This is a genomic window from Variovorax sp. YR634 (assembly GCF_900106655.1).
Taxonomy (GTDB): domain Bacteria; phylum Pseudomonadota; class Gammaproteobacteria; order Burkholderiales; family Burkholderiaceae_C; genus Variovorax.
Window position 1 is genome coordinate 1 of record NZ_FNOL01000023.1, and the last position, 111,857, is coordinate 111,857.

The 111,857-nt window shown below is 67.4% G+C and carries 98 protein-coding genes; 59 read left to right on the forward strand and 39 right to left on the reverse strand.

Annotation, left to right across the window (positions count from 1 at the left end):
* Window positions 1–69: 69 nt before the first annotated feature.
* The 17 genes from BLV60_RS34720 to fliF all read right to left on the reverse strand — a co-directional run bounded on the left by BLV60_RS34720 (window position 70) and on the right by fliF (window position 15,092).
* Window positions 70–372, reverse strand: a complete 303-nt coding sequence (locus BLV60_RS34720; protein ID WP_093058635.1) for a hypothetical protein — start codon at window positions 370–372, stop codon at window positions 70–72.
* A gap of 348 nt (window positions 373–720) precedes the next feature.
* The gene (locus tag BLV60_RS27850) at window positions 721–2,133 is read right to left on the reverse strand and encodes an amidase (protein WP_093058543.1); all 1,413 of its coding nucleotides are present in this window, start codon (window positions 2,131–2,133) and stop codon (window positions 721–723) included.
* Between the two features lie 14 nt (window positions 2,134–2,147).
* Window positions 2,148–2,939, reverse strand: a complete 792-nt coding sequence (locus BLV60_RS27855; RefSeq protein ID WP_093058544.1) for a transporter substrate-binding domain-containing protein — start codon at window positions 2,937–2,939, stop codon at window positions 2,148–2,150.
* Window positions 2,940–3,016: 77 nt separating this feature from the next.
* Window positions 3,017–3,700 carry a GntR family transcriptional regulator gene (locus BLV60_RS27860; protein ID WP_093058545.1) on the reverse strand — a complete coding sequence of 228 codons (684 nt, stop codon included), beginning with the start codon at window positions 3,698–3,700 and terminating at the stop codon, window positions 3,017–3,019.
* A gap of 96 nt (window positions 3,701–3,796) precedes the next feature.
* Window positions 3,797–4,594 carry a flagellar biosynthetic protein FliR gene (fliR, locus tag BLV60_RS27865; protein ID WP_093058546.1) on the reverse strand — a complete coding sequence of 266 codons (798 nt, stop codon included), beginning with the start codon at window positions 4,592–4,594 and terminating at the stop codon, window positions 3,797–3,799.
* Window positions 4,595–4,610: 16 nt separating this feature from the next.
* Entirely contained in the window at window positions 4,611–4,880 is a 270-nt protein-coding gene (gene fliQ / locus BLV60_RS27870) for a flagellar biosynthesis protein FliQ (RefSeq protein ID WP_093058547.1), read from the reverse strand.
* Between the two features lie 10 nt (window positions 4,881–4,890).
* Window positions 4,891–5,652, reverse strand: a complete 762-nt coding sequence (gene fliP, locus BLV60_RS27875) for a flagellar type III secretion system pore protein FliP (RefSeq protein WP_093058548.1) — start codon at window positions 5,650–5,652, stop codon at window positions 4,891–4,893.
* A complete protein-coding gene (fliO, locus tag BLV60_RS27880; RefSeq protein WP_093058549.1) occupies window positions 5,649–6,065 on the reverse strand; it encodes a flagellar biosynthetic protein FliO in 417 nt (138 codons plus the stop codon). The genes fliP and fliO overlap by 4 nt, the downstream gene beginning before the upstream one ends.
* Window positions 6,062–6,514 (reverse strand): flagellar motor switch protein FliN, encoded by a 453-nt coding sequence (gene fliN, locus BLV60_RS27885; protein ID WP_093058550.1) that lies wholly within the window; start codon window positions 6,512–6,514, stop codon window positions 6,062–6,064. The genes fliO and fliN overlap by 4 nt, the downstream gene beginning before the upstream one ends.
* Window positions 6,507–7,508 (reverse strand): flagellar motor switch protein FliM, encoded by a 1,002-nt coding sequence (gene fliM, locus BLV60_RS27890; RefSeq protein WP_093058551.1) that lies wholly within the window; start codon window positions 7,506–7,508, stop codon window positions 6,507–6,509. The genes fliN and fliM overlap by 8 nt, the downstream gene beginning before the upstream one ends.
* 27 nt (window positions 7,509–7,535) lie before the next feature.
* Complete coding sequence (gene fliL / locus BLV60_RS27895; RefSeq protein WP_093058552.1) at window positions 7,536–8,048, reverse strand: flagellar basal body-associated protein FliL; 513 nt, start codon at window positions 8,046–8,048, stop codon at window positions 7,536–7,538.
* A gap of 150 nt (window positions 8,049–8,198) precedes the next feature.
* Complete coding sequence (locus BLV60_RS27900) at window positions 8,199–9,629, reverse strand: flagellar hook-length control protein FliK (RefSeq protein ID WP_093058553.1); 1,431 nt, start codon at window positions 9,627–9,629, stop codon at window positions 8,199–8,201.
* A 33-nt stretch (window positions 9,630–9,662) separates the two neighbouring features.
* Window positions 9,663–10,118 carry a flagellar export protein FliJ gene (fliJ, locus tag BLV60_RS27905; protein ID WP_093058554.1) on the reverse strand — a complete coding sequence of 152 codons (456 nt, stop codon included), beginning with the start codon at window positions 10,116–10,118 and terminating at the stop codon, window positions 9,663–9,665.
* On the reverse strand, window positions 10,115–11,578 hold the full coding sequence (gene fliI, locus BLV60_RS27910; protein WP_093058555.1) for a flagellar protein export ATPase FliI: 1,464 nt from the start codon (window positions 11,576–11,578) through the stop codon (window positions 10,115–10,117). Before fliI ends, fliJ begins: the two co-directional genes overlap by 4 nt.
* Window positions 11,579–11,583: 5 nt before the next feature.
* On the reverse strand, window positions 11,584–12,378 hold the full coding sequence (fliH, locus tag BLV60_RS27915; protein ID WP_093058556.1) for a flagellar assembly protein FliH: 795 nt from the start codon (window positions 12,376–12,378) through the stop codon (window positions 11,584–11,586).
* Window positions 12,365–13,363, reverse strand: coding sequence for a flagellar motor switch protein FliG (gene fliG / locus BLV60_RS27920; protein WP_093058557.1), 999 nt, complete (start codon window positions 13,361–13,363; stop codon window positions 12,365–12,367). The genes fliH and fliG overlap by 14 nt, the downstream gene beginning before the upstream one ends.
* The gene (gene fliF, locus BLV60_RS27925) at window positions 13,356–15,092 is read right to left on the reverse strand and encodes a flagellar basal-body MS-ring/collar protein FliF (protein ID WP_093058558.1); all 1,737 of its coding nucleotides are present in this window, start codon (window positions 15,090–15,092) and stop codon (window positions 13,356–13,358) included. Before fliF ends, fliG begins: the two co-directional genes overlap by 8 nt.
* 285 nt (window positions 15,093–15,377) lie before the next feature.
* On the opposite strand from fliF, the gene fliE reads away from it, so the two are divergent.
* The 24 genes from fliE to BLV60_RS28045 all read left to right on the forward strand — a co-directional run bounded on the left by fliE (window position 15,378) and on the right by BLV60_RS28045 (window position 39,652).
* Complete coding sequence (gene fliE, locus BLV60_RS27930) at window positions 15,378–15,701, forward strand: flagellar hook-basal body complex protein FliE (protein WP_093058559.1); 324 nt, start codon at window positions 15,378–15,380, stop codon at window positions 15,699–15,701.
* A 178-nt stretch (window positions 15,702–15,879) separates the two neighbouring features.
* The gene (locus BLV60_RS27935; protein WP_093058560.1) at window positions 15,880–17,538 is read left to right on the forward strand and encodes a FliC/FljB family flagellin; all 1,659 of its coding nucleotides are present in this window, start codon (window positions 15,880–15,882) and stop codon (window positions 17,536–17,538) included.
* A 171-nt stretch (window positions 17,539–17,709) separates the two neighbouring features.
* Window positions 17,710–18,072: a flagellar protein FlaG gene (locus tag BLV60_RS27940; RefSeq protein WP_093058561.1), complete on the forward strand. Its 363-nt coding sequence runs from the start codon at window positions 17,710–17,712 to the stop codon at window positions 18,070–18,072.
* 55 nt (window positions 18,073–18,127) lie between these two features.
* Window positions 18,128–19,570 carry a flagellar filament capping protein FliD gene (gene fliD / locus BLV60_RS27945; RefSeq protein WP_093058562.1) on the forward strand — a complete coding sequence of 481 codons (1,443 nt, stop codon included), beginning with the start codon at window positions 18,128–18,130 and terminating at the stop codon, window positions 19,568–19,570.
* 19 nt (window positions 19,571–19,589) lie between these two features.
* Window positions 19,590–20,009 (forward strand): flagellar export chaperone FliS, encoded by a 420-nt coding sequence (gene fliS, locus BLV60_RS27950; RefSeq protein WP_093058563.1) that lies wholly within the window; start codon window positions 19,590–19,592, stop codon window positions 20,007–20,009.
* Window positions 20,010–20,039: 30 nt separating this feature from the next.
* Window positions 20,040–20,372, forward strand: coding sequence for a flagellar protein FliT (locus tag BLV60_RS27955; RefSeq protein WP_256216787.1), 333 nt, complete (start codon window positions 20,040–20,042; stop codon window positions 20,370–20,372).
* A 34-nt stretch (window positions 20,373–20,406) separates the two neighbouring features.
* Complete coding sequence (locus BLV60_RS27960; protein ID WP_093058564.1) at window positions 20,407–21,702, forward strand: flagellar hook-length control protein FliK; 1,296 nt, start codon at window positions 20,407–20,409, stop codon at window positions 21,700–21,702.
* Window positions 21,699–21,974, forward strand: a complete 276-nt coding sequence (locus BLV60_RS27965) for an EscU/YscU/HrcU family type III secretion system export apparatus switch protein (RefSeq protein ID WP_093058565.1) — start codon at window positions 21,699–21,701, stop codon at window positions 21,972–21,974. The genes BLV60_RS27960 and BLV60_RS27965 overlap by 4 nt, the downstream gene beginning before the upstream one ends.
* Window positions 21,975–22,278: 304 nt before the next feature.
* A complete protein-coding gene (flhD, locus tag BLV60_RS27970) occupies window positions 22,279–22,671 on the forward strand; it encodes a flagellar transcriptional regulator FlhD (RefSeq protein ID WP_371127410.1) in 393 nt (130 codons plus the stop codon).
* Window positions 22,668–23,255, forward strand: coding sequence for a flagellar transcriptional regulator FlhC (gene flhC / locus BLV60_RS27975; protein WP_093058567.1), 588 nt, complete (start codon window positions 22,668–22,670; stop codon window positions 23,253–23,255). The genes flhD and flhC overlap by 4 nt, the downstream gene beginning before the upstream one ends.
* Before the next feature lie 78 nt (window positions 23,256–23,333).
* Window positions 23,334–24,194 carry a flagellar motor stator protein MotA gene (gene motA, locus BLV60_RS27980; RefSeq protein WP_093058568.1) on the forward strand — a complete coding sequence of 287 codons (861 nt, stop codon included), beginning with the start codon at window positions 23,334–23,336 and terminating at the stop codon, window positions 24,192–24,194.
* 13 nt (window positions 24,195–24,207) lie between these two features.
* Window positions 24,208–25,086, forward strand: a complete 879-nt coding sequence (gene motB, locus BLV60_RS27985) for a flagellar motor protein MotB (protein WP_093058569.1) — start codon at window positions 24,208–24,210, stop codon at window positions 25,084–25,086.
* A 25-nt stretch (window positions 25,087–25,111) separates the two neighbouring features.
* A complete protein-coding gene (gene cheA / locus BLV60_RS27990; RefSeq protein ID WP_093058570.1) occupies window positions 25,112–27,175 on the forward strand; it encodes a chemotaxis protein CheA in 2,064 nt (687 codons plus the stop codon).
* Window positions 27,176–27,204: 29 nt separating this feature from the next.
* A complete protein-coding gene (locus tag BLV60_RS27995; RefSeq protein WP_093058571.1) occupies window positions 27,205–28,524 on the forward strand; it encodes an EAL and HDOD domain-containing protein in 1,320 nt (439 codons plus the stop codon).
* A gap of 94 nt (window positions 28,525–28,618) precedes the next feature.
* Window positions 28,619–29,458, forward strand: a complete 840-nt coding sequence (locus tag BLV60_RS28000) for a CheR family methyltransferase (protein WP_371127411.1) — start codon at window positions 28,619–28,621, stop codon at window positions 29,456–29,458.
* On the forward strand, window positions 29,455–30,093 hold the full coding sequence (gene cheD, locus BLV60_RS28005) for a chemoreceptor glutamine deamidase CheD (protein ID WP_093058573.1): 639 nt from the start codon (window positions 29,455–29,457) through the stop codon (window positions 30,091–30,093). The genes BLV60_RS28000 and cheD overlap by 4 nt, the downstream gene beginning before the upstream one ends.
* A gap of 56 nt (window positions 30,094–30,149) precedes the next feature.
* Window positions 30,150–31,175 (forward strand): protein-glutamate methylesterase/protein-glutamine glutaminase, encoded by a 1,026-nt coding sequence (locus BLV60_RS28010; RefSeq protein WP_371127412.1) that lies wholly within the window; start codon window positions 30,150–30,152, stop codon window positions 31,173–31,175.
* A gap of 31 nt (window positions 31,176–31,206) precedes the next feature.
* Window positions 31,207–31,602 carry a chemotaxis response regulator CheY gene (gene cheY / locus BLV60_RS28015; protein ID WP_172839779.1) on the forward strand — a complete coding sequence of 132 codons (396 nt, stop codon included), beginning with the start codon at window positions 31,207–31,209 and terminating at the stop codon, window positions 31,600–31,602.
* Between the two features lies 1 nt (window position 31,603).
* Window positions 31,604–32,245, forward strand: coding sequence for a protein phosphatase CheZ (gene cheZ / locus BLV60_RS28020; RefSeq protein WP_093058575.1), 642 nt, complete (start codon window positions 31,604–31,606; stop codon window positions 32,243–32,245).
* Between the two features lie 144 nt (window positions 32,246–32,389).
* On the forward strand, window positions 32,390–33,532 hold the full coding sequence (flhB, locus tag BLV60_RS28025) for a flagellar biosynthesis protein FlhB (protein WP_093058576.1): 1,143 nt from the start codon (window positions 32,390–32,392) through the stop codon (window positions 33,530–33,532).
* Window positions 33,529–35,628 (forward strand): flagellar biosynthesis protein FlhA, encoded by a 2,100-nt coding sequence (gene flhA, locus BLV60_RS28030; RefSeq protein WP_093058577.1) that lies wholly within the window; start codon window positions 33,529–33,531, stop codon window positions 35,626–35,628. Before flhB ends, flhA begins: the two co-directional genes overlap by 4 nt.
* A complete protein-coding gene (gene flhF / locus BLV60_RS28035; protein ID WP_093058578.1) occupies window positions 35,625–38,066 on the forward strand; it encodes a flagellar biosynthesis GTPase FlhF in 2,442 nt (813 codons plus the stop codon). Before flhA ends, flhF begins: the two co-directional genes overlap by 4 nt.
* A gap of 10 nt (window positions 38,067–38,076) precedes the next feature.
* Window positions 38,077–38,883 carry a MinD/ParA family ATP-binding protein gene (locus tag BLV60_RS28040; protein WP_093058579.1) on the forward strand — a complete coding sequence of 269 codons (807 nt, stop codon included), beginning with the start codon at window positions 38,077–38,079 and terminating at the stop codon, window positions 38,881–38,883.
* Window positions 38,884–38,917: 34 nt separating this feature from the next.
* On the forward strand, window positions 38,918–39,652 hold the full coding sequence (locus tag BLV60_RS28045; RefSeq protein WP_093058580.1) for an RNA polymerase sigma factor FliA: 735 nt from the start codon (window positions 38,918–38,920) through the stop codon (window positions 39,650–39,652).
* 30 nt (window positions 39,653–39,682) lie between these two features.
* On the opposite strand, the gene BLV60_RS28050 is transcribed toward BLV60_RS28045, so the two are convergent.
* Window positions 39,683–40,339 carry a hypothetical protein gene (locus BLV60_RS28050; protein ID WP_093058581.1) on the reverse strand — a complete coding sequence of 219 codons (657 nt, stop codon included), beginning with the start codon at window positions 40,337–40,339 and terminating at the stop codon, window positions 39,683–39,685.
* A gap of 265 nt (window positions 40,340–40,604) precedes the next feature.
* Here BLV60_RS28050 and BLV60_RS28055 point away from each other — a divergent pair, with 265 nt between their 5' ends.
* Complete coding sequence (locus BLV60_RS28055; RefSeq protein ID WP_093058582.1) at window positions 40,605–42,554, forward strand: glycoside hydrolase family 15 protein; 1,950 nt, start codon at window positions 40,605–40,607, stop codon at window positions 42,552–42,554.
* On the opposite strand, the gene BLV60_RS28060 is transcribed toward BLV60_RS28055, so the two are convergent.
* From BLV60_RS28060 to BLV60_RS28075, 4 genes are read right to left on the reverse strand one after another with little or no spacing between them, the layout of a single operon-like run.
* A complete protein-coding gene (locus BLV60_RS28060; protein ID WP_093058583.1) occupies window positions 42,520–42,858 on the reverse strand; it encodes a putative antibiotic biosynthesis monooxygenase in 339 nt (112 codons plus the stop codon). The two genes, BLV60_RS28055 and BLV60_RS28060, sit on opposite strands and share 35 nt — an antisense overlap.
* Window positions 42,859–42,905: 47 nt before the next feature.
* On the reverse strand, window positions 42,906–43,805 hold the full coding sequence (locus BLV60_RS28065; RefSeq protein ID WP_093058584.1) for an NAD(P)-dependent oxidoreductase: 900 nt from the start codon (window positions 43,803–43,805) through the stop codon (window positions 42,906–42,908).
* Entirely contained in the window at window positions 43,802–44,359 is a 558-nt protein-coding gene (locus BLV60_RS28070) for a gluconokinase (RefSeq protein WP_256329615.1), read from the reverse strand. Before BLV60_RS28070 ends, BLV60_RS28065 begins: the two co-directional genes overlap by 4 nt.
* 4 nt (window positions 44,360–44,363) lie before the next feature.
* Window positions 44,364–45,143, reverse strand: coding sequence for an SDR family oxidoreductase (locus tag BLV60_RS28075; protein ID WP_176928978.1), 780 nt, complete (start codon window positions 45,141–45,143; stop codon window positions 44,364–44,366).
* Window positions 45,144–45,276: 133 nt separating this feature from the next.
* Between BLV60_RS28075 and BLV60_RS28080 the strand changes: the two genes are divergently transcribed.
* Together BLV60_RS28080 and BLV60_RS28085 are read left to right on the forward strand one after the other, a co-directional pair.
* Window positions 45,277–46,230 (forward strand): 2-hydroxyacid dehydrogenase, encoded by a 954-nt coding sequence (locus tag BLV60_RS28080; protein ID WP_093058587.1) that lies wholly within the window; start codon window positions 45,277–45,279, stop codon window positions 46,228–46,230.
* A gap of 19 nt (window positions 46,231–46,249) precedes the next feature.
* Window positions 46,250–47,323, forward strand: a complete 1,074-nt coding sequence (locus tag BLV60_RS28085) for an L-idonate 5-dehydrogenase (RefSeq protein WP_093058588.1) — start codon at window positions 46,250–46,252, stop codon at window positions 47,321–47,323.
* Between the two features lie 26 nt (window positions 47,324–47,349).
* Here BLV60_RS28085 and BLV60_RS28090 read toward each other — a convergent pair whose 3' ends face one another.
* Together BLV60_RS28090 and BLV60_RS28095 are read right to left on the reverse strand one after the other, a co-directional pair.
* On the reverse strand, window positions 47,350–49,677 hold the full coding sequence (locus BLV60_RS28090) for a sensor histidine kinase (RefSeq protein WP_143042650.1): 2,328 nt from the start codon (window positions 49,675–49,677) through the stop codon (window positions 47,350–47,352).
* An 18-nt stretch (window positions 49,678–49,695) separates the two neighbouring features.
* Window positions 49,696–50,547, reverse strand: a complete 852-nt coding sequence (locus BLV60_RS28095) for a response regulator transcription factor (RefSeq protein ID WP_093058590.1) — start codon at window positions 50,545–50,547, stop codon at window positions 49,696–49,698.
* Window positions 50,548–50,771: 224 nt separating this feature from the next.
* On the opposite strand from BLV60_RS28095, the gene BLV60_RS28100 reads away from it, so the two are divergent.
* Genes BLV60_RS28100 through BLV60_RS28110 form a run of 3 tightly spaced genes read left to right on the forward strand, consistent with a single transcriptional unit; the run spans window position 50,772 to window position 63,425 of the window.
* On the forward strand, window positions 50,772–58,838 hold the full coding sequence (locus BLV60_RS28100) for an SdrD B-like domain-containing protein (protein WP_093058591.1): 8,067 nt from the start codon (window positions 50,772–50,774) through the stop codon (window positions 58,836–58,838).
* Window positions 58,835–63,109 carry an OmpA family protein gene (locus tag BLV60_RS28105; protein WP_093058592.1) on the forward strand — a complete coding sequence of 1,425 codons (4,275 nt, stop codon included), beginning with the start codon at window positions 58,835–58,837 and terminating at the stop codon, window positions 63,107–63,109. Before BLV60_RS28100 ends, BLV60_RS28105 begins: the two co-directional genes overlap by 4 nt.
* Before the next feature lie 31 nt (window positions 63,110–63,140).
* Window positions 63,141–63,425, forward strand: coding sequence for a hypothetical protein (locus BLV60_RS28110; RefSeq protein WP_143042651.1), 285 nt, complete (start codon window positions 63,141–63,143; stop codon window positions 63,423–63,425).
* A 19-nt stretch (window positions 63,426–63,444) separates the two neighbouring features.
* Here BLV60_RS28110 and BLV60_RS28115 read toward each other — a convergent pair whose 3' ends face one another.
* Window positions 63,445–64,455 carry a LacI family DNA-binding transcriptional regulator gene (locus tag BLV60_RS28115; RefSeq protein ID WP_093058594.1) on the reverse strand — a complete coding sequence of 337 codons (1,011 nt, stop codon included), beginning with the start codon at window positions 64,453–64,455 and terminating at the stop codon, window positions 63,445–63,447.
* A gap of 278 nt (window positions 64,456–64,733) precedes the next feature.
* Here BLV60_RS28115 and BLV60_RS28120 point away from each other — a divergent pair, with 278 nt between their 5' ends.
* From BLV60_RS28120 to BLV60_RS28135, 4 genes are read left to right on the forward strand one after another with little or no spacing between them, the layout of a single operon-like run.
* Window positions 64,734–65,657: an SMP-30/gluconolactonase/LRE family protein gene (locus tag BLV60_RS28120; protein WP_093058595.1), complete on the forward strand. Its 924-nt coding sequence runs from the start codon at window positions 64,734–64,736 to the stop codon at window positions 65,655–65,657.
* Window positions 65,654–67,180, forward strand: coding sequence for a sugar ABC transporter ATP-binding protein (locus tag BLV60_RS28125; protein ID WP_093058596.1), 1,527 nt, complete (start codon window positions 65,654–65,656; stop codon window positions 67,178–67,180). Before BLV60_RS28120 ends, BLV60_RS28125 begins: the two co-directional genes overlap by 4 nt.
* On the forward strand, window positions 67,177–68,265 hold the full coding sequence (locus BLV60_RS28130) for an ABC transporter permease (RefSeq protein ID WP_093058597.1): 1,089 nt from the start codon (window positions 67,177–67,179) through the stop codon (window positions 68,263–68,265). Before BLV60_RS28125 ends, BLV60_RS28130 begins: the two co-directional genes overlap by 4 nt.
* Window positions 68,266–68,293: 28 nt before the next feature.
* The gene (locus tag BLV60_RS28135; RefSeq protein WP_093058598.1) at window positions 68,294–69,409 is read left to right on the forward strand and encodes an ABC transporter substrate-binding protein; all 1,116 of its coding nucleotides are present in this window, start codon (window positions 68,294–68,296) and stop codon (window positions 69,407–69,409) included.
* Window positions 69,410–69,445: 36 nt separating this feature from the next.
* On the opposite strand, the gene BLV60_RS28140 is transcribed toward BLV60_RS28135, so the two are convergent.
* From BLV60_RS28140 to BLV60_RS28150, 3 genes are all read right to left on the reverse strand, one after another.
* Window positions 69,446–70,390 (reverse strand): alkaline phosphatase D family protein, encoded by a 945-nt coding sequence (locus BLV60_RS28140; protein WP_093058599.1) that lies wholly within the window; start codon window positions 70,388–70,390, stop codon window positions 69,446–69,448.
* A 117-nt stretch (window positions 70,391–70,507) separates the two neighbouring features.
* Entirely contained in the window at window positions 70,508–70,909 is a 402-nt protein-coding gene (locus tag BLV60_RS28145) for a phage holin family protein (protein WP_093058600.1), read from the reverse strand.
* Window positions 70,903–71,301 carry a VOC family protein gene (locus BLV60_RS28150; protein ID WP_093058601.1) on the reverse strand — a complete coding sequence of 133 codons (399 nt, stop codon included), beginning with the start codon at window positions 71,299–71,301 and terminating at the stop codon, window positions 70,903–70,905. The genes BLV60_RS28145 and BLV60_RS28150 overlap by 7 nt, the downstream gene beginning before the upstream one ends.
* Before the next feature lie 125 nt (window positions 71,302–71,426).
* Here BLV60_RS28150 and BLV60_RS28155 point away from each other — a divergent pair, with 125 nt between their 5' ends.
* Window positions 71,427–72,818: a surface-behavior sensor histidine kinase ShkS gene (locus BLV60_RS28155; protein WP_256216781.1), complete on the forward strand. Its 1,392-nt coding sequence runs from the start codon at window positions 71,427–71,429 to the stop codon at window positions 72,816–72,818.
* A 72-nt stretch (window positions 72,819–72,890) separates the two neighbouring features.
* Here BLV60_RS28155 and BLV60_RS28160 read toward each other — a convergent pair whose 3' ends face one another.
* The 8 genes from BLV60_RS28160 to BLV60_RS28195 all read right to left on the reverse strand — a co-directional run bounded on the left by BLV60_RS28160 (window position 72,891) and on the right by BLV60_RS28195 (window position 80,903).
* Window positions 72,891–73,493: a LuxR C-terminal-related transcriptional regulator gene (locus BLV60_RS28160; RefSeq protein ID WP_093058637.1), complete on the reverse strand. Its 603-nt coding sequence runs from the start codon at window positions 73,491–73,493 to the stop codon at window positions 72,891–72,893.
* Between the two features lie 74 nt (window positions 73,494–73,567).
* On the reverse strand, window positions 73,568–74,899 hold the full coding sequence (locus BLV60_RS28165) for a tryptophan--tRNA ligase (protein ID WP_093058603.1): 1,332 nt from the start codon (window positions 74,897–74,899) through the stop codon (window positions 73,568–73,570).
* Between the two features lie 18 nt (window positions 74,900–74,917).
* The gene (locus tag BLV60_RS28170) at window positions 74,918–75,589 is read right to left on the reverse strand and encodes a site-2 protease family protein (protein ID WP_093058604.1); all 672 of its coding nucleotides are present in this window, start codon (window positions 75,587–75,589) and stop codon (window positions 74,918–74,920) included.
* Between the two features lie 41 nt (window positions 75,590–75,630).
* Window positions 75,631–76,266: an L-threonylcarbamoyladenylate synthase gene (locus BLV60_RS28175; protein ID WP_093058605.1), complete on the reverse strand. Its 636-nt coding sequence runs from the start codon at window positions 76,264–76,266 to the stop codon at window positions 75,631–75,633.
* Window positions 76,267–76,280: 14 nt separating this feature from the next.
* Entirely contained in the window at window positions 76,281–77,258 is a 978-nt protein-coding gene (locus BLV60_RS28180; protein ID WP_093058606.1) for a DMT family transporter, read from the reverse strand.
* Window positions 77,255–78,112, reverse strand: a complete 858-nt coding sequence (locus tag BLV60_RS28185; RefSeq protein ID WP_093058607.1) for a 3',5'-nucleoside bisphosphate phosphatase — start codon at window positions 78,110–78,112, stop codon at window positions 77,255–77,257. Before BLV60_RS28185 ends, BLV60_RS28180 begins: the two co-directional genes overlap by 4 nt.
* Window positions 78,113–78,209: 97 nt before the next feature.
* Window positions 78,210–79,262, reverse strand: coding sequence for a transporter (locus BLV60_RS28190; protein ID WP_093058608.1), 1,053 nt, complete (start codon window positions 79,260–79,262; stop codon window positions 78,210–78,212).
* A 9-nt stretch (window positions 79,263–79,271) separates the two neighbouring features.
* The gene (locus BLV60_RS28195; protein WP_093058609.1) at window positions 79,272–80,903 is read right to left on the reverse strand and encodes an inorganic phosphate transporter; all 1,632 of its coding nucleotides are present in this window, start codon (window positions 80,901–80,903) and stop codon (window positions 79,272–79,274) included.
* A 146-nt stretch (window positions 80,904–81,049) separates the two neighbouring features.
* Between BLV60_RS28195 and ppk2 the strand changes: the two genes are divergently transcribed.
* Both ppk2 and BLV60_RS28205 read left to right on the forward strand, forming a co-directional pair.
* Window positions 81,050–81,976 carry a polyphosphate kinase 2 gene (gene ppk2 / locus BLV60_RS28200; RefSeq protein WP_093058610.1) on the forward strand — a complete coding sequence of 309 codons (927 nt, stop codon included), beginning with the start codon at window positions 81,050–81,052 and terminating at the stop codon, window positions 81,974–81,976.
* Window positions 81,977–82,053: 77 nt separating this feature from the next.
* Complete coding sequence (locus BLV60_RS28205; protein WP_093058611.1) at window positions 82,054–83,097, forward strand: extracellular catalytic domain type 1 short-chain-length polyhydroxyalkanoate depolymerase; 1,044 nt, start codon at window positions 82,054–82,056, stop codon at window positions 83,095–83,097.
* Window positions 83,098–83,109: 12 nt separating this feature from the next.
* Here BLV60_RS28205 and BLV60_RS28210 read toward each other — a convergent pair whose 3' ends face one another.
* A complete protein-coding gene (locus tag BLV60_RS28210; protein ID WP_093058612.1) occupies window positions 83,110–84,039 on the reverse strand; it encodes an AraC family transcriptional regulator in 930 nt (309 codons plus the stop codon).
* 124 nt (window positions 84,040–84,163) lie between these two features.
* Between BLV60_RS28210 and BLV60_RS28215 the strand changes: the two genes are divergently transcribed.
* The 9 genes from BLV60_RS28215 (at window position 84,164) to BLV60_RS28255 (ending at window position 93,664) form a co-directional block, all read left to right on the forward strand.
* Complete coding sequence (locus BLV60_RS28215; protein WP_093058613.1) at window positions 84,164–84,550, forward strand: nuclear transport factor 2 family protein; 387 nt, start codon at window positions 84,164–84,166, stop codon at window positions 84,548–84,550.
* 64 nt (window positions 84,551–84,614) lie between these two features.
* Window positions 84,615–86,075 carry an MFS transporter gene (locus BLV60_RS28220; RefSeq protein ID WP_093058614.1) on the forward strand — a complete coding sequence of 487 codons (1,461 nt, stop codon included), beginning with the start codon at window positions 84,615–84,617 and terminating at the stop codon, window positions 86,073–86,075.
* 53 nt (window positions 86,076–86,128) lie between these two features.
* Window positions 86,129–86,452 (forward strand): nucleotide pyrophosphohydrolase, encoded by a 324-nt coding sequence (locus BLV60_RS28225; RefSeq protein WP_093058615.1) that lies wholly within the window; start codon window positions 86,129–86,131, stop codon window positions 86,450–86,452.
* A 123-nt stretch (window positions 86,453–86,575) separates the two neighbouring features.
* The gene (gene urtA / locus BLV60_RS28230) at window positions 86,576–87,844 is read left to right on the forward strand and encodes an urea ABC transporter substrate-binding protein (protein ID WP_093058616.1); all 1,269 of its coding nucleotides are present in this window, start codon (window positions 86,576–86,578) and stop codon (window positions 87,842–87,844) included.
* A gap of 92 nt (window positions 87,845–87,936) precedes the next feature.
* Window positions 87,937–89,484, forward strand: a complete 1,548-nt coding sequence (gene urtB, locus BLV60_RS28235; protein ID WP_093058617.1) for an urea ABC transporter permease subunit UrtB — start codon at window positions 87,937–87,939, stop codon at window positions 89,482–89,484.
* Entirely contained in the window at window positions 89,481–90,704 is a 1,224-nt protein-coding gene (gene urtC, locus BLV60_RS28240; RefSeq protein WP_093058618.1) for an urea ABC transporter permease subunit UrtC, read from the forward strand. The genes urtB and urtC overlap by 4 nt, the downstream gene beginning before the upstream one ends.
* Window positions 90,701–91,579, forward strand: a complete 879-nt coding sequence (urtD, locus tag BLV60_RS28245; protein WP_093058619.1) for an urea ABC transporter ATP-binding protein UrtD — start codon at window positions 90,701–90,703, stop codon at window positions 91,577–91,579. Before urtC ends, urtD begins: the two co-directional genes overlap by 4 nt.
* 12 nt (window positions 91,580–91,591) lie before the next feature.
* Complete coding sequence (gene urtE, locus BLV60_RS28250; RefSeq protein ID WP_015866784.1) at window positions 91,592–92,284, forward strand: urea ABC transporter ATP-binding subunit UrtE; 693 nt, start codon at window positions 91,592–91,594, stop codon at window positions 92,282–92,284.
* A 132-nt stretch (window positions 92,285–92,416) separates the two neighbouring features.
* Window positions 92,417–93,664 carry an MFS transporter gene (locus tag BLV60_RS28255; protein WP_093058620.1) on the forward strand — a complete coding sequence of 416 codons (1,248 nt, stop codon included), beginning with the start codon at window positions 92,417–92,419 and terminating at the stop codon, window positions 93,662–93,664.
* On the opposite strand, the gene BLV60_RS28260 is transcribed toward BLV60_RS28255, so the two are convergent.
* Both BLV60_RS28260 and BLV60_RS28265 read right to left on the reverse strand, forming a co-directional pair.
* A complete protein-coding gene (locus BLV60_RS28260) occupies window positions 93,654–94,334 on the reverse strand; it encodes an anti-sigma factor family protein (RefSeq protein ID WP_093058621.1) in 681 nt (226 codons plus the stop codon). The genes BLV60_RS28255 and BLV60_RS28260 overlap by 11 nt on opposite strands.
* A complete protein-coding gene (locus tag BLV60_RS28265; protein ID WP_256329617.1) occupies window positions 94,321–94,902 on the reverse strand; it encodes a sigma-70 family RNA polymerase sigma factor in 582 nt (193 codons plus the stop codon). The genes BLV60_RS28260 and BLV60_RS28265 overlap by 14 nt, the downstream gene beginning before the upstream one ends.
* Before the next feature lie 157 nt (window positions 94,903–95,059).
* On the opposite strand from BLV60_RS28265, the gene BLV60_RS28270 reads away from it, so the two are divergent.
* From BLV60_RS28270 to BLV60_RS28330, 13 genes are all read left to right on the forward strand, one after another.
* The gene (locus tag BLV60_RS28270) at window positions 95,060–96,304 is read left to right on the forward strand and encodes a YVTN family beta-propeller repeat protein (protein ID WP_093058622.1); all 1,245 of its coding nucleotides are present in this window, start codon (window positions 95,060–95,062) and stop codon (window positions 96,302–96,304) included.
* Between the two features lie 85 nt (window positions 96,305–96,389).
* On the forward strand, window positions 96,390–97,400 hold the full coding sequence (locus tag BLV60_RS28275) for an aldo/keto reductase (protein ID WP_093058623.1): 1,011 nt from the start codon (window positions 96,390–96,392) through the stop codon (window positions 97,398–97,400).
* Window positions 97,401–97,472: 72 nt separating this feature from the next.
* Window positions 97,473–98,957, forward strand: coding sequence for an efflux transporter outer membrane subunit (locus BLV60_RS28280; RefSeq protein WP_093058624.1), 1,485 nt, complete (start codon window positions 97,473–97,475; stop codon window positions 98,955–98,957).
* A 4-nt stretch (window positions 98,958–98,961) separates the two neighbouring features.
* Window positions 98,962–100,188, forward strand: a complete 1,227-nt coding sequence (locus BLV60_RS28285) for an efflux RND transporter periplasmic adaptor subunit (RefSeq protein WP_093058625.1) — start codon at window positions 98,962–98,964, stop codon at window positions 100,186–100,188.
* Entirely contained in the window at window positions 100,185–103,355 is a 3,171-nt protein-coding gene (locus BLV60_RS28290; protein ID WP_093058626.1) for an efflux RND transporter permease subunit, read from the forward strand. Before BLV60_RS28285 ends, BLV60_RS28290 begins: the two co-directional genes overlap by 4 nt.
* Window positions 103,356–103,406: 51 nt before the next feature.
* Complete coding sequence (locus BLV60_RS28295) at window positions 103,407–104,129, forward strand: heavy metal response regulator transcription factor (RefSeq protein WP_093058627.1); 723 nt, start codon at window positions 103,407–103,409, stop codon at window positions 104,127–104,129.
* The gene (locus BLV60_RS28300; protein WP_093058628.1) at window positions 104,126–105,523 is read left to right on the forward strand and encodes a heavy metal sensor histidine kinase; all 1,398 of its coding nucleotides are present in this window, start codon (window positions 104,126–104,128) and stop codon (window positions 105,521–105,523) included. Before BLV60_RS28295 ends, BLV60_RS28300 begins: the two co-directional genes overlap by 4 nt.
* A gap of 116 nt (window positions 105,524–105,639) precedes the next feature.
* Complete coding sequence (locus BLV60_RS28305) at window positions 105,640–106,578, forward strand: VTT domain-containing protein (RefSeq protein WP_093058629.1); 939 nt, start codon at window positions 105,640–105,642, stop codon at window positions 106,576–106,578.
* Window positions 106,579–106,679: 101 nt separating this feature from the next.
* On the forward strand, window positions 106,680–107,909 hold the full coding sequence (locus tag BLV60_RS28310; protein WP_093058630.1) for an MFS transporter: 1,230 nt from the start codon (window positions 106,680–106,682) through the stop codon (window positions 107,907–107,909).
* A gap of 44 nt (window positions 107,910–107,953) precedes the next feature.
* Window positions 107,954–108,940: a hypothetical protein gene (locus BLV60_RS28315; RefSeq protein WP_093058631.1), complete on the forward strand. Its 987-nt coding sequence runs from the start codon at window positions 107,954–107,956 to the stop codon at window positions 108,938–108,940.
* 59 nt (window positions 108,941–108,999) lie between these two features.
* Window positions 109,000–110,391: a cache domain-containing protein gene (locus BLV60_RS28320; protein WP_093058632.1), complete on the forward strand. Its 1,392-nt coding sequence runs from the start codon at window positions 109,000–109,002 to the stop codon at window positions 110,389–110,391.
* Window positions 110,388–111,026 (forward strand): response regulator transcription factor, encoded by a 639-nt coding sequence (locus BLV60_RS28325; protein ID WP_093058633.1) that lies wholly within the window; start codon window positions 110,388–110,390, stop codon window positions 111,024–111,026. Before BLV60_RS28320 ends, BLV60_RS28325 begins: the two co-directional genes overlap by 4 nt.
* Before the next feature lie 347 nt (window positions 111,027–111,373).
* The gene (locus BLV60_RS28330; protein ID WP_093058634.1) at window positions 111,374–111,622 is read left to right on the forward strand and encodes a hypothetical protein; all 249 of its coding nucleotides are present in this window, start codon (window positions 111,374–111,376) and stop codon (window positions 111,620–111,622) included.
* Window positions 111,623–111,857: the final 235 nt, after the last annotated feature.

Sequence of the window (111,857 nt, forward strand, 5' to 3'; positions counted from 1 at the left end):
TTTGGAGTCTTGAATGGTGTCCACCTGTGAGTCTGGTGGACACCATGCTGGTCGGGCCTCCCGGCGGATTCAAGATGCGTTGGCCGGACGCTTACACTGCATCGTGGTGTCGGCTGCTTCAATCCGCCGCTGCAGTTCCTCATTGACCACCCGCACCAGCGCGCTGAGTTCGGTGCGGGTCGGATAAACCTCTTCCGTATCGTTCACACCCTGCGGGACGATGAGTTTTTCAAGACACGCATAGGCACGATGCACAGCGTGAAGGCTGTCGATGTCATCGCATGCCTGTAGCGCAAGCGATTCAACGCTGACGGCCTCAGAGGATTCGGGAAATGGGGGGACGTGCGCGGACGCGCGAGTGCAGCTAGCCACGAGTGGCCTCCAAACAGTTCGGTTTTGCATAAACCACCGCATCCAACGCCAATTGGAGGCGGCAGCTCGAACAGGTTGGCGTACCGGGAACTGCTTGCGCAAACCGGCGAGCCTCGCGGCTCCCTGCTCGAGCCGCCAAAACTGGAGGCACGAACGACAAAGCCGCAGAGTCTCTGCGAAGAAATCTGCGGCTTTCGTCGCAGCAGTTACTCGGGACGCCAATCCCGATCACGCCTGTTTTTGACATGACGGGCGCAGTATAGCCACGCAGACATCTGCGATCGAAACGAGCGCGATGCCCCTACGGCCCGCAGTTCCAACCCAAATGCCGGGTGGAACCTCCTCATTTCAGCCCGTTGAGTGAAACCCTTCGTCCCACAGCGCAGGCCATGGAAAGGCCTCCTCATACTGCATGGCCAATGCCAGCAGTTCGGCATCGTGGCCGGCCGATGCGACCAGCTGGATGCCGGTCGGCAGGCCCTCTGCGTGCGCGCTTGGCAATGCAATGGCCGGCAGGCCCGCGGCATTGGCGAAGGCGGTGAAGACGGCATGCCCGCGCGGGCCGACTTCCGTGTCCGCTATCCGCTCGGGGTGGCTCTGTTCACAGGGCCAGGGCAGGGCGGCCGTCGCGGGTGTGAGGATGAAGTCGTAGCGGGCGAAGACGACTTCCATCTGTCGCTCGAGCTCACGCACTTCCGCCAGCACGTCGAACAGGCCGGATGCATCGAGCTTCAGGCCGGCGTTGAAATTCGCCTGCGCGACCGCGCCGCAGCGTGAGAGATCCGGGTGAACGCCCTCGGGCAATCCGAACTCGGGCCATTGCCATGCGCGCTGGAGCATCCAGGCGAGCCCTGCATTGGAAAGTGTCGGCCACAGCGCGTTGATCGCCTCCGACCAGTTCACCTGCTGCTGTGCTTCGTCCACCGCATGCCCCAACGTGGCGAAACCCTCGGCCGCGCGACGCACCGACGCGGCAATGTTGGGGTCGACGGCATGGGTGCCGAAACGGGGCACGAAAAGAATGCGAGACGGCGTGGGCCGGCCGGCCTCCAGGCGCGACCCTGCGATCGCCTCCGTCAGATGCTGTACGTCTTTCACGCAGCGACCGATTCCGCCGGCCACTTCGTAGTCGAGGAATATCTCGGGCAAGCCGCGCTCCCTGCGCACGAGGCCGCGCGAAGGCTTGAATCCCACAAGACCGCAATGCGATGCAGGCCGCCGGATGGAGCCGCCGCCATCGGTAGCCAGCGCTAGCGGCCCCAGGCCCGCCGCGACTGCCGCCGCAGCACCGCCCGACGATCCGCCCGGCGTCAGCGCGGTGTCCCAGGGGTTGCGGGTCGTGCCGTGCAGGGCGTTGGAGGTGTAGCCCTGCATCGCGAATTCAGGCAGGTTCGATTTGCCGAACAGCACGGCGCCCGCCGCACGCAGGCGCGCCACGGGCAGCTCGTCGTGCGATGCGACAAAGCCCTGCAGCAGCCTGCTTCCCCACGACGTGGGAAGACCCGCGACGTGCATGTTGTCCTTGACGCTCATTGGCACGCCGTCGAGCGGGCCCAGCGGCCGGCCGGTGGCCCAGCGTGCCGTGCTGGACGCCGCCGCGCGCCGCGCACCTTCCCGGTCGAGTGCCACGAAGGCGTTGAGCGACGGCTCGCAAGCCTCGGTGCGTGCCAGGCACGCCTGCAGCGCGTCGAGGGGCGTGAACAACTGCTTTGCGTACCCGGCGGTCAGCTGCGCCGCACTGAGGCGCCATGGCTCATTCATGTCGTGGGAGCGCCTTACTGCGGCAAATCGCCGGCGGGGCGGCCCAGCCACTTGATGGCCAGCTTGTCGAGTTCGCCGCTCTTCTTCGCATCGAGCAAGATCTCGTTGACCTTGAGCCGCAGCGCGTCCTCTCCCTTGGCCACGCCGACGAAGTTCGGGGAATCCTTCAGCACGAACTTGAGCTCGCTTCCAAGTTGCGGGTTCTTCGCCATCATGGTGCTCGCCACCTGGGCGCTGGTTGCCACCAGCTGCGTCTGTCCGGCGACAAAGGCCGAGATGGTCGCGTTGTTGTCCTCGAAGCGGCGCAACTCCACGGAGGCCGGCGCCACCTTGGTGAGTTCCGCGTCGTCCACGGAGCCGCGCGTGACGGAGATGGATTTGCCCGCGAGCTCAGCCGGCGCTTTCACGGACAGCGTCTTCGGGCCGAACACTGCGATGAAGAAGGGCGAGTAGGCCACCGTGAAGTCGATGACTTTTTCGCGCTCCGGGTTCTTGCCCAGCGTCGAGATCACGAGGTCGGCCTTCTTGGTCTGCAGATAGGGGATGCGGTTCGCCGTCGAGACCGGAATCAATTCGACCTTGGCGCCGAGCTTGCCGGCGATCAGCCGCGCGACTTCGATGTCCAGCCCCTGGGGCGCCATGTCCGGGCCGACCGAGCCGTAGGGCGGAAAGTCGGTGGGAATCGCGATCCGGACCGTCTTGCTCTTCGTGATCGTGTCCAGCGCGTTCTGTGCGTGCGAGGCACCGGCTGCGAGAAAGGTGAGGGCGGCTGCGAGGCCGAGGGAAAGGTGGCGTTTGCTGAACATGGTGGCGTGCTCCAGGGTTGGGATGGGCGTTGAGAAGAAGTCGGCAGGGAAATCGGGGGCGCGTGGCAGGGGATGCTTCACCGGGGCGCAGACAATGGCGTGAGCGCGAGCCGCAGCCCGGCCAACGGGTCGGGCGTCTGGTCTGCGGGCACCCGCAGCTTGAGTTGCCAGGTCGACAGGTGGGCGAAGACGCGCTGTTCGGCCAGGGCCATGTCGCCGGCTTCCAGCGCCTCGACGATGGCGCTGTGCTCGCTGAAGGAGTGCGCAGCCTCGTCTTCCGACTGGTAGCGCAAGGCGATCAGCATCGTGCGTGCGGTGAGGTCGCGAACCGTGGCCGCGAGCACGCTGTTCCCCAGGCATTCGGCCAGGCAGACGTGAAAGTCCCCCAGCAGGAAGCTGCGCGCTCCCACATCGGAGCCTTCGACCGCTTCGCGCTGACGCTTCAGGTGCGTGCGCAGCCGCTGCAGCGCCTTGGAGGCCAGAGGCTTGCTGCACCGGATGAGGCCGGTCTCGATCACGAGGCGCGCGTCAAAAGCGGCCTGGGCTTCCTCCAGCGACAGCTCGACCAGGTACCACCCGCGACGCGCGCTGGCCTTCACCATGCCGCGAACCGACAAGGTGGTGAGCGCCTCGCGCACCACCGCGCGCGGTGCATCGAAGAGATCGCACAGTTGCTGTTCGCCGAGGCGGGCACCCGGTGCGAGCTTCTTGGCGAGGACGGCCTCGACGATGCGCTCGCTGATGTCGGTGGAAGATGGCATGCGTCTGATCAAGCAGATCTCGTGCCATTTGATTAATCAGTTTGATGCACCAGTTTGGATCTTCATGCGATCCGGGTCCTTTGCATCACCTTCGAATCAGGGCCGCAACCCCTGCGTAACCCGCAACATGTTCCCCACAGCCTCCCCAAACCGAGGCTCCAGAAACGCCCCCAGATTCGGCATCAACAGCTGCATCATGAAAATCCCCGCCAGCAGCGTCAGCGGAAAGCCCACCGCAAAAATGCTGAACTGCGGCGATGCCCGGTTCAGGATGCCCATGGCCAGGTTCAGCGTAAGCAGCGCGGTAATCAGCGGCAGCGCCAGCATCAGCCCGCTGGCAAAGATGTCGCCCCCGGCCAGCACCAGGAACATCCACCCACCAGACGCAAGCGGCGCATCGGCAATCGGCAGTGTTTGAAAGCTCTCAGCCAGCGCATTCACCATCAGCAGATGCCCGTCGAGCGCCAGGAAGATCAGCATCGCCAGCATGTTCAGCAGGCGCGACACCACCATGGTGCTGCCGTGGCTCATCGGGTCGAAGAACGATGCGAACGACAAGCCCATCTGCAGGCCGATGTATTCACCCGCGGCCAGCACGGCTGTGAACACGAGCCGCACGGTGAAGCCCATGGCCACGCCGATCAGCACCTGCTGCACGATGATCCACACGCCGCCGGCGGACACCACCGGCACCGTGGGCAACGCCCCGATGGTGGGCGAGATCACAAAGGCCAGCATGGCGGCAATGGCCACTTTCACGGGCCGCGGCACCCACGCTTCGCCGAAGATCGGCGCGGTGCTCACCAGTGCGAGCATGCGCACAAAGGGCCAGAGGAAGGCCATCATCCAGCCCTCGAGCTGGGCCGAGGTGACCGAGATGATTGACGGGGTCATGTCACCTCAAATCACGTCACGCCAGCATTTGCGGAATGCCGGCGAACAGCGCGCGGATGTAGTCGAGCATGCGGTCCAACATCCATGGCCCTGCAATCACCAGCGTCGCGAACACGGCCAGCAGCTTGGGAATGAAGGACAGCGTGGCTTCATTGATCTGCGTGGCCGCCTGGAAGATGCTCACTATCAGGCCGATGATCAGCGCCACCAGCAGCAGCGGCGCGCCGATGAGCAGCGAGATTTCCATGGCCCTGTAGCCCATGGTCATGACGGATTCGGGGTTCATCTCTGCGTACCTAGAGGTAGAAGCTTTGCGCGAGCGCGCCGATGAGCAGTTGCCAGCCGTCGGCCAGAACGAAGAGCATCAGCTTGAAGGGCAGCGCAATGGAAGCAGGCGGCACCATCATCATGCCCATGGACATCAGCACGCTGGCCACCACGAGGTCGATGATGAGAAACGGTATGAAGATGGTGAAGCCGATCTGGAACGCGGTCTTCAGCTCGCTGATGACGAAGGAGGGCAGCAGTATGCGCAAGGGCACGTCTTCGGGGCCCTGCATCTCGGGCACCTTGGCGAGCCGGGCGAACAGGGCCAGGTCGTTCTCGCGGGTCTGCTTGAGCATGAAGGTCTTGAAGGGCGCAATGCCGCGCTCCAGCGCGGTGTCGACGCTGATCTTGTTCTCGGAGAAGGGCTTGTAGGCCTCGTTGTAGGCCTTGTCGAGCACCGGTGACATCACGAAGAAGGTGAGGAAGAGCGACAGCCCCACCAGAATCTGGTTGGGCGGCGAGGTCTGCGTGCCGATGGCGGTGCGCAGCAGGCCCAGCACGATGAGGATGCGCGTGAAGCTGGTCATCGACAGCAGCAGCGCGGGCAGGAAGGTGAGCGAGGTCAGCAGCACCATGGTCTGCACGCTCAGCGACCAGGTCTGGCTACCGCCGGGGCCGGGCGTGCTGGTGATGCCGGGCAGGCCCTGCGTCCATGCAACGGCGGGCAGCAGCGTGGCGGCGAGCAACAGCAGCGCGGCGCGCATGCCGCGGCGCAATGCGGGGTTCTTCATGGGGCAGGACGATGCGGCTTGCCCGAGAGGGCTTCACGCAGCTTGCGGGCAAAGAGTTCGACAGGTGTGGGTGCGACCGATGGCGACGCGGAGGCTGCAGCAGCCGCATAGGCCTGCGCCGGCAGCGTGTGCAGCGTGTTGACCTGGCTCGGCGTAACGCCCAGCACCAGCCAGGTGTCGCCCACTTCCACCACGACCACGCGCTCGCGCTGGCCTACCGCGGCGCTCGACACCACCTTCACCAGTTGGCCGCTGCCCAGGCGCTGAAGGCCGAAGCGCCGCGCCAGCCAGGCGCACAGAAAAATCAGGCCGACCACCGCCGCCATGCCGAAGCCGGCCTGCAGCAGGCCCGATGCGCCGACGGCGGCCGGAGCCACGTCGTGAACGGGCGTGGGCACGGTGGGAAGGCTCATGCGCGCGCGAGCTTCTGCATGCGCTCGGAGGGCGTGACGATGTCGGTCAGGCGAATGCCGTACTTCTCGTTCACCACAACCACTTCGCCTTGCGCAATGAGGTAGCCGTTGATCAGTACGTCCAGCGGCTGGCCGGCCAGGCCGTCGAGCTCCACCACCGAGCCCTGCGACAGCTGCAGCAGGTTCTTGATGGTGATGCGCGTGCGGCCGATCTCGGCGGTGAGCTGCACCGGCACGTCGAGCACGCGCGCGATGTCGACCGGCGTGGAGGACGAGTGCGCGGGGGGCGGCGCGTCCTGGATCTGCTGGAAGACCTGCGCGGTGGCTGGCGCGAATGTGGGTGCGGGGGCGGGTTCGGATGCGGCAGGGGCCGAGGCGGCCGTCTGCTCGGCCAGGGCGCTGGCCCAGTCGTCCGCGTCGCTGCTGCCGGAAGAGGTGTTGTCAGTCATGGTCGTTCTTCAAATCGCTGTCTTGGTGGGAGATCATGTGTTGCACGCGCAGCGCATAGCGCTCGTTGGAGGTGCCGTAGCCGCACTCCATCACCGGCACGCCGCCGACCTTGGCGACGACCGTCTCGGGCAGCTCGATGGGAATCACGTCGCCGATCTGCAGCTTCATCACTTCGCCCAGCGTCGATGGCATGGTCACGAAGTCGGCCACCAGCTCGACGTCGGCGGCCTGCATCTGGCGCGACATCTGCTTGACCCAGCGCTTGTCGACCTCGACCTCGTCCTGTATCGGGTTGGACAGCAGGTCGCGGATCGGCTCGATCATCGAGTAGGGAATGCACACGTGCAGGAAGCCGCCGACGGGGCCGAACTCGATCTGCAGCGTGGTGTTGATCACCACCTCGTTGGGCGCGACGATGTTGGCGAGCTTGCCGTGCATCTCGGCGCGCACGTAGTCGAAGTCCAGCGGAAACACCGGCTGCCATGCGTCGCCATAGCACTGCAGCGACAGGTCGAGCAGGCGCTTGATGATGCGCTGCTCGGTGCGCGTGAAGTCGCGGCCTTCCACGCGCACGTGGTAGCGGCCGTCGCTGCCGAACAGGTTGTCCACCACGAGAAACACCAGCTTCGGGTCGAACACGAAGAGGGCGGTGCCGCGCAGCGGCTTCATGTGGATCATGTTGATGTTCGCGGGCACCGGCAGGTGCCGCACGAACTCGCCGTACTGCTGGATCTGCACCGGCCCCACCGAGATGTCGGGGCTGCGGCGCATGAAGTTCAGCAGCGCGCCGCGCAGGCCGCGCGCAAAGCGGTCGTTGATGACCTCCAGCGTGTGCATGCGGTTGCGCACCACGCGGTCGGGCGCACCGAGGTCGTAGGCCGGAAGGCCGTCCTTCGGCGGTGCGGGAGAGGCCGCCTGGTCGAGGTCTCCGCCGGTGACGCCTTGCAGAAGCGCATCGACCTCGTCCTGGGAGAGCACCTGTTCATACGCCATGGATCGCTTGTCCGAAGGAAGAGGTGGTCACTGCACGACGAACGTGTTGAAGGAGACGCTGGAGATGCCCAGTTCGGGCGTTTCCGGGGCCAGCGGGGTGCTCAGCGCCTTGCGGATCTCCTCGGCCAGCTTGGCCTTGTCTTCCGGCGCCACCACCGATTCGGGCGCGCGGTTCGACAGCAGGAGCAGCAGGCGGCTGCGCACCTCGGGCATGAACTCGACGAGCTGCGCCTTGGTCTGCTCGTCGCGCACGCGCACCGCCATGCCGATCTGCAGGAAGCGGCCGCGGCCTTCCGACTGCAGGTTGACGGTGAGCGGCTCGAGCGTCAGGAAGATGGGCTTCTCGGGCGTCGGCGCCTTGGCCGTTTCGGTGGAGGCGGCGCCCATGAAGCGGGGCAGGAAGACATACGCGGCCGCGCCGCCGGCAGCGATCAGGCCGACGGCGATCACGATTCCGATCAGCAGCTTCGAGGAGCGGCGGGGGGCCAGCGTTGCGGAGATGGCCGGTGCGACAGTTGCGGCGGGTGATGAGGTAGCCATGGTTAAGCGGTTTTTCTTGTCCGATCTATTCTTTGCGAAGTCCCTCGCGAACGAACGGCCGAACAAGCGCACAAAGGCGTTTCATATCCGTTCATTGCGGGGCGCCGCACAGGGCGCCGTCGCGGGCGGGGGCGAATGTGTTGCCGGGGCTCAGGCGAAGGTGTCCACCCCGGCTGCGTTGTTGGAAGCACCCGCGCGCACGGCGGCGAGGGGCGCAATTTCCGGAGCGCTTGCCGTGGTGCGGCCTGTGCCGGGGTAAGGGGAGGCGGCCTGCTGCCGCGCGGCGTTCTGCTGCTGTTGCTGGCTTTGTTGCTGTGCAAAGGCGGCGTCGTTGCCGAAGGGCTGGCGGGTTTCCGCGCCGACCGAGGTCTGGCCCAGCGTGATGCCCTGCTCCGACAGCGAAGTGCGCAGTTGCGGCAGCGCGGCCTCGATGGCCTTGCGCACGCTCTCATGGGCCGACACGAACATGGCCTGCGCCTGGTTGTCGCCCATCGACAGCGTCACCTTGAGCGGGCCGAGGCCGGCTGGGTTCAGGTTGAGTTCGGCCGTGTGATTGCCGCTGGTGCTCATGCGCGCCAGCTGCTGGCCGAGGGCCGGCGCCCATTTGTCGCTGCCGACTTCGGGGGCGATGGTGTGCACGGGGGCGCGTGTGGCGGCCGTGTCGTTCGCGCTGCCTGATGAAGCGGTTGCTATCGCGGCGGGCTGCTGGAGCGCGATGGGTGCCACGGGTGGCTGGGCGTCCGTGTCGCTGGCGGTCGCGGCTGCCACTGCTGCAATGGGCGCGGTCTTGGCTTGTGCGTCGTCGGCCGCTTCGGGTTGCTGCGCGGCGCTGGCCAGTTGCTCGGCGGTGGTGGCGCTCACGGGGGCGCGCGATGCGGCGCCGCGGCCGGTCGCGGCGGTGCCGACCGGCGAACCGGCGGGAGCGGATGCGGGCTTCGCGATGCCGACGGACATGGTCTGTGCCGCGATGGCGGCGCGGGCGAGTTCGTGCAGCGAGGCGGCTGGCGCGGTGTCGGCCTGGAGTTGCGCAGCCTGGGTGGCGGGCAGTGCGGCCGTCGCGGGTTTCGTGGCGGCATCTTTCGAGACCACAGCGGCTTCGGGTGCGGCCGATGCATCGGCGACGGCTGCATCGGCGCCAAGCGTCTTCGCGGCAGCGGCCTGCAGGGCCGGGTCCAGCGGAATTTCTGCCGCACCGGCGGGCGCCGTTGCGGCGGTGGCGTCGGCCGCGCCTTCACCTTGCTGCTGTTGAGCAGAGCGCCCCGCGAGCGTCAGCGCATGCAGCGGCGTGTGCGCCGTCGCGAGAAAGGCGAGGTTCGGGTCGGCGGGCAGCGCGTCTTCTTTCTTCGTGTCTTCATCCGCACCGGGCTTGCGCACCGGCTTGCGGTCGATGGCGGCGACATCCTGTGCGCCGTCTTTCGGTGCCGCGTCGCCGTGGCTGCCGTTGTTCGCGCGCGAACGCTCCAGCGCCGCGCCAAAGCTGCGGCCCTGGTCTTCGTCCGTGCCGCGGTTGCGCACGCCGGTCTGCGCGGCAGGCTGGCTGGTGGCGTTCGTCATGACGGGGGGCGTGATCATGGGAGTCATGTCGGTTCCTGCGTGGAGATTCAATCAGTGGACTCAAAGAGTCGGGTGCGAGGCGCGGTCGAAGAACTTGCGCGCCGCGCGCTCGTCGCTGTCGCGCTGCTCGCGCTTGGCCTCGGCCATCATTTCCTGCATGCGCACGCGCTCAGCCAGCGTGTCGAAGGAGCTCAGGCGGCGCTTCTGCTGCTGCCAGTCGGTGCGGCCGGTGTCGAGCCGGGTCTCGGTCTGCGCCGCGATGGCGCGCTGCTGCTCGATGGCGCCGTCCAGCGTGCCCAGAAAGTTGCGGTAGTTGCGCCACTGAGAAGAAGGCAGGCCGTCGCGCATCAACGCGTCGAGCTGGTCGTGATAGTCCTGCCGGTACTGCAGCAGCAGTTCGAGCTTCTGGCTGGCGTTGAGGTGCGCGTTCTGCAGCGCACCCAGGCGCCGCGCGGCGTCGTCGGTCTGCGTGTGCGCCAGGTCGATCAGCATGCCGAGAGGGAGCTTGCGTGTCATTTCGTGAATCTCTGCGGTGTTGTTGTCGTGGATGCGCGCTGCTCGGTCGCGAACAGGCCTTCGAGGTGCCCGATCGATTCGGCGTAGCCCGCGCGTTCGTCCATCGACTGCTGCAGGAAGCCTTCGATGCGCGGGTACATCGCGATCGCCTGGTCGAGCTGCAGGTCGTGGCCGGGCGCATAGGCGCCCACGCTGATCAGGTCGCGGTTGCGCTGATAGCGCGAGAGCATCTGCTTGAAGCGGCGCACCGAGTCGTACTGCGAAGACGGAATCAAGGCGGTCATGGCGCGGCTGATGGAAGCCTCGATGTCGATGGCGGGGTAGTGCCCGGCCTCGGCCAGCGTGCGCGAGAGCACCACGTGCCCGTCGAGAATCGCGCGTGCCGAGTCGGCAATCGGGTCCTGTTGGTCGTCGCCCTCGGACAGCACCGTGTAGAAGGCGGTGATCGAGCCGCCGCGCCCCTGCGCATCGCGTGCGCCGTTGCCCGCGCGCTCCACCAGCGCCGGCAGCTTGGCAAACACCGACGGCGGATAGCCCTTGGTGGCAGGCGGCTCGCCCACGGCCAGCGCAATCTCGCGCTGCGCCATCGCGTAGCGGGTGAGCGAGTCCATGATGAGCAGCACGTCCTTGCCGCGGTCGCGGAAGTATTCGGCCAGGCAGGTTGCATACGCCGCGCCCTGCAGGCGCAGCAGCGGCGAGTTGTCGGCAGGCGCGGCCACCACCACCGCGCGGGCCAGGCCCTCTTCGCCCAGCGTGTTCTCGATGAAGTCTTTCACCTCGCGGCCGCGTTCGCCGATCAGGCCGACGACGATGACCTCGGCGCTGGTGTAGCGCGCCATCATGCCCAGTAGCACGCTCTTGCCCACGCCGGAGCCGGCGAACAGGCCCATGCGCTGGCCGCGGCCGACGGTGAGCATCGCGTTGATGGCGCGCACGCCGACGTCGAGCACCGAATCGATGGGCGCACGCGACAGCGGGTTGACGGGCGGGGTGCTCAGCGGCACCTTGCGCGCGATGTCGAGCGGGCCGAGTCCGTCGAGCGGCCGGCCGGCCGCATCGACCACGCGGCCGAGCATGCCTTCGCCCACGGGCAGGCGCTTGGTGTGTGCGTTGCCGATCATGCCGGCTGCATCGGGCTCCGGCGAGCCGGGCCGCGCGAACACGCGCGCTCCGGGCACGAGGCCCGCCACTTCGGTCTGCGACATCAGGAACAGACGGTCGCCGGCGAAGCCAACGACCTCGGCTTCGGCGTGACGCTGCGGATGGCCGGGCGGCAGTTCGATCAGGCAGTCGCTGCCCACGGGCAGTTGCAGGCCCACGGCTTCGAGCACCAGCCCGACGGCGCGGGTGAGGCGGCCCGAGGCGATGGTGGTCTCGCAATGCGCGACGTTGGCGCGCGCTTTCTCCAGCGCGGCGCGCACCGATTGCAGATGGGCGTTGGGGGCGGCGGTGGTCTGCATGGGCGTCAGAGCGAGTCGGCCTGCCCGTCGGCGTCGCCGTGCAGCGAGGCGGTCACGCGCTTCCAGCGCGTGCCGAGCGTGCCGTCGAGTTCGCCGGTGGCGGACTGCACGCGGCAGCCGCCGCGCGCGATGGTGTCGTCGGCGCGCACTTGCCAGCCGGCGGCTTCGATCTCGTTGCCGAGGCTGTTCTTCACCAGTGCCACGTCGTCGGGGTTCAGCAGCAGGCGCGGCTCACCGCGCAGCGCGGGCTCGGTGTTGAGCAGGTCGCGCACCACGGGCAGCACCCATTCGGGCTCGGCCTTCAGCGTGCGGTGCACCACCTGGCGCGCCACGTCGAGCGCGAGCGCAAGCACGGTGTGGGAGAGTTCTTCTTCTGCGCGGCGCAAGGCATCGGGCAGCGACTGGGCCAGCGCGCGCAGGCGTTCGGCATGCACGCTGGCGGCCGCGAGGCCGGTGGCCAGCCCTTCGGTGTGCCCGACCTTGCGGCCTTCGGCAAGCCCGGCGGTGCGGCCCTCGGCCTCGCCGTCGATGCGGGCTTCCCTGCGGATGCGCGCGATGTCGGCAAGGTCGACCCTGGGGGCGGGCGGTGCAGGCGGCGGGCCGTTGCGTTCGGCACCCTTGCGGCTGGCGGGCGCCTTGCCGTCGATGGTGCCCATCTCCCAGCGCTCCCAGGCCGAAAGCGTGGGAGTGGGCGAGGGCGCAGGCTTCGGTCCGGCCGCTGCATGGCGCGCGGCGGCATGGATGGCGGCAAGCCGTTCGCGCGACTCGCCGAAGGCGCCGTTGGTGTCAGACGAAGTCATCGGTGCCAGGCGCCGCGATCACGATTTCGCCAGCCTCCGCCAGACGGCGGGCGACTTGCAGGATGGCCTTCTGCTCGGTCTCGACCTGCGACACGCGCACGGGGCCGCGCAGCTCCATGTCTTCGCGCAGCGTCTCGGCGGCGCGCTGCGACATGTTGTTGAGGAACTTGTCGCGCAGCTCCATCGGCGCGCCCTTGAGCGCGATGATGAGCGAGTCGGACTCGATGTCCTTGAGCAGGCGCTGGATGCTGCGGTCTTCCAGGCCCAGCAGGTTCTCGAACACGAACATCTCGTCGACGATGCGCTGGGCCAGCGCTTCGTCCTGTTCGCGCACATGGGCGATGGCTTCTTCTTCCACGCCGGTGCTCATGAGGTTGACGATCTCGGCCGCGGTGCGCACGCCGCCCAGCCGGCTGCGGCGCACGCCCTGGCCCGCGAGCATCTCGGTGAGCACGTCGGTCAGCTCGTTCAGCGCCGATGGCTGCACGCCGCCGAAGGTGGCCACGCGCATGATCACGTCGTGGCGCAGCCGCGCCGGCAGCTTCTCCAGCACTTCCGATGCCTTCATGCGGTCCAGGTGCACGAGCAGCGTTGCAAGGATCTGCGGATGCTCGTCGCGGATGAGTTCGGCCACTTCGCCGGCCTCGAGTTCGTTGAGCCGCTCGATGCCGCCGTGCGGCTCGTCGGGCTGCAGGATGTCCTCGAGCAGGTTGCTGGCGCGGTCGTCGCCCAGCGCCTTCTTCAGCACGGCGCGGATGTAGCTGGTCGAGCCCAGGTGCAGGGCCGACAGCTGCTCGGTCTCGTGGCGGAATTCGGAGAGCACGGCGGCCAGCTCGTCCTTGGAGACGGAGCTGAGCTTCGACATCGCAAGGCCCAGCGCCTGCACCTCGGAGGTGGGCAGCTGGTGCAGCGCGGCTGCGGCGCGATCTTCGCCCAGCGCCATCAGAAGGATGGCGCTCTTGCGGGTTCCCATTTCGCTATTCATCGTTGTGCATCCAGTGCTGGATCAGGGTGGCCACCAGCTTCGGATCCTTGTCGGCGGCCTGGTGGGCGTATTCCATGTCGGCCTTGCGGCGGTTGGTCTCGCGCTCGCGGAGGCTTTCGTCGGGGGAGGGCGCGTTCGGGTCCGGCTCCGCGGCCGGCGCGAAGGCGGGGCCGGAGGACGCCGCGGGTGCAGGCGCGGGAGCCAGGTGCCGGCGCATCAGCGGGCGCAGCACGGCGAACCAGGCGAAGAGCGCGAGCAGCCCGTACAGCAGGTACTGGCCCAGCATCTTGCCGAGCTCGATGTTCTCGCGGTCGCGCCAGAACGGCACCTCGGGCGCGGGAGCGCTGTCGGCGTCGCGGGCGAAGGCGCTGTTGACCACGTTGAGCGAGTCGCCGCGATCCTGGCTGAAGCCCATGGCTTCCTTCGCGAGGTTGCGGATCTGCTCCAGTTCGGCCGAAGTCAGCGCGCGGCTGCTGCTCTTGCCGCTCGCGTCCACCGCATCGCGGTTGTTCACCACCACGGCGACCGACAGGCGCTTCACGCCGCCGGCGGCCTGCTGCACGTGGCGGATGGTGCGGTCGAGCTCGTAGTTGGTGGTGGTGTCCTTGCGCGTGCTGCTCGGGCCGGTGGGGGCGGTGCTGGCCGTGGAGCTTGCCACGCCCGGTGCACCCGGAGCGCCGGGTGTTCCTGGCGCGGGTGGCGTGCCCGGTGCGTTCGGTGCACGCGGACCGGTGATGGGCGCGGTCGGGTTCACCGGCGGCTGGTTCGACAGCGCGCCCGGCACGCCGCCGGGTTGCCCGCCGCCGTGCTGCGCCGATTCGCTGCTCTGCTGGCTGCGGATGGCGACCTGCGTCGGGTCCTGGTTGGGCTTGTATTTCTCGTCGGTGTGCTCGACCACCGAGAAGTCGATGTCGGCCGCCACCTGCGCGCGCACATTGTTCGCGCCCACGATGGGCTGCAGGATCGCCTCGATGCGGCGGATGTAGCCCTGCTCGATCTCCTGCGCGTACTTGAGCTGGCTCACGTCCAGCCCGCGGTCGCCGCCGCGCGCCGAAGACAGCAGGTTGCCGCGCTGGTCGACCACGGTCACGCTCTTGGCGTCGAGGTCGGGCACGCTGCTGGACACCATGTGCACGATGGCGCTGACCTGGCCTTCGTCGATGCTGCGCCCGCGTGCCAGCGCGAGCACCACCGAGGCCGATGGCTTCTTCTGGTCGCGCACGAAGAGCGAGGGCTTGGGCAGCGCCAGGTGCACGCGCGCCGACTCGATGGCGCCGATGGATTCGATGGAGCGCGCCAGCTCGCCTTCGAGCCCGCGCTGGTAGTTGACCTGCTCGGCGAACTGGCTGGTGCCGAACTTCTGGTTGTCCATCAGTTCGAAGCCGACGCCGCCGGCCTTGGGCAGGCCCTGCGCCGCGAGCTTCAGGCGCGTCTCGGCCACCTTGTCGCCCGCGATCAGGATCGCGCCGCCGCCGTCGGCGAACTTGTAGGGCACGTTCATCTGCTGCAGCGACGCGATGATCGCGCCGCCGTCGCGGTCCGACACGTTGGTGTAGAGCACCTTGTAGTCGGGCCCGCGGCTCCAGAGCATGAACGCGGCCGCGGCGGCCACCAGGGCCGCGCCTCCAATGATCAGCGGCAGCCGGGGCTGCGCGCGCATGCGGTCCAGTAGCGCAGGCTGGCCGTTGCCGGCCGCAGGCAAAGCACCCGCGGGCGCCGCCGTGCTCATGGGTGCACCTTCGTCGTGGCGGTTGCCGTTGCCATGGTGGGAGTGGAGATTCGGTGTAGAGATTTCATTCCGGATGGCCCGTGATGTCGTCCGCGGCCTGTTCGTTTCGCCGACGATTGTCAACAGTCACCCGGAATTCGAATGCCCGAACAGCCGGGGTTTTTGCCCTCAGTTGCGCGCTTGAATCGGGGTCTTCCCTTGATACGCTGCAAGCAGGCAGGAGGGCTTTTGCCCCTCCATGTCAAGTCACGCAGAAGTGTTCAAACAAAGGAAGAGGGATCTCCCATGTCGATCAGTGCCATCGAATCCGTACTGCAGCAGATGCGCGCCACCGCACTGCACACGGGCATTGCGCCCGCGGCCGCTGCCGGTACGCCGGTCGAAGCCGGCGGTTTCGCAGCCGAGCTCCAGCGCTCGCTTTCCAACATCAGCGGCGCGCAGCAGCAGGCCTATGCGCAGGCCGAGTCGTTCGAACTGGGCAAGCCCGGTGCCGCGCTCAATGACGTGATGGTCGACCTGCAGAAGGCCAACGTCGCCTTCCAGACCGGGCTGCAAGTGCGCAACCGCCTGGTGACCGCCTATCAGGAAGTGATGAACCTGCAGGCCTGAGGGTGCGGGTTGGTGGCATGGGCAGCCTGTGCAACTTTTTTGTACGTTGCCCTAAAGGTTCGTGAGACCCCGCCGATAACCAAGTCAACGATGGCTTGAGTCTCACAGTGGAAGCGGGTCCAGCGTTACGGCCGAAGGCCGGAGTCCACAACCTTTTTTCATCAATCAGGAGTCGAACATGGCGCAAGTCATCAACACGAACAGCCTCTCTCTCATCACGCAGAACAATCTCAACAAGTCGCAGTCGGCGTTGAACAGCGCCATCGAGCGCCTGTCTTCGGGCATGCGCATCAACAGCGCCAAGGATGACGCTGCCGGCCAAGCCATTGCCAACCGCTTCACGGCCAACATCAAGGGCCTGACGCAAGCAACGCGCAACGCCAACGACGGCATCTCGATCGCCCAGACGACCGAAGGCGCGCTGACCGAAGTCAACAACAACCTGCAACGCATCCGCGAACTGTCGGTGCAAGCCGCCACGGGCACGAACTCGGCAAGCGACCTGGACTCGATCCAGTCGGAAATCGGCCAGCGCCTGGACGAAATCAACCGCGTCTCGGAACAGACCCAGTTCAACGGCGTGAAGGTCCTGTCGGCTGACGCCGGCAAGCTGACCGTTCAAGTCGGCGCGAACGATGGCGAAACCATCGACATCGACCTGCAAGAAATCAGCGCCAAGACCCTCGGTCTGGACGGCTTCAACGTCAACAACACCGGTTCGAAGAACAAGACCGCCACGGCTTCCGACCTGCTGGTCGCCGGCTTCACCGCGGGTGCCACCACGAACGGCATCACGGCTTACAGCCGCACGCTGACTACGGCCGCCAACGGCGCCACGGCCAACGACGTGCTGGCCAAGATGCAGGACGGCGGCACGGTCACCATGACCGGCGGCGCAACCTACACCTACAGCGCAGCGACCAAGAGCTACACCGCCACGGAAGCTACCCGCAGCCAGGCCAATACGCTCGCTTCGCTGACCCCGCCGGCCGGCACCAGCGTGACCGCCACCGTCAAGCTCGGCAACCGTTCGATGGACGTCAAGATCGACAGCAACGGTGCAATGACCGACGCTGCCGACGGCTCGGCCCTGTACCTCGACGCGTCGAAGAACCTGACCAAGACGGGCGCTGGCGCGACTTCCGCCGCCACGCTGTCGGCAGTGCTCGAGCAAGCCACCGGCATGTCCGCCACCGGCGACTCGATCACCATCGGCGCAACCGGCGCTTCGTACACGGTGGTGACGGCAGCTGCCGGCGCCAGCACCTTCGCGGTTGCCGGCGAGCGCGCCACGGCCGACCAGGTCGCAGCCAAGATCAACGCTGGCGCAGGTTCCATCGACATCGACGGCGCTGGCGCTACCGCGGCCTACGCAGTGGCAGCAGCCGGCGGTGCCGTGACCGGTGCCTACATGGGCGTGAGCGGCCTGACGACGACCGCCGCCGAATCGATCAACCTGAACGCCAACGGCGTGGCGACCGATTCGCAAGGCAGCACCGTGTATGCCGATTCCACCAAGCCCGGCAAGGTGACGACCAACGCAGTGAGCGATGCCAAGTCGACGGTCGACCCGCTGAAGGCACTGGACGCCGCCCTGTCGAAGGTCGACAAGCTGCGCAGCTCGCTGGGTGCGGTGCAGAACCGTTTCGACTCGGTGATCGCCAACCTCGGCACCACGGTGACCAACCTGTCCTCGTCGCGTTCGCGCATCGAAGACGCTGACTACGCCGTCGAAGTGTCGAACATGACGCGCGCCCAGATCCTGCAACAGGCAGGTACCTCGGTGCTGTCGCAAGCCAACCAGACCACGCAAGGCGTGCTGTCGCTCCTGCGTTGATCGACAAGGTCTAGTTAGTCAGAAGCAAAGGAATGCCGGGCCCCTCCCGCAAGGGTGGAGTCCGGCTGGCGCAGGTCCCCGGAGCAAGCCGGGACCACTTGCGCTGCCCTCTGCGGCCATGCCCCAAGGGTGAGGCCCCAGAGGACAGCGAACCAGCAAGACAAGGTGGAAATGATGTTGAACCCCGTGCCGGCTACCCCCGTGATGGAGAACCAGTGGACGCAGCTGCTCGTCGGCGGCGCCGCGGCCGTGCGGGGCCTGGTGGCCGGTGCGAAGGGCGACGCTGCGGCCGACGCGAAGGACGACGCCACGCCGGTGCAGGTCGAGCAGGCGGTGCACCAGGTGAACGAAGCCTTCGCGCTGCGCGAGGTCGGCCTGCAGTTCGAGGTCGACAAGGACACAGACAAAGTCATCGTCAAGGTGGTGGACCGCGCCAGCGGCGAGGTCATCCGCCAGATTCCCAATGAAGACGTCGTGCGCATCGCGAAGCTGATGAGCGACGGCAACGGCTTGCTGGTGGACCACGCAGCCTGAGGCCGCACCAGATTCTTCATTCGTAGCAGAACACCCAATTCAGGAAAGCTTTCACATGGCAACCATCAGCAGCCTCGGCGTCGGCGCCAATCTCGACCTTGCCAGCTTGCTCACGCAACTCCAGACCGCCGAGAGCCAGCCCCTGGTGGCACTGCAGGCGAAGGCCAAGAGCTACACGAGCAAGCTGTCCGCCTACGGCACGATCCAGAGCGCGCTCAGCACGCTGCAGACGGCTGCCAAGAAGCTGGGCGACCCGACGCTGTTCCAGAGCGTGACCGGCACGCCGACCGTCAGCGGCATCCTGTCGGCATCCGCCACGGACGTGAGCGCCGCCGGCAACTACACCATCGACGTGTCGCAGCTCGCGCAGGCGCAGACCGTCATCACCGCGGGCCAGGTCGACACCAAGACCGCGATCGGCAACGGCAAGATCACCATCGACTTCGGCGCGATCACGGGCGGCACGCTCAACGCCACGACCGGCCAGTACACCGGCGCCACGTTCACCGCGGATGCGAGCCAGACCGCGAAGTCGATCACCATCGACCCGACCAACAACACGCTGGAAGGCATCCGCAACGCGATCAACGGCGCCAATGCGGGCGTGACGGCCACCATCGTGAACGACGGCAGCGGCTCGCCCAACCGGCTGGTGCTGACCTCCACGCAGACCGGTGAGAAGTCGAGCATGCGCATCTCTGTCGACGGCGATGCGACGCTGCAGAACCTGCTGAACAACGACCCGGCCGGCACGCAGAACCTGAAGCAGACGGCAGCGGCGCAGAACGCCAAGCTGAACGTCAACGGCATCGACGTCACCAGCGCGAGCAACACCGTGAAGGAAGCCATCCAGGGCGCCACGCTGACGCTGGTGAACACCGGCAAGACCGGCCTGTCGATGAAGGAAAACACGGCCGGCGTGAAGACGGCGATCAACGATTTCGTGAAGGCCTACAACAGCCTCCAGAGCACCGCCGCGTCGCTGACCACGTACGACGCCGACACCAACACCGCCGCCGCGCTGGTGGGCGACAGCACGCTGCGCAACCTGCAGACGCGCATCCGCCAGGCGCTCACCACGCCGCAGGCCGGCGGCACCAACGACATGAAGGTGCTCACCGAGATCGGCGTGGCCTTCCAGAAGGACGGCACCCTGGCCGTGGACTCCGACAAGCTCGACAAGGCCCTCGCCAACAACCTGAAGGGCGTGGCGAACCTCTTCTCGAGCGCCACCGGCAGCACGGCCGGCTACGGCAAGCAGATCGATGCGCTGGTGACCGACCTCAACACCGGCGCCCTGAAGGTGGCCAGCGACGGCGTGACCTCCACCATCAAGCAGCTCGACGACCAGTACGACGCGATGCAGCTGCGCGTGGACGCCACGGTCGACCGCTACCGCAAGCAGTTCAACCAGCTCGACGTGCTGATCAACAGCATGAACAACACGAAGTCCTATCTCACGCAGCAGTTCGAAGCGATGTCGAACAGCAGCAAGTAAGCAAGCGGGGCACCAGCCGATGTACACCTCCCACAACATGCGCACCGGCGCCGGCGCTTATGCGCGCGTCGGTGTGGAAACGAGCGCGATGAGCGCGTCGCCGCACCAGCTCATCGTGATGCTCTTCGATGGCGCGAAGACCGCCATCGGCATGGCCCGCCACCACATGGCGGCCGGCGATATCGAAGCCAAGGGCAACGCGATCTCCAAGGCCATCGGCATCGTCGACAACGGCCTGAAGGCCGCGCTCGACGCCCAGGCCGCCGGCGACGCCGGTGCCGAACTCGTGCGCAACCTGTCGGCGCTTTACGACTACATCGTGCAGCGGCTGTTCCGCGCCAACCTGCACAACGACGTGCAGGCCCTGGACGAGGCTGACCGGCTGCTCGAGAACGTCGCTTCCGCCTGGCGGGAGATCGACGACCGGGCTCGCAGCTGAAATGCAACCGCAAAAATGAGACAGGACAACATGGCATTCCGGAGTGAGGTCGTTCATTGCTACGAGGAGCTGGCAACCAGCATTGCATCGATGCTGGTGCTGGCACGCGCCAAGGAATGGGGCCGGCTCCCCGCGCTCGAAGAGCGTTGCGCGGCCATGGTCGAGCGATTGCGCGCCATCGAACCGTTCGAGACGCTGGATTCGATGCAGGTCGAGCACGTGCTCGATTTGCTCGAACGCATCCGCTCGGATCAGGCCGAGGTGTCGGGCCTCATCAAGCCGCAGATCGAGGACCTGATCGGCCGCATGGGGTATCTCACCCAGCAGAAGAACCTCGGCAGAGCCTACGGGCCGCCGCACTGAGCGCGGCCCGAAGAAACGCCGAAGAAGCCGCACCATGACTGCACTCGCCGGACTACTCGATGCGCTGCTGGCCGCAAGGCTGGCGCCGCGGCTCGACGTGCTGGGCATCAAGGCCGAGGCCGTCATCGGCGCGCCGGGGCCGGCCGTGCCTGTCGGCAAGGTCGACAACGACGTGCGGCTGCCTTCCAATGCCGCGCTCGACCGGCAACTGCCGGGCGCGACGGCCGGCGGCACGGCGCATGCAGCCGCGGGTGCGACGCCGTCGGTGGCCATGCGGCTGTCGGTGGCGGCGCGCGTCATCGGCGCGGTGCTGGCCGACCTGCAGGCGCAGCCGGGGCCGGTGCGCGGCGCGGCGCCGCTGCTGTCGTCGCGCGGGCAGCCTGCGAGCGCTGCGGCGTTGGCCGGCGCGCTGGCGCAGACGGTGTCGGACAGCGGTCTCTTCTATGAATCGCACCTGGCGGAGTTCGCGGCCGGCAGCCGCACGCTCGCGCAGATGGCGCAGGAGCCCCAGGCGCGCTGGTCGGCGCCGGTGGCTGCGAGGCCCGATGTGGCGGCATCGGCTGCAGCCGTGGCTGCTGTTGCGCAGGCGCCGGCCTCCGCGACCTCCGTGGGGGTGTCCGGCGTGTCGCCGGCGCTCTTGGTGCAAGCCATGGTGGTATCGGTACCACAGGGCGATGCATTCCGCACTGTTGAGAATGCGCCCGTGCCGCAGGCGCCCGCTACCGATGCGCAGCCACAGGAAGCCGCACGTTCCGCACAAGACCCCGCCCAGGTTTCCGGGCAAGCCGTATCGAACGATGCCGCGCGCGTGCAGGCGGCCTATCGCCAACCCGAGAGCGCGCAGGTCGGCGGCATGCTCGATTCGATGCCCGCGCATCGTGCCGGCGAATCCGCACGCCAGGCCGACGGCGCTGCTGCCGTATCGGCATCGCGCGGCGCCGAAGTGATTCATCCGCAGGCCGTCACGATCGTGCACCAGCAGCTCGACCTGCTGGCCAGCGCAGTCTTCCGCTGGAGCGGGCAGGCCTGGCCCGACGTGCCGATGAGCTGGTCCATCGAGGAAGAGCAAGCGCAGCAGCGAGATGGCGCCGCGGCGGAAGAAGAGGGCACGCGCCGCTGGTCGACCACGGTGTCGCTGGCGCTGCCGCGGCTCGGCGAAGTCGATCTGCGCCTGAGCCTCGAAGGCCCCGCCGTGCAGGCGCATCTCTTTGCGCGCGAGACCGCCACCATGGCACGCCTGCGCGGCGACACGGGCCGGCTCGCGAAGCGCTTCGACGCGGCGGGCCTGCGGCTGCAGCAGGTGCAGGTCATGGCGAAGGCGGCGGCATGAACGAAGTGCTCGACAACCGCAACAGCGCCGTCGCGCTTTCGTATGCGGACAAGACACGGGCCCCGGTTGTCGTGGCCAAGGGCTATGGCGTGGTGGCCGAATCGATCATGCGCGAGGCGCGCGAGAACGGGCTTTACGTGCACTCGTCGGCCGACCTCGTGAAGCTGCTGATGCAGGTCGACCTCGATCAGCAGATACCGCCGCAGCTGTACCTCGTGGTGGCCGAGGTCATGGCGTGGATCTACGGCCTCGAAGGTCGCGCAGGCGACTAATTGAACAACGAATCAATGGCAAATCATGAATACGGATATTCATGCAAGAGATTTATCAGTGAATCAAAACAAGGCCATAGTATTTATTAATTCGATGCCTCTGATGAATAAATTACTGCCCAAAAACTCGCGATTGGAACAACTTGTTACGTGATTGTGTAACGCTTATGACCCTCACTCTTCATGGGGACAAGTGGCGTTTCTGTCAGACGACTCCTACCTTTTTTGGTCTCCTGTCATACAAAACACTTCAACATGTAAAACTTTGTGTATATAATGTATACACGATTGATAGGAGCACGAAGTGAGCTTTGAATCGGAAATGGGATCAGACGTGGAAAATTGCAACATCACCGCAAACGGCGTGATTTCGAGAGAAATCGGCGAGATAAATCTGGCCTATATGCTGCTGGCGCAGAAGCTGGTCAAGCAGGATCGGGCCGAGGCCATGTTCCGCCTGGGAGTGGGGCGCGAGCTTGCCGATCTGCTGGCGAACATGTCGCTCAGCCAGATCGTGAAGCTGGCTGCTTCCAACTTCCTGCTGTGCAGCTTCCGCCTGGACGACCGACCGATGTTCGCGGTGGTCGGCGAGGGCAAGGAGCCGGCGCTGCAGCAGGCGCATATGTCGATCCTGATGGCTGCGCGACAGGCCCAGGCTCAAGCCCAGGCGCCGATGCGCGGAGCGAGCGCGGCGTGAGCAGCAAGAGCGTTCTGGGCGAGGTCCGGCAGGTCCAGCTCGCGATCGAGCTGATCGGTCTCGGCGCCCGGCTGCAGTTCCTGGAGGCGGCAGTCAAGCTGAGCCGGGAGCGCCTGATACGCCTCTACAAGGAACTCAAGGGCGTTTCTCCGCCCAAGGGCCTGCTGCCGTTCTCTACCGACTGGTACATGACGTGGCTGGCCAACATCCACTCGTCGATGTTCTACAACATCTACCGCTTCATGCTCGACGAAGCCGACGAGAACGAATTGCCCGCGCTCATCAAGGCCTATCGCCTCTACACCGAGCAGGTCGAGTCGCAAGGCGGCGAGGTGGTGCTCGACTTCACCCGCGCCGAAACCATGGTGCGCTTCTTCGACAGCGACATGCTGCAGCTGAGCACCTGCAGCCGCTGCGGCGGCCACTTCGTGGCCCATGCACATGACAACAAGAACGGCTACGTGTGCGTGCTGTGCCGTCCGCCTTCGCGCGCAGGCAAGGCGCGCAAGCCCAAGCTGTCCGAGGTGCGCCGGGGTGGGCTCGTCGCCGTGGCGCCGGTGCTCGACATCGGCGGCGCCGTCTAGGAAAAAAGTGCCCCCGCCTCCGGTGTCCGGAGGCCTGGGGTTTGTTGATTCGACGCCGCAGGGCGATAGGGGAAGCGCGTGCTGGTTCTGGCTGGATATCTCGTGGTGATAGGTGCCGTGTTCGGTGGCTACGGCCTCATGGGCGGGCACTTCGGCGTCCTGTTCCAGCCGGTGGAGTTGCTCATGATCGGCGGCTCCGCGCTGGGCGCGTTCATTGCCGGCAACAACGGCAAGACCATCAAGGCCACCATCAAGGAGTTACCGCTGCTGCTGCGCACCTCCAAGCACAACCGCCAGCTCTACATGGACCTGATGGCGCTGCTGTACGAGCTGCTCGCCAAGGCCCGCAAGGAAGGGATGATGAAGCTGGAGTCCGACGTCGAAGACCCGACCCAGAGCGAGATCTTCATGCGTTACCCGAGCATCATGGCGCACGAGGGCATCACCGTCTTCCTGTGCGACTACCTGCGCCTGGTCATCAGCGGCAACACCGACGCGCACGAGATCGAGGCACTGATGGACCACGAGATCGAAACCATCCGCCACGAAGCCGCGGTGCCCGGCCACAGCCTCTCGCGCGTGGGCGACGCACTGCCCGCGCTGGGCATCGTCGCGGCCGTGATGGGCGTGGTGCACGCGCTCGGCTCGGCCAACCTGCCGCCTTCGGAGATGGGCGCGCTCATTGCCCACGCGATGGTGGGCACCTTCCTCGGCGTGCTGCTGGCCTACGGCTTCGTGTCGCCGCTGGCTTCGCTGATCGAGCAGAAGGTGGAAGAGGGCATGAAGATCTACCAGTGCGCCAAGGTCACGCTGCTGGCCAACCTCAACGGCTACGCGCCGCAGCTCGCGGTGGAGTTCGGCCGCAAGGTGCTGTTCTCTACCGAGCGCCCGTCGTTCACCGAACTGGACAACCACGTCCGCGAAGTCAAGGCGCGCTGACGCATACACGGCCATGAGCGACTCGAAGCCCCAGATCATCGTCAAGCGCGTGCACGCGGGCGCGCGCGGCGGCGGCCATGCGGGCGGCGGCTGGAAGATCGCCTATGCCGACTTCATGACCGCCATGATGGCCTTCTTCCTCGTGATGTGGCTGCTCTCCATCTCGAGCCCGAAGCAGCGCGAAGGCATTGCCGAGCACTTCCGCATGCCGCTGCGCGTGGCGCTGGCCGGCGGCGAGAAGTCCAGCCTCAGCACCAGCATGATCCCCGGCGGCGGCGCCGATCCGATGCACGTCGAGGGCGAGGTCAAGCTCACCGAAACGGCCAGCGAGGATGAGGCCGACGCCGCCCGCCTGGCCGACATGAAGAAGAAGCTCGACCAGCTGATCGAGAAGAGCCCGGTGTTCCAGCAGTTCCGCTCGCAGATCCTGATCGACATCACCACCGAGGGCTTGCGCCTGCAGATCGTCGACACCGAGAACCGCCCGATGTTCGAGCTGGCCAGCGCCCGCGTGGTGCCGCACATGCGCGCCATCCTGCGCGAGCTGGCACCTGCGCTCAACGGCCTGCCCAACAAGATCACGCTGTCGGGCCACACCGACGCCATCGTCTACACCAACGACCGTTCGTACGGCAACTGGGAGCTCTCGTCCGACCGCGCCAACGCCTCGCGGCGCGAGCTCGTGGCCGGCGGCATGACCGAGGACAAGGTGCTGCGCGTGATCGGCCTGGCCGACAGCATGCACCTGGACAAGGCCGACCCGCGCAACCCCATCAATCGGCGCATCAGCATCATCCTGCTCAACCATCGCACGCAGGAGCGCATCGAGCGCGAGAACAGCAGCGAGCCTGCCGGCACGCGCATCGGCAAGGCGGCCGCGAAGGCGTCGTAACAACAAAACAACAAGAGCTCAAGAGATGGACCTCAGTCAATTCACCCAGGCCTTTTTTGTCGAAGCCGTCGAACTGCTCGCGGAGATGGAGCAGCTGCTGCTGGAGCTCGACGTCGAGGCACCCGACAGCGAACAGCTCAACGCCATCTTCCGCGCGGCGCACTCGATCAAGGGCGGCGCCGCGACTTTCGGTTTCGTCGCCCTGACCAACACCACGCACGTTCTCGAGTCGCTTCTGGACCGCGCCCGCCACGGGCAGCTGCGCCTGAACGGCCGAATGATCGATGCTTTCCTGGAAACGAAGGACGCCTTGCAAGAACAACTCACTGCCTACCAGGCCGGCAAGGAGCCGGACCCGGACATGGTCGCGCACATCTGTGGCGTGCTTCAGCAACTCGCGCTGGAAAGCGGCGACGACAGCGCGGTGGCGCAGGTGTCCGCACCGGCGCCTGCTCCTGCTCCAGCGCCAGTGGCTGCGCCTGCAGCGCCGGTCGCATCGTCCGCATCGAGCAGCGGCGCACTGCGCATCCGCTTCGCGCGCCTGTCCGACAGCGAATGCGACCTGCTCGCGGGCGAGCTGGCCAACCTCGGCAAGGTGTTGTCGCGCACGCGCAGCAACGACCAGCTGACCGTGCTGCTGGAAACCACCTGCGCGCCCGACGACATCGTCGCGGTCTGTTGTTTCGTCATCGACGAGTCGCAGATCGACATCACGCATGAAGCCGCTGCTGCTGCCGTAGAGGCTCCGGCCGTGGCCGAAGCCCCGGCACCCGTGGCTGCGCCAGTGCCCGAACCGGCTGTAGTCGCCGAGGCATCGAAGCCGCAGGCAGCGGCATCGGTCGCCGCACCCGCCGCCAAGGAATCGAGCTCCATTCGCGTCGATGTCGAAAAAGTCGACCAGCTCATCAACCTCGTGGGCGAGCTCGTCATCACGCAGTCGATGCTCACGCAGGCCGCGACCATGCTCGACCCGGTGGCCTACGAGCGCTTCCTGAGCGGCCTCGGCCACCTGGAGCGCAATGCGCGCGACCTGCAGGAGTCGGTCATGTCCATCCGCATGATGCCGATGGACTACGTGTTCAGCCGCTTCCCGCGCGTGATCCGCGACGTCAGCGCCAAGCTGGGCAAGCAGGTTCGCCTGGACACCTACGGCAAGGAAACCGAGCTCGACAAGGGCCTCATCGAGCGCATCGTCGACCCGCTCACGCACCTGGTGCGCAACAGCCTCGACCACGGCATCGAAACGCCGGAAGTGCGCCTGGCCAAGGGCAAGGACGCCACCGGCCAGCTGCTGCTGTCGGCGCAGCACCACGGCGGCAACATCGTGATCGAGGTGAGCGACGACGGCGGCGGCCTCAACCGCGAGCGCATCCTGGCCAAGGCCATGCAGCAGGGCATGCCGGTCAGCGAGTCGATGCCCGACGAAGAGGTGTGGCAGCTCATCTTCGCGCCCGGATTCTCCACAGCCGAACAGGTCACCGACATCTCGGGCCGTGGCGTGGGCATGGACGTGGTCAAGCGCAACATCCAGGAGATGGGCGGCCACGTGGAGATCCACTCGCGCGGCGGGCAGGGCACCACCACCCGCATCGTGCTGCCGCTCACGCTGGCCATCCTCAACGGCATGTCGGTGAAGGTGGGCAGCGAGGCCTACATTCTTCCGCTGAGCTACGTCATCGAGTCGCTGCAGCCGCTGCCGGAGCACCTGCATTCCATTACCGCCGACGGCCACGTGATCCGCGTGCGCGGCGAATACCTGCCGCTGATCGAACTGCACCGCGTGTTCGACGTGTCGGGTGCGCAGACGCATCCCACGCAGGGCATCCTGGTGATCGTGCAGGCCGACGACAGCCGCTTCGCGCTGCTGGTGGACGAACTGCTCGGACAGCACCAGGTGGTGGTGAAGAACCTGGAAACCAACTACCGCAAGGTGCCCGGCATTTCCGCCGCGACCATCCTCGGCGACGGCAGCGTGGCTTTCATCATCGACGTGGGCGCCATGCCGCGCATCCAGCGCGCGCAGGCCGCGAGCACGGCCGCGCTGGCGGGCGCCGCCCGGAGGATTGCCACCGACGCCATCGCGCTTTGATCGCTCTGACACCCCACGGAGACAGCTGAATGCGGTTTGATTTCTTCCGGCGTTCCTCCGGCGACACAGGGGCCAACCCCGATCTTGGCGCCGGCACCGACGGGTCGGCACAGCCCGACGCGGGGCCCGACGGCCACGTGGCCTATGCCATGCTGCTCGACGCGCAGCGGCGCGTCATGGGCTATCGCATGGCCTGGCGCGCGGCGGGCGGCGAGGGCTCCGGCGTGTCCGGCGCTGCCGGCGTCAAGGCGCTGATGGACACGCTCGCCATGCACCTCAACCCCACGCCCGCGGGCTGGCTGCTGGGGCCGCAGCTGGTGTTCGTCGACGTGACGGTCGATGCGCTGTTCCAGAGCGAGCTGCAATCGCTGCCGCCACAGCACATGGTGCTGTGCATGGGCGTGGACGAACTGCTGGACGCGGACATGCGCTCCATCCTGCTGTTCCTGCGCGAGCAGGGTTTCGGCTTCATGCTGTGCGGCGCCACTGCGCTGCCCGAAGACCTCGAGCTGCGCGCCATCGTCACTCACTTCGAGGTGGATGCGCGCGACGCCGACACCGTGGCTCGGCTGCGCCGGGACGCGGAGCTGGGCCACCCGTCGGTCGAGCCGATCGCCTCGCGCGTGGAAAACTGGGACGAATTCGACGCCTGCGCCGGGCGCCGCGTGAATGTGTTCATCGAAGGCGCGTTCCGCAACCCGCCGGTGCGCGAGACCGAAGACGCGCTGCAGCCCGAGTCGCTGCTGATCGTGCAGCTGATGCAGATGCTCCAGCGCAACGAAGACGTGCGCGTCATCGAGGCCGCGCTCAAGCACGACGCTGCGCTCACCTACCGGCTGCTGCGCTACATCAACTCGCCCTCGGTCGGCATGGCGGTGGAAATCCATTCGCTGCGCCATGCGGTGGCCATGCTCGGCTACTCGCCGCTGTACCGCTGGCTGTCGCTGCTGCTGGCCACCAGCAACAAGGGCGGCTCGCCCTTCATGATGAAGAAGGCGATCCTGCGCGGGCGCTTCGTCGAACTGATGGGGCAGGGCATGCTGCCGGCCAGCGAGGCCGACAACCTGTTCGTGGCCGGCATGTTCTCTCTGCTCGACCAGTTGCTGGGCGTGTCGATGGAGGGCGTGCTGCGCAAGGTGCAGCTCACCGAGTCGGTGCAGCAGGCCATTCTTTCGCGCGGCGGCCTGTACGGCCCCTTCGTGGCGCTGGCCGAAAGCTGCGAGCTCGACGACGGACAGGCTTCGCGCCTGTCGGAAGCGTTGTTCCTGAGCGCGGACCAGGTCAATGCGGCACAGCTGTCTGCGCTGGTGTGGGCGCAGGACGCGAGCCCGGTCGCGGCCGGCCCCTGAACGCGCGCGAGGCCGGAAGTGCAGGGCATTTGTTCGTTTGATCGGGCCATTGGAAACGGCGGACGCTATGTACATTGAAAGCCAAGCTTCCAGGATGGCCGTGACTACCGAGTTCCTTTTTACCGACAGCGACTTTTCCCGGATCCGCACCCTCATACACCGCCGCGCCGGCATCGCCCTGGGCGAGCAGAAGCGGCAGATGGTGTACAGCCGGCTCTCGCGCCGGCTGAGAGAGCTCCAGGTACCCGACTTCGCCACCTACCTCGACTGGCTCGAAGGGCGGCAGGATGGCGAGGAGTGGCAGTTGTTCATCAACTCGCTCACCACCAACCTGACCTCGTTCTTCCGCGAGGCCCATCACTTCCCGACGCTGGCCGAGCACGTGCGCAAGGCGAAGCAGCCCGTCACCGTGTGGTGCGCGGCGGCCTCGACGGGCGAGGAACCCTATTCGATTGCCATCACACTGATGGAGGCGCTGGGCGACAAGGCGGGCTCGTCGCGTGTGATCGCCACCGACATCGACACCTCGGTGCTGGCCAAGGCGGCTACCGGCGTGTTCACCGCCGAGCAGGTGCGCAGGCTCGCGCCCGAGCGGCTGCGGCGCTTCTTCAACAAGGGCACCGGCGCGAATGCGGGCAAGGCGCGCATCCGCCCCGAGGTGGCGGCGCTGGTGAAGTTCTCGCGGCTCAACCTGCTCGACAGCGCGTGGGCGGTGAAGGAGCCGGTGGACGCGATCTTCTGCCGCAACGTGATGATCTATTTCGACAAGCCGACGCAGAAGAAGGTGCTCGACCGCTTTGCACCGCTTCTCAAGCCCAACGGCCTGCTGTTCGCGGGGCATTCGGAGAACGCGTCGCTCGTCAACCAGGCCTTCCGGCCGCTGGGCCAGACCGTGTACGAGCTGGCGCGCGCGCGCGCCACGGGCGTTCCATGATGGCCTCGAACCCTGCCGCACCGGACTCGGTGGCCAGCCACCACTACTTCGACCGCGACGTCGGCCTCATGGCCGTGAAGCTGTTGCCCTCCGAGTACTACGTGACTTCGAGCAACACCGTGCTGAGCACGGTGCTCGGCTCGTGCGTGGCCGCCTGCCTGCACGACAGGGAAGCCGGCGTGGCCGGCATGAACCATTTCATGCTGCCCGACGACGGCGAAGCAGCCGGCACCGGCACGCGCGACGCATCCGAGTCGATGCGCTACGGCGCCTACGCCATGGACACCCTGATCCGCGAGCTGGTGCGCGCGGGCGCGCGCCGCGACCGGCTGCGTGCCAAGGTGTTCGGCGGCGGCGCGGTACTGGCCAACATGACCACGCTCAACATCGGCGACCGCAACGCCGACTTCGTGCTGCGCTACCTGCGCAACGAACGCATCGAAGTCGCCGCGCAAGACCTGCGCGGGACGCATGCGCGCCGTGTGTGCTTCGTGCCGGCGACCGGCAAGGCCATCGTGCGCAAGCTGCGTGCGCAGACAGAAGTGGCGCAGGTGCAGAACGAAGAGGGCGAGTTGCTGCGCAGGCTGTCCGGCCTTCGCGCGGCGCCGGCTGCCTCAACCAAGGGAAACCCGTGAGCAATAAAAAAATCAAGGTGCTGTGCGTCGACGACTCGGCACTGATCCGCAGCGTGATGACGGAGATCATCAACAGCCAGAGCGACATGACCGTGGTGGGCACGGCGGCCGATCCGCTGGTGGCGCGCGACCTCATCAAGGTCACGAACCCCGACGTGCTGACGCTCGACGTCGAGATGCCGCGCATGGACGGGCTGGAGTTTCTCGAAAAGCTCATGCGGCTGCGGCCCATGCCCGTGGTCATGGTGTCGTCGCTGACCGAGCGCGGCTCGGAGATCGCGCTGCGCGCGCTCGAGCTGGGCGCCATCGACTTCGTGACCAAGCCGCGCCTGGGCGTGCGCGACGGCCTGCTCAACTACACCGAACTGATCGCCGGCAAGATCCGCACGGCCGCGAGCGCGCGGCTGCTGCCCGGCCGGCATGCCGCGGCCCCGCGCCCTGGCGGCGACGCGCCGCACGAATCGCTGCTGCGCAGCCCGCTGCTGAGCACCGAAAAACTCATCATCATCGGCGCCTCCACCGGCGGCACCGAGGCCATCCGCGAAGTGCTGCAACCGCTGCCGCCCGATTCGCCCGCGGTGATGATCGCGCAGCACATGCCGGCGGGCTTCACCCGCTCGTTCGCGCAGCGGCTCGACGGCCTGTGCCGCATCAACGTGAAAGAGGCCGAGCATGGAGAGCGCGTGCTGCCCGGCTATGCCTACATCGCGCCCGGCGGCTTTCACCTGTCGCTCGCGCGCAGCGGCGCCAACTACGTGGCCCACCTCGACCAGGAGCCACCGGTGAACCGCCACCGGCCGTCGATCGACGTGCTGTTCGATTCGGCGGCCAAGCACGCGGGCAAGAACGCCATCGGAATCATCCTGACCGGCATGGGCAGGGACGGCGCCGAAGGCCTGCTGCGCATGAAGCGCGCGGGCGCGCACACGCTGGCGCAGGACGAGGCCAGCTGCGTTGTCTTCGGCATGCCGCGCGAAGCCATTGCGCTGGGCGCGGTGGACGACGTGTCCCCATTGAGCGAAGTGAGCCGCCGGGTGATGGCGCACCTTCGCACGTTCGGCGAACGTGCGAACCGAGTTTGAAAAACGACCTGTTGGAGTTGGAAATATCGTGATCGACAAGAGCATCAAAATCCTGGTTGTGGACGACTTCCCGACCATGCGCCGCATCGTGCGCAACCTGCTGAAGGAACTGGAGTTCCTCAACGTCGACGAAGCGGAAGACGGCGCGGCCGGCATCGAGAAGCTGCGCGGCGGCAATTTCGGTTTCGTGGTGTCCGACTGGAACATGCCGAACATGGACGGCCTGACCATGCTGCAGACCATTCGCGCCGACCCCGAGCTGAAAAAGCTGCCGGTGCTGATGGTCACGGCCGAGGCGAAGAAAGAGAACATCGTGGCGGCCGCGCAAGCTGGCGCCAACGGCTACGTGGTGAAGCCATTCACCGCCGCCACGCTCGAAGAGAAGATCACCAAGATCTTCGAGAAGCTTGCGAAGGAAGCGGCCTGACATGAGCCAGAACGCTGCCGGGGCCGCGGACCCCACCAACACCGCCGAAGAACTGCTGGGCCGCATCGGCCAGCTCACGCGCCAGCTGCGCGAAGGCCTGCGCGAGCTGGGCCTCGACAAGCAGGTGGCCAAGGCCGCGCAAGCCATTCCGGATGCACGCGACCGCCTGAGCTACGTAGCCGCCACCACCGAGCGTGCCGCGCACCGCGCGCTGAACGCCATCGACGTGGCACAGCCGCTGCAGGAAGCTCTGGCCAGCGATGCCAAGGGCCTCAGCAAGCGCTGGGACCTGTGGTTCGAAAACCCCATCGAGCTCGACCATGCGCGCGAACTCGTGCTCGACACGCGCAGCTACCTCAACGAGGTGCCGGAACGTGCCGGCGCGATCAACTCGCAGCTCATGGAAATCCTGATGGCGCAAGACTTCCAGGATCTGACCGGTCAGGTCATCAAGAAGATGATGGAAGTGGTCAACGACGTGGAGACGCAGCTGCTGCAAGTGCTGATCGACAACTCCGCGCCCGAGAAGCGCCAGGAGGCCGCGCACAGCCTGCAGAACGGCCCGCAGGTCAAGCCCGGCAATCCCGATGCGGTGACCGACCAGGCGCAGGTCGACGACTTGCTGGAGAGCCTCGGCTTCTGAGCCCGGGGCCGGGCTTCCAGGCCCTGCCTATTGTCCGAATAGCAGGGCGATAAGGGCCCTTATCGGCAGATTGTTCCGGACGACCGAATTCAATAATTTGGTCATGAGCAAGGCGTACTTCGCCACTGCTGGTTCGGAGCATGAATGGCTGAGGAAAGCGATCTCGAAAAAACGGAACCCGCCTCCGAGCGACGCCTGGAAAAGGCGCGCGAGGAAGGCAACGTAGCCCGTTCGCGCGAGCTCACCACCTTCGTCATGCTGGGCACCGCATGCGCGGGGCTGTGGTTCGCAGGGGAGTCGCTGGGCACGAGCATGAGCGGTGCGTTGCACCGCGGCCTGCAGTTCGACCGCGCCAGCGCCTTCGATCCCTCGCACATGCTGGCCCAGACCGGGCTGATGGCGATGCACACGCTCATGGCCATCGGCCCGCTGTTCGCGATGATGATCGTCGCTGCCGTGGTCGCGCCGCTGATGCTCGGCGGCTGGCTGTTCTCCACCAAATCGGTGGGGCCGAACTTCAGCAAGCTCAATCCGCTGGCCGGCATCGGCCGCATGTTTTCCGCGCAGTCGCTGGCCGAGCTTTTCAAGGCGCTGGCCAAGTCGGCGCTGATCGGCGGCGTGGCGTGGTGGGTGGTATCGCGTGACATCGGCGCGCTGATGGACCTGATGGCGCAGCCCGCGCACTACGCGCTGCCGCACGCAATGGTGCTGGTGGCCAAGCACTGCGCACTGATCGCGGCCACGCTGTTTCTCGTGGCGCTGATCGACGTGCCCTTCCAGCTCTGGAGCTACTACCGCAAGCTGCGCATGTCGCGCGAAGACCTGCGCCAGGAGCACAAGGAAAGCGAAGGCGATCCGCACATCAAGGCCGCGATCCGCCGTCAGCAGCAGCAGATGGCGCGCCGCCGGATGATGGCCGAGGTGCCCAAGGCAGACATCGTGCTGACCAACCCCACGCACTTTGCGGTGGCGCTGAAGTACACCGACAGCGGCATGCGCGCACCGCGCGTGGTGGCCAAGGGCACCGAGCTGGTGGCCGCGCGCATTCGCGAGATGGCGCTGGAGCACAAGGTTGCGATTCTCGAAGCGCCGCCGCTCGCGCGCGCTCTCTACAAGCACACGAAGCTGGGCGATGAGATTCCGGCGGGCCTGTACACCGCGGTGGCCGAAGTGCTGGCCTGGGTGTACCAGCTCAGGCGCTGGAAGACCGAGGGCGGCGACGCCCCGCGCACGCCGACCGACCTGCCGGTTCCCGCAGACCTTCAATACACAGTGGAAGCCGCATGAACGCGATGACAAACCTGATGCGTCTGCCGACGCGTCTGTTCTCCGGCTCGCAGTTCAAGGGGCTGGCCGGGCCGATTCTCATCATCCTCATCCTGAGCATGATGGTGCTGCCGCTGCCGCCCTTCCTGCTCGACCTGCTGTTCACCTTCAACATCGCCATGTCGGTGATGGTGCTGCTGGTGAGCATGTACACGATGAAGGCGCTGGACTTCGCGGCCTTCCCGGCCGTGCTGCTGTTCTCGACGCTGCTGCGCCTGTCGCTGAACGTGGCGTCCACGCGCGTGGTGCTGATGCACGGCCACACCGGGCCCGACGCGGCGGGCAAGGTGATCGAGGCCTTCGGGCACTTCCTCGTGGGCGGCAACTTCGCGGTGGGTGTGATGGTCTTCATTATCCTCGTGCTCATCAACTTCATGGTGATCACCAAGGGCGCGGGGCGCATCGCCGAGGTGGGCGCGCGCTTCATGCTCGACGCGATGCCGGGCAAGCAGATGGCCATCGACGCCGACCTCAACGCTGGCCTGATCGGCGAAGACGTGGCCCGCAAGCGCCGCACCGAGGTTGCGCAGGAGGCCGACTTCTACGGCTCGATGGACGGTGCCAGCAAGTTCGTGCGCGGCGACGCGATCGCAGGCCTGCTCATCATGGTGATCAACATCATCGGCGGGCTGGTGGTCGGCATGCTGCAGCACGGGCTCGACTTTTCCACCGCCGGCAAGACCTACACGCTGCTGGCCATCGGCGACGGCCTGGTCGCGCAGATTCCGGCGCTCGTCATCTCCACCGCTGCCGGCGTGATCGTGTCGCGCGTGACCACCGACGAAGACGTGGGCAGCCAGCTCACGGGCCAGCTCTTTTCCAACCCGCAGGTGCTGTTTCTCACGGCCGGCATCGTCGGCCTGCTGGGCATGATCCCGGGCATGCCGAACCTGGCCTTCCTGCTGATCGCGGGCGGCCTGGTGTGGCTGGGTCGACGGCTTGTGATGCGCAAGCCGCAGGAAGCCGCGCAGAAGGCAGCCGCCGCCGCGCAGGCCGCGAACCCTGCGCCCTCGGCCGAGATGGAAGAAGCGACGTGGGACGACGTCGCAATGGTCGACCCGCTGGGCATGCAGGTCGGCTACCGGCTCATTCCGCTGGTGGACCAGTCGCAGCAAGGCGAGCTGCTGGGCCGCATCAAGAGCATCCGCAAGAAGATTGCGCAGGAGATCGGCTTCCTGGTGCCGGTGGTGCACATCCGCGACAACCTGGAGATCAAGCCCAACACCTACGTCATCAGCCTGAAGGACGTGGAGATCGGGCGCGGCGAGGCCTTCCCCAACCAGTGGATGGCCATCAACCCGGGGCAGGTGACGGGCACGCTGCCCGGCACTCCCACGCGCGACCCGGCCTTCGGCCTCGCGGCGGTGTGGATCGACGCCAGCCTGCGGCAACAGGCACAGGTGCAGGGCTACACGGTGGTCGATGCCTGCACGGTGATGGCCACGCACCTGAACCACCTGATCCAGACGCATGCCGCCGAACTGCTGGGCCGCCAGGAAGTGCAGCAGCTGCTCGACCAGATCGCCAAGACCGCGCCCAAGCTCACGGAAGACCTGGTGCCCAAGGTGCTGTCGCTCAGCACGCTGCACAAGGTGCTGCAGAACCTGCTCGACGAAGAAGTGCCCATCCGCGACATGCGCACCATCCTCGATGTGATGGCCGAGCATGCGCCGACCATCAAGGACCCGACCGAACTCACCACGCTCACGCGCCTGGCGCTGGGCCGCGCCATTACGCAGCAGCTGTTCCCGGGCGACACCGAAATGCAGGTGATCGGCCTCGACGGCTCGCTCGACGGCGTGCTGCAGCAGGCCTTGACCAACAGCAGCGGCATCGAGCCAGGCATTGCCGACAACCTGCTCAGGCAGGCGCAGGCCGCGATCCTGCGCCAGGAGCAGATGGGCTTGGCGCCGGTGCTCGTGGTGCAGCACGCGCTGCGCGTGCTGCTGTCCAGATTCCTGCGGCGCAGCCTGCCGCAGCTGAAAGTGCTTTCGCATGCGGAGATTCCTGACTCCCGCACCATCAAGATCACCACCGCCATCGGAGGACGAGGTTGAATTCCAAGCAGACCGACGTGCGCACCACCGCGCGCAAATTCGTCGCGGCCACCAGCCGCGAAGCCCTGAGGATGGTGAGGGAGGCGCTGGGCGCCGACGCCATCGTGCTGACGCATCGCGCAATGGCCGAGGGCGTCGAGATCGTCGCAATGGTCGAGGGCGAAGTGCAGGGGGTGTTGAAAGACACCGCGCCTGTGCCTGCGAAGCCCGTGGTGATCGCGGCGCCCGTGGCATCGGTCCCCGTGCCTGTGGCGGCCCCTGTGCCCGCTCCCGCACCCGCACCCGCACCCGCTGACACCGTGCTCACCGAACTGCATTCCATGCGCGGCATGATCGAAGAGCAGCTCGCCAGCGTCGTGTGGAACGACAAGCAGCGCCGCGACCCGGTGCGCGGCCGCCTGCTGCGCACGCTGCTTGGCGCCGGCTTCAGCGCGGGCCTGTCGAAGGCCATGCTGGAGAAGATGCCCACCGGCCAGACGTACGCCGAAGGCATGGCCTACGTGCGCTCGGAGCTGATCCGCGCCGTGCCCGTGCATGAAGACGAAGACGCGCTGTTCGCGCAGGGCGGCGTCTACGCCCTGATGGGCCCGACCGGCGTCGGCAAGACCACCACCACCGCCAAGCTGGCTGCGCGCTGCGTGATGCGCTTCGGTGCCGACAAGCTCGCGCTGGTGACCACTGACAGCTACCGTATCGGCGCCTACGAGCAGCTGCGCATCTACGGCCAGATCCTCAATGTGCCGGTGTACGCCGTGAAGGATGCGGCCGACCTGCACCTGGTGCTGCAGGACCTGCGCGACAAGCACATGGTGCTGATCGACACCGTCGGCATGAGCCAGCGCGACCGCGCCGTGTCCGAGCAAATCGCGATGCTCGGCCAGAGCCAGCGGCCCGTGAAGCGGCTGCTGCTGCTCAACGCCACCAGCCACGGCGACACGCTCAACGAGGTGGTGCATGCCTACCGCCACGGCAACGAGCTCACCGGCTGCATCTTCACCAAGGTCGACGAGGCCACGCATCCGGGCGCACTGATCGACACCGTGATCCGCCACCGCCTGCCGGTGCACTACATCTCCAGCGGCCAGAAGGTGCCTGAGAACCTGATGCAGGCCGATCGCGCGCAACTGGTGGACAGCGTGTTCCAGCCGCGCCAGCACAGCCCTCTGTTCGTGCCCGCGGAAAGCGATCTGCACGAGGAGCCGGCGAGCGCGGGCCCCTCGGCGCAGGTGGTGCAGGCGCAAGGCGAGACCGACCGCCTGCGGCTGAAGTACCAGAACCTGATTCGCGCCATGGCGCACGACGCGCAAGAGCTCGCCACCACCGCGAGCGCGCTGGCGGGCGCACAGATCGGCTTCGAGCGTTCGCGCGCACTCTGGCGCCAGGCCGGCGACGAAGGCTCCGGCCAGAAGGCCGTGCTGCACGACCTGATGGTGCATGCGCGCAGCGAAGTGGCCGCCGGCTGCGAGACCCATGTGCTCGCGCTGTGCGGGCAGGTCGGGCTGCGCTCGAACGAAGGCGGCGATGCTTATGAATGCCACGGCAGCCTGCTGCTGTCGGACCGCACGGGCCTGCCGCTGGCAGCGCCGAACCAGTGGCTCTCGACCGCCGCCACGCGCGGCATGAAAGACGCTGCGCGCAAGCCCGGCGCACGCCAGGTGCCGTGGCTGCGCCAGCAGGACTTCGGCCACAAGCCGCTGGTGCATCTGTTGACGAGGCTGCCCGGCATCGAGGCCATGGTGCAGTGGCAGGCGGCGGGCCAGCGCTGGCTGGCGCGCGCGCCGGGCTCCACCGCGGTGATCGACGTGCGCACCGGCGCACCCGACACGCTCGCGCGCATGGACTTCGAATTCGGCGTGGGGCAGCCCGTGCGCTTTCGCGGCAAGGCCGCGTTGCGCAGCGAGGCGCATGCCGACGTGGTGCTGCGCTTCAACGCAGCCGCCATGGCGGCGGGCATCGGGCGCGATGCGATGCCCGCGCTGCGCTGTGTGGCCACGCGGTTGGTCGATGCGCGTACCGGCAACGTGCTGGCGCAGGGCCATGCATTGACCAATATCGGCGCGGACGTTTCCACGCAGCAGCTCGCGCAATGGCAGGGCTGGGCCAGCGACGCCGAGCCCTGCTTCCGACTGCTGCGCGACGGTGTGCAGATGGTCGGCGGCATCGGCGAACTGGGCGACCCCGACATCATGAAGCGGCTGCTGATCGCCGGCCAGATGACCACCACCGTGTGGCGCCTGCTGCAGGCCGAAGGTGACTGGGCCGACCGCACGCGCGCGCTGCTGGGCCAGCTCACGGGGCGCCCGGCGCGCAACGGGCGGGCCATGAGCGGCAGTGCTCTGTATGCGGGCGTGGGCAAGCTCTTCCTGCTGCTGGAGGCGCTGGGCACCGAGTCGACCGCTCCCACGCAGGCGCCGCGTGCGCTGGAGAAGTTGGGTTGAGGAATCAGGAATGAACAAGCTGGTTGCGGATCAGGCCGACGGACTGCGGCGCATGCTCGCACCGACGCATGCGCGTGTGGTGGCCGTCGCAGGCCTGGGGCAGGGCGCGGGGAGCACCACGGCCGCGATGAATCTCGGTGTGGCACTGACCCTGCAGGGTCGCAACGTGCTGCTGCTGGACGAGCACTGCCCGACTGTGGGTTCGGCCTGCGAGGTGTGGGACATCGATCCGCTGGGGAACCTGGCCGATGTAGCAAGCCAGCGCCTGACGCTGGATGGTGCAGAGGTCAAGGCAGCCTGCGGCGTGCACGTGCTACCCGCGCCGCACGGCGCGGTGAATGGTGCGGATGGCGAAATCGACCCGCGCAAGTTCTGGCACGACGGCGTCGTCATCGTCGATGCGGCTTTCGACGCCGAGGGCCGGTTGTCGGCGCTGGCGCAGGGCGCGGACGACCTGCTGCTGGTGCTGCAGCCGCACCCCGCGTCGATCACCGCGGCCTATGCAGGCATCAAGCGGCTGCACCACGCGCACGGCCTCAAGCAGATGCGCTTCCTGGTCAACGGCGCGGCCGACGTCGTGGCCGCGCGCCAGATCATGAGCAACCTCGCGCATGCCGCCAGCCGCTATCTCGCGCTGCTGCTTCAGCCCGCGGGCTGGGTGCGCTTCGACCCGCTCGTTGCCGACGCGTGGCGCCTGAAGAAGACCATCGTCGAGGCCTTTCCCGCGAGCCAAGCCGCCGTCGACTTCCGGCGCATTGCCGGCGAGGTCGACCGCTGGCCATGGCGCGCGGCCGAGCCGCTGCAGGCCGTGGCCTGAGCCCGCCGACCCGGACAACCCAAGAAGGACGGCCGTGTACACCGCACAGGGAACCATCGAGAAATCACATCTGCTGGCGCAGCACCAGCCGCTGGTGCGCCGCATCGCGCTGCAGATGATGGCCAAGCTGCCGGCCAGCGTGGAGCTGGACGACCTGATCCAGGCCGGCATGCTGGGCCTGCTGGACGCCTCCAGCCGCTACCAGGACAACCGCGGCGCGCAGTTCGAGACCTTCGTCAGCCAGCGCATCCGCGGCGCCATGCTCGACGAGCTTCGCGCCAGCGACTGGGGCTCGCGCGGCCTGCGCCAGTCGGCGCGCGGCGTCGAGAAGGCGATACAGGCACTGGGCCACAAGCTCGGGCGCTCTCCCACCGAAGGGGAGATCGCCAAGGAGCTGAAGATGGACCTGGAGGCGTATCAGTCGCTGCTGCAGGAGATCCAGGGCTGCCAGCTGGTGTATGTCGAAGACTTCTCCAAGGACGACCCGGACAGCCCGTTCCTCGACAGCCATTCGCAGGATGCGCGCAAGGACCGGCGCGGCAGCGACGATCCGCTGGAGCAGCTGCTGGAAAGCGGCTTCCGGCATCAGCTGGTGGACGCCATCGGTGCGCTGCCGGAGCGCGACCAGCTGCTGCTGAACCTCTACTACGAGGAAGAGCTGAACCTGCGCGAGATCGGCGCGATCCTGGAGGTGAGCCAGTCGCGGGTGTGCCAGCTGCACAGCCAGGCGATCAGCAGGCTGCGGGCCAAGCTGAAGGATGTGCTGTAGCGGACTCCGGGGCCAGGGCCGCCGCCTGAATCAGAAAGTCGCATCGAGCACCTGCGAGGGGATGAGGCCGTTGAGCGTCACATTGTTCGTGAGTGGATCGAACAGTTGCGGTTGCAGAACGTACTTCCAGGCGCCGTTCCTGTAGTACAGGAAGTTGAAGGCGTTCGGCAGCGGAATATGCTGGTTGGCGTGGCCGTAGTCGTCGAAGCCGATGTACGAGATCACTTCCTGCCCTTGCGTCTGGATCATCTGATTGATGTTGGCTTGCCCGGGGTGCTGGTGGTGATACACCCTGATCAGATGCGCACCGAGCGGCGAGTTCGTCACCATCAGGGCGCAGCCATTCATGGCGGCGGTGAAGACGAACCTGTGCTGCGGGTTGTGTCGAGGTACGTCGACGAATCCGGGCATCACGTTGCCCTGGATGAAAGGACACCAATACGCCGAGATCGGCTGATCCTGATGGAGGACATTTCCCACCGGCCTCAAGGTGACCTGGAGGGCTTGCGCGGTGCCCTGCAGATCGAACGAGCCCATCTTGGCCGTGTTGAGTACCAGGACCTGCATGGCGAAAGCTGGATTCTGCTGCGCCTGCGCGTTCTGCATGAACCACGAAACGCCGTTGATCGCGCGAAGCTGCGCGTACGCAACGGGATCGGCTCGGAAGAGTTGGTTGTGTCCGTTCACGTGTGATGTCTATTTGCGTTGGAATGGGAGGGGCAAAGTAGAGCGCTGCACCATGGGGCCCAAGCGGCGACCTGTGCCGTTTCATCTTCACGAGCCTCTTGTCATTTCGTGCGCGGCTGATGGTAGGAGCGCGACGGTGCGAAGGCCATCCCCAGGAACAAGTAGATGGGTGCCTTATTTGTCATGCGCCATTAGGCGTTGTCCGTCAGCAATCCGCGCCCGCCGCTGGCGTGCCACGCCCGCGCGCACGGCAAAGCTCGGCCTCTTGCCAAAGACTCCCAAGCAACCCTCCTCACGGCTTCACGCCGACCGCCCGAACCGCCCCATCGGCGACTACGCGCTCATCGGCTCGACCCACAGCGCGGCCCTGGTGCATTGCGGTGGCGATATCGAGTGGCTGTGCCTGCCGCGCTTCGATTCGGCCGCGATGTTCGCCAGCCTGCTCGGCGACGAGCGCAACGGCCATTGGACGATGCGCGCCAAAGACCGCAAGGCGCGTGTCACGCGGCGCTACCTGCCCGGCACCGTGGTGCTCGAAACCACGATCCGCACGGCCAAGGGGACGGCCATCGTCACCGACTTCATGCCCCGACCCGCGCTCGACGGCACGCACGAGGTCGTGCGCATCGTGCAGGGTGTGCGCGGCACGGTCGCCATGCATACCGAGTTCCGCATCCGCTTCAACTACGGCGGGTGGTGCCCGTGGATGGAGCGGCGCGACGGCGCGGTGTTTGCCACGGCCGGACCGGACTCGGTCCGCATCAGCTCCGGCGTGCCGCTGACCAACGAGAACTTCGCGAGCTTTGCCGACTTCACCGTGTCCGCGGGGCAGGCCATCGCGTTCAGCCTCGACTGGTTTCCCTCGCACCTGAAGCCGCCGGTGACGCGCGATGCCGGCGCGCTGCTGGCGCGCACCGTCGCCGAATGGAGCGCGTGGACCGGCCGCTGCGGCTACCACGGCGAGTTTCGCGAGCCGGTGATGCGCTCGCTGCTCACGCTCAAGGCGCTCACCTACGAGCCCACTGGCGGCATCGTCGCCGCGCCGAGCACCTCGCTGCCCGAACTGCCGGGCGGCGAACGCAACTGGGACTACCGCTTCTGCTGGCTGCGCGACGCGGCGCTCACGCTCTACGCGCTGATCGGTTCGGGCTATGTCGAGGAAGCCAGCGCCTGGCGCTGGTGGCTGATGCGAGCGGTGGGCGGTTCGCCCGAAGAGCTGCAGGTGATGTACGGCCTGCACGGCGAACGCTCGCTCACCGAACTCGAGCTCGGCTGGCTGCCGGGCTACGAAGACAGCCGCCCGGTGCGCATCGGCAATGGCGCGCACGGGCAGCGCCAACTGGATGTGTACGGTTCGGTCATCGCGGCCTTTCATGCGGCGCGCAAGGCCGGGCTGGCGGACATGGACAAGGTGTGGCCGCTGGAGCGCGCCATCGCGAAGCACCTGATGGTGCTGTGGAAGGAGCCCGACTGCAGCCTGTGGGAAGTGCGCGGCGAGCCGCGCCACTTCGTGCATTCCAAGATCATGTGCTGGCTGGCCTTCGACCGGGTGATCGCGAGCGCGACGGAGTATGGGCTCGAAGGCCCTGTCGAGCGCTGGCGCGAGGTGCGCGACGAGATCCACGCCGAGGTCTGCGCCCGCGGCTACGACGCCGCGAGCAATTCATTCGTGCAGTACTACGGCGCAGACACGGTGGATGCGGCGCTGCTGTGGATGCCGCTGATCGGCTTTCTGCCGATTCATGATGCGCGGGTGCAGGGCACCATCGCGCGCATCGAGAAGGAGCTGATCTTCAACGGGCTGGTGTACCGCTATCGCACAGAGAAAGGCGTGGACGGCCTCGAAGGCGGGGAGGGCGCGTTTCTCGCGTGCAGCTTCTGGCTGTCGAACGTGTACGTGGCCATGGGCAAGCTGCGCAAGGCGCGAGCCCTGTTCAAGCGCCTGCTGGCGCTGGGCAACGACCTGGGCCTGTTCGCGGAGGAGTACGACCCGGTGGCGCAGCGGCAGCTCGGCAATTTTCCGCAGGCGTTTTCGCATATCGGGCTGATCAACAGTGCGCATGCGCTGGTGTCGGCGGCCGGTGGCGTGTGGGAGCTGGCGGACCTGGATGGCAAGGCGGCATCGAAGAAGACGGCGCCGAAGAGAGCGGCACCGAATAGGACGGCAAGAAAGACGCCGCTCAGGCGGCCGGCAGCGCGAACTCCTCGGCGCTGAACACCGTGTGGAAGACCGTGCCGTCGAACATCTCGAACAGCTTCTTCGAGACCTCGCGGCTTTCATGGCGAACGGGTGAGTCGAGTGCGCGGGCGATGTCCTCGCGACTCGCATAGCGGATCGACAGCACCATCGCCAGTTCGGGGTCGCTCACATCGCTTTCGATCTGGCGCAGCACGCGCACTTCGAGCGCACCGGGGAAGCGGGTCCACAGCGGCACGAGTTTTTCGTGCACGTGGCGGTCGAAGGCTTCTTCCATGCCGGCCTTGACCCGGCCCCTGAAAAACGCGCAGCGGATGAACATGGTGTCTCTTCTTTCCTGGGTGAAAGCCGTGTGTGGCGGGAGGCGCTTCAGCCGCGCCCGTAGCCGTCGAACTGCCGCATCATGGCCGCCGTGTCTTCGGCGCCGAGCCCGGCCGCGACGAAGGCTCGGTGCAGCTCCGAGACGGCGCCCGCCAGCGGCATCGGAAGGCGCTGGCCTTGCGAGAAGGCCTGCACCGCTTCGAGGTCCTTGAGCATGTTGTCGATGCGGCCGGTAGGCGTGTAGTCGCGCGCGGCCATCTTGGGGCCGAACTCGCGCAGGATCTGGCTGTCGGCGCGGCCGCCGGCCAGTGCGGCGGGCAGCTTCGATGCATCGACGCCACCGGCTTCGGCCAGCCGCACCGCCTCGGCCACGGCCTGAAAGCCGATGGCGCAGAGCAGCTGGTTGACGAGCTTGGTGGTCTGGCCCGCGCCGCTGTCGCCCATGTGGGTGTAGTTGGCGCACAGGCTGTCCATCACGGCGCGTGCGCGCTGCACGTCGCCGGCGCTGCCGCCTGCCATCACCGTGAGTTGCCCGAGCAGGGCCTTGGGCGCGCCGCCGGAAAGCGGCGCATCGACGAAGCCCATGCCCGTGCGCTCGCGCAGCGACTGTGCGAGCCGGCGCGTGGAAGGTGGGTCGATGGACGACATGTCGATCAGCAGCCGCTTCGCATCGGCAGGTGCGGCGGCGGCGATGCCGGCCTCGCCGAAGATCGCGCGCTCCACCACCGCCGCAGAGTTGAGGCTGGTGATGACGAAGTCGCTGGCCGCCGCTGCCGCTTGCGCGGTGTCGGCCGCTTGTGCGCCTTGTGCTGCCAGAGCGGCCACCTTGGCCGCATCGAGGTCGAACACGTTCACCCGGTGGCCGCATTCGAGCAGCCGGCGCGCGATGGCCGAGCCCATGATGCCCACGCCGATCACGGCCACGCGCTGGCTGGATGCTGCTGTCATGCAGAGACTTTCATGGAAGCATCCTTCGAGCGTTGAACGAGCCGTGCGCCGACGCCGGCCACGATCTGCTGCACGGGCACGGCGATGTCGGCGTGCAGCACGTCGGGTTCGCTCGCGTCGGGCCTCTCCAGCGTCTTCAGCTGGCTGTCGAGCAGCGCCGGCGGCATGTAGTGCCCGGTGCGTTGTTCCATTCGCTGCCGCACCAGCGCGGGCGACCCGTCGAGAAACACGAACTGCAGCTCGGGCGACGCGGCGCGCAGCCGGTCGCGGTAGGCGCGACGCAGGGCGGAGCAGGCCACCACCACGCCACGCGGCGCGGCCGTGCGGTCGGCAAGGCTGGCGCCCACGCGGTCGAGCCAGGGCCAGCGGTCTTCGTCGGAGAGCGGCAGGCCGGCGCGCATGCGCGCCACGGCCTCGGGCACGTGCAGGTCATCGGCATCGACCCACGGCACGCCCAGCGTCTGCGCCAACCCGGCGGCCACGCTGCTCTTGCCGGTGCCCGACACGCCCATTACCACCACGCTCAGGCGCTGCGGCTGCTCTGGATGCTGCACGGTGCTACAGGCTCGAGGTGATGCCGCCATCCACATACAGGATGTGGCCGTTGACGAAGCTCGACGCATCCGAGGCCAGGAAGATGGCCGCGCCGCCGAGCTCTTCCACGTCGCCCCAGCGGCCGGCGGGCGTGCGGCCCGAGAGCCACGCCGTGAAGGCTTCGTCGGCCACCAGCGCCTGCGTGAGTTCGGTCTTGAAGTAACCCGGCCCGAGGCCGTTGACCTGGATGCCGTACTTGCCCAGGTCGATCGCCATGCCCTTGGTGAGCATCTTCACCGCGCCCTTGGTGGCGGCGTAGGGCGCGATGCCCGGGCGGCCCAGCTCGCTTTGCACCGAGCAGACGTTGATGATCTTGCCGCGCTTGCGCTCGATCATGCGTTGCGCGACGAAGCGGCCGACCAGGAACACGCTGTCGATGTTGGTGGTGGTGATCTTGTGCCACGCGTCGATCGGGAATTCGGCGAACGCACCGCGGTGCTGCATGCCGGCGTTGTTCACAAGGATGTCGATGGCGCCGATGTCGGCTTCGATGGCGGCCACGCCGGCTTCCACCGCGGCGGCGTCGGTCACGTCGAAGGCAATGGCCTCGGCCGCGATGCCCTTGGCGCGCAGGGCGTCGCGGGCGGCGTTGAGCGATGCGGCATCGCGTGCATTGAGAACCACGCGCGCGCCGGCGTTGCCGAGCGCGGCCGCCAGCGCAAAGCCGATGCCTTTGCTGGAGCCGGTGACAAGGGCGGTGCGCCCGGAAAGATCGAAGAGTTTCAAAGGAGGCTCCGAGTACATGGCTGACGGCATAAGTTACCGGTATCTTTTGAGATCGTCAACTGGTAAAACCTCCGCTGGCATTATTTTCTTTCATCAATTAAAGTTACCGGTATCTTATTGAGTCGCAACCGCTATCCGAGGAGACACCCGCTTGACCGCTACCGCTACATCCCCGCACGTGCTGATGCCAGGCACCTACCCGGAATGGGACATGGCGCCGATGCGGGCGGCCTACACGCTGCATCGCCTCTGGGAAGCGCCGGACCGGCAGGCCTTCATTGCCAAGCACGCGCCGAACATTCGCGCGGTCGCAACGCGCGGCGAGCTGGGTGCCAACGCCGAACTGATCGCCGCGCTGCCTGCGCTGGAGCTGATCGCCTGCTACGGCGTGGGCACCGACGGCATCGACCTTGCCGCCTGCCGCGCGCGCGGCATCCGCGTGACCAACACACCCGACGTGCTCAACGGCGACGTGGCCGACCTCGCCGTGGGGCTCACGCTGGCGGTGCAGCGGCGCATTCCGGCGGGCGATGCTTTCGTGCGCAGCGGCGCGTGGGCCAATGGCGGCATGCCGTTGACCACCCGCGTCTTCGGCCAGCGCATCGGCATCGCGGGCTTCGGCCGCATCGGCAGCACCATCGCGCGGCGGCTCTCGGGCTTCGACGTGGAGCTGGGTTACTTCAGCCGAAGGCCGAAGGCCGACAGCCCGCACCGCCACTTCGCCAGCCTGAGCGCGATGGCCGACTGGTGCGAGGTGCTCATCGTCATCCTGTCCGGCGGAGAGGCCACGCGCGGCATCGTCAATGCCGAGGTGCTGCAGGCGCTGGGCCCCAAGGGCTGGCTCGTGAATGTGTCGCGCGGCACCACCGTCGACGAAGGCGCGCTGCTGCAGGCGCTGGAGGCGCGCGGCATTGCCGGCGCGGCGCTCGACGTGTTCCTCAATGAGCCGCGCATCGACCCGCGCTTTGCCGCGCTCGACAACGTGGTGCTGCATCCGCACCATGGCAGCGGCACCGAACAGACGCGCCGCGCCATGGGCGAACTGGTGCGCCGCAACCTCGAGGCCCACTTCACGGGCCAGCCTCTCATTACTCCCGTGCCCTGACTGGCCGAAGGAAAGAATCATGCGTTTGCGTTGTATGTGCCTCGTGATCCACGCCCCCGACGACCTGCGGCTGGACGAACAGGACGCTGGCGAGATCGGCCCCGGCCAGGTGCTGGTGAAGGTCGGCATGGGCGGCATCTGCGGCTCCGACCTGCATTACTTTCACAACGGCGGCTTCGGCACCGTGCGCATCAAGGAGCCGATGGTGCTGGGCCATGAAGTGGCCGGCACCGTGGTGGCAGTGGCGCCCGGCGTGGAGAGCGTGCGCATCGGCGACAAGGTGGCCATCAACCCGAGCCGCCCCTGCGGCGCCTGCAAGTTCTGCCTCGAAGGCCTGCCCAACCAGTGCCTCGACATGCGCTTCTACGGCAGTGCCATGCGCACGCCGCACGTGCAGGGTGCATTCCGCAACATGCTGCTGTGCGAGGCCACGCAGTGCGTGAAGGTGGCCGAGCATGTGCCGCTGCGCCTGGCCGCGCTGGCCGAGCCGTTCTCGGTGGGGCTGCACGGCGTGTCGCGCGCCGGGCCGTTGCTGGGCAAGCGTGTGCTGGTATCGGGCTGCGGACCCATCGGCGTGCTGGCCATTGCGGCGGCGCGCGCGCATGGCGCAGCCGAGATCACCGCCACCGATGTGGTCGACGAGCCGCTGGCCATCGCGCGTGCCATGGGCGCCGACAACGTCATCAACGTCGCGCAGGACAAGACCTGGGTGTCGCGCTATTCGGCCGACAAGGGCACCTTCGACGTGATGCTCGAATGCTCCGGCAACGAGCGCGCACTGCGCGACGGGCTGGAGGTGATGCGCCCGCGCGGCGTGGTCGTGCAACTGGGCCTGGGCGGCGACGTGAGCATTCCGCAGAACATGGTGGTGGCGAAAGAGCTCAGCATCTGCGGCTCGTTCCGCTTCCACGCGGAGTTCGCGCTTGCGGTGCGGCTCATCAACGAAGGGCGCGTGGACCTGTCGCCCGTGGTGACGCACACCTTCCCGATGCTGCAGGCGCGGCAGGCCTTCGAGCTGGCGAGCGACCGTCAGAAGGCGATGAAGGTGCTGATCGACTTCGCGGACGTGGGCGCGGAGGCCGTCGCGGCCTGACGGGTTTTCCGCAGACGCCCGCAGCGTCATTGGCTCGCGTTAGGCGTTGCGCGCGCCAGCAGGCGGATGTGTTCGAAGTCCAGCATGTCCAGCGCATGCCGCACCGCGTCGACCAGCGCCGAGTGGCGCGCGTCGGCCGCGAGCCGGTCGGCCCATTCGTGCAGGTCGCTCCAACGGCCGTCGCGCGCGAGCGTTTCGAGTTCGTCGCGCACCGATGCGGGTAGCGGCGCGATCGCGGGCACCGGTGGACGTCTCACCCTGTGGCCCGGTACGGGCACGGGCGGTGCATGGCGCGGCTGCTGCGGCTGCTGTGACTTGGTGGCCAGGGGCTGCAATTCTTTCGGCGCGTCCTTCACGATCACCGAGAAGTGCACACGCGTTCCCAGGTTGCGGTGGCTCTCCAGCAGCAGGCGCCCGCCCATGTGCTGCACGATGCGCCGCGCGATCGCCAGCCCCAGTCCGTGGCCGTTGGCGCTGGGCGCGCCCTGCGCGATGGCCCGGACGATGCGCGCCTGGTCTTCCTTGTCGATGCCGATGCCGCTGTCCCACACGTCGAACCTGAGCCGCCACGAGTCCGCGCGCGGCCGGGCCTGCACGCGCAGGCCGATCTTGCCGTCGCGCGTGAACTTCGCGGCGTTCGACAGCAAGTTCAGCAGCAGTTGTTGGAAGCGCTTGCTGTCGATGTACACCGCGACCGGCAGTGCGCCCAGCACCTCCAGCTCGAACCGGTTGTGCTGCCGTTGCGCGAGCGTGTCGGCGTATTGGGCGACGTCGTCGATCAGCGCGCGCAGGTGCACCGGCCGGGGCTCGAAGGCGAAGGGCAGCAGCTCGCTCTTCGCGTAGTCGAGCAGGTCGTCGATCAGCGCGAGCTGGTAGGCCACGCTGCGCTCGATGGCCTGCAGCCGCTCGGGCGGCGGCGAGCTGTCGCCATGCAGCAGGCGCGCGTTGCCGATGATGGTCGACAGCGGTGCGCGCAGGTCGTGGCTGATGTAGGCCAGCAGCTGCGTCTGCTCGCGCGCCTGGTGCTCGGCCTGTTCCAGCGCCGCGTTCAGCGCGTGCGTCTTGCGCTTCACTTCTTCCTGCAGCCGTTGCTGTTCCGCGGCCTGCCAGTGCACCAGCGTGCGCTGCGCGACGCGCTGCTGCCGCGACAGGTGGTGCGCCCACGCCGCCAGCGCCACCAGGCCGACCAGCATGCCCGGGAAGCCCAGCGCATAGGCGTCGAAGCCGGGGATCGTGTGCGCCGGCATCGCGAGTTTGGTGAGCCGCAGGCACACGCCGACGGCGACGATGCTCATCACCGGAAAGGCCAGCCGCCCGCCCGGCCCCGCGCGCCGCATGTAGATGAAGGTGCCGACGGTCAAGGCGAGAACCACCACCGGCGCGCTCAGCGTGCCGGCCAGCGCGAAGGGCGCGTACGGCCCCAGCAGCGTGCCCAGCACCACGACGCATTGCCCTGCCGCGAGCACCGCGAAGAGCGACAGTCCGGGCGCGCGCACCGGGCTGCGCCGCGACACCGCGTACAGGTAGAACATCAGCGAGAGCACGCAGCAGCCCGCGGTGACGCCGGCCGCGCGGTAGCTCCATTCGAGGCTGTCGGGCCACAGCGCCAGCCGTGCATGGCCGCGGTAGGCGCCCTCGTAGAGCGCCACGAGCGCGAAGCCCAGGCTCTGCAGCGCCGTTGCCAGGTCGCGCGAGATGAACCACAGCGCCAGCGAATACACGGAGAGCACCAGCAGCCCGCCGATCAGCAGGCCGTCGAGCAGTGCATGGCCGCTTTCTGCTTCGCGCCAGGCATCGGCCGAATACAGCGCCGGCGCGAGCTTGACGCTGCTGTTCGTCTGAACCCGCACCAGCACGCGAGCCTGCTCGCCGGGCTGAAGGTCGAGGGCCAGCGTCGGCACGCGCTCGCGGTCCCGTCCGGTGCGTGACCGCACCGACACGCCGGTTTGCTCATGTGTCCACGTGGCCCAGCCCGCCAGCTCGCGGCGCGCATGGAAATCAACGTGCTGCAGCCACGTGGCGTCGAGCACCAGCCGAAGCGGCTGGATCGCGCCGGTGTCGTTCACCAGCGTGAGCCGCAGCCAGAAGGCCGAACGCGAAAAGCCCGGCCGCATGCGCGCTGCGTTGCCGGGCTGGAAGCCGCCGGTCACGCCGCTTTCCAGGGCATCGATTTCGTCGAGCGACAGCCGCGTGCTGGTGTCCTCGAACACCTCGGCGCGCGTGTCGAGCGCCACCGGCCAGCGGGTCGCGTCGTCGACGCGCAGCATGCCCGCCTGCGCTGTGGCCGACCCCGCCAGCCAGAAGGCGCAGCACAGCAGCAACGTGCGGATGCCGCGCAGGGCCGGGGTAGTCACCGCCTTCTCAACGCCGCATCAGGCCGACGGCACCGATGGCGGAGAGGTCGAGGCGGCAGGCGCCTGGCGAAACGCCGTGGGCGTGCGGCCGAAGCGCTCGCGGAACGCGGTCGAGAAGTTGGCCGCGCTGGAGAAGCCCACGGCCAGCGCGACTTCTTCCACGCTGAGCGCCGACTCCGCGAGCAGCCGCTGCGCCTCGGCGAGGCGCGCCTCGCGTGCGAACTCGAAGACCGTGCGGCCCGTCTGTTCGCGGAACACGCGCGACAGCCGCTTTTCGTGCGTGCCCACGCGCGCCGCCAACTCGGGCAGGGTGGGCACGTTCGCCAGGTCGGCGCGCACCAGGCGCTCGACGGCCTGCGCGAGCACGCGGTCGGTGTGGTCGGCGCCCTGGGTGTCGGTGCCGCGTTCCCGTTTCGCGTTTTCCACTGCGCTCTCGGCCTGCGCGATGCAGGCCTGCGCCTGCTGCCGGCTGCTTGACAGCGCAAGGTGTACGGCCACGCGCGCCAGCACTTCCGCGGGTTCGAAGGGCTTCAGGATGTAGTCGACCGCGCCTTCGCGCAGGCCGGTGAGCCGCTCTTGCACCGAGCTCGACGAGGTCACGAAGATCACAGGAATGCGTGTCGTCGCGCGGTCGGCTTTCAGCAGCCGGCAGGTCGCGAAGCCGTCGGTGGCGCCCATGCGCACGTCCAGCAGTATCAGGTCGGGCTGCAGCGCCGTGGCCCTGCGGTAGCCCTCCAGCGCGTTGAACGCCAGGCTGATGCGGTGCCCGGCTCCGCGCAGTACTCCCAGCAGCAACTGCAGTTCTTCGACGTTGTCGTCGATGACGAGGATGTGCGCGCGCCGGGGTGGCGTGGTCGACCAGTAGGACATGGACGTCGAGCGTAGGAGTGCGTCGCCGAAACGCTGTGTGATTTAGTTCACATTATGTTGCATTCGTAAACAAATGTCATTAACAGCAAAGCTTTTGTCCTGAATGCCAAAAGTGCACCGGTGAGTGGGGTCCAAGAATCGCGCCCTTTCCGGAGCACCCCGCCGCATCGAGCGGCGACAAAAGAAACGGTGCCCGGTCCATCAGAGCAATCACGAGGGACGGGATGTTCAGGACCCCAACGAATCTGTCGCACGCGTCGGCGCGTCGCGACGTGCCTTCCAACGCAGCGCGCTTGCGCCGCTGCCTGACGCGCGTGGCAGCGCCTCTGGCGGGGCTGTTGTTCGCCGCGGCCGCGCATGCCGTGCCGCAGGTGTCGAGCCTTGTCCATTCGCCCGACATCCTTCCCGCCGGCGGCACGGTGACCAGCACCATCACCATCGCCGAGACCGACAGCCTGCCGATCGGCGCGCCGGGCGCCTCCTTCACCTACACGATCCCCGCGAACACCATCTACATGGGTACCGGCACGGTTCCCGTGGGCAGCTGTTCGGCCGACGTGGTCGTAGGCGCGGCCGGCCCGGGCACGCTGACCTGCTCGGGCATCACGTTGGGTGCGAACCAGTTGCGCGATTTCCAGGTACTGCTGCGCACCACCGTCCAGGGCACGCTGAGCGTCACCGCCGCGATCAGCGGGGGCAGCTCGAGCGAAACCAAGATCATCACGGTGAACCAGGGCGCCGACGTGTCGGTGGCCATCAACGCACCGGCCACCGCGCCGAGCGGCAGCACGGTGCCGATCGTCTTCACGCTCACCAACAACGGCCCCGACACCAGCTCGGGCTCGACGCTGACCTATTCCATTCCCACGGGGTTGTCGGTCTCGGGCTCCGGCCTGCCTTCGGGCTGCTCGATCAGCGGCAGCCTGCTGACCTGCAACGTGCCGGCCACGCCGGCCACCACGGGCAGCAACACGCGCACCTTCACCGTCAACGGCGTGGTCACCGCGGGCGCCGGCTCCACCATCACGCACCAGCCGGCCGTGGCGTCGGCGGGTTCGATCGGCGATGGCGTTTCCACCAACAACAGCGCCACCGCCAACACCACCGTGACGGCGGGCTACGTGCTCGCGCTCGCCAAGAGCCATGACGGCGGCCAGCTGCTGGTGGGGCAGCGCTTCAACTTCCGCCTGAGCCCGAGCTTCAGCGGCACCGCTCCCACGGGCGTCACGCTGAGCGACACGCTACCGGCCAACTTCACGATCCAGCCGTTCTCCGCGGGCGGCGGCTGGACCTGCTCCGTCGGCGGCCAGACGGTCAGCTGCACGCGCACCGACATCGGCGGCACCGGCGACGCCAACGTGGCGCTCGGCGACATCCTCATCCCCGTGATCGCCTCGTCTGCCGGCACCGGCGTCGTCAACCAGGCCACCGTGAGCGCGACCGGGCCCATCGCCAACTCGGCCACGGGCAGCGTGCCCGCCGACGTGGCGGTCTCCGCCACCGACTTCCGCGCCGACAAGCGACGCGGCTGGCCGCAGAACAACGTGCCGCTGGGCCAGGCCTTCGACTACCAGGTCGGCAGCACCAACCTCGGCAGCACGCGCCTGCTGGCGGGCAGCACCATCCAGCTGGTGGACGACCTGCCGGCCGGCGTGCAGATCAACAGCGTCACGCAGCGCGACGGCTACACCTGCACGGTGACCCAGGGCGGCACCACCGTCGTCCCGACGCCCGCCACGCCGGTGCCCGGCCCCGCGACCGTGACCTGCACGCGCACGCTCGCCGCCGACATCGATGTCGACCTGTCGAACGGTGCCAGCGCGCGCAACGGCGGCTACATCATCGTGAACGCCACCATCCCGGCGCTGCCGTCGGGCGGCGGCCAGATCGTCAACAGGATGTGCGTGAACGTGGCGTTGCCCGCGAGCGCGCCCACGCTCGGCACCGACCCGGACGCCAACACCGGCAACGACTGCGTGAACCTCGGCACCGGCGTGGACGACGTCGCCACCGCCGCTGACGTGAAAGTGCTCAAGCGCGTGGTGGGCATCGGCGACAGCGCCGGCAACCGCCAGATCGCGGGCCAGCCCGTCACGTGGGAAATCGAGGTGGTCAACACCGGGCCTTCCGAAGCGCAGAACGTGGTCGTCACCGACGCCTTCGCGCAGGTGATCGGCGCCGGCAACGTCACGCAGACCGCCAACGGCGGCACCTTCGCAGGCTCCTGCGCGCTGCCGGCCAACGGAGGCGGCTTCGGCCAGGCATCGCTGTCCAACTGCACGCTGTCGACCCTGCCGGTATGCCGCGCGAGCACCGACGCCGTCAGCGCGCTGCCGCTGTGCCCGGTGATACGCGTCGTCGCGTCGCACTACGGCGACGGCCGCTCGGCCACCGACCACGGCTTCGAAATCAACAACACGGCGAACGCGCTGGCGGTCACGCCGGCCGATCCGAACCTGGCCAACAACGACGGCAGCACCATTGCCTACCTCGTGGCGCGCAGCGACGTGACGGTCACCAAGTCGGCCAGCCCGGCCTCGGTGCCGGTCGGCCAGCTGCTCACCTACACACTGACCGTCGTCAACCGGAACGTACCGGACAGCCTGAGCCGTGCATACGCCGTGAGCGTGGCCGACACGTTGCCGGCCAACCTGATGTTCCTCACGGCCGTCGCCTCCGGCGGAGGCACTTGCGGTACGACACCGGTCACCACGCAGCCCACGGGCACCGGCACCACCAACAACCAGCTCGTGTGCAGCTGGAGCTCGCTCAACCGCAACGTGCAGCAGACCGTCACGGTGCGCGTGCGGCCGCTGTACGCGCTCAACGGCACTGCGGTGACCAACGGCGCGCACGTTGCCACCGACACGCCCGAGCTGCTCACCACCAACAACGACGCCGCCGTGCCCGCGACCGTCACCGCGCCGGTGTACGACCTGGTCGTGACCAAGCGCGACGACGCCGACCCGGTGAACGTGGGCGACGACGTGGGCTACACCATCACCGTGTCGAACAACAGCGCGTCGACGGCGGAAGACGTGCGCCTGATCGACACGCTGCCGCTGCCCGGCCCAGGCGGCGAGACACCGCCCGCGCTGGTGTCGGTGAGTATTCCGTCGAATGCCCCGACGGGCACCAGCTTCGCGCTGGCCGGCGGCGCAGCCATCGGCTCGGCCGGCGGGCAGATCGTGTTCACCATCCCGACGCTGGGCGGCACGGGCCCCACGTCCACCGGCGAGCTCAGTTCGCTGCAGTTCCGCGTGGTGCTCAGGGGCACGTCGCGCGGCACTTTCCAGAACAACGCGAAGGTCGACTTCTTCGACGCCACGCGCAATGCCTTCGACACCGTGCAGGGCAACAACGCGGTGGCAGAGAACACCACCTTCCGCTTCAAGGCCGACGTACAGGTGGTCTCCAAGGCCGCCGTCACGACCGGCACCGCCACGCCGCTGGCCACCGTGTCGTCGGCCCAGACCTTCGACTGGCTCGTGCAGCTGCGCAACAACGGCCCCGATAGCGCCGAGACCACCAGCTTCACCGACACGCTGCCCGCGCCGCTGGTGCTGACGGGCACGCCGGTGTTCACCGTCACGAGCGGCGCCTTCACGCCCGCCGCGCCCACCTGCACCGGCGTTGCCGGCGGCACGGCCGTGAGTTGCGCCATCACCTCGATGCCGGCCAACGGCACGGCCACCGTGCGCATTCCGGTGCGCTTCAGCGGCGCCGCGCCGGCCAACGGCACCGTGCTCACGAACCGCGCGCACATCGTCACTACCGGCTCGGGCGACACCAACGGCGGTGCCGATCCGGACGCCGGCAACAACTTCAACGACGGACAGATCACGGTGCAGAACAGCGCGCTGTCCGGCCGCGTGTATGAAGACCTGAACGGCAACGGCCTGATCGACAGCGGCGAACCCGGCATCGCCGGCGTGACCATGCGGTTGAGCGGCACCGACAGCTCGGGCAACGCGGTCGTCATGACCACCACCACCGACGCCAACGGCAACTGGGGCTTCACCGTGCCCGCGGGCACCTACAGCGTGGTGGAAGACCAGCCAGCGGCCTACCAGCCCGGCATCACGCGCGCGGGCACCGTCAGCGGCGTGGGCAGCACGGTAGGCACGGTGCCGCCCGGCACCAGCAACGGCCCGAACGGCTCCAATGCCAACCGCATCGACAACATCGTGCTCGGCACGGGCGGCGCTTCCACGGCCAACAACTTCGGCGAGGTACGCGCATCCAGCCTGGCCGGCCGCGTCTACCAGGACGCCGACTACAACAACGCCGCCAGCGCGGGCGACCCCGGCATCGCCGGCGTGACCGTCACGCTCACCGGCACCGACATGTTCGGCAACCCGGTGTCGCTGACAACCACCACGGCCACGACCACCGGCAACTATGCCTTCAACAACCTCACGCCCGGCAGCTACACGCTGACTGAAACACAGCCCGCAGCCTTCGCCGACGGCAGCGACGCGGCCGGCACCGCCGGCGGCACCGCAGGCAACGACGTGGTGAGCGCGATCGCGCTGCGCTCCAACGTCACGGGTACCGGCTACGACTTCGGCGAGCTGCTCACCCGTATCACGACGCGCGTGTTCGTCGACGCCAACAACGACGGCGTGCCGCAGGCCGGCGACACCGGCATCCCGAACGTCGAGCTGCGCCTCACGGGCACCGACGCCGCGGGCAACGCGGTGAACATCCTGGCCGTGCCCACCGGCACGGTCGGCAGCTACGAGTTCCGCAACGTGCCCCCGTCGGGCGCGGGCGGCTACACCATCACCGAGACGCAGCCGGCCAACTACGCGCCGGGCAAGGCCAACAACAACGGCCAACCCGGCACGCCGCAAGGCGGCGGCAACGTCATCACCAGCGTGACCGTCTCGGGCACCAGCGTGCCGACCACGCAGGGCGAATACTGGTTCGGCGAGCTGCTGCCCGGCGGCATCTCGGGCCGCGTGTACTACGACCGCGACGGCAGCGGCGCGCAGGGCGCGCCGGCCACCGAGCCGGGCCTGGCGGGCGTGACGATCACGCTCACGGGCACCGACGTCAACGGCCAGACGGTGTCGCGCACCACCACCACCGACGCCAGCGGCGACTACAGCTTTCCGAACCTCGCGCCCGGCAGCTACACCGTGACCGAGACGCGGCCCACGGGCTACCTGCCCGGCATCACGCGCGCCGGCAACGTCAGCGGCGCGGGCAGCACGCCCGGCGCCGTGCCGACCGGCGGCACCGGCGTGACCAACGGCCCCAACGGCTCGACGGCCAACGTCATCCAGAACATCGTGCTTGGCGCCGCGGGCTCGGGCTCGGCCGGCAACAACTTCTCGGCGGTGAAGCCCGCGAGCCTCTCGGGCTACGTGTACGCCGACGTGGCGCCGTCCAACGGCACCAAGGACAGCGGCGAGCCCGGCATCGCCGGCACCACCGTGCGCGTCACCGGCACCGACTTCCAGGGCAACGCCGTCGATCGCACGGTGCAGACCGCTGCCGACGGCCGCTACCTGGTCGACGCGCTGACGCCCGGCACCTACCAGATCGACGAGACGCAACCCGCCGGCGTGGCCGACGGCCCCGAGTCGCTCGGCACTGTTGGCGGCGCCGCGCGCGGCACCGTCAACCCCGGCGGCACCAACGACCGCTTCGGCGGCCTCGCACTGGTCTCGGAAGACGTGGGCATCGACTACAACTTCGGCGAGCGCGGCGGCCAGATCGCCGGCTGGGTGTACGTCGACACCAACAACGACGGCGTTCGCCAGCCCACCGAGGTCGGCATTCCCGGCGTGACGCTCACGCTCACCGGCCGCTCGGCCAGCGGCCTGGTGGTGAACGCCACCGTGGTCACCGACGCCAGCGGCCGCTACGTCTTCACCGGCCTGCTGCCGGCCGACGCCGCGGGCTACACCATCCGCGAGACGCAGCCCGTGACGTATGCCGACGGCCTCGACGCCGTGGGCACGCTCGAGGGCGCGGCCAGCGGCACGCTGGGCAACGACGTCATCGGCGCCATCGCGTACCGCGGCGGCAACGGCGACAACTACAACTTCGGCGAACGCGGCGCATCGCTGGCGGGCACCGTCTACAACGACGCCAACCGCAACGGCACGCGCGAGCCGCAAGACTTGCCGATCCCGGGCGTGACCATCACGCTCACCGGCACCGATGCCGCGGGCCAGCCGGTGACGCGCACCGCCGTCACCGACGCCAACGGCCGCTACGAACTGCCCGGCCTGCCGTTGCCCGGCAGCGGCGGCTACACCGTCACCGAGACGCAGCCCACGGGCTACGACGAAGGCATTGCCGTGCCCGGCACGCTGGGCGGCACCGCGCAGGGACCGAACCAGATCCGCGTGAACTTCACCGGCCTGGACGCCCACGGCACCGGCTACGACTTCAACGAGCACAGCAACCAGCCCGCCTCGCTCACCGGCACCGTGTGGTTCGACCAGAACCACAACCGCACCCGCGAGTCGGGCGAAGGCCAGGGCGAAGGCTGGACGGTCGAGCTGCTGCGCTGCGCCGACGGCGGCAACGCCTGCGCGGAAACCGCGGCCACCGTGCTCTACACCGTGACCACGAGCGCCAACGGCAGCTACCGCTTCGGCGACCTCGTGCCCGGCGAATACCGCGTGCGCTTCCGCGCGCCCGACGGCCGCGTCGTGGGCGGCGTATGGCCGACCGATGCGTCGCAGAACGGCGCGAGCGGCCCGTATCCCACGCCCGCCGCGAGCGATCCGCGCTTCACCATCAAGGTGCGCGTGAACGCGGGCGCCAACGTGCAGAAGCAGGACCTGCCGTACGACCCGGGCGGCGTGGTGTACGACAGCGTCAGCGGCACGCCGGTGCCGGGCGCCGTGGTGCGCCTGGTCGGCCCGCCCGGCTTCGACCCCGCGCAGCACCTGCTGGACGGGCGCGACACCTACACGACCGGCCCCAACGGCTACTACGACTTCTTCCTGCTGCCGGGCGCACCGGCCGGCGACTACCGCCTGGCCATCACGCCGCCGGGCGCCTACCTGCCGTCGTCGATGTACCCGGCCGCGGCCGGTGCGCTGGGCACGCAGTCGTGCGCGGCGCCCGCCAACGGCCCGGCACCCGCGCAGACCAACCCCTGCGTGGTGAGCCCCGGCGCGGCGCTGGTCACCGGCGCGGGCTACTACCTGATGTTCAAGATGCCGGGCGGCGGCGGCCAGCACGTGGTGGCCAACAACATCCCGCTCGACCCGTCGGACGCCACGCTCATCGAGCTGCGCAAGACGACATCGAAGCTCACCGTGAAGAAGGGCGAACTGCTGCCTTACCGCATCACGGCGCGCAACACGCGCGGCAACCCCGTGCCGGGCGTGGCCGTGGTCGACACGCTGCCGCCGGGCTTCCGCTACATCCAGGGCTCGCTCACCGTGCGCACCATGCCCGGCGGCGTGGCGCTGCCGGTGGTGCCGCAGATCAACGGCCGCCAGGTCGTGGTGCCCGGCCAGAACTTCGCGCCCAACGAGACCAAGGAATACCTGATGGTCGCGGGCGTGGGGGTCGGCGTGGGCGAGGGCGAGTTCGTCAACCAGGTCGTCGCCCTGCAGGGCGTGGGCGGCCGCACGCTGTCGAACCTTGCCACGGCCACCGTGCGCGTGGTGCCCGATGCGCTGTTCGACTGCACCGACGTGATCGGCAAGGTCTACGACGACAAGAACGCCAACGGTTACCAGGACGACGGCGAACCCGGCCTTGCCAACGTGCGCATCGCAACGGTCAACGGCGTGCTGGCCACCACCGACGCCGAAGGCCGCTACCACATCGCCTGCGCCGCCATTCCGAAGGAAGGCACCGGCAGCAACCTGGTGCTCAAGCTCGACGAGCGCACGCTGCCCTCGGGCTATCGCACCACCAGCGAGAACCCGGCGGCCGAGCGCGCCACGCGCGGCAAGGTGCTGAAGATCAACTTCGGCGCCACCGTGCACCGCGTGGTGCGCCTCGCGCTGCAGGGCGCGGCCTTCGAAGACGGCAACAGCGCGCTGCGCGCCGGCTTCGCGGGCGAGCTCGACCGCACCGTGAGCGTGCTGGCCGAAAAGACGGCAGTGCTGCGGCTGGCCTACAAGGCCGCGCAGGGCGAGCCCGCATCGCTGGGCCGCCAGCGCACGGACGCGGTGAAGGCCGCGGTGCTCGCGCGCTGGAAGCAGCTCGGCGAACAACGCGCCGGGCGCAACGAGCCGCCGCTTTTCAACCTGGACATCGAGGTCGAGCTGGTGCCCGCCACCGCCGCCTCGGACGAGGCGAAGCCATGACCCGCCCACAGACACCGAACCCGATCCAGCGAGCCGACATGAGAAGAAGAAAGACGCTTCCGAAGCGCATGGCCCTTGCAGGCGCCGTGACCGCCGCCTGCCTGAACATGGGGCTGGCCGCCGCACAGGAGACCGCCGTGCGCGGCCGCATGCTCGACCAGGCCACGGCCGACCCGCGCGCCGTGGACATCGACGGCGCACGCCGCCTGCCGCGCAGCAGCGAGCGCGAGCTGCCCAAGGCCACCTTCGTGCTCGGCGATGCGGTCGAGCCCCGCGCGGCGACGGCCGCCGTGGCCGCATCGCCCGCCGAACGCAGCAACACCAGCACGCCGCATTTCGATTCCGGCGCAGATGGCCTGCTGCCAGCCGACCGCGCGCAGCTCGACCGCATCGCCGACCAGGTGAGGGGCCGCGACGGCCTGCGCTTCGAGATCGTCGGCCACACCGACACGCAGCCCCTGAGTGCGAAGTCGCGCGAGCGCTTTGCCGACAACCACGCGCTGGGCCTGGCCCGCGCGCAGCAGGCCGGTCGCTACCTCACGCAGCGCCTGGGCCTGCCGGAAGCCGCGGCCTCCGCCACGTCGCGCGGCCCCGATGCACCCGTGGCCACGCCTGCAACTGACCCCGGCAATTGGGCCGCCAACCGGCGCGTGGAAGTGCGCGTGTACTGGCGCGATGCTGTCGTTGCGCCGGCACCCGCACCAGCCGACCTCGGCGTGTGCCGCACCTTCACCGCCTTCGGCACCGACGACGCACCGCTGCGCCTGAGCGTGGACGGCCAGCTGCTGTCCGCAGACGGCAAGCTCCCGTCCGCCGAAGGCACGACGAGTGCCGACCGCCAGCGTTGCGTCGACGTGCAGCTGGAGCGCAACCAGCTGCGCCTGCAGTACGACAACCTCTCGCAACCGCGCCGCCTGAGCGCCAGCGCATGGCCCACCACCGTGGTGGCGGGCGACACCGTGCGCTTCGCCGGCTACAGCAACTACCTGCTGTTCACCAGCAAGGCAGAACTGCGCGTGTTCACCGCCAACGACGTGATGCAGCGCCGCCTGGTCGCAACCGTGCCGCTGGACGCCGCATTGCGCGGCGAATGGCAGGTGCTCGATGGCCTGCTGAACCGCCTCGCCGAAGGCGCGAGCGGCAAGCTGTACTACCGCGTGCGCGTGTACGACCGCCAGGGCCGCTTCGACGAAACCGACGACCTCTCGCTCACGCTGGCCCAGCGCCACAAGCCCGAGACCGGCACGCCGCCCGACCCGGTGCGCGAGCTGCTGCGCGGCTATGGCCAGAACAACATCGCCATCGCCAACATTCCGTTGAGCGCCGGCACCGTTACCGCCAGCGGCGCGGCCATTCGCCCCGGCGAGAGCGTGCGCGCGCTCGGCTTTGCGGTGCCGGTGGACGAGAGTGGCCGCTTCGTGTTCCAGCAGCTGGTGCCGCGCCGCGTGCAGACCGGCGAGATCGCCGTTACCGACGCTCAGGGCGCCACGCGTGCCTACCGCCGCGACTTCGAACTGCCTGCGAGTGACTGGTTCTTCGTGGGCCAGGCCGACCTCACCGTGGGCAGCAACAGCGTGAGCGGCCCGGCCGCGATCATGACCAACGACAAGAACCGCTACGGCGGTGGCGGCTGGAGCGAAGGTCGCATTGCCGGCTATGCGAAGGGCCAGCTCAACGACCGCTGGACGCTAACGGCCAGCGTCGACACCGAAGAGCGCCCGCTGAAGGAGCTGTTCCGCAACCTCGACCGCAAGGACCCGACCTCGCTGTTCCGCCGCTTCGACCCCGAGGATTCGTGGAGCACCTTCGGCGACGACTCCACCACCATCGAGGACGCGCCCACGCAGGGCCGCTTCTACCTGCGCGTGGACGACGGCCGCTCGCAGGCCATGTGGGGCAACTTCAAGCTCAACTTCGGCGACACCGAACTCACCCGCGTGAGCCGCGGCCTCTACGGCTTTCATGGCCGCTACCTGGGCGAGGAATCGACTTCGTTCGGCGAAGCGCGCCTGAAGGTCGACGCCTTCGCGGCCGAGCCCGGCACGCTGGCTGCGCGCGAGGAATTCCGCGGCACCGGCGGATCGCTCTACTACCTGCGCAACCAGGACATCACGCGCGGCGCCGAGCGCGTGACGCTGGAGATCCGCGACCGCGACTCCGGCTTCGTGCTCAAGCGCACGCAGCTCGTGCCGAGTTCCGACTACGAGATCGACTACCTGCAGGGCCGCGTGCTGCTGTCGGCGCCGCTGCCCAGCCTGTCGGACGACGGCTCGCTGGTGCGCGCCGGCGGCTTTACCGGCATGCCGACCTACCTGGTGGTGGACTACGAATACACGCCGCTGACTTCCTCGCTCGACACGCTCGCCGTGGGCGGCCGCGTGTCGTGGTGGGCCAACGACCACGTGGGCGTGGGCGTGACGGCGTCGCGGCAGGACCAGATCGGCGGCGACCAGCGCCTGGCCGGCACCGACATCACGCTGCGCAAGACCGAGAACACCTACTTCAAGGGCGAGTTCGCGCGCAGCAAGGGCCCGGGCACCAGCCAGCTCGACTCGCTGGACGGCGGCTTCAGCTTCACGGGGCGCAACGGTGCCATCGGCAACACGCTGGGCAACGGACCCACCGGCAACGCCAACGCATGGCGCCTCGAAGGCCAGGCCGACCTGGGCGACTTCGACATCCGCGGCGGTGGGCGCGTGAGCGCCTACGCGCAGTCGCGCGACGCGGGCTTCTCGGCACCGGGCCAGTACGCGAGCAACGCCACGCGCCAGACCGGCGTGCAGGCCACCGTGCCCTTCGGCGAGAAGGGCCAGAGCGGCGCAGGCGAGCTGCGCCTGAAGGCCGACCGCCGCGACGAGCGCGACGGCTACAACAGCAGCGTGCTCGACGCGCAGTACGCCCTGACCCTGTCGCCCGAGTGGAAGCTCGGCCTCGGCCTGCGCTACGACGACAAGACCGGCGACGCGCTCATCACCAGCCCGTCGCTGCCGACCACGCAGGCGGTGTCGGGCGAGCGCGCCGACGCGGCCGTGCAGCTCGAATACACCGGCAGCGACCGCTGGAGCGCCTACGGCTTCGCGCAGAAGACGCTGCGGCGCACCGGCACGCGGCTGGAGAACGACCGGCTGGGCTTCGGCGGGCGCTACCGCGTCAACGACAAGCTCGCGCTGCGCGGCGAGGTCTCCACCGGTGACGGCGGGCTGGCCGGCAAGGCCGGCGTCGACTACCAGTACGACGACCGCTCCAACCTCTACATGACCTACGTGGCCGACACCGGCCGCACCGACGAGAACCTCATCGGCCGCGGCGGCAGCCTCGTGACCGGTGTGCGCTCCCGCGTGGGCGACGGCCTGACCATGTTCACCGAGCACCGCCAGGCCACCGGCGCGCAGCCGGGCCTCACGCATGCCTACGGCGTGCAGTACGCGCCTGACACGCGCTGGACCTTCGGCGTCAACTTCGAGAACGGCTGGATCGGCGCCGAGACCCTGGGCGCCACGCGCCGCGAGGCCGTGGCCTTCACCACCGGTTATTCGAGCGAGCGCATGAAGTACAGCGGCGGCCTCGAATACCGCAAGGACCGCACCACGGCCGAGACGCGCACCAGCTGGCTGGTGAAGAACTCCTTCAGCTGGAAGGTGGACGACGACGCGCGCTGGGTCGGCAAGTTCAACTGGGCCGACAGCGACAGCACCACCGGCACGCTGGCCGCCGCCAAGTACACCGAAGCCATGCTCGGTTACGCGCTGCGCCCGGCGCTGAACGACCGGCTGAATCTGCTCTTCAAGTACACCTACCTGTACGACCTGTCGTCGCCGGGCCAGGTGGTGTCGGGCGGGGTCGACTCGAGCCTGGGAACCGTGTCGACCACCGGCATCGACTACCAGCAGCGCAGCCACGTGTTCGCGATCGACGCCACCTACGACATCGACCCGCGCTGGACCCTCGGCGGCAAGTACGCCTGGCGCCGCGGCGAACTGCGCGCGAGCCGCGACAACTCGTCGCCGTGGTTCAAGAGCTCGGCAGAGCTTGCCGTGCTGCGTGTCGACTGGAAGCTGGTGCGCAACTGGGACTGGATGCTCGAGTGGCGCACGCTGCGCGCCAAGGAACTCAAGGACCGCAAGAGCGGCTGGGTCACCGCCGCGTACTACCACGTCAACGAGAACCTGAAGGTGGGCGTGGGCTACAACTTCACCGACTACTCAGACAACCTCACCGACATGAGCTACCGCAGCAAGGGGTGGTTCCTGAACGTGCTCGGCAAGTTCTGACGAAGCCCGTGCCATGCGCGAAGGACACGACATGCCCATCACGGTTCCGCTGGTCGACATCGCGCAGGCGCTGGCGCGGGCGGGCTGCCCCGGCAACCGTTGCGACCGCTACCGGCTCTACGAGGAGTGGGCACGCGATTTCCAGGCCGACTTCGAGGCCCGCGCCGCGGCAGGGCGCAAGCCAGGGCGCACCTACCTGCACGACGTGACGGCCTTCGCGCTGCGCCGGGCGGCGGCCTACGGGTTCGACGTGCGCTGCGAAGACTTCGGCGCGCGGCTGTGCAGCGAGGCGCGGCTGGTTGCCGGCGTTCGCTGACGCTGGAAGAACCCGGTACCTAGGAGCTTTCGCGCTGCTCGATGCGGAACGGGATCATCACCGTCTCCGCGGGCGGCCGGTGCCCTTCGCGCGCACCGTCGATCACACGCAGCAGCAGTTCGCCCGCCGCCTTGCCGATGCCCACGCAATCCACCGCCACGGTGGTGATGCGCGGGTGGCAGGCACGCGCCACTTCGAAGTCGCCGAAGCCGGCGATCGCGATGCGGCCCGGCACGTTCCAGCCGCGGCGCTGGCATTCCATCAGCGCGCCGAAGGCCGACAGGTCGGACACGCAGATCACCGCATCCACGTCGGGCCACTGCCGCACCAGCTGCACCACCGCTTCGCCGCCTTGCGCCATCGAGATCGGCGGTTGGCCGAAGCTGATGACGCGACCGTCGGGCAGGCCCAGTTCGCGGATCGCCTCCGCATAGCCGCGCTGGCGGTCCGCGCCGCGCGTGTCGCGGTTCGAGGTGCCGCCGATGAAGGCGATGCGCCGGTAGCCCTTGCCGTGCAGGTGCCGCACCATCGCGGCCGCGGCCTCAGCGTTCGAGAGGCCGACCGTGTGTTCGATGGGCGTGGCGGGCAGGTCCCAGGTCTCGACCACCGGCACGCCGGCGGCCTGCAGCATCGAGCGCGCGGCGGGTGTGTGCGAGCCGCCCGTGAGGATCACGCCTTCGGGCCGGCGCGCGAGCATGGCGCGCAGCAGGCGCTCTTCGGTTTCCACGCGGTAGTCGGTGTAGCCCAGCAGCAGCTGCAGGCCGCGTGCTTCCACCGCCGCGGTGATGCCCTGCGCGGTTTCCGAGAAGTTGGAGTTGTTGAGCGACGGAATCAGCACCGCGATGAAGCCCGAACGCTTGCTGGAGAAGGTGCGTGCCGTCTGGTCGATGACGTAGCCCATTTCCTCGCAGGCCTGCAGGATGCGCTGGCGCAGCGCCTCGGAGGTCACGCGGTCGCTGCTCGCGCCGCGGTTGAGCGCGCGCGACACCGTCATCTTCGACACGCCGACGCGCGCGGCCACGTCGGCCATCGTCGCGGGGCGGGTGAGGGGGGCGGCAGCAGCGGTGGCTTTGTTTGGAGGCAAGGGCTTCTTTCTCCCTCGGAAATGCGGGTTCGAGGATATGCGACGCGAGGTCAGATACCGATAACCTGTAAATCGCCGATTTAGGTATGTAAAGAATACAGCGATTGATTCTTTTACAAGAATGAAAAATAGCGCAATCAGCGTACGGGAAAAGCCTAAGTTACCGGTATCTTTTCCGGTGCCACACTGCAAACCCCAAGTTCAGGGAAACCAGCGCCGTGGCCATGACCATCGAAGTCTTCGATTCCCGTTTCGCCCCCGTCGCCCGCGATGCCGGTCCGCTCGAGCGCCTGTGCACCGGCGCCGCTTGGAGCGAAGGCCCGGTGTGGATGCGCGAAGACGGCGCGGTGCTGTGGAGCGACATTCCCAACAACCGCATGCTGCGCTGGCATGCCGAAGGCGGCATGAGCGTGTGGCGCGAGGGCGTGGAGTTCACCAACGGCCACACCCGCGAGGCCGACGGCGCTTTGCTGCATTGCTCGCACGGCCAGCGCGCCATCGTGCGCACGCGCTTCGGCCCGGGCCTGCTGCCGCTGGCCGACGAGGTGGTGGTCGACCGCTATCAGGGCCGCCGGCTCAACTCGCCCAACGACATCGTCGTGAAGCGCGACGGCAGCATCTGGTTCACCGATCCGCCGTACGGCATCGTGTCCGACCATGAAGGGCACAAGGCCCAGAGCGAACTGGGCCGCAACCATGTGTTCCGCTTCGACCCCGCAAGCGGCGCGTTGCGCTCGGTGAGCGATTTCGTCGAAGAGCCCAACGGCCTGGCCTTCTCGCCCGACGAAAGCGTCCTCTATGTGAGCGACACATCGGCCGCCTTGCGCACCGACGGCTCGGGGCATCACCATATCGTCGCCTTCGAGGTGATCGGCGGGCAGGACCTTGCCAGCCCGCGCGTGTTCGCGGTCGTGAACCCGGGGCTTGCGGATGGCTTTCGCATCGACGTGCACGGCTTCGTCTACACAAGCAGCGCCGACAGCGTGCAGGTCTATCACCCTGACGGCACGCGCATGGCGCGCATCGCGGTGCCGGAGAAGGTGGGCAACCTGACCTTCGGTGGCAATGACGGCAACGAGCTGTTCGTGTGCGCCTCGACATCGCTCTACCGCATTCGCCTGAACACCCGCGGGGCGGTGCGCGCATGAACGCCGCTTCTGCCTTGCTGCAGTTCCAGGGCATCAGCAAACGCTTCGGCGGCACGCAGGCGGTCGACAACGTCACGCTCGACGTGCGCGCCGGAGAAATCCTCGCGCTGCTCGGCGAGAACGGTGCGGGCAAGTCCACGCTCATCAAGCTGCTCGCGGGTATCTATCCCGCGGACCAGGGAGAGATTCTTTTCGACGGCCGACCGCAAGCCGACTGGCGGCGCAGCGACCGGCGCGAGCAGCCGGTTGCGTTCATCCACCAGGACCTGGGCCTTGTCGAATGGATGACGGTTGCCGAGAACGTGGGTCTGGGCACCGGTTATCCGCGCCGCTTCGGCCTCATCGACTGGTCCGCCGCGAACGACACGGCGCGCCGCGTGATGGCGCGCGTGGGCTGCGACATCGATCCAGGCCGCCGCGTGTTCTCGCTCACGCGCGCCGAGAAGTCGCTGCTGGCCATCGGCCGCGCGCTTGAAGTGAAGGCGCGGCTGCTGGTGCTCGACGAGCCCTCGGCCAGCCTTCCGATGAGCGACGTGGAGCGCATGTTCGGCGTGCTGCGCGAATTGCGCCGGCAGGGCATGGCAATGCTGTACGTGTCGCACCGGCTCGACGAGGTGTTGGCCATTTCCGACCGCGCGGCCGTGATGCGCGACGGCAAGCTGGTGGCGGTGAAGGACACGGCGCAGACGAACGAGGGCGAACTCGTCGGGCTGATCGTGGGCAAGGCGCTGTCGGCTTCGGTGCAGAAGGCGAAGGCACCTGAACCCGGGAGCAGCGAGCCCGTGCTGCAGCTCGACGGCGCGGCCAGCGGCAACGCCGGCCCGTTGAGCCTCGCCGTGCACCGCGGCGAAGTGCTGGGCCTCGTCGGCCTGCGCGGCGCGGGCCACGAGGCCATCAGCCGCGCGATCTTCGGCCGCGAGCCGCTGTCGGCCGGCCGCATGCGACTGCTCGGCAACGCATGCGCCTTCACGTGTTCCGCCGACGCCATCCGCGCCGGCGTGGCCTACGTTGCCGGCGAGCGCCTTGAAGAAAACCTTGCCGGTTCGATGACCGTGCTGGAGAACCTCTTTCCCAACGCCGCATTGCATGGCGACCGCGGCCTTGCCTTCGACCGCCCGCGCCGGGAGAACGACCAGGCACTCGCGCTCATCCGGCGCTTCGACGTCAATCCGCCCGCGCCGTCCGCCGAAGTGCAGCAGCTCTCCGGCGGCAACCAGCAGAAGGTGGTGCTGGCGCGCTGGTTCCACCTGGACAAGCCGCTGGTAGTGCTCGAAGAGCCCACCGCAGGCGTGGACGTTGGCGCCAAGCGGCAGATCTACGGCGTGCTGCGTGAGCGCGCCGAGGCTGGCACGGCGCTGGTCGTGGTCTCCACCGACTTTGAGGAAATCGCGACCGTGTGTACCCGCGTGCTCGTGTTCCGCGACGGCCTGATCGCGGCCGAACTCACGGGCGACGCGATCACGGTCGAAAAGCTATTGGCATTGGCAGCAGGCGCGGCAACGCGCGAGGAGATTCACGCATGAGCAGTTCCATCCGGTCCACGGCGCTGGAGCCCGACAAGTCCCTCGACGGCGAGGCCATTTCCCTGGCGCAGAGCATCGGCCGCGCAATGCCGGTCTACGGGCTCGTGGTGCTGATGGCGGCGCTGGCGCTGCTGTTCTCGCTGCTGCTGCCCGACACCTTTCCGACGCTGTTCAACCTGCGCGCGATCCTGGCCGACAAGTCGGTGATTGCACTGCTGGCACTGGCCGCGACCATCCCGATGATCACCGGCAAGATCGATCTCACGGTGGGCTACGGCATTGTGCTGTGGCACATCCTCGCGATCAGCCTGCAGACGCAGCTCGGCCTGCCGTGGCCGGCGGCAGTGCTGGTGGTACTGGCGTGCGCGGCGCTGTTCGGCGTGCTCAACGGACTGCTGGTCGAACTGGCGCAGATCGATTCGTTCATCGCCACGCTGGGTACGGGCACCGTGATCTACGCGGTGGCCATGTGGCACAGCGGCGGGCGGCAGGTGGTGGGCGAGTTGCCCGACGGTTTTGTCGGCATCGCGGGCGGCAACCTGCTGGGGCTGCCGGTGGGCGCGTTCTATGTGCTTGCGGTGAGCGTCACGCTGTGGGTCGTCACCGAGTTCACGCCGCTGGGCCGCGCGCTGTACGTCATTGGCGCGAACCCGAAGGCGGCGCAGCTCAACGGCATTTCGGTGCGCAGGCATGTGATGGGCGCGTTCGTCGCGTCGGGGCTGCTGTCGGGCTTTGCGGGCGTGCTGCTGGCTTCGCGGCTGCAGATCGGGCAGGCGAGCGTGGGGCTCGAATTCCTGCTGCCTGCGCTGGTGGGTGCGTTCCTTGGTTCGACCACCATCCGGCCCGGCCGAGTGAACGTGTGGGGCACGCTGGTTGGCGTGGCGATTCTTGCCATCGGCATCTCGGGCATCCAGCAGTTCGGCGGCGCCTTCTATGTGGAGCCGCTTTTCAACGGCCTGACGCTGCTGGTGTCCATCGGCATCGCGGGCTGGGCGCAACAGCGGCGCAACCGTTCGATCAAGCGGCGCATTGCCGAGCGGCAGCTCGATCACGCGCAACCCGTTCCCTCAACGCCGTCGGAATGACGGCTCATCACAACGACTGGAGACAAGCATGAAGAAGAGTGTTCCCGCACGCACCGTCGCCGCTGCCGTGCTGGCCCTGTGCGCCGCCACGCTGGCACCCAAGGCCATGGCCGATGACTTTCTCGATGTTGCGAAGAAGAAGGTCGAGACCGCGACCATGACCAAGGAAAAATGGGACGGCCCCACCACCGGCCCCAAGGCCAGCGCCGGAAAGACCATTGTCTTCGTCGCGGGCGACATGAAGAACGGCGGCATCGTCGGCGTCAGCAAGGGCGTGGAAGAAGCGGCCCGCGCCATCGGCTGGACGGTGCGCGTCATCGACGGGCAGGGCACCGTGAGCGGGCGCACCGCCGCGCTCAACCAGGCGCTGGCCGTCAAGCCGGCGGGCATCGTGGTCGGCGGCTTCGACACCACCGAGCAGAAGGCTGCGTTCGCGGGCGCCGCGAAGTCGGGCATTCCGCTGGTCGGCTGGCACTCGGGCGAGCAGCCGGGCCCGAACGACAAGGCGGGCCTGTACGCCAACGTGACCACCGTGACCGACGACGTGGCCGACGTCGCCGCCTCGTGGGTGGTGGCCGATTCGGGCGGCAAGGCCGGCGTGGTGATCTTCACCGACTCGCAGTACGCCATTGCGCTGTACAAGGCGCGCGCCATGGAGGCCGTCATCAAGAAGTGCGGCGGCTGCACCGTGCTGAGCTTCGAGGACAGCCCCATCGCCGAAAGCTCCACCCGCATGCCGCAGCTCACCACCTCGCTGCTGCAGCGCTTCGGCGACAAGTGGACGCACTCGCTGGCCATCAACGACCTGTACTTCGACTTCATGGGCCCCTCGCTCACGGCGGCAGGCAAGAAGGGCGACGGCTCGCCCAAGGCCGTGTCGGCCGGCGACGGCTCCGAGGCGGCCTACCAGCGCATCCGCACGCAGCGCTTCCAGGCCGGCACGGTGCCCGAGCCGCTGAACATGCAGGGCTGGCAGATCGTGGACGAACTCAACCGCGCCTTCGCCAAGGAGAAGTGGTCGGGCTACGTGCCCAAGGTGCATCTGGTGACGGTGGGCAACGTAGGCAAGGACGGCGGGCCGAAGAACGTGTTCGACCCGGACAACGGCTATCGCACGCAGTACAAGACCGTGTGGGGCAAGTAACTGCCGCAAGGGTGCCGAGAGGCACCCCAGGTGCCTTCACCGGATCTCCTTGTGCACGAAGGTGGCGTTGTCGATGACGTTGTGCCTTCCGAGCCCGCGCTTGTCGAACAGCTTGATGTCGGTGCTCGCTGGCGAGTATTCGAGGATGCCGAAGTTCTCGCGCTCGCCGGTGTAGTAGTACTTGGTGACGAAGGCGCCCGAGGAGACGACCTCGAACATCTTCGTCTCGTCGGCCGGCGGCAGGAACGCGTTCTCGTGGATGTCGCCGGTCAGGAAGATCACGTTGCGCTTGTAGATGATCTCGCGGAACTTCGCGTAGTCATCGCGGTAGCGCATCCAGCCGTTGCCGGTTGCGCGGATCGGCATGCCGGCGCAGATCAGCACGTAGCCTTGCTCGTCGGCCAGCTCCTGCTTGAGGTAGTCGAGCTGCTTCTGCCCGAGCAGCGGGCTCGCGTCTCCGGGGTCTTTGCTGTACCAGCGGGTGTCGAGAAAGATCGCCTTGCCGATGCGCTGCTGCTGGTGCATCAGGGGCACCGAGTAATAGATGCCGTCGATCTTGGGGTCGAGGTGCGCGGGGTTGCGCAGCTGCTCGATCTCCATGTATTTGGTGAACAGCCGGCGGGTCTCCTGCTTCACCGGCGCCTTGACGTTCGAGCCGTGCGCGTTGTTCCAGGCGAAGTCGTGGTCGTCCCAGGTGCCGTACACGCCGCCGCCGTTGTCCTGCCGCTGGCGCAGCGCGGTTCGCAGTGCCTTGAAATTCGGCACGTTCCATTGCGCTTCGTACTTTCCCTGCATCACGTCGGCGAACTTGGCGGCGTCCCACTTGGACGGTTCGCCCAGGTCGGGAAAGAAATCCATGTAGATCTGGTCGCCCAGCAGGAACAGGTAGTCCGGCTGCTCCTGCGCGATGCGGTCCCAGACGTGCTGGTAGCCGTCGGGGCCGGACTTGAAGTTCATGCACGACGTGAAGGCGATCTTCATGGGGGCTCCTCATTCACCGGTCTGTATGCCGGGTGAGGCGGATCATAGGCAGCCCTTGCGCGTTGTCTCTCCGCAAAACATGGGATGGCGCCGTGTGCTCAGGCGTGCGCGCTCAGTTCAGAGCCAGTTGCCGCTCTGCGGCATCTGCACCTTCTCGGCCGGGTCGTCGCTCGTCACGAACGAGCCGATGGCGATGCTCAGCAGCGAGATGAAGATGCTCGCGAACAGCGCGGTCCAGAAGCCCGACACCTTGAAGCCTTTCACCAGCGCCGCCACCAGCAGGATCATCAGCGCGTTGATGACCAGCAGGAACAGCCCGAAGGTCACCAGCGTCAGCGGCAGCGTGAGCACGATCAGCAGCGGCTTGACGACGGCGTTGGCCAGGCCCAGCAGCAGCGCGGAGACCACCAGCGCGCCGGTGCTGTCGAACTTGAGTCCGCGAAACAGGTGGCTGGCCACCCACAGCGAGATGGCGGTGATGGCCCAGTGGATGAGGAAGGGAGTCAGGTTGTTCAGCATGGGTTTGGTGTGTGGCAGCAGACGCAGAGTTTGTTTCCGTCCGGATCGCGGAAGTAGGTGCCATAGTAGTCCGGGTGGTAGTGCGGCCTGAGGCCGGGCGGGCCTTCGCACACGCCGCCGTGCGCGAGGGCGGTGGCATGGGCGCGGTCCACCGTGGCCCGGTCGGCGGCCATCAGCGCCACCATCTGTCCGTTGCCCGGCGAGGCGGCCTGGTCGTCGTACGGGGTACCCACAAGGAAGAGCGGGCGGGGCGCATCAGGGCTTTGCCAGCCGGCCCAGGGCTTGCCGTCATCGCGAAACCTCAGCTTGAGGCCGAGTTCGCCCATGAGCGCCGAATAGAAAGAAAAGGCGCGTTCGAAATCGTTCGCGCCGATGTAGACATGCGAAAGCATGCGAGTGAATTCTTCCTGGTTAGCGTTTGAATTGTTGAACGCTGTTTTCGATTGTTACCCTAGGAAACAATGGCGAGGACGCCGTTAAGATCGCCGCTCTTATGGCCAACGCGTCTATCGCCAGCATGACCCCCGCCCCGGCTTCGGCCGACGAGGCCGAATCGTGGGTGCGCGGCGAACTCATCCGCAGCCTGATGCGCTCCGCGCGGGGCTCGTATTTTGTCTCGGCCGCGCTCATGCCCGCGATGGTCGGCCTGAACTGGGCCTATGTGCCCCGCTGGGAGCTGCTCACGTGGCTCGTAGCCGGTCTTATTGCCACCGCGTGCCGCGCATGGGGCGCGCGGGTCTATGCGGTGCGCTATGCCGGGCGCAGCGCGGCGGCGCAGCAGCAGTTCACCGAGCGCTACGGCTTCGTCTGGAGCACCAGCGCGGTGGTGTGGGGCTTGTCGGTGCTGCTGTTCTTCGAGCGCACGCCGCAGGTCAACCAGTTCATGAGCTGGCTCATCGTGGCCGGTGTGGGCACCTTCCCGCTCAACGGGCTGGCGCTGCATCCGCCGCTGCTCAAGCGCTACGTCAACACGCTGTTCATCACGATGCTGGGCGCGGTGGTGATACGCCTGGCGTCGATCGCGCTGCACCATCCGCAGTTCCAGTACGGCTACCTGATGCCGATCTTGCCGATCCTGCACTGGTTCCTGTTGCTGCGGGCGGGGCGGCACATTCATGAGACGGCGCGCAACAGCCTGGAGCTGCTGTTCCACAACCACATCCTGATCAAGTCGCTGACCCAGCAGCGCCAAGCGGCGGTGTCGGCCGTGGCCATGAAGAACCGTTTCCTGGCCAGCGCCGCGCACGACATGCGCCAGCCGGTGCTGGCACTTTCGTTGTACGCCGACTGGCTGCGCAACGAGCCTGAGCTGGTGCTGGAACTCGCGCCGAAGATCGTGCGCGCCACGCATGCGGTGAATGCGCTGTTCGACTCCATGTTCGACCTGGCGCGCATCGACTCGGGCCAGGTGCGCCTGCACGTCGAGCGGGTCGACGTGCCCGAGCTGCTGCACGACCTCGAACTGCAGTACCGCCCGGTGGCCGAGAGCCGCGGCCTCGACTTCCGCGTGCACGTGTGCGAGGGCTCGTTCCTGACCGACCCGATCCGCGTGCGCCGCATGATCGGCAACCTGCTGGCCAACGCCATCAAGTACACGGCCGAAGGCGGCGTGCTGCTGGCGGCGCGGCAGACACGCGACGGCCTGCGCGTGGAAGTGTGGGACACCGGCATCGGCATCGCGCCCGAGCATCTGCGCGACGTGTTCCTGGAGTTCTACAAGGTGGCGGACCATGCCGGCACCTCCGACGGCTTCGGCCTGGGCCTTGCCATCGTCGCGCGGCTGTCGCACGTGCTGGGCCATCCCGTCAGCGTGCGTTCGCGCCTGGGCAGCGGCAGCGTGTTCCGCGTGGCGCTGCACGACGCCGATGAGGCAGTGGCGCAAGCCCGCGTGAGCGCCTCGGGCGGCTGAGCTGAGAGCGCGCCGCATAAAAAACCGCGCACAGGGCGCGGTTCTGGAGGTCGTCAGGCTCGCCGGCGGGAATCAGCCTGACAGCAAACCGTTGGTGCGCGCGTAGTGCAGAGCTTGGGTACGGCTCTTCACGCCGAGCCTGCGGAACAGGCGCCACAGGTGCACCTTCACCGTGTGCTCGCTGATCTCCAGGTCGGTGGCGATGTCGCGGTTGCTCATGCCCTTGTCGAGCATGGCGATCAGCTGCGTCTGCCGCTTCGACAGCTTGCCGCTGTTGGCGGCTGGCATCTCGTCGGCTTCATCTTCCGAGCCTGCCATCAGCAGGCCGCGCAAGGCAGCCGCCAGTTCGTTAGAACTGGCTGACTTCTCGATATAGGTGTCTGCGCCGGCTTCGATGCAGGCGTCCTCCATGTCCGCGGAAGGTGCTGCCGAATACACGGCAATGGGCACGTTCGGATAGACCTGCTTGACCGCGATCACGCCCGACACGCCATTGGTGTCCGGGAGCTTCAGGTCCAGGCAGAAGAGGGTGGGCGCACCACGCTGCTGCACCGAGCTCGCGAGCTTGTCGAGGCGCTCGAGCTCGACGATGTTCTCGGCCGGACGCAATCGCCGCAAGACCATCACGATCGCGTCGCGCATCAGGGGGTGGTCGTCGATGACATAAATGCTCATGTTTTCTTCCTTTGTGATCGCACCGTCTTCTCTCTTCCTGCTCATCGGCGGATAAGCCGATGGGCTTTGCCGGATCAACTCCCGCTTGTTGTGGGTGTTGCCTCCGTCAGGGCCTCCAGCGCCTCGGTGACGGCGCGTGTTCCTTCTGTGTCGATGGGTTCCAGCTGGCTGGCCAGCGTGGTCAATGCTTCGCCGCGCTGCGCCTGCAAGATCGCGATGGTACGGCCCGCTTCCTGCGGCGACGTGAATCCACGGCTTTGCAGCAGGGTTTCGCCGCGCGCATCCAACAGCTTGAAATAGAAAAGCCCGTCCGCCTTTTCGCGGTACTGCTTGAAACTTGGCTTCGCGACCTTGGCAGCCTTGGCTGCGCCCTTGTCCTTGCCGGCCGCGAGATTGCGCAGGCCGACCGCGTGGCGCAGGCTGGCCATGAACGGCTTCGACAGGGCTTGCGCCTTCTCGGCGCCGATGAGCAGGATGCGCTCGATCTCTGCCGGGTCGTTCATCAGCGCGTCGTAGCGCGCGCGCAGCGGCGCCACTTCATGGTCGATGCGCTCGAACAGCAGCTGCTTGGCGTCGCCCCAACTAATGCCATTGGCGTACTCCTTGCGCAGCGACTCGGTTTCTTCGGCGCTGGCAAAGGCCTGGTAGATCTGGAACAGGGCCGAGCCCTCGGTGTCCTTGGGCTCACCGGGCGCGCGCGAGTCGGTCACGATGCTGGAGATCTGCTTTTGCAGCTGCGCGCGCGGCGCGAACAGCGGGATCGTGTTGCCGTAGCTCTTGCTCATCTTGCGGCCGTCGAGGCCGGGCAGGGTGGCCACGGCGTCGTCGATCTCGGCCTCGGGCAGCGTGAAGTGATCGCCGTACAGGTGGTTGAAGCGCTGCGCCATGTCGCGCGCCATCTCGATGTGCTGCACCTGGTCGCGGCCCACGGGCACCTTGTGGGCGTTGAACATCAGGATGTCGGCGCCCATGAGCACCGGGTACATGAAGAGGCCGGCCGTCACGTCGGCATCGGGGTCCTCGCCCTTGGCCACGTTCTTGTCGAGCTGTGCTTTGTATGCATGCGCGCGGTTGAGCACGCCCTTGCCGGTGACGCAGGTGAGGAACCAGGTCAGCTCGGGGATCTCGACGATGTCCGACTGGCGGTAGAAGGTGACGCGCTCGGGGTCGAGCCCGCAGGCCAGCCAGCTGGCGGCGATCTCGAGCGTGGAGCGCTGGATGAGTGCCGGCTCCTGCACCTTGATGAGCGCGTGGTAGTCCGCCAGGAAGAAGAAGCTCTGCACACCGGGCGCGACGCTTTGCCGCACCGAATGGCGGATCGAACCGACGTAGTTGCCGAGGTGAGGCGTGCCCGACGGCGTGATGCCGGTCAGGACGCGCAGGGGAGCTTGAGGAGACGGAGCCATGGGACGAAGAAAGAAGACTTAGAGCAGCAACGCCTTGAGCGGGGTGATGATCAGGTTGATGACGAAGTAGCCCACGTCCATCAGCGGTCGCAGCCAGTATGTGCTGACGACGCCCGCAATGACGAGGCCCATCACGATGAAGAAGCCGTACGGTTCGATGCGTGCCAGGAACATCTGCGCCTGTCCGTTGGGCAGCAGGCCAGCCAGTACGCGGCCGCCGTCGAGCGGGGGCAGCGGGAACAGGTTGAAGGCCCACATCACGAGGTTGACGAGGATGCCGCCCTGCGCCATCTTGATGAAAAAGGATTCACTCACGCCAGCGGCAACAAGCGCCACCAGCACCAGCGCCCACAAGATCGCCTGCACGAAATTGGAGGCCGGCCCGGCCAGCGCGACCCACACCATGTCGCGCTTCGGATGACGCAGCCGCCCAAAGTTGACCGGCACCGGCTTGGCATAGCCGAACAGGAACGCACCCGAGGTCGCGAAGTACAGCATCAGCGGCATCAGGATGGTCCCGATGGGGTCGATGTGCTTCATCGGGTTGAGGGTGACGCGCCCCATGACCTCGGCCGTGTTGTCGCCGAAATGGCGAGCCACATAGCCGTGCGCTGCCTCGTGCACGGTGATCGCGAAGATCACGGGCAGCGCGTAGGTCAGTACGGTCTGTATCAGGTTGGAAATATCCACTGGGCGATTGTGTCAGACGGGAGTGGTTCTCAGCCCCGATTTCAGAGGCCGAGCACAGCCAATGCACCGCGTCCCTGGCGCACCACGACCGGCTCGTCGCCAGTGCCCATGGGCGTGAGGTCGACCACCGTGGTCGGCTGCGACGGGCAGGCACCTGCGTCGATGACGCCGGCGATCTGCTTCTCGAAGCGCTCGCGGATGATCTGCGCGTCGTTCAGTGCCTCGGTCTCGCCCGGTGCGATCAGCGTGGTGGCCAGCAGCGGTGCACCGTGCAGCGACAGCAGCTCCAGCAGCACCTTGTGATCAGGCACGCGCAGGCCGATGGTCTTGCGCTGCGGATGGCTCACGCGGCGCGGTACTTCCTTGGTGGCTTCGAGCAGGAATGTGTAGGGGCCGGGCGTGGCCGCCTTCAGCAGGCGGTATTGCTTGTTGTCGACGCGCGCGTAGTTGGCCAGCTCGCTCAGGTCGCGGCACAGCAGCGTGAGGTGGTGCTTCTCGTCGACCTGGCGGATGCGGCGCAACTGGTCGACCGCGTCCTTGTCGTCGAGGTGGCAGGCCAGCGCATAGCTGGAGTCGGTGGGCACCGCAATGATCTCGCCGCGCTCGAGCAGCGTGACGGCCTGCTTCAGCAGCCGCTGCTGCGGGTTCTCGGGGTGGACTTCGAAGTACTGGGCCATGAAAAAACTCCGGATCAGGATTCGGCGGGCTCGATAGGTACGCGGCGCTCGCGCACCGTAAGCCACGCACCGGCCGCACCGCAGACCGCGATCATCGCCATGCCGATGAGCGAGTAGCGGTCGGGCAGTTGGGAAAAGATGAGCCAGCCGCCGAGCATGGCAAAAGCGATCTGGGCATAAAGATAAGGCGTGAGCGTGGATGCCGGCGCGCGCTGGTAGGCCAGGATCAGGATGAAGTGACCCACCGTGCCCATGAAGCCCATCAGGCACAGCAGCGCCCACCAATGCCACGAGTCCAGCTCGGTCCATACGAAGGGCACTGCGAGCGATGCAATCAGCGCGCCGACCCAGCCGGTATAGAAATGCATCGTGAGCGGGTTCTCGGTCTGCGCGAGCTTGCTCGTGAGCACCTGGAACCATGCATTGGTCAGCACCAGCCCGATCGGCAGCAGGATGGCCCAGCTGAAGGCCTCGCCGCCCGGTCGCAGGATGACCAGCGTGCCGATGAAGCCGCCCGCCACCAGCACCCAGCGCAGCGGCGACACATATTCCTTGAGCGTGGTGGCGGCCAGCAGCGTGATCACCAGCGGCGCAATCAGCACGATCGACGTGAACTCGGCCAGCGGCATGTAGCGCAGGCTGAGGAAGGCCAGCGTGCTCGACACCAGCAGCAGCGCACCGCGCAGCAACTGGTAGCGCGGGTGCCGCGTGCGCAGCAGCGCCGTGCCATGCAGCGGCAGGAGCACGGCCGTGGTGGCCACGGCCTGGAATGCGTAGCGGAACCACACGCCCATGAGGATGGGCACGCCTGCGGTAGAGGCCTTGGTTGCGGTGTCGAGCGTGGCGAAGCAGGCCACGGCCACCAGCACCAGACCGATGCCCGCGAGGATGCGGCCCGATTCGGTGTCGCGCGTCTTTTGCGCCGCGAGGCGCGCATTCGCCAGCGCAACGGCTGCCGCGTTGTCGATGCCGGTCCCGGGGTTCTGGCTCACTGCTGGATGCGGTCGCCGAGCAGTTCCCACACAGGAGTGAGCGCGCCAGGCAACGGCGGCAGCTTGCCGAGATCGCAATGACTCTCGTCGGGGCTGTGGAAATCGCTGCCGCGCGAGGCGGCGAAATCGAATTCGAGCGCCTTGTCGGCGTACTCGACATACTCGGCCGGCGTGTGGCTGCCGGTGACGACCTCGATCGCCTTGCCGCCATGCGCCTTGAATTCGAGGAACAGCGCGTACTCCTCGTTGGCCGTGAACTTGTAGCGGCCAGGGTGAGCGATCACGGCCATGCCCTTGGCTGCGGTGATCCAGTGCACGGCGTCCTTCAGCGAGGCCCAGCGGTGCGGCACGTAGCCGGGCTTGCCTTCGGTGAGGAACTTGCGGAACACCTCGGGCGTGTCGCGGCAGTGGCCCTGCTCGACGAGAAAGCGCGCGAAGTGCGTGCGCGAAATGAGTTCGGGGTTGCCGACGAACCTGAGCGCGCCTTCGTATGCACCGTGGATGCCGACCTTGGCCAGACCTTCGGACATTTCCTGCGCGCGCTTGCCGCGGCCGCCGCGTGTGTCGTAGAGGCCTTGCGACATCGCTGCGTCGTTGGCATCGAAGCCCAGGCCGACGATGTGCACCGTTTCGCCCGCGAAGGTCACCGAGATCTCGGTGCCGGTGAGGTAGCGCATGCCGTTTGCACGGGCTGCTGCTGCTGCGCGGTGTTGGCCGCCGACCTCGTCGTGGTCGGTGAGGGCCCAGAGCTCGACCCCGTTGGCGGCCGCGCGCGCGGCCAATTCTTCGGGCGTCAGTGTGCCGTCGGAGACCACGGAGTGGCAGTGAAGATCGGCATTGAGAATGGAGGACACCCTCGCATTCTATGGGGTCTGGAACATCGATGCGGGCGCATGGATGCTGTGCAAGTTGCTATTAAATAAATAGCATTACTGTACCGCTGCATGCGGCTCAGCGCTTCTTGCGAAAAGCCGCCCAGGCCGCCACCGCGGTGAAGCTCGCGACGATTGCCACCACGATCCAGAAGCCGTGCTTGTGGTCGGCCAGCGGAATGCCGCCGACGTTCATGCCGAACAGGCCGGCAAGGATGTTGATCGGCAGCGCCAGCACCGTGACCACCGTCAGCACGAACAGGCTGCGGTTGTTGTCCTCGTTGACGTTGGCGGCTATTTCTTCCTGCAGCAGCTTGATGCGCTCCTGCAGTGCCTGCATGTCGCGCAGCACCACCGAGAACTCCTCGGTCGAGCCGCGCAGCGCCTGCGCGTCGGGCTCGGCCATCCAGGCGGGAGGCCCTTGCAGCAGGCGGAACAGGGCGGCAGGCTCGGGCGCGAGCAGCCGCTGCAGCCGCACCAGCAGCCGGCGCAACACGCCCAGCCGCGCGCGCTTGTGGTCGAGGCGGCCGGCGAGCAGTTCGTCTTCGATGCGGTCGATGCGCGAGGTGACGCCGCGCACGATCTTCACCAGCACGTCGGCCTGCGCGCGCAGCAGGTGTTCGAGCAGCTCGGTGCTCGAACGCGGCGCGTCGCCCGCCTTCACGGCCGTGCGCAGCGTGTCGACCGAGCGCAGCGGCTTGGTGCGCGCCGTGACCACGAGGCGCGGGCCCACGCTGATCCACAGCGTGGAAATGTCCGAGGGCTCGAAGCTGAATTCGAAGTGCACGTCGTTGATGACGGCGATCAGCGAATCGTCGGCGCGTTCGATGCGCGTGGAGGGCAGGCCTTCGTGCAGCGTCTCGTAGAAGGTGTCCGGGAGGTTCGCGTGCCGCACCAGCCAGCGCTCGGCATGCGCATGGCTCAGGTTGAAGTGCAGCCAGACGTAGGAGGGGTTCTCTTCGCCGCTGCCTTCATCGCCTTTGTCGCGTTGTTCGACCAGCCATGCCGCCGCCTGCGCGGAGTCGATGACCCGCGCTGGCTCGGGTGCGGAGGTGTCGAACAGGTAGCCGGAGATCAGTCCGGCTTCGTCGCCTCCGTAAGACTGGGAGGCGAGGTCATGGAATGCCGACAAGATGCGTGATCAGAAAATACGGGTGAACAACCAGTAGAGCGACCCCGACAGCAGCATCGCCACCGGCAGCGTCAGCACCCAGGCCAGCGCGAGGTTGCGCAGCGTGGACATCTGCAGGCCCGAGCCGCTGGCCGTCATGGTGCCGGCCACGCCGGACGACAGCACGTGCGTGGTCGACACAGGCAGCCCATACATGTCTGCTGCGCCGATGGTGATCATCGCCACCACTTCGGCCGAGGCGCCCTGCGCGTAGCTCAGGTGCGTCTTGCCGATCTTCTCGCCCACGGTGACCACGATGCGCTTCCAGCCGATCATCGTGCCCAGGCCCAGTGCGATGGCCACCGCGACCTTGACCCACAGCGGGATGAAGCGCGTGGCGCTGTCCAGTTCCTGGCGGAACGTATTGACGCGCAGTTTTGTCTCGTCGTCGAACTTGGCCGCGCCGCTCTTGTCGAGGTGGCGGATGGCTTCGGAGGCCAGGTACATGTCATTGCGAACGTTGGCGACGGCATCCGCGGGGACGCCGGCCAGCGAGCCGTGCTCGCGCACCTGCCGTCCGATGCTGCCGGCGGTTGCCGCCAGCGCGGGCACCACCGAAGGACTGAACTCGCGGGTGCGCACATAGGTGGAGAGCGTGTCGCGCGCCGCGGCGGGCTCCAGCGCGGGCAGCGAGGTCGGCACGCTGCGGTTCAGTGCGTTCTGCGCCATCTCGGCCACGGCCGCGAACTTCACGGTCTCGTTGGCGGGCATCGCGCGGTTCAGCGCATAGGCCATGGGCACTGTGCCCACGAGGATCAGCATGATCAGCCCCATGCCCTTCTGGCCGTCGTTGGAGCCGTGTGCGAAAGACACGCCCGTGCAGGTCAGGATCAGCAGGCCGCGGATCCACCATGGCGGCGGCTCGCTGCCCTTGGGTTCTTCATACAGTGCGCGGTTCTTCACGAAGGCCCGCAGCGCCAGCAGCAGCAGCGCGGCGCAGCCGAAGCCGACCATCGGCGACAGCAGCAGCGAGTAGCCCACCTTGGTGGCCTGCGCCCAGTCGACGCCGCTGGTGCCGTCGCGACCGTGCATCAGCGCATTGGCCACGCCCACGCCGATGATCGAGCCGATCAGCGTGTGCGACGACGAAGCCGGCAGCCCCAGCCACCACGTGCCCAGGTTCCAGATGATGGCGGCGATCAGCAGCGCGAACACCATCGCGAAGCCTGCGCCCGAACCCACCTGAAGAATGAGCTCCACCGGCAGCAGCGCGATGATGCCGAAGGCCACCGCGCCGCTGGACACCAACACGCCCAGGAAGTTGAAGAAGCCCGACCACACCACAGCGAAGTTGGGCGGCAGCGAATGGGTATAGATGACGGTCGCCACGGCGTTGGCCGTGTCATGGAAGCCGTTGACGAACTCGAAGCCCAGCGCAATCAGCAGCGCCACGCCAAGAAGCATGTAAGGCACCCAGGTGGTGACGGGCGCCCCGGAGGACGTCACGTCGCCCACCAGGCTCCAGGCCGTGAAGAGCAGGCCGGCGGCCAGCAGCCCCACGAAGGTGATCAGCGTGAGCGGACCGGGCTTGGAGTCGAGCTTGGGCCGTTGCGCGGCGGGCGCGGACGGCAACTCGGCATGCGGGGCTGCAAGCGTGTTCATGGGCGTTTCTGGGGTGTTGGAATAGCTGCAGATGGTGTTCGCGGTGTGTGACAACTCCGTGTCAACGGGGTCAAAACCGTCACGCAGCCGTCATATACGGCGAGCAGCATGCTTTTTCCTGCCCCTTTCACTCTTTCCGCCCCACCATGCCGACCAGCGCACTTCCCGACCACGAAGACCTGATGCAACGCATCGCCCGCGACCTGATCGACAGCTACGACGAAGAGCTCGAGCTGGAGATCGAAGACCGCAACATCGACGGCCTCGACCCCGCCTCGGCAACGCCGACCTCCGCCGACAAGGCCGCCCGCCAGGCCTACTTCAAGGAGCTGTTCCGCCTGCAGGGCGAGCTCGTCAAGCTGCAGGACTGGGTGCAGCACAGCAAGCAGAAAGTCGTCATCCTGTTCGAAGGCCGCGACGCGGCGGGCAAGGGCGGCGTCATCAAGCGCATCACACAGCGCCTGAACCCGCGCGTGGCCCGCGTGGCCGCGCTGCCGGCGCCCAACGACCGCGAACGCACGCAGTGGTACTTCCAGCGCTATGCCGCGCACCTGCCGGCAGCGGGCGAAATGGTGCTGTTCGACCGCAGCTGGTACAACCGCGCCGGCGTCGAGCGCGTGATGGGCTTCTGCACCGACGAAGAGTACGAAGAGTTCTTCCGCACCGTGCCCGAGTTCGAGAAGATGCTCGTGCGTTCGGGCATCAAGCTCATCAAATACTGGTTCTCCATCACCGACGACGAGCAGCACATGCGCTTCCTCGGCCGCATCCACGATCCGCTCAAGCAGTGGAAGCTCAGCCCGATGGACCTCGAAAGCCGCCGCCGCTGGGAGGAATACACCAAGGCGAAGGAAATCATGCTGGAGCGCACCCACATCCCCGAGGCGCCGTGGTGGGTGGTGCAGGCGGTCGACAAGAAGAAGGCGCGGCTGAATTGCATCAGCCATCTGCTGGGCCAGATGCCGTACCAGGAAGTGGCGCATCCGCCGGTCGAGTTGCCCGCGCGCGTGCGGCACGACGACTATCTGCGCCAGCCTGTTCCGGCCAACATGATCGTTCCGGAAATCTACTGATGCGTGCCGGGGCGGTAAGGCCGCCCCTTGTCGGGTGTTGTTAGGCCGGCCGGCGCTTTGCGTTCACACTGCGCGCCATGGCCCGTTCTTCCACCGCTTCCGTCTTTGCCCGCGCCTACGAGCGCAACCTGCGCGCGCTCACCAAGGCCACGCTGAGCAACAGCAAGCGCATCGCGGGACAGGTCCAGCGCGCCGCGGCCAAGCGGCTCAAGCCGCCGCCCGGCAAAGGCGACTGGCTCAGCGGCATGGCGATGGGCCCGGGCGGTGCACGCGGCTATCACCTGTTCCGACCGGCCGGCTTGCAGCTGAAGCCGGGCGAGCGGCTGCCGCTCATGGTCATGCTGCACGGCTGCGGCCAGACCGGGCGCGACTTTGCCGCGAGCACGCGCATGAACGCGCTGGCCGTGCGCCAGCGCTTCCTGGTGCTCTATCTCGAGCAAGACCGGCTCGCCCACCCGCAGGGCTGCTGGAACTGGTACGAGCGTCGCTCCGGCAAGGCCGACGCCGAAGCCGCGACGCTGATGGCCGCCATCGACCAGGCCTGCATGCTGTACCCCGCGGACCGCGATCGCGTGGCGCTGGCGGGGCTCTCGGCCGGCGCGAGCATGGCGGCGTTGCTGGCCACGCGCTACCCGAATCGCTTCCGCGCCGTCGTCATGCATTCGGGCGTGGCGCCCGGTGCGGCGAAATCGCCGGCCACGGCCCTTGGCGCAATGCGCGGACAGAATGTGCCGCCGATGCCCTCAACGGCAGTCGGCAAGGCGATGGGCGCCGCGGCTGTCTTCGCCACCTTGCCGCCAATGCTGGTGCTGCACGGCGATGCCGACGCAGTCGTTGCGCCGAGCAATGCAGTCAACAGCGCCGCGGTGTGGGCCACCGCGCTGGGCGCGAAGCCCGGGCTGTCGCGCAACATGCAGCGCGGCAAGCGCCGTTCGATGCGCGTGACCGACTTCAAGCGCAAGGGCCGCACGCTCGTCACGCTGTGCGAGATCGCGGGGCTGGGCCATTCGTGGAGCGGCGGCGCATCGAAGCTGCTGTTCAGCGACCCCGAGGGGCCTGACGCCACGCGCATGACATGGGCCTTTGCGGCCGCGCAGTTCAAGGCCGCAGCGAAGGCCTGAAGAGAAGGGCGGCTATGCAGCGACAGCGCCTTCGCGCGCCGCTGCCCGCCAGGCACCGGGCGCCATCCCTTTCTCTCGCTTGAAGGCTTTGCTGAACGCCGCCTCCGACTCGTAGCCCACCGCCCCGGCGATCGCGCCCAGGGCCGCGTGGCCTTGCCCCAGCATGTTGCCGGCCTTGAACATGCGCCACTGCGTGAGGTACTCCAGCGGCGCCTGTCCCACCCGCTCGCGAAAACGCTGCGCGAAGGCCGAGCGCGACAGGCTCGCGACGGAAGCAAGAGCCTCTACCGTCCAGTCGCGCGCGATGTCCTTGTGCATCGCACGCAAGGCCGGGCCGATGCGCGCGTCGGCCAGTGCGGCGAGCCAGCCCGTCTGCGATTCGCCGTTGGCCGCGACATGCGCGCGCACGGCCTGCACGAACACGATGTCGGCCAGCCGGCTCACGAGCAGGCTGGAGCCCAGGCCCGGCTCGCCGGTTTCCATGGCCAGCAGCTGCAGCGTGCCTTGCAGCGCGAGGGCCCGGGCCTGCTCCATCTTCACGTGCAGCAGCACCGGCAGCAGATCGAGCAGCGGCCGCGCGGCGCGCTGGTCGAAGTGGAACCAGCCGCAGATCACCGATGCCGCCGTGCCCGTGCCGCCGAGTTCCACCAGCCCGCCGATGCGGTCGCGCACGACGGAGGCACAGCTTACCGTCGGTGTGTTCGGATGGTCGCGCAGGATGTAGGGCGTGCCATGCGCCAGCACATAGCAGTCGCCCGTCGCCAGCGCCACCGGCTGCGCCATGCCCTCGATCTCCAGCAGGCAGCCGCCGCGCACCACCAGCCCGAAGCGCGCACTCTCGCCGCCCGCCAGGCTCACACCCCAGGGCGCGCCGGCTTCGAGGCGGGCATACAGGGCGCTGCGCACGCGCATGGCGGCAAAGACGTCGTCGAGCGGATCCATGAAGACTCCTGTGGCGGTGGACGAATGGACAAGATTGTCGGCTTCCCAGGCATTCACTGTCCACCAGCGGAGGCAGAAACTGCGGCCTCACTCTTCTCAGACACAGAAACAACAGGAGCAGAACATGAACGCCAGAACCGAATTTGCCGAGCTCGCCGACCGCTACGTCGCCGTCTGGAACGAACCCGATGCCGACGCGCGCCGCGCCGCCATCGCCGGCCTCTGGGTGCCCGACGGCGAGCACTACGTGCGCACGCTGCAGGCCAAGGGCTACGAGGCGCTGCAGCAGCGCGTTACCGGCTCGCACGAGAAGAACGTGCGTGACGCCGGCTTCCGCTTCGTCCGCGCGGGCGACGCCCAGTTCCTGCACGACGCGGTGATGTTCCATTGGCGCATGGTCCCGGCCGCCGGTGGCCCGGTGGCCGCGCTCGGGCTGGAGTTCCTGGTGCTGGCCGAGGACGGCCGCATCGCCACGGACTACCAGTTCATCCTGCCGACGCCCGCTGTCTGAATCCCGGCGATGACCTCCGGGGTCATTGCTGCCGTATCGCTTGCTCCCAACACTCGAGCCCATCATGACGCAGTCAAACATCGCTTCGGCAGCATCGATTTCTTCCACAGGAAGCCAGAGCACGGGCGCGACGAAGCCCGGGCGGCTGGGCTTGTGGGTCATGCTCAGCGGCACCTTCCTGGTGGTGCTGGACTTCTTCATCGTCAACGTCGCGCTGCCGTCGATGCAGCGCGAGCTGCTGGCGAGCGCGGGCACCTTGCAACTGGTGGTGGCCGGCTACGGCCTGGCCACCGCTGCGGGCCTGATCACCGGCGGCCGGCTCGGCGACCTGTTCGGTCGCCGCCGCATGTTCATGCTGGGCCTGCTGTTGTTCACGCTGGCTTCGGCCGCCTGCGGCTTTGCGCCAAACGCCGAACTGCTGGTGGCGGCGCGCGTGCTGCAGGGGCTGGCCGGCGCGCTGCTGCAGCCGCAGGTGCTGGCGATGATCGGCTTGGCCTATGCCGGCGAAGACCGGGCGCGCGCCTTCGCGGCGTACGGGCTCACGCTGGGGCTGGGTGCCACGCTCGGGCAGCTGGTCGGCGGCTTGCTGATCCATGCCGATGTGGCGGGTCTGGGCTGGCGCAGTTGCTTCCTCATCAACGTGCCGATCGGCCTGCTGGCGCTGATGCTTGCACCGCGCGTCATTCCTCCGCTGGCGAACAACGGCAGCAGCAGGCTCGACCTCCTCGGCATGCTGCTGGTGGCCGCGGGTTCGGTGGCCGTGGTGCTGCCGCTGGTGGAAGGCCGCGAACAGGGCTGGCCACTGTGGAGCTGGGTGTGCCTTGCGGCGGCGCTGCCGCTGCTCGCAGCCTTTGCATATCAACAGCGCCGGCTCGCTGCACGCGGAGGTGCGCCGCTCGTGGCACCGGCGCTGCTGGCCAACGGTCGCTTCGTCACGGGCCTGCTCACCACGCTGGTCTTCTATGTGGGCAATGCCTCGCTGTACTTCGTGCTCGCGCTGTACCTGCAGCAAGGCCTGGCGCTCGATGCGCTCACCTCGGGCGTCGTCTTCACCTCGCTGGCGGTCGGCTTCTTCGCGACGTCAATGGCGGGTGCGCGCCTCGCGCGGCGCTTCGGAGGCAAGCCGCCCATCGCGCTCGGTGCGCTGGTGCTTGCTGCAGGGCACGCATTGCAGTTCGTCAATGTGGCCGGCTGGGCGGGGCATTCGCACGTCGTGGCGTGGATGGTGCCGCTGCTGCTGTTGCAGGGCGCGGGGCTCGGCATGGTGATGGCGCCGCTGGTGTCCACCGTGCTGGCAGGGCTGCCGCCGCAACATGCGGGCGTGGCCTCGGGCGTGCTGTCGATGGTGCAGCAGGCGAGCAATGCGCTGGGGGTGGCGTTGATCGGCATCCTCTTCTACGGGCGGCTGGGTCATGGGGCCGATGCGGCGGGGTATGCGAGCGCGTTCGGGGCGGCTCTGATCTATCTGACGGTTTCAGCGCTGCTCGTGGCTGCGCTCCACCATCGCGGAAGCCGGCGGGCCTGATCGGGCGCGGCGGTGGCCGTGCCAAACTCTTCTGTCCTCACGACAGGACAGACATGGCCACCGATATCCAGCAACTGACCCAAGACCTGCGCGACTTCGCCCAGGTGCGCCAATGGGAGATGTTCCACTCCCCCAAAAATCTGGCCTCCGCGCTTTCCGTGGAGGCCGCCGAACTGCTTGAACACTTCCAGTGGATGAGTGAAGCCAAGAGCCGCAATCTGACCGCCGCCAAGCGCGCCGAGATCGGCACAGAGATCGCCGACGTCTTCCTCTACCTGCTGCAGCTCGCCGACAAGCTCGATATCGACGTGATCGAGGCAGCAAAGAGCAAGATGCTCGCCAACGCCAGCAAGTACCCCGTGCCGCCACCTGCCTGAGCCCTGAGTACCTCCGTGTACGCCACCCGGCGTATTTCCCCTTCCTGGTGCATTCCGCAGACTCCCTCCCACGCCAGCAAAGCGCTGGCGACAAGGTTCAACCAACCCGGAGCAGGAGTCCACATGCAACGTCGTTTCACACTCAAGGCGCTCACCGCCGCCGTCGCGCTGGCCAGCATTTCTGCTGCGCCCGCTTTCGCTGCCGACACCATCAAGGTCGGCGTGCTGCACTCGCTGTCGGGCACGATGGCCATCTCTGAAACCGTGCTGAAAGACACGGTGCTGATGGCCATCGACGACATCAACAAGAAGGGCGGCGTGCTGGGCAAGCAGCTCGAGCCCGTGGTGGTCGACCCGGCCTCCAACTGGCCCCTGTTCGCTGAAAAGACCAAGCAGCTGCTCGGCCAGGACAAGGTCTCGGTGATCTTCGGCTGCTGGACCTCGGTGTCGCGCAAGTCGGTGCTGCCGGTGGTCGAGGAAATGAACGGCCTGCTGTTCTACCCGGTGCAGTACGAGGGTGAAGAACTCTCGAAGAACGTGTTCTACACGGGCGCCGCGCCCAACCAGCAAGCCATTCCGGCCGTCGACTACCTGATGAGCAAGGAAGGCGGCGGCGCCAAGCGCTGGGTGCTGCTGGGCACCGACTACGTGTACCCCCGCACCACCAACAAGATCCTGCGCGCCTACCTCAAGAGCAAGGGCGTGAAGGACACCGACATCGACGAGAAGTACACCCCCTTCGGCCACAGCGACTACCAGACCATCGTTGCCGACATCAAGAAGTTCTCGGCCGGCGGCAAGACTGCAGTGGTGTCGACCATCAACGGCGACTCCAACGTGCCCTTCTACAAGGAACTCGGCAACGCCGGCCTGAAGGCCAAGGACGTGCCCGTGGTTGCCTTCTCGGTGGGCGAAGAAGAGCTGCGCGGCGTGGACACCAAGCCGCTGGTCGGGCACCTGGCCGCATGGAACTACTTCATGTCTATCAAGAACCCGACCAACACGGCGTTCATCAAGCAGTGGAGCGACTACGCCAAGGCCAAGAACATCGCCGGCCACAAGGACAAGCCGCTCACCAACGACCCGATGGAAGCCACCTGGATCGGCATCCACATGTGGAAGCAGGCGGTCGAGAAGGCCAAGTCGACCGACACCGACAAGGTGATCGCAGCCATGGCCGGCCAGACCTTCACGGCTCCCTCGGGCATCGTCTCGAAGATGGACGAGAAGAACCACCACCTGCACAAGAGCGTGTTCATCGGCGAAATCAAGGCCGATGGCCAGTTCAACGTGGTGTGGAAGACGCCGGGTCCTGTGAAGGCGAAGCCGTGGAGCCCGTACATCGAAGGCAACGACAAGAAGCCTGACTACCCCGCTGGCAAGTCGATGTAAGTGTGTTTCTCCCTCCCCCGCTGGGGGAGGGAGCCAACCCGATTTCCATTCTCATGATGCTTCGACGAACCCTTCACTGCGCACTCGCCGCCATGCTGCTCATGGCATCGGCCGCCCACGCGTTGACCGCCGACGAAGCCCGGGCCATCGCTTCCGGCGAATCGGAAGCCCGCATCGCCGCGCTCAACAAGGCCGTGCTCACGGCCGACGACAAGACCGCCGCCTTCATCCAGGCCATGTCCGACGACGCGGTCAAGTACACCGAAGACAAGGTCTTCGTGATGAAGGACGACAAAGGCTACGACCCCGTCACCGGCGCCGAGCTGAAGGTGCCCGACACCGCCGAAGACGTCGTCAACAACAACCTCATGCGCGGCGCGCTCGATGCCGCACAGGCTGCTCTCAAGCTCACGAGCAAGGACGACTCGGTGCGCGCCGAAGCCGCGCAGGCGCTCTTCAAGGAGCCCGACGAATCGCGCGTGCCCATGGTCGAGAAGGCGCTGGCCGCCGAGACCAACCCCAAGATCAAGGCGCAGCTCGAACTGGTGCGCGCCGCCAGCATGCTCACCAGCGCCGACAAGGCCAAGCGCCTCATCGCCGCCAAGGAGCTCGGCAACAACCGCAACCCCGACACCAAGCTGCTGCTCAACCAGCGCCTGACCGACGAAACCGAGGCGGACGTCAAGGCCGCCATCGTCGCTTCCATTGCCAGCATCGACGGCGCGCTGGTCTGGGGAGACCGCATCAACGCCGTGTTCAGCGGCATCAGCCTGGGCTCGGTGCTGCTGCTGGCCGCGCTCGGCCTGGCCATCACCTACGGGCTGATGGGCGTGATCAACATGGCGCACGGCGAGCTGATGATGATCGGCGCCTACGCCACCTACGTGATGCAGGGCATCTTCCAGAAGTACGTGCCCGAGGCGGCCTTCGGCTTGTACCTGGTCGCGGCCATTCCGGTCTCGTTCCTCGCGTCGGCGCTCGTGGGCGCGGTGCTGGAGCGCGGCGTGATCCGCTTCCTGTACGGCCGACCTCTCGAAACGCTGCTCGCCACCTGGGGCATCAGCCTGATGCTGCAGCAGCTCGTGCGCACGCTGTTCGGCGCGCAGAACGTCGGCGTCGAAAACCCCGGCTGGATGAGCGGCGGCTTCACCATGCTGAGCAACGTCACGCTGCCGTGGAACCGCATCTGCATCATCATCTTCGCCGCTCTGGTATTGCTTGCGATGGGCTGGCTCATCGGCAAGACGCGCCTTGGCCTCTTCGTGCGCGGCGTTACGCAGAACCGTCCGATCGCATCGTGCATGGGTGTGAACACCGCGCGCATCGACACCTACGCCTTCGCGCTCGGCTCCGGCATCGCGGGCCTTGCCGGCTGTGCGCTGAGCCAGATCGGCAACGTCGGCCCCGACCTGGGCCAGAGCTACATCGTCGACAGCTTCATGGTGGTCGTGATGGGCGGCGTCGGCCAGCTCGCGGGCACCGTGTATGCGGCGCTGGGGCTGGGCATTCTCAACAAGTTCATCGAAGGCTGGGCGGGCGCGGTGCTCGCGAAGATCGCGGTGCTTGTCTTCATCATCATCTTCATCCAGAAGCGGCCGCAAGGCATCTTCGCTATGAAAGGCCGGAGCGCTGAGGCATGAGCAAGGTCGTACTTCCAACCAAGGGGCCGCTGCTGAGCGGCAAGGGCTGGACGGCCTTCTTCGTCGCGCTGATCGTGGTGTGCGCGGTGGCACCGGTGCTCAACATCTGGGTGCCGGTCGACAGCCCGCTGCACATGAGCGACTACGCGGTGGCGCTGGTCGGCAAGATCATGTGCTACGCCATCTGCGCGCTGGCCATGGACCTGATCTGGGGCTACACCGGCATCCTCTCGCTGGGCCATGGCCTGTTCTTCGCGCTCGGCGGCTACATGATGGGCATGTACCTCATGCGCCAGATCGGCCGCGACGGCAACTACAAGAGCGACCTGCCCGACTTCATGGTGTTCCTCGACTGGAAGACGCTGCCCTGGCACTGGACCTTCAGCGACAGCTTCATCGCCACGCTGATTTTGATCGTCGCGGTGCCGGGCCTCATCGCCTTCGTGTTCGGCTTCTTCGCCTTCCGCTCGCGCATCAAGGGCGTGTACTTCTCGATCATCACGCAGGCCATGACCTTTGCGGCCATGCTGCTGTTCTTCCGCAACGAGACGGGCTTCGGCGGCAACAACGGCTTCACCGACTTTAAGCGCATCCTGAATATTCCGATCGCCACGCAGGAAATGCGAATGACGTTGTTCGCGCTCACCGGCGCCACGCTGCTGGGCTTCTTCCTGTTCGCCAAGTGGCTCATCGGCAGCAAGTTCGGCCGCGTGCTGCAGGCCATTCGCGACGCCGAAACGCGCGTGATGTTCTCGGGCTACAACCCGCTGCCGTACAAGCTCACGATCTGGGTCATCTCCGCCATCATGTGCGGCGTGGCCGGCGCGCTGTACGTGCCGCAGGTCGGCATCATCAACCCGGGCGAGATGAGCGCGGCCAACTCCATCGAGATCGCGATCTGGGCCGCCGTGGGCGGACGCGCGACGCTGATCGGCCCCATCATCGGCGCCTTCATCGTCAACGGCGCGAAGAGCTGGCTCACCGTGGCCTACCCCGAGTACTGGCTGTACTTCCTGGGCGCCTTGTTCATTGCTGTCACGCTGTTCCTGCCGAACGGCATCGTGGGGTTGGTGCGCAAGTGGGTGTCGAGGGAGAAGAAGCCGGTGTCGCCCGAGCCCGTGCAGGATGCTGCTGCACGGCGCTCGGTTGCGGCGGAGCAGGGCGTCGAGCCCGATGCGCTGGCCTCGCTGCCCGTGGACGCGAAGGGAGCACGCGCATGACGCCCGACCTGATGGAAGCCGGCGCCGAGCGCGCGGCACGCGCCAGTGGCATTCACTACGCGAGCGGCAGCACCGAATCGGGCGGCCGCGCCGCAGATTTCGGCCGCCACGTCACGCCGGGCGAAGTCGACGTCACGCACGGCCGCATCCTTTACCTCGAAGACGTGAGCGTGAGCTTCGACGGCTTCAAGGCCATCAACAAGCTGTCGCTCGATATCGCGCCAGGCGAGCTGCGCTGCATCATCGGCCCCAACGGAGCGGGCAAGACCACGATGATGGACATCATCACCGGCAAGACGCGGCCCGATTCGGGCACCGTGTTCTTCGGCAGCACCATCGACCTGCTGCGCCATCGCGAAGCGGACATCGCGCAATTGGGCATCGGCCGCAAGTTCCAGAAGCCGACAGTGTTCGAGCACCTGACCGTGTTCGAGAACCTCGAGCTCGCGCTGAAGACCAACAAGGGCGTGCGTGCCTCGATGCTCTTCAGGCTCGACTCGGCGCAAAGCGATCGCTTGGCCGAGGTGCTGGAAACCATTCACCTCGCCGACAGCGTGTCGCGCCTGGCCGGCAACCTGAGCCATGGCCAGAAGCAGTGGCTGGAAATCGGCATGCTGCTGATGCAGGACCCGAAGCTGCTGCTGCTCGACGAGCCCGTCGCAGGCATGACCGATGAAGAGACGGCGCGCACCGCCGAGCTGTTCCTCACCCTCAAGGGCAAGCATTCGCTGATGGTGGTGGAGCACGACATGAGCTTCATCCGCACCATCTCCGAGATCGTCACCGTGCTGTGCGACGGCTCCGTGCTGGCGCAAGGCACGCTGGACGAAGTGCAGGCCGACGAGCGGGTGATCGAGGTCTATCTGGGCCGCTGAGGAACCGAACTCATGCTGACAGTCAAGAACATCCACCAGTACTACGGCGGCTCCCACATCCTCCGGGACGTGAGCTTCGAGGCAACGCTCGGCAAGGTCACGGTATTGCTGGGCCGCAACGGCGTAGGCAAGACCACGCTGCTGAAGTCGCTCATGGGCCTGGTGCCCATCAAGAGCGGCAGCATCGAACTCGAAGGCAAGCCCATCCACAAGGCCACGCCGTACGACAGGGCAAGAGCCGGCATCGGCTTCGTCCCGCAGGGCCGCGAGATCTTTGCGCGGCTCACGGTCGAGGAAAACCTGCGCATGGGCCTGGCCTACAAGAGCGGCAGCACACCCATTCCGTCGGAACTGTTCGACCTGTTCCCCGTGCTCAAGCAGATGATCAACAGAAGAGGCGGCGACCTCTCCGGCGGGCAGCAGCAGCAGCTCGCCATCGCCCGGGCCCTCGCGCCCAAGCCCAAGCTGCTGATCCTCGACGAGCCCACCGAGGGCATCCAGCCGAGCATCATCAAGGACATCGGCCGCGTCATCCGCATGCTGGCCGACCGCGGCGACATGGCCATCGTGCTGTGCGAGCAGTACTACGACTTCGCCCAGGAGCTGGCCGACGACTACCTCGTGATGGAGCGGGGCGAAGTCATTGCCCGCGGCCTTGGCAAGGACATGGAAGCCCAGGGCGTGCGCCAGCTCGTCGCCATCTGAACCCCTTGGGCAGGGCTTCGAAGCCCTGCCAGTACAAGGCCTTGGGCAACTGCGTATCGGCAGAAATTCAGGGTTTACCCTAAAATCCGGCTTCTGCCCGCGGCCGCCGGGCACCTTCCCAGGAGCCTGGCCTTGAACGCCTCCCCACCCGCGCTGGACAGCGCGGACACCGATATTTCCGTTTCTTCTTCTCCCGCCGCGCCCGTCAGCTTCCTGCGCGCGGTGCTCGCACTTGGCGTCGGCGGCTTTGCCATCGGCACCGGCGAATTCGTCATCATGGGCCTGTTGCCCGAAGTGGCGAAGGACATCGACGTCAGCATCCCGCAGGCAGGCCACGTCATCAGCGCCTACGCGCTCGGCGTGGTCATCGGCGCGCCCGTGCTCGCGGTGCTCGCCGCAGGCTGGCGCCGCCGCGCGCTGCTGATCGCGCTCATGGCCGTGTTCGCGGCCGGCAACTTCGCCAGCGCCGCGGCCCCCAACTATTTGCTGCTGAACCTGCTGCGCTTTGCCACCGGCCTGCCGCACGGCACCTACTTCGGCGTGGCCGCGCTCGTGGCCGCCACGCTCGCTCCACCGGGGCGCCGCGCGCGGGCCGTGGGGCTCGTCATGCTGGGGCTCACCGGCGCCACGCTGGTCGGCGTGCCCATCGCCGCCTGGCTGGGCCAGATCTTCGGCTGGCGCGCCGCCTTCGTGTTCGTCGGCGTGATCGCGCTGGTGGCCATCGCGCTGCTGCGCCGCGACATCCCCGACCTCGCAGCGCCCGCAGGCGCCAGCCCTTGGCGCGAACTCGGCGCGCTCAAGCGCAAGCAGGTGTGGTTCACGCTCGGCATCGGCGCCATCGGCTTCGGCGGCATGTTCTCGGTGTTCAGCTACATCAAGCCCACGCTCATCGAAGTGGCAGGCATGCCGCTGGGCGGCGTGCCCTTCGTGCTGGCGCTGTTCGGCCTGGGCATGGTCACCGGCAACCTCGTGGGCTCGCGCCTGGCCGACAAGTCGCTCATGCGCACCATCGGCGGCCTGCTGGTCTATGCGGCGCTGGTGCTCGCGATGTTCACCTTCGCGGCGCACAACGTCTTTACCGCGGCGTTCAACGTGTTCCTCATCGGCACCACCGTGGCCATCGGCCCGGCGCTGCAGATCCGGCTGATGGACGTGGCCGGCGATGCGCAGACGCTCGCTGCCGCACTCAACCACTCGGCCTTCAACATGGCCAACGCGCTCGGCGCGTGGCTCGGCGGCGTGGCCATTGCCGCGGGCCTGGGCTGGACCTCGACCGGCTGGGTCGGCGCCTTGCTGGCGCTGGCGGGCATGGGCGTGTTCGGTTGGGCGATTGCGAGCGCGCGCGCCGAAGCGCGCCGGCCCGAAACGGTTACTTGCTGAGGGCTGCGCCCTCGGGCGCGCCGCGTTCGCGCAGCAGCGACGCGAAGCGGCGAAGCTCCGTCGCGTTCAGGTCCGACACCGCCCACGCCTGCATGCCGCCCTGGGCCCATCGCGCCAGCTGGTAGCCCTGGCGCGTGGAGAACACGGGGCTCTGTGCCTTCGCATCGGCCGCCGGCCAGACGAACACATTGATCACATGCGGCCCTGAGCGATACACCAGCGCTGCCACGGTGCGCCCATCGAGGTAGTCGAGCCGCCCGCCAGTCAACGAAAAGCCTTCCGCAGCCAGGTCGATCACCGGCGGTGAAAAGTCGAGCTTGCCGGCGAACCACGGCTTCACCGTGTGCTGGTCGGACGAGGCCACGTCGGCCAGGTGCGAGGCCATCAGCGAGCGCACGTGGTTTGCGGTGACGGCTTCGGCGAGCGCGTCCTGCGGCGGCACCGGCGTCGCGAGCAGCATCAGCGCAAGGCCCCATGCCGTCGCCGCGCCCGTGCCGAACCACGCCAGGCCTTGCCACAAGCCGCGACGAGGCTGCTGCACCGGCGTGGGCGCGGTCACTGCCTCGGCGCGCACCGCCTGCCCGATGCGCTCGGCCAGCCCATCCGGCGGCGTGTGCCGCACGGCGTGACGCCGGATCAGCGTTCCCAGTTCTTCTTCAGACATTGACATGGTGGATCTTTCCTCCAGCGTCGCCAGCGGGCCGTTCGTCGCGCAGGCTGTCGCGCAGCAAGGCCCGCGCGCGCGACAGCCGTGACATCACCGTGCCCAACGGCACGCCGGCGATGCGCGCGATGTCCTCGTAGCGCATCTCTTCAAGCTCGCGCAGCACGATCATTTCGCGGTACACCGGCGGCAGCGCGTCGATGGCGGCATTGATGCGCTCGCCCTGTGCACGCTGCTCCCATTGCCGGGCCGGATCGCCGGCCTGCGCTGAAGAGTGGCCATCAGCCGCCTCGCTGTCGCGCAGTTCGTCGAACTCGACCTGGTCGGCCAACTGCCGGTTCTGCCGCATCCAGTCGTAGCAGGCATTGCGCACGATGCCCAGAAGCCAAGGCCGCGCGCTCTCGCCGCGCAGCCCGTCGAAAAAACGGAACGCACGCAGGTACGCCTCCTGCACCGCATCGTCGGCCAGCTGGTCGTCGCGCAACAACCAGCGCGCAAGATTCCACGCCGCATCGAGATGCGGCAACGCTGCGGCTTCGAACTGGCGTGTGCGATCGGTCGTCAACAGGCTCAATGGGCTCCTTCTTCCTGCATGACGGAGTGGCCCGGCGCTTTATTCCATCTTTTTCCATCTTTTTTACCGACCCGCGTGGAATAAGCAGGGCACGCCATGCGTCATGCCCTGTGCGGATTCTGCTTGCTTCCGTTCAATTCCCCAGGAGGTTTTCACCATGCTCGCCATTCCCGGTTTCGCACGCATCCTCGTACTGCTCTCGGCCCTGGCCGCCTCGGCCGCCCCCGCCCTGGCCGCCGGGCCCAAGGCCTACGTCGGCAACTTCAAGGACAGCACCGTCAGCGTGATCGACACCGGCACCGAGCGCGTCGTCGCCACCGTGCCGGTGGCGGCCGGGCCGGACGGCATCATCGTTGCGCCGGGCGGGCGCAGTGTGTTCGTCAGCGGCTCCAATGCCTCGACTGTGAGCGAGATCGACGCTTCAACTGACCGCGTTGCCCGCAACATCGACGTGGGCAAAGGCCCGCAGGGCCTGGCCATGACGACAGACGGCAAGTGGCTGCTGGTGGCCGTCAACGGCGACGACCGCGTGGCCTTCGTCGACACCACGGCCCACGGCGTGAGCGCCACCGTGCCGGTGCCCAAGCCGCACACCATCGCCATCCGGCCCGACGGGCGTCAGGCCTACGTTGCATCGCAGGAGCCCGGCCATTTCGCGCTGGTCGTGATCGACATGACCACCCGCAGCGTGGTCACCGAGATCCCGCTCGACAAGCCACCGCGCGACCTGGAGTTCGGCCACAACGGCAAGGCGCTCTACCTCACGCTGGCTGGCGTGCCCGCGGTGCAGGTGCTCGACCCCGCCACCAACCAGTGGAGCGCGCCGGTTCCCACGGGCGTGTCGCCGCACATCGCACAGCACTTCGCCGGAATGGCCAGCGGCGTGGTGGTAGTGCAGGGACCGGGTGAAGTCATGCTGTTCGACCCGGCCACGCGTGCGGCGGTGCGCAGCATCGGCGTGGGCAAGCAGCCGCATTGGCTCGACCTGTCGGCGGACGGCAAGAAGCTGTGGGTGAGCAACGAAGGCTCGAACGACGTCAGCGTGGTCGATCTTGCGGGTGGGCCGGTGCACACGGTGGCGGTGGGCAACGCGCCGCGCAAGGTCGCGGTGCAGCACGTCGCGGCCGCCGAAGCCGCGCATGCCGGTAGCTCCAACCACGTGACTATCCGCAACTTCGCCTTCGAGCCCGCGCAGATCACGGTCAAGGCCGGTCAGCGCGTGAGCTGGCAGAACGACGACGGCGCGCCGCACGGCGTGGTCTTCAAGGACGGCGGCACCGGCATCGATCTTCTGCTGCCCGGCAAGACCTTCGCCCGCACCTTCGACAAGCCGGGCACCTACGACTACGTGTGCTCGGTGCACCCTTACATGACGGCGCGCGTGACGGTCATTTCCCCCTGACCTGCGCGCAGGCGATGCGGTGCCTATGATGGTTGAGCGGGCCAGGCATGTGCACGGCCCCTTCGCTTCCAAGGAGCCAACCCCCATGAGCATTCCCACCACGCGGCTCGGCCGCACCGGCCTTACCGTGTCCCGCCTTGCCCTCGGCACCATGACCTTCGGCCTGCAGACCGACGAGACGGTGTCGCACCAGATCCTCGACAAGGCTGCCGAAGGCGGCATCAATTTCCTCGACACCGCCGACGTGTACCCGCTCGGCGGCACCGTCGAGACCACGGGCCGTACCGAAGAGATCATCGGCCGCTGGCTGCAGAAGCAGGGCCCCACGGGCCGCCGCCGTTTTGTCGTCGCCACCAAGGCGGTCGGCAAGGTCGGCCCCAACAGCTGGGACCAGGGCGCGTCGCGCAAGCACCTGCTGGACGCCATCGACGCCTCGCTCAAGCGGCTGCAGACCGATCACGTCGACCTGTACCAGCTGCACAGCGACGACCGCGAGACGCCGCTCGAAGAAAGCCTGGAGGCGCTCGACGTCATCGTGAAGTCGGGGCGGGCGCGCTACATCGGCGTGTCGAACTTCCTGGCCTACCGGCTGGCGCGCGCGTTGGGCAAGGCCGAGCTGCACAAGCTCACGCGCTATGTGTCGGTTCAGCCGCGCTACAGCCTGCTGTTCCGCGAGATCGAGCGCGAGCTGCTGCCGCTGGTTGGCGAAGAGGGGCTGGGCGTGATTCCCTACAACCCCCTGGCGGGTGGCCTGCTGACCGGCAAGTACAAGCCCGGAGCCAAGCCCGAGGAAAACACCCGCTTCACGCTCGGCACCGCGGGCAACATGTACCAGGACCGCTACTGGAACGAGCGCAGCTTCAACACCGTGACGCAGCTGCACAAGCTGGCCGACGAGGCGGGCGTGCCGCTGGCAACGCTGGCCGTGGCGTGGGTGATGGCGAATCCGCTGATTACCGCGCCGCTGCTCGGCGCGAGCCGGCCCGACCAGCTCGACGCGACGCTGGCCGCCGCCGAATACAAGCTCGATCCGGCGCTGAAGCAGAAGCTCGACGAGCTGACCGCCGAGTACCGCAAGGGCGATGCCCCGCGCTGACGCTGAAACTGTCAGAACTGTCAGTTAGTCGACAGCGAGGGGTTTGATGAGGGTGCCTAGAGTGCCCTCATCATGGTTCTTTCCGACGTACCTCCTCTCTCGCGCGCGGCCCTCGCGCTGGCCGTCATGGTCCTCGCAGGCTGCGCTGTCGGCCCCGACTACGTCCGCCCGCAGATGGACGTGCCGGTCGCCTACAAGGAAACCGGCGGCCCCTGGAAAACCGCTGCCCCGCAGACCATCGACGCCAGCCACCCCTGGTGGGACGCCTACGGCGACAGCACACTCAGTGCGCTGATCGTGCAGGCCAACGCGGCCAACCAGAACATCCGCGTCGCCGAGGCGCAGTACCGCGAGGCGCAAGCCATCACCGCGGCAGCGCGCGCCAACTTCTTCCCGACCGTCGGCATCAACGCCGGTGCCACCCGTGCGCAGTCGAACAGCACCGGCACCGTCAAGCTAGGCACCACCGACACCCTCGGCCTCGCCGCCAGCTGGGAGCCCGACATCTGGGGCGCGGTGCGCCGCTCGGTCGAGGCCGGCAGCGCGAGCGAACAGGCCAGCGCCGACGACCTGGCCGGCGCGAGGCTCAGCATCCAGACCACGCTCGCGCAAGACTATTTGCAGATCCGCGTGATCGACCTGCAGCGCGACCTGTACGCCAGCACCACCACCGCCTACGCCAAGGCGCTCGAACTCACACAGCACCAGTACGCGGCCGGCACAGTGCTGCGCTCCGACGTGGCGCTGGCAGAAAGCCAGCTCAAGACGGCGCAGGCACAGGCCGTGGACCTCGACGCCCAGCGCGCCCTGCTCGAACACGCCATCGCGGTGCTGACGGGGCAGGCGCCCGCGTCGTTCTCGCTGCCGCCGCTCGAATCGTCGTCGCAGCCGCCCACGGCCGAAACGCTTTCTTCGGCCGCCGCGCTGCGCGTGCAGCTCCCGGTCACGCCAACGGGCCTGCCTTCGGAGCTGCTCGAACGCCGCCCCGACATCGCCGGCGCCGAGCGCCGCGTGCAGGCCGCCAACGCCAACATCGGCGTGACCAAGGCCGCGTACTTCCCGCAGATCGTGCTCAGCGCCAGCGGCGGCTTCAGCGCGGCCACGCTGGGCACGCTGTTCAACACGCCCAGCCGCGTGTGGTCGCTCGGCGCGGCGCTGGCGCAGACCGTGTTCGACGGCGGCTTGCGCAAGGCGCACACCGACCAGGCCGTGGCCACCTACGACGCCTCGGTCGCGCAATACAAGCAGACCGTGCTCGGCGGCTTCCAGCAGGTGGAAGACAACCTCGCCACCCTGCGCGTGCTCGACAACGAATCCGCCCTGCAGGCCGATGCCGTGCGCGCCGCGCAACTCGCCGAGCGCCTGGCCCTGAGCCAGTACCGCGCAGGCACCGCCACCTACCTCAGCGTGGTGACGGCGCAGACGCTCTCGCTCACCAACCAGCGCACGGCCGCGCAGGTGCTCGGCCGCCAGCTGGCAGCCAGCGTCTCGCTGATCGCGGCCACGGGCGGCGGCTGGAATGCCGCCGATGCCGCACAAAAGACTTCCGGAAATTGACGCCATGACGACGACCGCAGACACCACCACAACGCACCCCCTGTTCCAACGCCGCTCCACCTGGCTCGCGGCCGCCACGCTCGTGGTCGGGCTGGGCGGCGGCGCCTGGGCGCTCACCCACCACGCGGCCAACGCAGCCAAGCCCGATGCGCCCAAGACTCCGCCGGTGCAGGTGACCACCGCACGCGTCACGCCGCAGACCGTGCAGGTCTATCGCTCGGGCATCGGCACCGTCGCCTCGATGGCCACCGTTACCGTCAAGGCGCGCATCGATGGCCAGCTCGACAAGGTCGGCTTCGTCGAAGGGCAGGACGTGAAGGCCGGCCAGCTGCTCGCGCAGCTCGACCCGCGCACGCTGCAAGCCCAGCTCGCGCAGGCGCAGGCCACCAAGGCGAAGGACCAGGCCACGCTCGTCAATGCGCGCGCCGACCTCAAGCGCTACACCACGCTGCTCTCGCAAGACGCCGCCACGCAGCAGCAGGTCGATACGCAGAAGGCCCTGGTCAACCAGCTCGAAGCCACCGTGCAGAACGACGCGGCGCAGGTGCAATTCGCCGAAGTGCAGCTGAGTTTCACGCGCATCTCGTCGCCCATGAACGGCCGCGTCGGCGCGAGGCTGGTGGACCCGGGCAACATCGTTCACGCGACCGACACCAGCGGCCTCGTCGTCATCAACCAGATCGACCCCATCGCCGTGCAGTTCACGCTGCCCGAAGACGCGGTGCAGGACATCAACCGCGTGCAGCAGCAAAGCGCGCAGCCGCTCTCCGTGGTGGCCTTTGACCGCAGCGGCGCGCAGATGCTGGGCACCGGCAAGCTGATCTTGCTGAACAACCAGATCGACACCACCAGCGGCACCGTGCAGCTCAAGGGCAGCTTCGCCAACCCGCAGCACACGCTGTGGCCCGGCCAGTACGTCAACGTGCGGCTGCAGCTCGACCGCCGGCCCGATTCGCTCACCGTGCCCGCCGCCGCCATCCAGCGCGGACAGGACAACACCTACGTCTGGGCCGTCGATGCAGAGAACAAGGCCGAGAACCTGCCCGTGCACGTGGTGCAGATCGCCGACGGCACGGCAGTTGTCGACAAGGGCCTGACGGCCGGCCAGCGCGTGGTGGTCGACGGCCAGTACAAGCTCAAGCCCGGCGCCACCATCGTCGAGCCACCGCCCGCCGCCAAGAATGCAGATGGCAAAGATGGCAAGAAGGCCGCCAGCGGGAGCAGCAATTGAGCATCTCCGCCGCATTCATCAAGCGCCCCATCGGCACCACGCTGCTGGCGCTGGCCATCCTGCTGGTCGGCGCGGCGGTGTTTCCGCTGCTGCCGGTGGCGCCGCTGCCGCAGGTCGACTTTCCGACCATCCAGGTTTCGGCCAACCTGCCGGGCGCCAGTCCGGAAACCATGGCCTCCAACGTTGCTCAGCCGCTGGAGCGGCAGTTCTCGCTGATCGCGGGGCTGTCGCAGATGACGTCCACCAGCGGCCTGGGCTCCACGCAGATCACGCTGCAGTTCGATCTCGACCGCAGCATCGACGCCGCCGCGCTCGACGTGCAGGCCGCCATCAACGCATCAACCGGCCAGCTGCCCGCCAACCTGCCGAGCCCGCCCACCTTCCGCAAGGTGAACCCGGCCGACGCGCCCATCCTGATTCTTTCGGTGCAGTCGAAGACGCTGCCGCTCACCGAGGTGAACGACTACGCCGACAACATCCTCGCGCAGCAGATATCGCAGATCTCCGGCGTGGGCCTGGTCAACATCGGCGGTGTGCAGAAGCCGGCCGTGCGCATCCAGGTCGACCCGGCCAAGCTCGCAGCGCTGGGCCTGAGCCTTGAAGACGTGCGCACCGTGCTTGCCTCGGCCACCGTCAATGCGCCCAAGGGCACCATCGACGGGCCGAACCAGAGCTTCACCGTCTACACCAACGACCAGTTGCTGAAGGCCCAGCCATGGAACGACGTGGTGCTGGCCTACCGCAACGGCGCGCCCATTCGCGTGCGCGACCTGGGCGTGGCGGTCGATGGCCCCGAGAACGCCAAGATCGCCGGCTGGGCCTACGCAGGCGCCGCCGCGCCCGAAGGCAGCAACGTGCAGAACGGCCGCTCCATCGTGCTCGCCATCACCAAGCAGCCCGGCGCCAACGTCATCGAAACGGTAGACCGCATCAACGCCGCGCTGCCGCGGCTGAAGGCGTCGATTCCGCCCACGGTGGACGTCAACGCCATCATCGACCGCACGCAGACCATTCGCGCCTCGGTGAAAGACGTGGAGTTCACGCTGCTGCTGACCATCGCACTCGTGGTGGCCGTGATCTTCGTGTTCCTGCGCAATGTGCCCGCCACGCTCATTCCCAGCGTGACCGTGCCGCTCGCGCTGCTGGGCACGGTCGCGGTGATGTACCTGCTGGGCTACAGCCTCGACAACCTCTCGCTCATGGCGCTGACCATCGCGGTCGGCTTCGTGGTGGACGACGCCATCGTGATGCTCGAGAACATCTACCGCTACGTCGAAGAGGGCATGTCGGCCGTCGAGGCCGCCTACAAGGGCGCGAGCGAAATCGGCTTCACCATCATCTCGATCTCGGTGTCGCTGGTGGCGGTGTTCATTCCGCTGCTGCTCATGGGCGGCATCGTTGGGCGCCTCTTCCGCGAGTTTGCGGTAACGGTCACGCTCACCATCGTGGTGAGCGTGGTGATCTCGCTCACGCTCACGCCCATGCTGTGCTCGCGCTTTCTGAAGAACGAGCACGGCAACAAGCACGGGCGCCTGTACCAGCTGTTCGAGCGCGGCTTCGACGCCATGCTCAACGGCTACAAGCGGGGGCTGCATGTGGTGCTCGACCACCAGTTCATCACGCTGATGGTGTTCATTGCCACGGTGGCCGCCACCGGCGTGCTGTTCGCGATCATCCCGAAAGGCTTCTTCCCGCAGCAGGACACCGGCTTCATCTCGGGCTTTGCCGAATCGGCTCAAGACGCATCCTTCGCGTCGATGAACGCCCGCATGCTCGAGCTGGCCGACGTGGTGCGCAAGGACCCTGACGTGACCGGCTTCGGCATGAACGGCAGCTCGTCCACCTACAACACCGGCAATTTCTTCATCAGCCTGAAGCCCAAGGACGAAGGCCGTACCGCCACCGCCGACGAGATCATCACGCGCCTGCGCCCGCAGCTCGCCAAGGTGCAGGGCGTGAACCTGTTCCTGCAGGCCGGGCAAGATATTCGCGTGGGCGGACGCGCCTCGCGCACGCAGTACCAGTACACGGTGACCGACGCCAACCTCGACGAGCTCAACACCTGGGCACCCCAGTTGCTCGCGCGCTTCAAGCAGCTGCCCGAAATCACCGACCTGGCCTCCGACCAGCAGAACGCCGCGGCATCCGCCGTGCTCACCATCGACCGCGACCGCGCGTCGAGCTTCGGCATTTCTCCCGCCACCATCGACGCCACGCTGTACGACGCCATCGGCCAGCGCCAGGTGGCGCAGTACTTCACGCAGCTCAACAGCTACCACGTGGTGCTGGAGGTAACGCCCGAGCTGCAGCAAGACCCGTCGCTCTTCAGCAAGCTGTACCTCAACTCGCCGCTCACCGGCCAGCAGGTGCCGCTGTCGACCTTCGTGAAGGTGGACACCAGCAAGACGGCCTACCTGTCGATCAGCCACCAGGGCCAGTTCCCGGCGGTGACCATCTCGTTCAACCTCGCGCCGGGCCATGCGCTGGGCGACGCGGTGAACGCCATCAACAAGGCGCAGGCCGAGATGGGCCTGCCGCAGTCGCTCACCGGTTCGTTCCAGGGCACGGCGCAGGCCTTCCAGGATTCGCTCGCCTCGCAGCCCTACCTGATTGCGGCGGCGCTGGTGGCGGTGTACATCGTGCTGGGCCTGCTGTACGAGAGCTACATCCACCCGCTCACCATTCTGTCGACGCTGCCCTCGGCCGGCGTGGGAGCCCTGCTGATATTGATGGCGGGCGGCTACGACCTGAGCGTGATTGCGCTGATCGGCATCATCCTGCTGATCGGCATCGTGAAGAAGAACGGCATCATGATGATCGACTTCGCGCTCAAGGCCGAGCGCGAGCAGGGCATGTCGCCGCACGACGCCATCTACCAGGCCTGCCTGCTGCGCTTCCGCCCGATCATGATGACCACCATGTGCGCGCTGCTCTCGGGCCTGCCGCTGATGCTGGGCCACGGCTCGGGCTCGGAGCTGCGCCGGCCGCTGGGCTACGCGATGGTCGGCGGGCTGATACTCTCGCAGGCACTCACCCTGTTCACCACGCCGGTGGTCTACCTGTACCTCGACCGTGCCCACTACTGGTACATGAATCGCAAGGAAGCGCGCAAGGCCCGCAAGGCAGCGAAGGAAGGCAAGGCCCCGGTGCCGGCCGAGGCGCACTGATGAGCGCCGGCTGACACCACGGACAGGGACGGAGACAGAGACAAAAACGCCATGAAGATCCTGATAGTCGAAGACGAGCTGAGAACCGCGGACTACCTCTCCAAGGGGTTGACCGAGCAGGGCTGCGCCGTCGACATGGCGCACAACGGCATCGACGGCCAGCACCTGGCGCTCACGCACGACTACGACGTGATCGTGCTCGACGTGATGCTGCCCGGGCAGGACGGCTTCTCGGTGCTGCGCGCGCTGCGTGCCGTCAAGCAGACGCCGGTCATCATGCTCACCGCGCGCGACAGCGTGGAAGACCGCATCAAGGGCCTGCACGAAGGCGCGGACGACTACCTCGTCAAGCCCTTCTCGTTTCTCGAGCTGCTGGCGCGGCTGCAGGCGCTGAACCGGCGTGGCCGCAAACAGGAGCCGATGCAGCTGCGCATTGCCGACCTGCAGGTCGACCTGCTGGCGCGCAAGGCTTTTCGTGGCAGTGGTGGCGGCAACACGCGCATCGACCTCACGGCCAAGGAGTTTGCGCTGCTGGCCGTGCTGGCAAGGCGCCAGGGCGAGATCCTGTCGAAGACCGCCATCGCCGAGCTGGTGTGGGACATGAATTTCGACAGCAACACCAACGTGGTCGAGGTGGCCATCAAGCGGCTGCGCGACAAGATCGACGTGCCCTTCAGCCCGAAGCTGCTGCACACCATCCGCGGCATGGGCTATGTGATGGAAGTGCGCGACGGCGACAGCAACACCGCCGAGGGGGAGGGCGCCGCACCGTGAAGCGCTCGATCACCGCGCGGCTGGTCATCATGTTCACCGTGGCGGCGCTCGCGACCTTTGCGCTGACCGGCTTCGCGCTGCACAGGGTGCTGATTCGCGAGCTGGACCGGCACCAGTACGAAGAGCTCGACACCACGCTCAAGAGCCTGCAGTTCTGGATCAAGGCCATCGACACCCCCGAGCGCTGGACCCGCGTGCAGGCGCGCATGGATGCGCTCACGCCAGAGGACGGCAGCGTGCGCTTCTGGGTGCTCAGCGACGATCCGCGCTTCCAGTACGGCAAGGGCCTGGCCGAAATCGACGGCCTCACGCGCGAGGCCAACGGCCACACCAGCAGCGTCGTGCTGCCGGGGCAGGAGAGGCCGTTTCGCACGCTGTCCGTGCACATCGAGCCCCATGCGCAGCGGCCGGCCGTACGGCTGATCGTCGGGCGCAACACCGAGCCTTATGCGCGCACGCGCCAGACCTTCCTGACCGCGCTGGCCGCGCTCGGGCTGGGGTCGGCGCTGGTGGTGGCCATTGCTGGCTACTGGATCGCGCGCGTGGGCCTGCGGCCGCTGGAGCGGCTTTCGGCCGAGGCGCAGGCGCTACGGCCCAAGACCTTGTCGCAGCGGCTGCAGTCGGGGGCCTTGCCGGTCGAACTCTCGGCGCTGGCCGAGGCCTTCAACGGTGCATTGAACCGGCTCGAAGAGGCCTACGGCCAGCTCGAATCGTTCAACGCCGACGTGGCGCACGAACTGCGCACGCCGCTGGCCAACCTCATCGGCAGCACGCAGGTGGCGCTGTCGCGCCAGCGCAGCGCGGGCGAGTTCCAGGAGGTGCTGCAGGCCAACCTCGAAGACCTGGAGCGCGTGCGCTCCATCGTCAACGACATGCTGTTCCTCGCGCGCGCCGACCGCGGCGAAGTGGCGACCGGGCTGGTGCTCACGCCCGTGGCGCAGGAAGTGCGCAAGACCATCGAGTTCTTCGAGTTCGTGCTCGACGAGACGCGTGCGCAAGTCGCCATCGAGGGAGACGTGCTGGCCGAGGTGCGGCTGGAAAGCGCGCTGTTCCGCCGCGCCATGTCGAACCTGCTGCAGAACGCCATAGAACATTCGAAGCCGGGGGCACAGATTGCCGTGACGCTGCGCGAAGAAGCCGCCTCGACGTGGATCACCGTGTCGAACCCGGGCGCACCCATCGACGAGCAGCACTTGCAGCACCTGTTCGACCGGTTCTACCGCGTCGATGCCGCGCGCAACGACGGCGGCGAGCACCATGGTCACGGGCTGGGGCTGGCCATCGTGAAGGCGGTGGCGAGCATGCACGGGGGCCAGGTGAGCGCATCGAGCGAAGGCGGCCTGAACACCTTTGGTTTCAGCGTGGCGCGCCCCCCTGAAAAACTCGCTGGCTGAAGCCGCCCGCCAATGGCCTGTGCCCAGTACGTTCTTGGGCCATGCCCGAGAATCGCGGTTCGCATGAACCGCACGCAACCACCGCAAATTCATCCAGCATCCGGACAAGGGCAGCCATGGCGCAGCTGATGTCCCTGCTCGTGCAGAACGCGATCCTGGTGGTGTTTGCCGCCAGTTTTGCCGCACGCCTCGGGCTGCCTGTGCCGGCGGCCGCGGTGCTGGTGGTAACGGGCGCGCTGCTGGCGGCGGGCGATGTCTCGGTGCCCGGCGTGGTGGCGGCCGCGGTCGTCGCCAACCTGCTGGGCGATGGTGCGTGGTTCTATGCCGGGCGGCGCTTCGGCTACCGCTTCATGCGCCTGCTGTGCCGCATCTCGCTGTCGCCCGACACCTGCGTGCGGCGCGGCGAATCGCTCATTACCGACTGGGGCGGCATGTCGCTCGTGGCCGCCAAGTTCGTGCCGGGCGTGTCGGTGGTGGCGCCGCCCATGGCGGGGGCGCTGGGCATGTCGGTGCGGCGCTTCATCGGCTTCGACATTGGCGCAGCGCTGGTCTGGACGGGCCTCTTCCTCGGGCTGGGCTGGGTGTTCCGCAACCAGATCCAGGAAGTGCTGGCCGTCATGGCGCAGGCCGGCGGCATTGCCACGGCCGCGCTGGCGGTGCTGTTGCTGGTGATCCTTGCGGTGCGCTACTGGCGCCGGCGGGCCTTCATGCGGCTCACGGGCATGCCGCGCATCTCGGTGGAAGAGCTGCACGAACTGCTGAGCGGGGAAGAGCCGCCGCTGGTGATCGACGTGCGCGGCCAGGCCGGCATGCAGGTCGACCCGCGCCGCATTCCGGGTGCAGAGGCGTACACGCTCAAGGCGCTGCAGCAGCGCAGTCTTGACCTGTCGCATGCCTCCGGGCGCGTCGTGGTGCTGTACTGCAACTGCCCCAACGAGGTGTCGGCCGCGCAGGCTGCACGCGTGCTGCTGGCGCGCGGTGCGCGACGGGCCCTGCCGCTGACCGGTGGGCTCGACGCATGGGTGGCCTCTGGCCGGCCCACCAGCGTGGACTGACCTCGCGCCTGCAGAAATCAGCCCTGCGTGCTAAGGTGCCCGGGCTTCGGGTTAACCCCTAAGCCCACCCCCCCCTTCGCAACTGGCAACCGGGACTCCTCGTGTCTTCTTCCGCTCCCACAGCCTCTCCGGCCGCTTCGACCGCAACAGGCCTCACGCCCGCGCTCACGCTGGTCTTCGCCATCGCCTGCGGGCTGTGCGTGGCCAACATCTACTACGCCCAGCCGCTGATCGGCCCCATCTCCGACACGCTGCAGCTGCACGCCGGGCTGGCCGGGCTGATCATGACGCTCACCCAGCTCGGCTACGGCGCCGGCCTGCTGCTGCTGGTGCCGCTGGCCGACGTGGTCGAGAACCGCAGGCTCATCGTCGGTGCGCTGTTCGGCGCGGTTATCGGGCTGGTGGGCATTGCGCTCTCGGACTCGGCCGTTACCTTCCTGGCTGCCTCCTTCGTGGTTGGCACATGCGCGGTCGCTGCGCAGGTGCTGCTGCCCTTCGCCTCGCACCTCGCGCCGGAGGCCACGCGCGGCAAGGTGGTCGGCAACATCATGGCCGGGCTGCTGGGCGGGATCATGCTGGCGCGGCCCTTTGCCAGCGTGGTGGCATCGGCGCTGGGCTGGCGCGCGGTGTTCTGGTTGTCGGCCGTGCTGATGGCCACCCTCATCGCCGTGCTGTGGCGCGTGCTGCCGCAGCGGCAGCCGCATGCCTCGGTGGGCTACGCGCGCACCATGGCCTCGCTGCCCGGCATCGTGTGGAACACGCCGCTGCTGCGCCGTCGCGGCTTCTACCAGGGAATGATGTTCTCCGGCTTCCAGGCCTTCTGGACGGCCGTGCCGCTGGCGCTGGTGCATGAGTTCGGTATGGGGCAGCGCGGCATTGCGCTGTTCGCACTGGCCGGTGCTGCCGGCGCGCTGATGGCACCGCTGGCGGGCCGGCTGGCCGACAGGGGGCTGACGCGGCCTGCCACAGGAGCCGCCATCGTCGTCGCGCTACTGTCCTTCGTGCTCGGAGCAATCGCCATGCACTACCACTCGCTGGCCGGGCTGGTCGCGGCGGGCATCCTGCTCGACGGGGCGGTGCAGCTGTGCCAGGTGCTCAACTTCCGCAGCCTGTTCATGCTGGCGCCTGAACTGCGCGGCCGGCTCAATGGGCTGTTCATGACCTTCATCTTCGTCTGCGCCGCAGTGGCCTCGGGCATTGCAGCTGCCGTGTATGCCTTCCACGGATGGAGTGGGCTGTGCCTGCTGGGCGGCGGCTATGTGCTGCTGGCGCTGCTCTACTACGCGACCGAGTTCCGCCAGCAACCTTCGGCCGTGCCCGTCGGCAGGTAGCAGACGCAAACGACCGTAGACTCGTTCGCTTTGCGTTGCATTCAATGAGTTCGCCGATTTTTTCGCGGTCCATTCAGGTAACCCAAACCGACGCGAGCGGTATCTGGCCCATCTTGCTGCTTTGCACGGCGTACTCCGTATTGATCGTCGGCGTGGCGTCGTGGGCTATCGACCCGGATGCGAAGGGGTGGTACATCGCGCTTGGCATGGTGATCATGCTTGCGTTCATAGCGTTGTGGCTGGTGGGCCTGGTGTTCGTCGTGCGTGCATGGATCTGGGTCGAGACGCATTGGCTGCAATCGGCCAAAGGCCGGGCAAAGGCGTTCAACGAATGCACGCGCGTCGACATCGGCGAAGGCGGTTTCTCCGTGCAAGGGCTTGGCCACGTCGATTGGATCGACGTGCTGGCCCTCGAAGGGATTCCCGACAGCGACAACTATCTGATCGTTCACACACGGCCATTCAAGAAGCTGATGTTGACGGCACCTGTCGATGAACTGGCGCCGGTCATCAACCACTATCTCGCGCTGAGAAGCAGCGTCAAGGCAACGCGCACGGGCACTCTGCAAAGCCGCGCCATGGTTTTTTGCTGGCGATGCTTTCTCGCCTGGATCTGGGCGGGGTATGCGTTGGCTGGCACCGCAGGCATCGCGTTGCTCCTCAACGTGTCAGATGCAGGATTCATGAAAACCATGGTGGGCCTCTGCGTGCTCATGCCACTGATCGCGTGGCTGGTCTGGGCCATTCCTGTCTCGCAGATCAGCACCTTTTCGCATTCGCGGGTGCGAGCCTTCGAACTCGACGGCACGCGGCTGCGCAGCATCGACGGTGCTTGGCAATTCGACCTGCTGCGAGCTCGCGTCAGCCGTCGCCGTGCCAGCGGTATCGGCTACGAATTCACTTTCCTGACCATTCGCCCGGAGTCGGGAAAGAGGCTCGATCTGATACTGGAGGGCGGACCCGATCAGGAGGCGTTGCTGGACGCCTTGAGCGATCGAGGCTTGCTGCCTGCGATGAACCCGCAAGGCTGAACGCCCGGGCCCTACGGGGGAGCCGAGGCGAAAGTGCTCAGTGGTAGCCTTGCCACCCGATGAATCTCCGCACCAAGATCGTTGCGCTGGCCGTTGCACCTTTGCTCATCGCACTGGTGCTGGTGGCCCTCGCGGTGCGCCACCAGGAGCACGACCTCGCCCAGCGCGAGCGAGCCCTCATCGAGCGCAGCTACATGGACCAGCGCCGCAGCGAGCTGCGCAGCTATGTCGAACTGGCCGTGAGCAACCTGCTGCCGCTGTACGAGTCAGGCCAGGACGACGAAGCCACCCGCAACGAGGCCCTGCGTCGCCTGGCCTCGCTCAACTACGGCGACGACGGCTACTTCTTCGTGTACGACCTGGAGGGCAACTCCCTCATGCACTCGCGTCAGCCCGAGCTGGTTGGCCAGAACCTGTGGGAGCTGCGCGACTCGCGCGGCCGCTACACCATCCAGGAGCTGATAAAGGGCGCGAAAGAAAACGGCGGCGGCTACGTCGAATACGAATGGCGCAAGCCGTCGAGCGCGCAGATGGCGCCCAAGCTCGGCTACGTGACCGCCATGCCGCGCTGGAACTGGATGGTAGGCACCGGCCTGTATCTCGACGACATCCAGTCGACCATGGACACCCTCGACCGGCAGATGAACGCCAACGTTACCGCCACCCTGCTGTGGATAGCCGGCATTGCCGCGCTGTGCCTCGGCGTGGTCAGCGCCGCCGGCCTGCTGCTGAACCTTAGCGAGCACCGCACCGCGGAAGCCAAGCTGCGCCTGCTCGCGCGGCGCGTGGTGCAGTCGCAGGAAGAAGAGCGCGGCCACCTCGCGCGCGAGCTGCACGACGGCACCAGCCAGACGCTGGTGTCGGCCAAGCTGCTGATCGAATCGGCCGTCGAATCGCTCGACCGCCAGCGGCAGCCCACGCCGCCCGCACTGGCCAAGGCGCTGCAGCGGCTCAACGATTCGTTGATTGAAGTGCGCCGCATATCGCACCGGCTGCGCCCCGCCTTGCTCGACACCCTGGGCCTGCCCGCCGCGCTGGAACGGCTGGTCGACGAGTTCAGGGAAGAGGGAGGCGTCGACGCGTCGATGATGATGGGCGGCGAATCATTCGAGCTGCAGCCCGAAGTGAAGACAGCGCTCTTCCGCCTGACGCAAGAGGCGCTGACCAACGTGCGCAAGCACGCGAATGCACAGCACGTGAACATTGCGCTGCACTTCGACGAAGAAGAAGGCGTGCGGCTCGAAGTGAGCGACGACGGTTCCGGCTTCGACATACAGGCCGTGCAGCTCGACCCCCGGCGCGGCATTGGCCTGCGCAACATGCGCGAGCGCATGGAGGCCATTGGCGGGCGGCTCATCATGTGCAGCAACGCCGGGCGCACATCCATCGAGGCCGAAGTGCCGACCCGCAGCGCAAGGGCTACCGAAGAAGCGCCCGCATCCATAACATGACGACGAAGACCATCCGGCTTTTTCTTGTCGACGACCATCCGCTGGTGCGCGACGGCCTGCGCGCCCGGCTCGGCTCCATGCCCAACCTGGAGATCGTCGGCGAGGCCGGCAGCGCGGCCGAAGCGCTAGCGCAGGTAGACAGCGTGCAGCCCGACCTGATGCTGATGGACGTCGGCATGAAGGACATGAACGGCATCGAGCTTGCGGCCCTGCTGCTGCAACGCCAGCCCGCAACGCACATCGTGATGCTCAGCATGTACGACAACCCCGAGTACGTGCAGAAGGCCCTGCAGGTGGGCGCGCGCGGCTACGTGCTGAAAGACGCGCCTGCGGCGGAGATAGTCGCGGCCATCGAGGCCGTGTCGGCAGGCGGCACATTCCTGAGCCCGGCCGTGTCGAAGAAGCTGTTTCGCACGCAGGAGCCGCGGCCCCTGCTAACGCCGCGCGAGAGCGAGATTCTTTCGGCGCTGGGGCGAGGGGAATCGAGCAAGCAGATTGCCCGCGACCTGGGGCTGAGTGTGCGCACGGTGGAGGCGCACCGGCAGAGCATCAAGCGGCGGCTGGGCATCGAGGGGCAGGCGGAGCTCATCAAGTACGCGGTGGAGCATGCGCGGGAGTTTGGGCAGCGCTCGTGAGCTTCAGCGACTGACTGTCAGAGCTTTGTGTATTGGCGCTGCCGCTCGGCGAATACCTGAGCTATTCGAGAAATTCTCGGCAGAAGTTTCTTCCTGCGCCGAGCTGGTTTTCTCTACAGTGAATGCCCCTGTGATTGAACGACCCGCTATGTGGGTGAGGAAGGCGGCATACACAACCAACACCACCAATCGGATGAATGAATGAACCGCTTCGCTTCACGGCGGGCCATTGATGCGACATGCATCGATGCGAACGTGAGGCACAAAAGGCGACGGCCAAGGTGCGCGAACACCTTGACCGTCTGACCAAGTGACGTGCAACAACTTTGGAAAGAGAGCACACCAAAATGGCTGAACGAATTATGGCCGGGCCTGCGAGGCCGGCATCTGCGGACGCGACTACCACGGCACGGGATCCGTTCGATCTTCTTGAGAACAAGCTGGAGCAGTTGAACTCGCTGCTGTGGTGCTTCTACGGCGCCGGGGATGGATGGTTCCAGGACGCAGGAGAGGCGCATCGGGAGAATCTGCTTTGGATTGCTTCTGATTTGGCGCGGGAGGCGGTGGAGTTGTTTCAGGAGAGTGGGGGTGGGTGACGGGGCTCGGTGCTAGATGCTTTGCAGGGTGTCCAGGGCTGCTTCAGACTGAGGCTGTGTGGAAACAGCTGCATTGATGGGGCGCGCAAGATCCGTTGGGCCGGCGGACTCAGTTCCTACCGGAATTCTCGGCCGTCTCTACAAGACGCGAGTCGGCTCCTACGACTTCATCTCTGCAATCAGGGTACTTGCGCCGAGGATCTTGATTGCTCGCTTGAGGTTGTAGGCCAGAACC

Excerpts from the sequence above, each read along its gene's own strand:
- BLV60_RS27850 (WP_093058543.1), bottom strand. The coding sequence starts at position 2,133 with ATGAATGAGCCATGGCGCCTCAGTGCGGCGCAGCTGACCGCCGGGTAC.
- BLV60_RS27855 (WP_093058544.1), bottom strand. The coding sequence starts at position 2,939 with ATGTTCAGCAAACGCCACCTTTCCCTCGGCCTCGCAGCCGCCCTCACC.
- BLV60_RS27860 (WP_093058545.1), bottom strand. The coding sequence starts at position 3,700 with ATGCCATCTTCCACCGACATCAGCGAGCGCATCGTCGAGGCCGTCCTC.
- fliR (WP_093058546.1), bottom strand. The coding sequence starts at position 4,594 with ATGACCCCGTCAATCATCTCGGTCACCTCGGCCCAGCTCGAGGGCTGG.
- fliQ (WP_093058547.1), bottom strand. The coding sequence starts at position 4,880 with ATGAACCCCGAATCCGTCATGACCATGGGCTACAGGGCCATGGAAATC.
- fliP (WP_093058548.1), bottom strand. The coding sequence starts at position 5,652 with ATGAAGAACCCCGCATTGCGCCGCGGCATGCGCGCCGCGCTGCTGTTG.
- fliO (WP_093058549.1), bottom strand. The coding sequence starts at position 6,065 with ATGAGCCTTCCCACCGTGCCCACGCCCGTTCACGACGTGGCTCCGGCC.
- fliN (WP_093058550.1), bottom strand. The coding sequence starts at position 6,514 with ATGACTGACAACACCTCTTCCGGCAGCAGCGACGCGGACGACTGGGCC.
- fliM (WP_093058551.1), bottom strand. The coding sequence starts at position 7,508 with ATGGCGTATGAACAGGTGCTCTCCCAGGACGAGGTCGATGCGCTTCTG.
- fliL (WP_093058552.1), bottom strand. The coding sequence starts at position 8,048 with ATGGCTACCTCATCACCCGCCGCAACTGTCGCACCGGCCATCTCCGCA.
- BLV60_RS27900 (WP_093058553.1), bottom strand. The coding sequence starts at position 9,629 with ATGACTCCCATGATCACGCCCCCCGTCATGACGAACGCCACCAGCCAG.
- fliJ (WP_093058554.1), bottom strand. The coding sequence starts at position 10,118 with ATGACACGCAAGCTCCCTCTCGGCATGCTGATCGACCTGGCGCACACG.
- fliI (WP_093058555.1), bottom strand. The coding sequence starts at position 11,578 with ATGCAGACCACCGCCGCCCCCAACGCCCATCTGCAATCGGTGCGCGCC.
- fliH (WP_093058556.1), bottom strand. The coding sequence starts at position 12,378 with ATGACTTCGTCTGACACCAACGGCGCCTTCGGCGAGTCGCGCGAACGG.
- fliG (WP_093058557.1), bottom strand. The coding sequence starts at position 13,363 with ATGAATAGCGAAATGGGAACCCGCAAGAGCGCCATCCTTCTGATGGCG.
- fliF (WP_093058558.1), bottom strand. The coding sequence starts at position 15,092 with ATGAGCACGGCGGCGCCCGCGGGTGCTTTGCCTGCGGCCGGCAACGGC.
- fliE (WP_093058559.1), top strand. The coding sequence starts at position 15,378 with ATGTCGATCAGTGCCATCGAATCCGTACTGCAGCAGATGCGCGCCACC.
- BLV60_RS27935 (WP_093058560.1), top strand. The coding sequence starts at position 15,880 with ATGGCGCAAGTCATCAACACGAACAGCCTCTCTCTCATCACGCAGAAC.
- BLV60_RS27940 (WP_093058561.1), top strand. The coding sequence starts at position 17,710 with ATGATGTTGAACCCCGTGCCGGCTACCCCCGTGATGGAGAACCAGTGG.
- fliD (WP_093058562.1), top strand. The coding sequence starts at position 18,128 with ATGGCAACCATCAGCAGCCTCGGCGTCGGCGCCAATCTCGACCTTGCC.
- fliS (WP_093058563.1), top strand. The coding sequence starts at position 19,590 with ATGTACACCTCCCACAACATGCGCACCGGCGCCGGCGCTTATGCGCGC.
- BLV60_RS27955 (WP_256216787.1), top strand. The coding sequence starts at position 20,040 with ATGGCATTCCGGAGTGAGGTCGTTCATTGCTACGAGGAGCTGGCAACC.
- BLV60_RS27960 (WP_093058564.1), top strand. The coding sequence starts at position 20,407 with ATGACTGCACTCGCCGGACTACTCGATGCGCTGCTGGCCGCAAGGCTG.
- BLV60_RS27965 (WP_093058565.1), top strand. The coding sequence starts at position 21,699 with ATGAACGAAGTGCTCGACAACCGCAACAGCGCCGTCGCGCTTTCGTAT.
- motB (WP_093058569.1), top strand. The coding sequence starts at position 24,208 with ATGAGCGACTCGAAGCCCCAGATCATCGTCAAGCGCGTGCACGCGGGC.
- cheA (WP_093058570.1), top strand. The coding sequence starts at position 25,112 with ATGGACCTCAGTCAATTCACCCAGGCCTTTTTTGTCGAAGCCGTCGAA.
- BLV60_RS27995 (WP_093058571.1), top strand. The coding sequence starts at position 27,205 with ATGCGGTTTGATTTCTTCCGGCGTTCCTCCGGCGACACAGGGGCCAAC.
- BLV60_RS28000 (WP_371127411.1), top strand. The coding sequence starts at position 28,619 with ATGGCCGTGACTACCGAGTTCCTTTTTACCGACAGCGACTTTTCCCGG.
- cheD (WP_093058573.1), top strand. The coding sequence starts at position 29,455 with ATGATGGCCTCGAACCCTGCCGCACCGGACTCGGTGGCCAGCCACCAC.
- BLV60_RS28010 (WP_371127412.1), top strand. The coding sequence starts at position 30,150 with ATGACGGAGATCATCAACAGCCAGAGCGACATGACCGTGGTGGGCACG.
- cheZ (WP_093058575.1), top strand. The coding sequence starts at position 31,604 with ATGAGCCAGAACGCTGCCGGGGCCGCGGACCCCACCAACACCGCCGAA.
- flhB (WP_093058576.1), top strand. The coding sequence starts at position 32,390 with ATGGCTGAGGAAAGCGATCTCGAAAAAACGGAACCCGCCTCCGAGCGA.
- flhA (WP_093058577.1), top strand. The coding sequence starts at position 33,529 with ATGAACGCGATGACAAACCTGATGCGTCTGCCGACGCGTCTGTTCTCC.
- BLV60_RS28040 (WP_093058579.1), top strand. The coding sequence starts at position 38,077 with ATGAACAAGCTGGTTGCGGATCAGGCCGACGGACTGCGGCGCATGCTC.
- BLV60_RS28060 (WP_093058583.1), bottom strand. The coding sequence starts at position 42,858 with ATGTTCATCCGCTGCGCGTTTTTCAGGGGCCGGGTCAAGGCCGGCATG.
- BLV60_RS28065 (WP_093058584.1), bottom strand. The coding sequence starts at position 43,805 with ATGACAGCAGCATCCAGCCAGCGCGTGGCCGTGATCGGCGTGGGCATC.
- BLV60_RS28075 (WP_176928978.1), bottom strand. The coding sequence starts at position 45,143 with ATGTACTCGGAGCCTCCTTTGAAACTCTTCGATCTTTCCGGGCGCACC.
- BLV60_RS28085 (WP_093058588.1), top strand. The coding sequence starts at position 46,250 with ATGCGTTTGCGTTGTATGTGCCTCGTGATCCACGCCCCCGACGACCTG.
- BLV60_RS28095 (WP_093058590.1), bottom strand. The coding sequence starts at position 50,547 with ATGTCCTACTGGTCGACCACGCCACCCCGGCGCGCGCACATCCTCGTC.
- BLV60_RS28100 (WP_093058591.1), top strand. The coding sequence starts at position 50,772 with ATGTTCAGGACCCCAACGAATCTGTCGCACGCGTCGGCGCGTCGCGAC.
- BLV60_RS28105 (WP_093058592.1), top strand. The coding sequence starts at position 58,835 with ATGACCCGCCCACAGACACCGAACCCGATCCAGCGAGCCGACATGAGA.
- BLV60_RS28110 (WP_143042651.1), top strand. The coding sequence starts at position 63,141 with ATGCCCATCACGGTTCCGCTGGTCGACATCGCGCAGGCGCTGGCGCGG.
- BLV60_RS28115 (WP_093058594.1), bottom strand. The coding sequence starts at position 64,455 with ATGGCCGACGTGGCCGCGCGCGTCGGCGTGTCGAAGATGACGGTGTCG.
- BLV60_RS28120 (WP_093058595.1), top strand. The coding sequence starts at position 64,734 with ATGACCATCGAAGTCTTCGATTCCCGTTTCGCCCCCGTCGCCCGCGAT.
- BLV60_RS28125 (WP_093058596.1), top strand. The coding sequence starts at position 65,654 with ATGAACGCCGCTTCTGCCTTGCTGCAGTTCCAGGGCATCAGCAAACGC.
- BLV60_RS28130 (WP_093058597.1), top strand. The coding sequence starts at position 67,177 with ATGAGCAGTTCCATCCGGTCCACGGCGCTGGAGCCCGACAAGTCCCTC.
- BLV60_RS28135 (WP_093058598.1), top strand. The coding sequence starts at position 68,294 with ATGAAGAAGAGTGTTCCCGCACGCACCGTCGCCGCTGCCGTGCTGGCC.
- BLV60_RS28140 (WP_093058599.1), bottom strand. The coding sequence starts at position 70,390 with ATGAAGATCGCCTTCACGTCGTGCATGAACTTCAAGTCCGGCCCCGAC.
- BLV60_RS28145 (WP_093058600.1), bottom strand. The coding sequence starts at position 70,909 with ATGCTGAACAACCTGACTCCCTTCCTCATCCACTGGGCCATCACCGCC.
- BLV60_RS28150 (WP_093058601.1), bottom strand. The coding sequence starts at position 71,301 with ATGCTTTCGCATGTCTACATCGGCGCGAACGATTTCGAACGCGCCTTT.
- BLV60_RS28155 (WP_256216781.1), top strand. The coding sequence starts at position 71,427 with ATGACCCCCGCCCCGGCTTCGGCCGACGAGGCCGAATCGTGGGTGCGC.
- BLV60_RS28160 (WP_093058637.1), bottom strand. The coding sequence starts at position 73,493 with ATGAGCATTTATGTCATCGACGACCACCCCCTGATGCGCGACGCGATC.
- BLV60_RS28165 (WP_093058603.1), bottom strand. The coding sequence starts at position 74,899 with ATGGCTCCGTCTCCTCAAGCTCCCCTGCGCGTCCTGACCGGCATCACG.
- BLV60_RS28175 (WP_093058605.1), bottom strand. The coding sequence starts at position 76,266 with ATGGCCCAGTACTTCGAAGTCCACCCCGAGAACCCGCAGCAGCGGCTG.
- BLV60_RS28195 (WP_093058609.1), bottom strand. The coding sequence starts at position 80,903 with ATGAACACGCTTGCAGCCCCGCATGCCGAGTTGCCGTCCGCGCCCGCC.
- ppk2 (WP_093058610.1), top strand. The coding sequence starts at position 81,050 with ATGCCGACCAGCGCACTTCCCGACCACGAAGACCTGATGCAACGCATC.
- BLV60_RS28205 (WP_093058611.1), top strand. The coding sequence starts at position 82,054 with ATGGCCCGTTCTTCCACCGCTTCCGTCTTTGCCCGCGCCTACGAGCGC.
- BLV60_RS28210 (WP_093058612.1), bottom strand. The coding sequence starts at position 84,039 with ATGGATCCGCTCGACGACGTCTTTGCCGCCATGCGCGTGCGCAGCGCC.
- BLV60_RS28215 (WP_093058613.1), top strand. The coding sequence starts at position 84,164 with ATGAACGCCAGAACCGAATTTGCCGAGCTCGCCGACCGCTACGTCGCC.
- BLV60_RS28220 (WP_093058614.1), top strand. The coding sequence starts at position 84,615 with ATGACGCAGTCAAACATCGCTTCGGCAGCATCGATTTCTTCCACAGGA.
- BLV60_RS28225 (WP_093058615.1), top strand. The coding sequence starts at position 86,129 with ATGGCCACCGATATCCAGCAACTGACCCAAGACCTGCGCGACTTCGCC.
- urtA (WP_093058616.1), top strand. The coding sequence starts at position 86,576 with ATGCAACGTCGTTTCACACTCAAGGCGCTCACCGCCGCCGTCGCGCTG.
- urtB (WP_093058617.1), top strand. The coding sequence starts at position 87,937 with ATGCTGCTCATGGCATCGGCCGCCCACGCGTTGACCGCCGACGAAGCC.
- urtC (WP_093058618.1), top strand. The coding sequence starts at position 89,481 with ATGAGCAAGGTCGTACTTCCAACCAAGGGGCCGCTGCTGAGCGGCAAG.
- urtD (WP_093058619.1), top strand. The coding sequence starts at position 90,701 with ATGACGCCCGACCTGATGGAAGCCGGCGCCGAGCGCGCGGCACGCGCC.
- urtE (WP_015866784.1), top strand. The coding sequence starts at position 91,592 with ATGCTGACAGTCAAGAACATCCACCAGTACTACGGCGGCTCCCACATC.
- BLV60_RS28260 (WP_093058621.1), bottom strand. The coding sequence starts at position 94,334 with ATGTCAATGTCTGAAGAAGAACTGGGAACGCTGATCCGGCGTCACGCC.
- BLV60_RS28270 (WP_093058622.1), top strand. The coding sequence starts at position 95,060 with ATGCTCGCCATTCCCGGTTTCGCACGCATCCTCGTACTGCTCTCGGCC.
- BLV60_RS28275 (WP_093058623.1), top strand. The coding sequence starts at position 96,390 with ATGAGCATTCCCACCACGCGGCTCGGCCGCACCGGCCTTACCGTGTCC.
- BLV60_RS28280 (WP_093058624.1), top strand. The coding sequence starts at position 97,473 with ATGGTTCTTTCCGACGTACCTCCTCTCTCGCGCGCGGCCCTCGCGCTG.
- BLV60_RS28285 (WP_093058625.1), top strand. The coding sequence starts at position 98,962 with ATGACGACGACCGCAGACACCACCACAACGCACCCCCTGTTCCAACGC.
- BLV60_RS28295 (WP_093058627.1), top strand. The coding sequence starts at position 103,407 with ATGAAGATCCTGATAGTCGAAGACGAGCTGAGAACCGCGGACTACCTC.
- BLV60_RS28305 (WP_093058629.1), top strand. The coding sequence starts at position 105,640 with ATGGCGCAGCTGATGTCCCTGCTCGTGCAGAACGCGATCCTGGTGGTG.
- BLV60_RS28315 (WP_093058631.1), top strand. The coding sequence starts at position 107,954 with ATGAGTTCGCCGATTTTTTCGCGGTCCATTCAGGTAACCCAAACCGAC.
- BLV60_RS28320 (WP_093058632.1), top strand. The coding sequence starts at position 109,000 with ATGAATCTCCGCACCAAGATCGTTGCGCTGGCCGTTGCACCTTTGCTC.
- BLV60_RS28325 (WP_093058633.1), top strand. The coding sequence starts at position 110,388 with ATGACGACGAAGACCATCCGGCTTTTTCTTGTCGACGACCATCCGCTG.
- BLV60_RS28330 (WP_093058634.1), top strand. The coding sequence starts at position 111,374 with ATGGCTGAACGAATTATGGCCGGGCCTGCGAGGCCGGCATCTGCGGAC.